Consider the following 83017-nt stretch of genomic DNA (forward strand, 5'->3'; position numbering starts at 1 on the left):
AAATAAAATCCTCACCTTCCACATAATTCATCAGGAAAACGGTTTTAAAATCTTTCAGATCTGCATTATCGCCAAGCGTTTCATAAGTGCTGTGCAACAATTTAATAATCATATTTTTGCACTCTACAATATTCTGCCATGAATTTTTGCTGATGTATAGCTGCTGCGAGGAATTGTAGTCGTATTCTTCGGAAATGCTTTTTTCCAGAAGGAAGATATATTCGTGCACGTTCAGATCGCTGTTGAATTTCGCAACAAGATTCGAAGGTTTCAGACGTTCCAGAAAAAGTGTCATTCTTTCGTAGGCCTGCAGATTGTTTTCGTTATTTGATTTTACCGACAGGATCTCGAGTTCCTTATTCTTCAAATCAATATAAGTGAACACGAACAGGCGGAACAAAACCAAAAGCGGAACTGCAATGAGGAGCGCAAAAACGTACGGGTAATATGGTTCGAAATTCATCTGCCTGTTTGAGGTTGCAAAAATAAGCAATTATTGCTGGTTGGGGAAGATGTTCGTGAAAATTTTGAGTTTTGAAGGCTGTACAATCGGATATTCCTGCAGTTGGGCACCGAAACTTTTGAAAAAGACTTCAATTCCCCGGATATTCCCGCCCATAAAATCGAATGACCTTTCATGAAGATATTCCTTAAGAATGCGGTCGATAAGAAATGAGGATCCGTTTTCTTTCATAAACTCATCATCATTCATCAGTCCAAGTAGCGAAAAAGAGGAACCGGAATCAGTAATTAGAGCCAGATTGGTTAATTTTACTTCTTTAAAACTGCCGAAGATTCTGAGTTTTTCTTCCTGATTCAAATATGTAACATATGTGAGAAATTTATTTCGATCAGCCGATTTATCAAGGCCTTTAAAATGTTTTTCTATAAAAGCAAGCAGTTCAGAATCCAGCTGAAGTTCTTTAAAAATAAGATGTTGTGCCGATTTAACAGTTGATTTTCGGCCTTTGAAATAATTCTTTCGGTTTAAAGCATAATCGCCCTTTCCGAGGAAATAGTTTTTTTTGGTAACAGCGTAGTTTCTGATGGTATTTTTACAGTTAAAAGCATAGATCACCGTTCTGAAATTGTTCTGTAAAAAAGTCAGAAATTCAAGGTTAATCTCCGGACAATCTTTTTTTCCGAAAACACCTAATTGCTGACAAAACAAAGGTATATGCACGAATCGAAGACCAAATTTTTTCACAAATGGGACCGGCATTACAAATTCATAATCGCCGTACACCAGAATTTCCCAGTTTCCACTTAAAAAATCAAGTATTTCCCTGTGGGCATAGAAATTCTTCTGCACAGAAGTATCAATACAGTTTTCATATTTTTTGAAGTCAATTTCCTTGTATTTCAGTCTTTTGATCATAATAAATTTTCATCAGCAAAACTGAAATAGGCATTTTGGGTGATTATCAAATGATCGAGCAACTGAATATTGAGTAACTTTCCGGCATCTGCAATCTGACGGGTGATTTTAATATCTTCTTGGCTGGGTTTTAGGTTTCCGGACGGATGGTTGTGGGCAATAATAATTCCCGTGGCGAAATTTTCGAGCGCATCTTTAAACAGAATTCTGATATCTACTACCGACTGGTTAATTCCGCCGGAACTGAGTTTCGTTTTCGAAATGACCCTGTTGTTCTGATTCAGAAATAAGGCCCAGAATTCCTCCGTCTGCAGATCGGATAAGAAAGGAGAAAGCATCCGGTAGCTTTCGGTACTGCTGCTGATCTGAATTTTTTCCGGCACTTCCTGAGAAGCTCTTCGGCGTCCCATTTCAAGGGCTGCCGCAATGGAAATCGCTTTCGCTTCACCCACTCCTTTAAATTTCATCAGATCAGAAATCCGGAGCAATGATAAATTATGCCAGTTGTTACCGACAGATTTCAGAATTTTCCTTCCCAGTTCCACCGCCGATTCGTCGCGGTTGCCGCTTCCCATAATGATTGCCAGAAGTTCGGCATCTGAGAGTGAATCTTTGCCCTTCAGCAGAAATTTTTCTCTGGGTCGGTCATCTTCAGCAAGGAATTTAAGGGACATTGGATTTGAATAAGTGGATTCAGGATATAAATTTATAACAAAAAGTTAAAAACAGAATGAATCGCTTCAATAACATGATCTAATAAATAATCTGCCCGTCCTTCATCACCAGCTTTCGGTCAGTGGTATCTGCCAGATGGATGTTGTGTGTGACGATTACAAAAGTCTGCCGGTATTTGTCTCTTAGGTCGAAAAAAAGCTGGTGAAGATCATCGGCATTCTTGGAATCCAGATTTCCGGTGGGTTCATCAGCAAAAATAATCTTCGGGGAATTGATCAGCGCCCGGGCAACTGCAGCGCGCTGCGCTTCCCCGCCCGACATTTCATTGGGTTTATGGTGCAGCCTGTGTGCGATATGCAGGTCCTCGAAAAGAGAATAGGCCTTGTCCAGAGATTCTTTTTCGTTTTTTCCGGAAATTCTGGTTGGCAGAAGTACATTCTCCAGCGCGGAAAACTCAGGTAAAAGCTGATGGTATTGGAATACAAATCCTATATTTTCATTCCTGAATTTTGAAAACTGCTTGTCGCTCATATTGATGAAGGACTGTCCATCCAGCATAATTTCAGTATCGAAATTTTTAGGATTAGTGGGGGCATCCAAGGTTCCTAAGATCTGGAGCAGTGTTGATTTTCCTGCACCCGATTCCCCGACTATGGAGACCACTTCCCCTTCTTTAATGTGAATATCAACGCCTTTGAGGACTTCTAAATCACCGTATGATTTATGAATGTTTTTTGCTTTTATCATAGGATTTAAAAAAACTTTTTTTTGAGCAGTTTTTCTATTAGACGGTTTTGCGATTCTACTAATTGCGTAATTTGATCCTGATTTTGTATGAAATCTTTTAACAAACTATCAGAAATTTCATTATTTTTTGTTTCTGCACTATAAATATTACCTACAGCTCCATTGTGAATATTTCAGTGTTATTTTGAAAAACATGATTATCTAAAAAATACTGCGGCTCCACTTTAAAATAAATCAGCCACTTTCTGCATAAAAATAAAATTTAACTTTTCGACTGTTCCGTTTTCTATCTTTGAAAGGTAACTTTGCGAAATGTCCAACTCATATGCAAGTGCCTCCTGAGTAACTTCATTCTGTTCTCATTAGCTTCTTTATCTTGAATCCGATATTATTATTCATTATGATGAGATACAAAATTCAAGCGTAAAGATAAAATATTAATATTAAATAAGATTATTCCAAATGGAATATCATTTTATTCTATTTGGAATTCCATACTATAAAAGTGCTTATTATTTTAGTATTCTAAAAAATACAAATACTCTTATTTGTATTTACTTCATTAAAACCTCACTAAATAAAAAAACATGCTAAAAAAATTACTAATCTTCGAGACTCTTCCCAAACAGTCTTCATTAAAAACTGTGTGGGGAAAATATTTAAGACCAATTATCAAGAATATTAACATTAAATAAACATAAAAATGAAAAACACATTTTTTTACAAATATTTTTTTATTCTAATACTAAGTTTTTAACTTTGTCTTCGTGTCAAAAATGAGATGAATTCTGAAGATGAATTTCAAAATATTAATTCTTCAGATTTAAAATCACGAAACAGTCAGAATTATGACTCGGAAGTTTTCAGTACTGAAAATTTTGATTTTTTTGGTCAAGAACATAACAACGCATTAAATTATGCACTTACACAAATTTTCGATGACGATCATCTAACTTATGAGGATATTGAAAATAACACTAACTATTATTTTAGTAACATTTATGAACCAACGTCAAATTTCAATGATGAGTTAAATGGTATTTCATATAAAGATGCTTTCGAAGAACATATTAATAATCCAGAAACATCTTTAGCAAATTTGTTTAAATTAAAAAATGGATATGCATACCCTCAAATTGAATCCCATCTTTCCACTTTGGATGAAATTTTAAATTCGTCTGAAACTTATGAGAAGAAAATGGAATTAATATTAAATATGGATTCAAATATTGGAAATAGTGAAAATTTATTGGATGAAGATAAGACTTATTTATTATTGACTACAAGTATTGCAAGAAATTCAATTGAATACTGGAATACTTCACTTTCTGATGGATGGAGAGATTTAATAGATATTCAAGTTATAAATCAGCCTGAGAATCCCGCCCAAACACAGGGCATTGATTGGGATAAAGTTGCTGTAGCTGATATAGCTGGATTTATTAGAAATTTTGGAAGAGGTGCCGTGACTGGTGCTGTAAGAGGTGCAATTATTGGTGCATTATCTTCGGGAGGCACAGGTGCTATACCAGGTGCAATTATTGGTGCTTTAGGATGGGGAGCCGCTTCAGGTGCTCAACGTGCAGCAGCGGCATCAGGTGCAGTAGCCGTAGCGTCTTGGATTTGGGATTAAAAATAAAAATTACATTATTATGGATAGGGAGAAGAAATACAAAAATTTGGAGCTTATATTAGGAGGTTTTTTTAACTTTATAGGAGCAGTTTTATTGACACTACTTTTCTTAAGTTACTATCCGGATATTGCATTCATTGCTCCGCTTTTCTTTTTAAGTTCAATTGGTAAATTGAGGTTTCAGGATTTTAATTTTAGAAATTTTAAAGAAGAGATCAATGATATTCGTAATTTAAAGAAAAATTCTGCAAAGGATTAATAAACTAACTATGCAAAAATCCTCTTAAGGCTCAGCTTAAGAGGATTATTCTTATTATTTCTAATTATTACAGCAATAAAGTAAGCGGCTGCTCCAAGTATATTCTTAAAGTCTGCAGAAACTGCGCTCCGGTTGCACCGTCAACCACTCTGTGGTCGCACGCGAGGGAAAGTTTCATGGTATTTCCCACAACAATCTGCCCGTCTTTTACAATCGGTTTTTCGATAATCGCTCCGACGGATAAAATCGCTGAATTCGGCTGGTTGATGATGGAAGTGAACGTTTCGATCCCAAACATTCCCAGGTTGGAAACAGAGAACGTTGAACCTTCCATTTCATTGGCTTTCAAACCTTTTGATTTTGCCCTTCCTGCCATATCTTTTACCGAAGCAGAGATCTGGTTGTAATTCATCTGGTCTGCATTTTTCAGTACCGGAACCACGAGTCCGTCCGGAATTGCCACTGCAACACCAACGTTAATGTTCCCATGATGAACAATTTTATCTGCATGCCACGTGGAATTTACCTGTGGATGTTTGCGTAAAGCCATTGCGGTAGCCTTGATCACCATATCGTTGAAGGAAATTTTGGTATCGGGCAAAGAATTGATTTCTTTTCTGGCTTCAATCGCTTTATCCATATTGATTTCAACGATGAGATAATAATGTGGTGCGGTGAATTTGCTTTCTGCAAGTCTTTTCGCGATGATATTTCTAACCTGCGAATTCGGTGTTTCAGAATCCTCTCCCTGAACAAAATTTATTGCCGGTTGAGTTTGCTTCGCTTCGGCTGCAACAGCAGGTTTTGAATCAGCTGCCGGAGCATTTTGAGCAGAAGGTGTGAAATTTTCCACATCTTTTTTTACGATTCTTCCGTTTTCGCCGGTTCCTTTCAGCGCCTGAACATCAATTCCTTTGTCTTCCGCCATTTTTCGGGCTAAAGGAGAGATGGCGACTCTTTCGCCTGATGAAGCTGCAGCGACTGGAGCTGATTCTTTCACTTCAGTTTGAGCAGCCGGTTTCGCTTTGCCTTCTGTTTCTGAAGTTTTGGTTTCTGCTTTTTTCGTGCCACCGGAAATAATTCCGGAAACATCAGTTCCTTCCGGTCCGATGATGGCTAAAACAGTATCTACCGGACTTGCGCCGCCTTCGTCGGTGCCGATGTACAGCATCGTTCCGTTGAATTCAGATTCGAAATCCTGAACAGCTTTATCGGTCTCAATTTCTGCGAGAATATCACCTTCTTTAACCGAATCTCCGACTTTTTTATGCCATTTCGCGACTTTTCCTTCCGTCATTGTGTCGGAAAGGCGGGGCATTGTAATGACTTCCACTCCCTCCGGAATATCCGCCGAAGTTTCTGCTGCGGATGCTGATCCTTCTTTTTCAACCGGCTTGTCGGTTTCTACAGCGGTAGCATTGTTTTCTGTTTTATTTTCTTCAGGAATTCCTTCACTTTTTGTTTCGGATGTCTCAACGGCTTTTTCAGTTTTCGAGTCTCCTCCTTTTAAAGAGGAAATATCTTCACCTTCTTCACCAATGATCGTCAGAACAGAATCTACAGGCGCAGAACTTCCTTCTTCAGTGCCGATATATAAAATTGTTCCGTTGTATTCCGATTCGAAATCCTGCACGGCTTTATCGGTCTCAATTTCTGCTAAAATTTCACCTTCCTTAACGGCATCGCCTACTTTTTTGTGCCATTTCGCCACTTTCCCGTCCGTCATGGTATCGGAAAGTCGGGGCATTGTAATCACTTCTGCCATAATCTCTTATTTGATAATGAGTTGATTTGATAATTTGATAATGAAAATGACTACAGTGATTTATTTAATCATTATAGTCTAAACTGCTCATTATTTAATTGTTTTCCAGTTTGTTCAGGAACGGATAGTCTTCCTGTGCATACACATATTCATAGATTTTATCCGGATCAGGATAAGGTGACTGTTCCATAAACTCCACACATTCCTCAACAAAACCGCGGGATTTTTCGTCCATTGCAGTCAGTTCTTCTTCCGTAGCCCATGAATTCTGTAAAATTTTATGCTTAACAATTTCGATTGGGTCATCTTTTTTGTGTTCCGCCACTTCATCTTTGGATCTGTACGGTTCAGCATCGGACATTGAGTGCCCTCTGAAACGGTAAGTTCTCGCTTCGATGAAAGTAGGTCCGTCTCCTCTTCTTGCTCTTTCGATGGCTTCATAAGCCGCTTCCGCCACTTTTTCGGGATCCATTGCGTCAACAGCAAGACAGGGCATTTCGTAACCCAGTCCCAACTTGTAAATATCTTCGTGATTGGCTGTTCTTTTTACGGAAGTCCCCATTGCGTACTGATTGTTTTCCACTACGAACACTACAGGAAGTTTCCAGTTCATCGCCATGTTGAATGTTTCATGAAGAGATCCCTGTCTCGCCGCACCATCACCGAAAAAGCAGATGTTCACCGCTTTTCTGTCATAATATTTATCGGCAAAAGCGATTCCTGCACCTAAGGGAATCTGGCCGCCTACGATTCCGTGACCGCCATAAAATCTTTTTTCTTTGCTGAAAATATGCATAGAACCGCCCATCCCACCGGAAGTTCCGGTAGCTTTTCCACAAAGCTCAGCCATGATCCTCTTCGGATCAACGCCCATTGCCATCGGATGGATGTGGCATCTGTAAGCCGTAATCATGCTGTCTTTGGTCAGGTCCATGGCGTGAGTAAAACCGGCAGGAATAGCTTCCTGACCGTTATATAGGTGTAAAAATCCTCTGATTTTCTGTTTGAGGTACAGAGAACGGCATTTGTCCTCGAACCTTCTCCACATCGTCATCTCTTCATACCATTTCAGGTAGACTTCTTTTGAAAATTCTTTCATGTTAAATTGAACTATTCAGCAAAAATAATAAAAACTTTGTCTATCTGGCTGCTTGTAACGAGAAATTAAACTTTTAAAAAGTAAAAAAACCTATTTTTGGGACATTAATTCGGATTATGTTTAAAACCACCGCTCCTGTTGTTACCGGAATTTCAAAATTCATTTCTAATTTTTTCAATCCGCTTACCTCGCTGCTGATTTACTTTCTGTATTTCAGTACCGAAAATTATTCGCTCAGTGAAGCTTCGGGACGGTTTCTACCTATTTTACTTCTTACCGTGAGTCCTATTTCTTTCTGGATTTTCTGGAACGTGAAAAAAGGCCATTATTCAAACATGGATGTATCGAACCGGAATCAGCGGAAAAGCCTGTATTTTTTTATTGCCGGAGCGATGATCGCTTACCTTCTTTTTGATTATTTCAAAAATGAAACGCTTGATATCGTCATGTTTTTTCTGCTGATTCTACTACTCATCCTTCAGTTGAGCAATTATTTCATCAAAAGTTCCATGCATACTGCTTTCAATGTTTTTGTAGCCGCACTGTTTTTCTCTGAAAATACGATGTTTGGAATTATTTGGCTCGGCATTGCAGTTTTGGTTGGAATCACGAGGATTATTCTGAAAAGACACACTCCACGGGAAGTGCTCACCGGTTTTGCGATCGCGGGACTGGTTTCTTTTGCTTATCTTTATGCCTATATTCAGGTTCAACATTGATACTCCCGTGAACCTAATTTTTAAAAGAAAAACATAAAAACAGATGAAAATAAAGTCCCTGACTCCTGCCGAAGAAGTCCTGATGAACATTTTGTGGAAACTGAATTCCGCTTATATGCGGGAGGTTATGGAACAGTATCCTGAACCGAAACCCCATCAGAATACCGTTTCAACTTTTATGAAAATTCTGGTGGAAAAAGACTTCCTGACGACCGAAAAAGAAGGCAGGATTTTCAGATATACCGTAGCGGTACCGCTGGAAGATTATAAAAGATTTCAGCTTAAAATATTTTTAAGTACCTACTTTCAGAACTCAGGAATTGAACTCGTAAAAACCCTTCTTGATCAAAAACTCCTGGAACCTACAGAACTTGAACCTTTCATGACCTTCAGAAATAAACCTTCAGTTTCGGCCACTAAAAAAGAAACTGCCATGAGTGATTTTATTGAAGAAATAACCTCGGACAAAAAACCGAAGAAAAAAGCAAAAAAGAAAGATAAAAAGAAGAAGAAATAAAACCTCCAGATCATGCGCCAAAAAATCACGGAAATTTTCGGAAAAACAGGAACCGTACTCTCCGGTTACCCAATGGTTCTGCTGATGGCTTTTCTTGGCGCCGTTTCGCTGATGTGTTTCGCACACGGAAACTACAGTGCAAACGGAAATTATTTTGTTTTTATTCGGTTCTCACTAGTGGCCTCTTTAGGAATTTCTTTGATGTTCGCTCTTAAAATACTTTCCCAAAGGATTGGAAGAGGTCTTCTGCTCGAAACTGCCGGTGTTGCTTTTCTCATTTTCTTCTATTTTTTACTTCCGGATAAAGAAAAATATTTTGGTGAGCGTTATGCATTTTTGATCATTCCTACCTTTATCCTGTCACATCTTCTCGTTTCGTTCATTGCATTTATGGACGGTAAAAAAGAACTGAATTTCTGGCAGTACAATAAGAATCTTTTCATCAATATCTTTCTGACTGCAGTTTTCACGGGTGTTTTAACCGGCGGAGTTGAACTGGCGATTTTAGCGGTAGACAAGCTTTTCGACTTTAACTTCAATGACCGGTATTATACGGAAACATTTTATCTCCTCGCCATTTTCGGGAGCTGTTTTATCTTTTTGTTGTTTAATGAAAAAGGTTTGAAACATCTTGAAAAAGACGGGAATTATCCATTAATTCTGAAGTTTTTCACCCAGTACATCCTGATTCCGCTGCTGCTGATTTATTTGGTGATCCTCTACTTCTATTCCGCGAAAATCCTCATCAACTGGGAGCTTCCGCGCGGCTGGGTGTCATATCTCATTCTGGCGTATTCGTTGGTGGGAATTTTCGCTTTACTGTTGGTTTATCCTCTAAAGAAAGACTCGACCAAATCATGGGTAAAAATCTTTTCGAAAATCTTTTATTTCACACTGCTGCCACTCATTATACTGCTTTTTACCGCGATCTTCACGAGGATTTTAGAATACGGTTATACCGAGGCGAGGTACTTTGTGCTTTTGCTGGCTTTATGGCTCACTTCCGTGGTTTTGTATTTTATTTTTGTTAAAAATTCCACCATCAAATATGTGCCGGTAAGCCTGTTTGTTTTTGGGCTGTTTGCGCTGATATTTCCTTTTCTGAACGCTTTTTCGGTTGCAAAAAGAAGTCAGAGCGCGGAATTACAAAGCATCCTAATCAGTAATAATTTACTGAAGAATGGTAAAATTGATTTCAGTAAAAAAGTTTCCGATACGGTCGCTGCCGAAGTTTCGGACAAGTTCAGATTCCTTGCAGAACGCCAGGAAAAAGAGGTGTTAATGAATTTTCTGGCTACGTCTGACAAAAAAGTAATTGCTGAAAGTTTAAATGATATGAATTCCTCTGGAGTTCAAAACCAGGTGAGGAACCGCTTTAAAAATGTTCAGGAGACGAAGAAATTGACTTCCCGTCATGTTGAACTGGTGCCTGCAAACAAATTTCAGGATGTTTCCGGGTACGACTATGTAAGTACAATCGACAGTTTTTATGACAAAGGTGTTACGATTCATAACGATGTATTCAGAATAATACATACAAATGGTGTTGAAAAACCGCATTTTGAGATTACGCTGAACGGTAAAGAAAAATTGGATGTCTCTGAGTTCATCAGGCAAACAGCCGATAAGAACAAGAATAAAACAGGCAGGTTTGAAGTCCCGGAAATTTCAACAGAAGGGGAACTGGGAGACTACCAGATAAAAATAATTTTTGAAAATCTTACAATTGAAGGAATGAATGGCCAGAGGATTTACTTCAACGCCGGTTATGTACTCTTTAGAAAAAACGGCAAAAAATAAGACATAAAAAAAGCGGCTTAAAAGCCGCTTGATTATTTTTGCAGATAAAATCTTACCAGTTTGAACCGCCACGACTTTCTCCACCGTAACCGCCACCTCCACGGTTGCCGCCACCATAACCTCCGCCTCCGCCTCGGTTGTTGTCGAAACTTCTTCTTGGTTTGTCTTCTCTTGGTTTAGCTTCCGAAATGTTAAGTTCTTTACCGTCCAATTCTTTTCCGTTTAAAGCTTCAATGGCGTTTTTGCCATCTTCGTCGCTCATTTCTACGAAACCGAATCCTCTAGATCTACCGGTTTCTCTGTCTGTGATAATTTTAGCAGAAGTAACTTCGCCAAATTCTGAAAATAAATCTTGCAACGACTCTTCTTTGGTTGCGTAATTAATGTTTGAAACAAAAATGTTCATCATAAAAAAAATTAAAAAATTAATACTTGATTGTCAATTATAAAGGAAACTCAACAATGGATGAACATCAATTGATTTCGGATATAAAAACGGGTGCAAGATACAACTATAATTGAAATATGCAACCTTTTTTGTATATTTTTCTAACTTCCTTACTCTCACGGCCTCCGGAAGTTAAATTTACTTGATTCGGGAGCTTAAATGTTTAGATTTAGCAATAAATTTACGAATGGAAATTAAAAAAATTATTTTAAATCCTGAGCATAGATTAACAGACAGTCACTTTTCCAAATGCCTCTTTAATGCTGGTACACCAAGCCGAATATTCAAAACTACTTAATTGCAATCTTTCCGTTAAATGGGAATTGGGCAAAATAAATAATTAAATTGTCTTTTATCGTCTCGAAACCTTCTGACATAAACACATAGATCTCTCCCTGAAGTTTATACAAACATATTTTCGAGGCACGACCAACCCGGGCATTGCCGGTACTGATGGTGAGACAGTAGTTATTTCTGGCTGCATCATATTCCCAGTCGTTCTCTGAAAATACAAATGAAACCTTTTTACGGGTAAACAAATTTAAAAGCATGGTTTTTTTATAATTTTCATACAAAAGTACAAATTTTATAAAAGAACCGTAATAAAATGTAATATTTATTTAAAATAAAATTACAGGGAAATTTATCAGTTTATTTTTTCACATTATCCGTCAGTACAAAAATCTGATTTTTATGTAAGGGCTCTGCTCTTTTCAATTTGTTGAGAAGACCATTGTGCCTAAAAGACTTTATTAAATTTCAAATGGAGCTTCCATAAGGCATATTTAATCTAAAAAACATATAAAATTAAAACGGATAGCCAATTGCGATATTGAGTATCAGATTATCTCTTCTCCAGGTACTGTTGCCGAAATCGATCTGATTGAAAGTCCAGCGCTCTCCTTCTTCGTAGTAAGGAATCCGGAGCGGCATCGCCAAATCAAGTCGGAGGATGAGAATTGAGAAATCCAGACGCAATCCAACTCCTGCACCCACCGCAATTTCTTTCGCAAAATCTTTTGAAAATTTACCTCCCGGTCTTGTAGGATCTTCATTGATGAGCCAAACGTTTCCGGCATCAGCAAAAACTGCTGCATTCAGAAATTTATAGAGGTTGGCGCGGTATTCCGCATTCATTTCCAGTTTCACATCTCCTGACTGGTCGAAGAAAAACGTCGCGTTCTGGCTTCTTGGGTCATAACTTCCGGGCCCTAAAGTTCTTGCCCTAAAAGCACGGATGCTGTTGCTACCCCCCACAAAAAACTGTTTTACGTAAGGAATGGTCGTTGAATTTCCGTACGGATAACCTACTCCTGCAATAAACCTGGTTGCAATGGAACTTTTATCATTCACTTTGCGGTAATAGCGGAAATCATGTTCCGTTTTGGCATACTGGCTGAACGGAATATTAAAGAGTTCTTTCTGATCTCCTGCTTTGGCATTGGCGCCGGTTACCAAACCTGCTATCGTTCCGGCCAGATCAACACTTCCTTTGTAGTAAAAGGTGTTCTTTTTTGGAAGCATCGTGTTGGTGTACGTGTAACTGTAGGTTGGACCAAAAATCAACTGCTTGTCAACCACCCGCTGAAGAGAGGGATTTGGTGAAATTCCTGCTACAGGATTACCGTCGATCTGTTCCTGATATTTTTCGGTGATATTCTGCGGAGCCACCAAGGTAACATCCAATAATTTTAACTGATGCTCTTTTCTTTCATTTTCCTTCCACAGATATCCGACTGAAGTGGTGAAATTATGAAGGGTGTATAACTGGGTGCGGCTCAGGTATTCGTAACCGATATCAAAGTTTGTACGCGGAACAAAAGCGCTTGAAGAGGATATCGTAAAAGGCGCCACAATTCGCGGTATCGAAAGCTGTGCATTCGCTCCCACCCTGATGATGTTATTGGCATCTTTTGGGCCGCCCACCTGCACATCAAACGCGCCGTAAACTGCCGCTTTGAGCTGTTCAGCACCACGGAAAAAATTCCGGTGCGTCCAGTTCAGGTTAACTTCTCCGCCGGTATAGTTGGCAGAACTGGTCTTGCCTAAAGTTTCCAGCCGCAGCGACTGAAATGGCCGCGGTGTTAAAAGATAATACGCATCAAATTTATGGTTGAGTGAATCAGAAACGACAAATTCATTTTTCACAAACTTAAAAACACCCAGACTGATGAGTCGGTTGAGGGAAAGATTGTGGTCTTTCCGGTTGTACAGATCGCCCTTCTGGAAATAAAGTGCGCGGTCGAAGATTTTGGGTTTGAATTTATTTTCAGGATCAATGATATAAAGATCATTGATCACCTTTACCGAATCGGTTTTGTAAGGGATTCCGTACTTACCGAGTTTTACATCGGCGAGATTATAATCAGGGAAAACGACCGTTTTATCAATCGTAAACTGCTCCTTCGCCAATGTTGGGGTATTTTCCTTGATTTTTACGAAAAGTTCCACTTTCGGCTCCTTCGTAACGGTACTGTCGGCCTGAATAACAATATTATCGGGGCTGAAATAATAAAATCCTTTGTTTTTCAGGTGTTCATCAATTCTTTCACGCTCAGCTTTAATCACATCCAGGTCAAAAGGATTGCCGGTTTTCAGAAAAGATTCCGCTTTAACCGACTGTATTTCGGAAGTGATAACTGAAGAATCTGACGGAAAGGTCACACTGCTGATCAGGTAACGGGCGCCTGGTCTTACATCGTAAATGACCTTCGCTTTTCTGTTTTTCGAGATCGTATCCGAAGAGGCTCTTGCATTAAAAAAACCTTTGTTCTCGGAATAGTTGACAATGATCTTCTCATTGAATTCCCTGTCGACATCTCCCAGCAGGACCGGTTTTTCTCCGATCTTATATTTCAGCCAGTAGCGTAAACCTTTTTCTTTTTTCGGTTCTCTTGTAATGTTGTAAATATACAGTTGGGGCCTTAATCCCAAAAAAGAAGAATTGGGTTTCGGACGGAGCTGCTCCTGAAGTGCTTCCTTCAGATTGGATTTGTCTTTTTTGGAAAGTGTATCATTAATGATGTTGATCTTGGCTCCGGTGTACAGCATCTGACCCTCCTGCAGGAATTTGGTGTTGCTGCACGACGAAAGTGCGGCAAACAAAGACAGCGCTGCGACTGTTTTACAATAAATATGGCTGTATTTCTGCATTATTTTGAAGTCGTGTTTACGGTTGGTAAGTTCTTTTCTTTCTTTTTTTTGTTGCGCTCAAAAATTTCTCTGAATTTATCGTAATCCAGGGTTATGATGAAACCGACGCCGGTTTCGACCACCTGACCCTGCAGCGCAACCTGATAATTGTTCTTCCGGTAAGCGCGTAACATATATCTTCCGTCCTTCGACAGGCTGTAATCCAGCGTTACATCTCCTGCGATATTGGTCATCTGCTCGTTTTGCCGCGCGTCACCTTCAACTCCGAAATTGTTTCCAACCGTTACTTTCAGGCGGTCATCAAAAAGCCTTTTCGTTAGACCTACGTTCAGGTCGGTCCTTTCATTCCGGTCTCCGGTTGAATAATCTTCAGTAGATTCCAGGTCGAAATTCAGTTCTACTCCACCAATTAAATCGGAAGCGAGATTATTCAGCTGTTCCGAAAGAATACGGCTCACACTCTGTTTGGCAACTGTTGACGCAGACAATCCGGTGTCGCTCTGGAAAGGATTTTCTCCGATAAATCTGTTCAGAAGAAGCAGTGCAAAAACCTGTTTGTTCATTTCTGCTTCTTCGCGCCTCAGCTGATCGAGTTTTGCACGTGTATTGTCTAAAACGGTTGCGGAAACCGAACTGTTTTCCTCCGCAGTCGTAATATCAAAGGTGATGACAGGCTTCATGAGTTCGCCATTCATTTTCAGTAAAGTATTGAAAGGAATCCGCTGCTTATACTGGTTCAGTTCGCTGCCGGTAACTCCCGTTAACTGCTGCTGAAGCAAATCCAAAGGGGCAGCTTCGGTGGTATAAACGGCTGTAATGTTTACATTTGCAGACGTTGGTTCGCCGGTCCAGGTGATTGTGCTTCCTTTCTGGATGTCAAATTTTCTTTTCAGTAAACTTACTGACATTTCGTAAGCACCACTTTCCACTTCATAGACTCCAACCAGGGTGGTTTTTCCTGAAGGATCGATGCCTCCGGTCAACTGAGCCTCACCCTGAAGTTTTACAAAATCTCCGTTTGCTTTATCAATGACCAGGGATATTTTGGCTTCTTTATTCACCTCAATATTCACATTCACGTCCATTCCTTTGATGTCGCTCTGGTTCGTAAGCGAATCAGCCTTAATGGTTTTTTGAAGCGCCATCTGATCCTGATCTATAAATTCTACAATCCCTTCTCGGTCTTGTAAAGAAGGCGATGACTGCGGGAGAACAAACGTAAAATCAGTCTTATCGGTAACGGAAAGGCTTCCGTCTACTTTGGGTAAGTCGAGATCGCCACGAATCCGAAGGTCTGCATTTACGGCCAAAACGCCGTACATCATTCGGTCGTTATTCTTTTCGGAATCCACCACTTTAAAGTTATCAGCATTCACATCAAGATTGAATGCAAAATCGCGGTAGGTTTGGGTGAGGACGCTTCCATCAATCACAACAGCATTTCCGGCATCGTCTTTAATATTAAAATCATCGAATTCAATTCCGCGGCCCGTGAACTGAATTTCATCATTGATGTTCTTAAATTTACTGCCCAACTGAGTAATTCCCAGTCCTACTTCGTTGAATTTCACCCTGCCCAGAACAGAAGGCGCTTTTGAGGTGCCTCCAATCTTTAAATTCCCCGAAAGGTAACCTTCAGCATTTTCAACGGCATTCATCGAAAGCCCCTGAACGGTCTGCATCTGCAGGCGATTGATTGCCATATTCATGTCCAGAGCACTGGAAGTGGTATTGTAAGTTCCCAGAAGTTTCAGATCGTTGTCGTTTCCGGAAAGTGCCACATCGGCGCGAATCAGCTGACTGGTCTCGTTATTCACTTTAACTGCCAGATTTCCGACCGGACTTCCGTACACAAACAAATCGGTCACAGCCAAATCAGAGGTGAACGTCATATTGTTTTTAAGATCCCGGATCTGCGCGGTACCGTTGATATTTCCCTTCGCCAGCAATGAATCTTTTTTGATCATCTCCGTAATGGTTTCAATCCGGAAATCTTTAATTGAAATGTTCAGCGGACTGTTCGGGACAGTGCTTTCCGACTGAAGCCGAATTTCGCTACCCGCATTTGAAATGACAAAATTATTGGCTAAAATACCGCGGCTGCCGATCTGCAGGTAATTATCCGGAGACACCTGCCAACTGGTATAATTGAGGATCAACCCATCCGGATTGAGACTTATTTGGGTCAGATCTCCCAGTTTTTCTGCCGTTCCGGCGAGCAAAAATTTCGTCGCATCTTTTTCGTCTTTTGTTGAGGCATTGTAGGTGATCCGATTGTCTTTAACGTTGCCGTTCAGATTCACTTTCATCAGCGCAATGCTTTCATTTTTAAATTCAGCCAGGCTGATGTTGTACACGAGCGCATCATTTGAATTGTTAAGCGTCAGAATCCCATCACGGATGATGTTTTTACCGTAAGTCACCATTGGGATCTGTCCGTTCACTTCCAGTTTCCGCGAATCAGCATCGTAATTTCCGGTTAAGTGGATGGGTTCAAATTCCGTGAGGTCAGGAACGAATTTCCGGAGCAGATCATCATCCTTCACCACCGCATTGAACGTAAAAAACTGATTTGGATCCACTTTTCCGGTTATTGCACCCGGTTTCTGGAACTGATAATACTGATAGACGGTCTGCTGTAAAGAGCCGAAAATCTGCGTGAGTTTATATTTTCCCTTTAGGTCAATGTCGGCAATCTGAGATTTCAGGACAATTCTGTTGCTGTCGGCAGTTGATGATGCGGTAAGTTGAACCTCCTGGATTGGAAATACGTCCTTGGTATCGGAAATGGCAAAATTCTGAAGATGAAGGAAACCGTTCGGCGCATCAGGATCCAGACTGGTAAAATCACCGTCAATATCGCCTGCGAGAATCATCTGTTCCGCATAAAAACCGAGTTTGTGGAGGTCCAGTTTCGTGATGGTTCCGTTCACTTTCACCGTGGGATTTTTTTCACTGTACACGCCGGAAGCCAAAAGTTTAAGGTTGGCATTCGGATCCCTTGAATCCAGATTGATCACATAGGTACCGCGGCTAATTTTACCGGTCATCGCCATATTGTGGTACGTGTAGCCGTTGTAATGAACTGACGCGATGTTTCCTTTCAGGTCAGCAATAGCATTTTTCACATCGAAACTCCGGCCTTTCACCGAAATCTGTCCGGTAACTGCACCCAGATCTTTGTTCTGAATGATATGTCCTATCTGCAGGTTCTGGAGATTTGCCAGAATGTCGTAACGTTCCTGATTTTTCTGTCTCATATCCACCGACGCGCGGATTCCCGCGTTTCCTAAAGTGGAAATCAGCTTAAGATTCGCGTTCACGACTTGGGTATTTCCTTTCGCGGTTCCGGCGATTTTAAAATACGAAGGGAGAGAAATGGTTGATGGAATGGTATTTTTCGGCACGAGGTTAAAGACCGTCTGAGCAGAGGACGAAAGTTCGCGGATGTTTAAATCATAATAAAGATTTTTGGGATCCATGGCGTTCTTTACCGTTCCGGAGGCGTTGATCTTCAACCGGTCGATTCCGGAAAGTTCCAGATTCTGGATAATAAGATCATTCAGTGTCCCTTTTAGTCTTGTATTGACGTTTAAGATGGCATTCGGATATCTGTTGAAAGGAACCGTATTCCTCAATGAAGGAACAAGCATGAGAATATCAGAAAAACCGACCCTCGAATTCCGGATGTTTGCCGAAATCTTTACCGCTCCAGGATTTGCACTAAGCTGTTTAATGGAATTGTAATTCAGGACCAGTTCATCGCGCAGCAAAGTTTTGGAAGTCTTCAGATACAGATCTTTGAGATGGGCCTCGCGGTCACCATAGACAAAATCAGTTTCAAATTCCTGAATATCCAGACCGCGCTTTTCTTTAATTTCCGCCGAATTAACGGTACCTGAAAAAGTTCCGTCTTTCATTTTGAAATACCGGAGCTCGAGGTTCATTTTTGAAAAATTGAGGTGGTTGAAATCCATTCCCCTCGCAGTTTGGGCAATGGCGGTATTGTCGTACACCACTTTTACGTCCTCGAGCACCAGTTTATTAAGCAAAAGAGCGAGTGAGCTTTCCGAATTCGAAGGTTTGCCGGAAGGCGCTGCGCTTTTGGCATTAGCATTCGTTGCAGGCAAAAATAACTTTGCATTAATATCTGCGCCTTTCAGCAGGACATTTTCGATTCCGAAATTATTTTTTTCAAGATCCAGGCTGTTGACTTTGGTGCTAAGCTCCTTAAAAAGTATTTTCGCGAATGTTTTGGTATTGGCGTCGCCGTAATCAATTTTAAAATTAGTCAGTTTAATCTTGTTCAGCCCCAATTTCATGGGTTTTTTCTGGTTCAGGGAATCCACTTTCTGCTCCACTTTTTCAGCTACTTCTTCCAACAGGTCCTGTTTGAGCTTAAGCCGAAGTCCGTCCATATTGATATCGTTTGCCGAATAGGAATTATTCTGCATATCAAACGTTTTTACGCGCGTATCAAAAGATTTAAAATACAGGTTGATGTCGTTCCGGGACTGATTGTCAATAAATGAAATGCCGATATCTTTCAGACTGATCTTATCAAGGGAAATGATGAAAGGTTTCGAAGTGCTCGCTTCCGCATCTTTTGTAGCAAATGCCTCAAGAATGTAATCAAAATTAAAGCTGCCGTTTTTATTCCGTATAATATTCGCTTTAAATCCTTGTAGGTCAATCGAAGTAAGGTCTGCGGTATTTTTCAGAAGTTTTGGAATGTTTAAACCGACGTCTAGTTTCCGTGCGAAAAGAAGTGTATCCACTTTCTGGCCCTGCAGATACAGATTTTCCATGACCAGACTGTTCGGAAAACCGATGTATACCCGGTCCAGTGTTACTTTGGTATGTACTTTTTCCTGCAGATAATTTACAAGTTTTCCTTTGAAGAAATTCTGAACCGCAGGCAGCTGCAGACTTAATGCAAAAACCAGGATCAGAAAAAGAAGAGAGCCGAGGAAAATCGCTGTATATTTTAAAAACTTCTTAAAAATTTTCATTGTGTAATATTAATGAAATCCTCGGTCATATCAAAAAATACATTCTTAAAAATGCTGTGTTAAAAATGTGTTATTCAATGCATTTGGACGGTGAAATGTTCGTTTTCGGCATTCATAAAACTATATTTTAAAACAAACAGTACCGATTGAGGAAGTGTAAACAGTAGATTGCCATCAAAACCTTACGGCAATGAAATTAAAACTGATAATACAGATTTAAATACAGATCAAAACGGTTTATATCACGGTGATTTCCAACCAATAGTCGGTTATAAACGGCAGTGGCAGAGCCCAGAAAATGAGAACTGAGTTTTTTCTGGTATCCCAACCCGACTGACTTGTCCTTATATCCATTAAATGAAAACTGGTAGTTTTTCAGATCGGGAGAAGTACCCAAACCTAAAATAAGAGAAACGAAATCTCTTTTTTCATTCAGGAAATGCCTCCACGTAAGCACATGCGACGGATAATACTCCTTCCGGTCTTCAGTAATATAATTTTTGAGACTGAACCAGTTTTTTTCATATTCTTTGCTGGCTCCAACAACGAGCGTATAGATATTATTGTCATCGGCATGGATGTATCTTGCGCCAGTTTCAAGCTCCCAACCCTTCGGAAAAGCGGTATACAGGGAATATCCTGCCCTGAATTCGGGAAAAATTTCACTGGCTGAATAGGCGGCGTTAAAAAATGAGTAGTTTTTTTCACCGTGCACCCAGTAATCTTCAGCTTCGAACTGGATACCGTCTTCCGAATTTCTAAGACCGTAATTGATTCTGGCGATGAGGGTGTTTTTTTTATCTGCTGTTTTCCTGAGATATTCCAGTGAAAAAATATGAAAACTGTTGTTTTTTCGGAATGCAGGCATGTACAGAATTCCAACGCGGTTCTGTTTCAAGGTATCGGTGCTGAGTTCATCAGACAATCTGGCAGCGACCCGCGTTTGAGGTGCTTTTTTTCCAGCAGTTAAAACTTCCGCAGGATATTTTACCGCTGCAGAATTTTCTTCCAGCGTTTTTATTTTTTGGAGATAAATTGCTTCATCAGGATATTGCTCATGCAATTTTTTATACGTCTCAATCGCCATTTGACGGTCTTTTTTAAGTTCATAGGAAATTCCCAGACCCCCTCTTGCATTCTTCTGATAATCCGGACTCTGTTCCGCAATTTTAAACTGTACAATTGCAAGGTCAGGCCGATTCGTCTGGTTGTATATACGACCAAGCAGCATCCTGAAATCAAGGTAATCCGGCGCATAGGAAAGTGCCTCTTCAGCGATTTTTACTGCTTTCGGGTAATCTTGAGCCTGTCGGGCTGCAATTGCTTCGGAAAGCATTTTGTCGGTATCGGGTTCCTGCTGGGCATTCAGATTGCTGAAAATTGCGGTAAAGATCAGTAGGAGTAGTATATATTTATTCTTCATTATTTTCAATTTGTTTCAAACCTTTGCGGTTCATATCGCCCCAGATGTGTTTGGTTTTCATGATTTCGTTGGCATATCCCTTCAATGCTGAAAAAACGATGACCGGATGGAAGATCAGCGGCTCCAGAAAAGCAGTCAATACAAGCTGGTAAACTTCTCGGTGGGTTTTATAATAATTATGGATGAACTGATTGTAAAGCACTGAAAAGGTGCTGACCAATGCCGAGAAAAAATAGATGATAAAAAGCAGAATTAGAACAATCCCCTGCTGATAAATAATGTAATACGAAATCATGAACACAACCCCAGAAAACTCGATGATCGGCGCCAGAACTTCAAAAAAAAGATTGTAAGGATAGATCACCAAGCCAAGTTTTTTATATTTCGGGTTCAGAAACACTTTCTTATTGTTCCCATAAATTCGCCATAATCCTCTTGACCAGCGGACCCGCTGCTGGATTAAAATCTTCAGGCTGTCCGGTCCCTCGGTCCAGCAAAGAACCTGAGGAATATACTTTATCTTGTATTCAAGCTTATTTTCCAGCATATATCGGCAAATTCTGATGATGAGGTCCATATCTTCCCCAAAGGATTTTGAATCATATCCCTTCACGTTCATCACGATTTCCTTTTCAAACAACCCCAGTCCACCGGATACGTTAGGAACCGCATTAAAATAAGACCATCCCATTTTTCCCAAAAGATAAGACCTCACATACTCCAGTTCCTGAAAGCGGACCCAAATATTTTTCGGTAACTGAATGGTTTTTAAAATTCCGTTTTTATATATAAATGAATTACACATTCTGAGAGTCGCGCCAATCGCTATGACCCTCTTTCTTTCCGAAAGAATCTCACTCATAAAATAGAGGAGCGTATCGCGGTGAAGGACGCAGTCGACATCAGTATTGAGAAAATAAGGGAAATTGGAGACATTTAAACCAGCATTTATCGCATCCGCTTTGGATTTACCATTGACTTTATCGATCACCAAAAGATTAGCGTATGCTTTGTTGGACGATTTGTAAAAACCTCTGATTGGTTCGAAATCGAGCTTCTTTTCATAAAAATAAGTGACCTCAGTTAGTTCAAAATGGTTGATCATTTTTTGCAGCGTATCGTCAGTACTTCCGTCATTTACAATAATCACTTCAAATTTAGGGTAACTCAGGTTCAGCAGCGAATGCACATTGGCTGTAATGGTTTCAGATTCATTAAACGCTGCAGTAATAATGCTGACTCCCGGAGCATTGTTCATCTGAAGCAGATCTTCTTTATGACGGAGTCTGCTGAAAAAAAGGTTGCGGTCTATACTGATTCCTGCAAAGATCAGCAGTATGATATAGGAAAGCATGAGCGCAATGCTGTAATAGATGATTGCCTTTAAATACACGAATTCCAGAATCTCAATTAACAGGTCGTTCATTTTAATATTTTAAAAGGGAATTGGTAATATGGCCTAAAATAACCGCTTCCGGAGTATCGGGTTGGGCATCAAAATGTTCCAGCGTCCACTCGGGATCTATTTTATAGGCAGAAAACGCCGCATTTTTTTTCAGAAGTCCGTTTTTTTCCTCCCTGAATTTTTCAGCAAGGAAATGAAGTTCATCCACTCCCCCAATCCGTCCGAGGGCTTTCAGAATCTCCACTTTACTGACCAAATCCGGTGAATTTTTATAGATGTCTTTCATCGCAGTAGCATGATTTGAAGTATAAAATCTGCCCAAAGAGTTCAGCAGTTTGCATTTCAACTGAGGATCGTCATTCGGAATTACATCCAGGATGCATTCAGTAGCATTTACCTGATAGTAATAGATGCACAAATCGACACATAACAGGATTTTTGAAGGCTCCGCTTCAGGCGTGATCCATTTGTAAAACTGCGGTAAATGAGAATGTTCTTTGGTGATGATGAGTTTATAATACTGCAGTCGCTCCCATTCAGAAAGAGGATGTTGCAGATTGGTGAAGAAAAGATCCAGATCGGCATCAGTAACCTGCAGCACATAGTAATTGGCAGCCTCCCTCACCAATGCTTTTTGATGATGTTGAAGCTCGGTGATCCTGCTCAGGATGTCTTTGCTTATAACCTTGAAAAAATCAAGTTCATCTATCGCCAAGATGATTTTTTTCACATTCGCAGATTCCAGATCTTTCTTCAGACTTTCATACAGTTCCAGTTCATTGTAGATTCTTAAGAAAACTTCGCCGAGATTCCCACTGAATAGCTGAATATAATCGACCAGTACATACATGAACGCTGTTCTCCTGTACCTGCTTTTACCTATAAATTTTCTGAATTCATCGAGAGGCAGTTGTATTTCTTCTGCCGGGATTTTTTGAAGATATGGCGTCAGAATATATTTGTTTACGAGTGCCGGAATATGTTTTTCGGCATCTCTTTTTGCGAGGATTTTCTTCAGATTTATTCTTCGTACCAAAAAAACCAGGAAATAGACCAGGATCAGAACTGCGATGATAAGAAGGAGCAGAGCATATTCAAAGACTCGCCCGTATTTATTGAAGAATTCTTCAGTAATGGTTGCCGATAGGTATAAAAGTTTGCTTTTTCCCAAATATTCTAGTTTAAAAGCTTTTTTGTTCTCATTAGAAACTCAGTTGCTGAAAAGGGTTTTTTCAGGTAATCATCCGCCCCCATTTCGAACATCTGTTCCAGCATTTCTTCTGTCGAATTACTGGTCATAACGAAAATTTTATTGGCTCTTTTCTTCAGAAAAGGACTTTCAGAAATCATACTAATCAACATTGTACCATTAATGACCGGCAATTTGAGCTCAATAATCGTAAGGTCGAAGTAGTCGTCAGATAAAATACGGAGTCCTTCTTTTCCGTCTTTCGCGGTTTTTATGGTGTAACCGGAATTATCGAGAAGGAATTTTAAAGAGGAGGAAACCACTTTATTTTCTTCAATCAGCAAAATCTTTTTCATATAGGAGGTATCATTTTAGTTCTTATGTTTAGAGCATTGCACTATAAAATAAGGGGTTGCAAATATACAATAGTTTCACGATTATTTTAATTATTATCATAATAACCATTTATTTAACACAAATTAACAGTAATAATAAAATATTGATAATAAATACAGAATATTTATGGGTCTGGCATGCAAAATGCTAAACTAAGCAGTTTCAAATGATATTAATTGAGAATGTTATGTTTACAATTTGTTTACTGTTCAAGTAAAAAGCATGAAGATTACTCATTATCAATAATTTATACCACAATACCACTTTTTCTTTACACCTATTCTGCCCCATCCTGTTTAATTTTGTACCGTAGAATGCAAGAAAATCAAATGATGATGGAAAACAAGATCAAGACCCTAATAGTCCCCACCGATTTTTCAGAAAAATCTGAAAATGCTCTGCGTTTGGCAGTACAGATGTCTAAACGTCACCATGCAAAAATTATCCTGGTTCATGTGGCAGAAATGTATCATTTAACCGACCGCACCGGAAGACAGATCGTCGGCGCTGATACGGTTCAGCAAAATATCGACAGCGGAATTCAGCAGCTTACGCTTACCAAAAACAGAGTACTGGAAGATAATACCGGTTTACATATTCAAACTTCCCTAAAAACCGGAAATCTTGTAGATTCAATCAATGATCTTATTGTATCGGAAGATGCAGATATGGTCATCATAGGAACATCCGGTCAGCAGAACCTGAAAAAACTGCTTTTAGGATCCTGTTCCTACAGCGTCCTTTGCAATGTGAACTGTTCCGTACTGCTTGTTCCAATGAGTTTTACAAAAAATGATTTTTCAAAAATCCTTTTTCCGGTACGGGTAACAGAAAATCTGGACTCGAAATTAGATCTTGCACTCGCCATTGCCAATAAAAACAACTCCGTCATTAACCTGTACGGGGTGTGTGATGAACACAATTTACCCCAGTTAAGGCAGGAATTTCTTCTGCTTAAAAACAAACTGAAGGAAAAAATGAAAAGCTTTAAATCAGAACTGGTCTTCGCCTACGATAAAGCCGATGCCATTTCGAAAGTTTCCAGGGAAGAAAATTCCGATATTCTGATCCTTAACGGTAAAGATGAACTGCAGTGGAAATCCATTTTCGCAGAAAATTTCTTTAAAAAAATAATTAACGAAACTGATGTGGCTTTACTTTTCATGAAGCCTAAAACCCAAAAATCAGCGGAAGAGAATACAGATACCCATCATTATGACATCTCACTTCCCATTCCCGGATAAAAATTTAAAAAATGATTAAAATAAATACGTATTCAGATCGGCATAACGCCACAGCGAAGGAAATTCAGGAAATAACCGATTTCCTGTATGAAAATCTTGATGAATTTGGCGATCCCAAACCGGATATCGAAAATGCAGTTCAGTACGCAATGGGCAAAAACCAAAAACCCGGGGGATTGGTGATCACCGCCATTGAGACCGATACTGATAAAGTATACGGCGCTGTTGTGATTAATAAAACAGGCATGAGCGGCTATATTCCCGAAAACATCCTCGTGTATATTGCGACGCACAAAAATACACGGGGCAAAGGAATCGGAAAAACACTGATGCAAAAGTCAATAGAAATGGCAGAAGGCGACATCGCACTGCATTGTGAGCCCGAAAATCCTGCCCGGTTTCTGTACGAGAAATTGGGTTTTACCAGTAAATACCTCGAAATGAGGTTAAAAAAATAAAAATGTCCTACATTACCCTTAATTCATCAAAACTTTTTCATAATTTTTCGTTTCTCGATACCCTTTTCAGTCAGCACAGAATTGAATGGGCAATTGTTGGAAAACTCTTGTGCGGAAACGAGAAATTCCTACGGGTGCTTCTGGAAATGTCAGATAAAGAAATATGCGATTCCAGATTAAGCAACCTTAAAACAATCAAAAAAATATCTCCCAAAACTACTACCATTTACATAAAACCACCGGCAAACCGCCTTGTAAAAAGCATTGTTGAATTTGCAGACGTGAGTTTTAATACCGAAATCCGCACTTTGCAGGCACTTTCCGCCGAAGCCGTGAAACAGAATAAAATTCACAGAGTGGTTCTGATGGTGGAAATGGGTGAACTTCGCGAAGGAATTATGGTAAAAAATCTCGAGCATTTTTATTCCGGTGTTTTTGAGTTACCGAATATTGAAATTGTAGGCTTGGGAACCAATCTAAACTGCCTGAACGGAATCCTTCCGGACCGCGAAAAACTTCATACCCTGAAACGCTGCAAAGAAATTCTTGAAGAAAAATACAATCAGAAAATACCTTATATATCCGGCGGCTCCTCAGTTACCGTGCCTTTGATCTTCAGAAATGAAATACCGGAAGGAATCAATCATTTCAGGGTCGGCGAAACCCTTTTCTTTGGTACTGATGTGTACGATGATGCCCTGATCAGCGGAATGTACAGTGATGTTTTCACACTTACTGCTGAAATTATAGAACTGAGAGAAAAACCAAAACTGCCTTCGGGAACAGCCGGAACCAACCTGACGGGCGAGAAACCGGAATTAAATCAAAGAGACAAAAATAAAAGTTCGGTCCGCGCCATTGTGGATATCGGTTTGCTCGACATCGACCATCAAAATATAACACCGCGCCTTCCATTCGTAAAGATCATCGGCGCCAGTTCAGACATGCTTATTCTGGACCTTGACACCAACAGTACCGGTTTTAAAGTCGGCGACACGGTAGAATTTACAATGAATTATATGGCAGTTCTGCGGGCAATGAACTCCGACTATGTTGATAAAAAGGTCGTTTCTGTAATTCATCATACCGAACTTAAGATTCTACAGCATATGAACTAATTTAAATTTTTTAATAATTCTTTGTTGTAAAACATACCACGCAAAATGTGAAACATACCACATTTTAACAGTGGTATGTTTTATCTTTGTAGTAATTATAAAACAGACTATTTATGTCCATTCATCCAAATTCTTCTATCCATTCCATTACCATAAACAGTCTTAAACCCTCAAGATCATTTGACGGGGAGTTCGTATTGTCTGATTCTTCAAACCTGAATCTTCTCTTTAACAAAGAAAAATCCTTTAAGAGTAAATTTTTCACGCTTCTGATTGTGAATGGCGGGACAGGAAATCTGCTGATTGACAGCACTCTTCACAACATGAAAATCGACAGGGTTTTTTACATCAATTACAACCAGATTTTTCGATTTTCGGAACTTCATAATTTTTCGGCACAAATTGTTTTATTCACAAGATCATTTTACAATATGATTTATACCGGAAATATGAAGATCAAAAATGATACAGCTTTTTCAGGTCTTCCCTCGTTTGTAGATTTCAATAAAACGGAATTTTCTGAATTTTTACTGAGTGTATCCGACATGCAAAAAGAATTTTCGAAGAATACCGTTCTGAGTAAAGAAATTGTATGTTTGCTGCTGAAGGCCGCGATGTTGAAATACATCCGCAAAGCAGGTGGAGAAAATTATATTGATTTTAAAACCAATAAAAAGATTTCCTATGTCGAAGATTTTAAAGACCTCGTGAATGTGAATTTCAAAGAACTAAAAAGAACCTCTGATTACGCTGCAAAACTCAGTATTACCGCTAATTATCTGAATGCTGTAGTAAAGGAAAAGCTGGACATTTCAGCAGAGAATTATATCCAAAACCGCGTGATTCTGGAAGCGGAACGACTATTGCTGAACACCGATATGTCGGTGACCGAAATTTCGTACGAATTGGGTTTTTCAGACAAATCGCATTTCGGAAAATACTTTAAGAAAACAACTTCAGAAACCCCGAATAATTTCAGAAAAAAATTCGTGGCAGCGCAATAAAATTTTCAGATTAGTAAAAAAGGTTAAAATAAATGGAAAATTCTCTTCATAAAAAACTGAATGAACTGCAGTCGACAGCGATTAGTGGAAACGATATTACGTCATCATGTCTCTATGTTTCGGCGCTTACGATTATGTATGCGGGTCAGTACGCCTGGATTTCTTTGCTGGCAGTAGCCGCGGTGCTTTTTCTGTTCCGGAAAATTTACGGAGAAGTGGTCGGCGCATTACCTCTGAACGGTGGTGCTTACAATGTTCTGCTGAATACTTCCTCAAAAAGGGTGGCTTCAGTTGCTGCATCGCTTACTGTATTGTCATACATGGCAACGGCGGTGATTTCAGGATCCGAAGCCATGCATTATCTGCATAACCTCTGGAGCGGAATTAATGTAACAGCTGCAACGGTAGTCATTCTGCTCATTTTTACCCTGCTCACGATCAGTGGAATTGGAGAATCTGCAATTGTAGCCGTCGTGATTTTTATCGTTCATTTGATTTCACTATCACTTCTGGTAATTGCCGGAATTTGGTTTATTGCGGGCAATGGATTAGAAACCCTTCATCTCAATTGGGAAACTCCCATTAAATCGGGCGGCATACTCACGGCTCTTTTTCTCGGATTTTCTGCCGCAATGCTGGGAATTTCCGGTTTCGAAAGTTCCGCAAATTTCGTAGAAGAGCAGCAGCAAGGCGTTTTCAGAAAGACTTTACGAAATATGTGGGCAATTGTGAGTTTTTTCAATCCGGTTATTGCGCTGATTGTTATTTTCATTCTGCCACTCGCTACCGTTGGTGAGCATCAGGAGTCACTGCTTGCGCATGTTGCCGAAATTACCGGCGGCAAATGGCTCGCCTATCTTATTTCCGTAGATGCGGTTTTGGTACTGTGCGGAGCGGTTCTTACTTCATTTGTTGGCGTTTCCGGATTGATCAACAGGATGACACTCGACCGGATCCTGCCCAACTTTTTCCTTAAACAGAATAAAAAGGGTTCTCATTACCGGATTGCGATCGCATTTCTGGCTCTCTGCATTCTTGTACTTTTTGTAACAGGTGGAAATCTGGTTTCTTTAGCCGGCGTTTACACCTTTTCTTTTTTATCGGTAATGGCACTTTTCGGCATCGGAAATCTTTTGCTGAAAGCCAAAAGAACAAAGTTACCGCGTCCCGAAAGGGCTCCTATCCTGAGTGTTGTTATCGCCATCGGGTTTATTGTTCTGGCTTTTTGGGGGAATCTGAAACTGAGTCCGTCTTCATTCCGGACTTTTTTATATTTTCTTTTCCCGGCACTTTTTATAGTGGGCATTATGCTCCACCGTTCGCAGATCATTTCCGGATTACTGGTTACCATTGAATATACGTTCCGGCCGCTTCGCAAATTTTCAGTCGTCTCCAACAGAAAGTTACGGAACATGTATCATAAAATTCACTCTCAGGAATTTGTATTTTTCACCAAAAGAGATGATGTTTCTATTCTCAACAAGGTCATGCAGTATGTGGAAGAAAACGAAACCACGAAAAAACTGAAAATTGTAAATGTTATGAAGCCCGGCGAAGATAATGAAAGCCTTAAAAAAGACATTGAAGTTCTGGACCGTGCGTACCCCCACATCGACATTGATTTTGTGGAAATTATCGGTGATTTTACACCTGACTTGATTGAAGAACTTTCAAAAAAATGGAATATTCCGAAAAATTTCATGTTCATCGCCTCACCAAGCGACCGGTTCAGTTACCGAGTTGCAGATTTAGGAGGGGTAAGATTAATTATGTAAGGCAGGTATAGCTATTTGCTTGTCTGCGTGAAAATCTTAATTTTGCGCGCTTATGATGAATATTTGTTTTCACTTTTTCAAAGTCACACCGCCCTGAACTGACGCCTTTCGCGAAAAACGGTGTCATTTTATCTCTTCTTTCCTCCAATGCTTTTGAATTCTGAAAGCATTCGCAACCTTTTATTTCACTCATGAAAAGTACATTCAATTTATTTGATTTATCTCATAAGGTAAATTACAAAACAGAAATTTTAGCAGGTCTCACCGTTGCAATGACGATGATTCCGGAATCGCTTTCCTTTGCGATTTTAGCCGGCTTTCCTCCACTAACGGGGCTTTATGCTGCTTTTATCATGGGGCTTGTCACGGCGGTTTTAGGTGGTAGGCCTGGAATGGTATCGGGAGGTGCCGGTGCAACAGTTATTGTTCTTATCGCACTTATGAAATCCCACGGTCTAGAATATGTTTTTGGAGCCGTGGCGCTCGCCGGCATCATTCAGATTGCAGTCGGACTGCTAAAACTCGGAAAATTCATCCGGCTCGTTCCGCAGCCCGTGATGTTTGGGTTTGTAAACGGGCTCGCCATCGTTATTTTTATGTCGCAGCTGGAACAGTTCAAAACAGTTGTAAACGGGAATACTGAATGGCTGACCGGAACTCCTTTCCTGATGATGGCCGCCTTGGTTGCGCTGACCATTGCAATCGTTATCCTTTTTCCTAAAATCACGAAAAAAATTCCGGCTTCATTGGTTGCAATTGTAGTGGTATTTACGTTGGTGATGGTCCTGAATATCGACACCAAACAGGTCGAAGATATCGCTTCCGTTAGCGGAACCTTTCCCCCATTCCACATTCCCAATATTCCGCTGAATCTGGAAGCTTTTCAGGTGATCCTTCCTTACGGCTTAATTATGGCGGCAGTAGGGTTAACGGAAGGGCTTTTAACCCTGAATTTGGTGGATGAAATTACTGTAACAAAAGGAAACAGTAACCGCGAATGTGTCGCACAGGGAAGCGCCAATATCCTTAACGGTTTTTTCTTTGGAATGGGTGGCTGCCCGATGATTGCGCAGACGCTCGTTAATCTTTCAGCAGGTTCTAGAGCAAGACTTTCCGGCATTATCGCTTCCCTAACGATCCTGGTCATCATTTTGGTTGGCGCACCTGTGATCGGTAAATTACCGATGGCAGCTTTGACCGGAGTCATGATTATGGTGGCGATGGGAACCTTTGAATGGGCCAGTCTCAAAATCTTTAAAAGAATGCCGAAATCCGATATTTTTGTCATGATTGTAGTGATGCTTATCACTGTCTTCCTGCACAACCTTGCTTTGGCGGTGCTGATTGGCGTAATTATCTCAGCGCTCGTGTTTTCCTGGGACAATGCAAAACGCATCAGGGCGAGAAAGTATGTTGACGAAAACGGCGTAAAACATTATGAAATCTGCGGACCGCTGTTTTTCGGATCTGTGACCGGATTTTCAGAAAAATTTGACATTGCCAGTGATCCCGCGGAAGTAATCATTGATTTTGAAGAAAGCCGTGTTGTAGATATGTCGGCCATCGAGGCATTGAACGCCGTTACAGCCCGTTATTATAAAGAAGGCAAAAAAGTACATCTTCGGCATTTAAGCCCCGACTGTATTGTTTTACTTCAAAATGCAGCTGCAATCATTGATGTAAACATCATGGAGGATCCGATTTATATGGTTGCGGAAAGAAAATAAGCTATTCCCAGATTTATTAAAATGGGAAAATTTAAGTGACTCTTTTGATGTATTTGTCTTTTAGCAGATCGTAAAATGCATGTTTGTTAACGAGCGTCGATACAATATTTGCCAAAATAGCGCCCACAAGTAAAAGAAATATAATGCTGTGCCGGTCCGTCATTTCAAGAATGATAATCGCCGAGGTAAAAGGTGCCCGTGTAACGCCAGTCAGGAAGCCCGTCATCCCGATTAGAATAAGGATGTTAGCGTTCTGCCCGGTTAAATCTAAAAACTGTGCAATCAGCGCCCCGAAAGTAGCTCCGGAACTTAATGAAGGAGCAAAAACCCCGCCCGCTCCGCCAAAACTGAAAGACGCAATCAGTCCGTTCATTCTGAGAAACGGCAGGTACCACTCCACTTTTTTGTTATCGGAAAAAAGCAACCGCTCCATGAGTTCTTTTCCGGACCCCATCGCTTCGGTTCCGAAATAAAAGATAAAAAAGGCCACAAAAAATCCACATAAGAGCACAATCAAGACCTGATGCGAATTCTTTTTGAATTTTTCGAAAAAGTTCATAACCATGATAATGACATCACACATTTTACTTCCGAAATAACCTGAAACGATGGCTGTAATAGTAATTCCCAGCATCACCAACCATCCGTGGTATTCCGTTTTTGGGTAACCCAGATACAGATAACTTCCCCCAAAACCCTGCGCGGTCAATCCGGCAATGATTACCGCTATAAAAAGTGGCGATTTAATGTGCTTGATATGGAATTTCGAAAGTTCTTCGATGGCGAAAATGATTCCTCCTAACGGGGTATTAAAGGCCGCAGCCAGCCCAGATGCCGCCCCGGCAATCATTACATTTTTTTGGGAAACGGGCAGCCACCATTTCGGCAGCAGGCGGTGTACTTCTACAAAAACAGATCCTGCGATCTGTATGGTGGGTCCTTCTCTTCCGGCGATTCCACCTCCCAAAACCTTAACAGCACTTGCAAGGATTTTAATCAGGATCACTTTAAAACTCAAAAAATTGCTTACCAAATGTCGGGTACCCTGTTTAGACAAATCCACAGAAGCCATAATCTGCGGAATGCCGCTTCCGGCGGAATATTTCGCAAACCTCCGGACCAGATACCAGGAGACCAGAAAGCTGAGCGGTGTCAGAAAAAATATCGTATATCTGCTTTGCTGAAATAAATAATAGGCAAAACTTTCGGAAAAAGTAAAAACAAGTGAGTACAGATAGGCAATGAGGCCTGTTATAAACGAGGCAACCAAAAACGGCAAAAACTGCAGAAACTGCTTTTTCAGAGAAGAATTGGCTTCGGTCGTCCTGTCGTAAAGATGCTTAAAGTAAATAATAATAAATCGTACCCAAAAAGTGTTTTTCAGATCAACTAACCTTCGCTTGTATTTATACTTCATTACCGTTGATAATTTTAATCAATTTTCTTTCTATTTTCTTACTAAGATGACCTCATTATTATTCAGTCGCGCCTGTAGCCACTTCAATAATCTTTCCTCATCTGCCGCAGAGAATTTGTCGTTTGCGTCAAATACAACGGTTGTTCTCGTAACCATCGTATCTTTTGTCGCAATGTTCTGATTGGAAACTCCAAGAGAAATGAGACCTGGTGCAAAAGCAGCGGCTTCAGTATAAATCTGCTGGGTGGCAAAGTTATTTGCAGCCATCTGCGCTTCAAGATTGGATATTTTTTTTGCATCAGAATTCACATTCACCCACGTTTTTCCGACCTCATTTAAAATGTCATTTCGTAGATTCTGAAGATTGTTTGCAGCGTTTTGCTTAATGATGACCTGGGTATTCTGAAGTCCATATTCACGAAGTTTTTTGTTGATGTTTTTGACCTCGGCATCAGAATAGGTTTTTTGCAGAAAAGCAAGCTCAATTTTCCGTGGGCTTGTATTATAGTTGGTTTTTTTATAAATAAGTGTATTCCCTTTCTGAAGAAATTCGGAATCGATAAATTTTTCAGTCAACTGCTTGAATGACTGTTCTTTATACAGCGAAACAGCGAAATAAATACTGGGTACAATAATGATTATCATCATAAAATAAATGATGTTCTGCACTTTTCGTTCTTCTTTGCGGTCTACAAACTTTACTGCAGGATATTTTAAATATTTTACGATGATGAATGTCGCAATGCCAATAAAAACACAGTTGATGGTATATAAAAATAACGCTCCAAAAAAGAATCTGAAATTTCCCGTGGCCAATCCATATCCTGCGGTGCAGAGGGGTGGCATTAATGCTGTAGCAATGGCCACTCCAGCTATAGGATTGCCTTTCTCGGCTCTGGTAATCGCAATTACCCCAACTAAGCCACCAAAAAAAGCGATCATAACATCGTAAATATTCGGAGATATTCTGGCCAATATTTCCGACTGGGCTTCTTTAAAAGGGCTTATAAAAAAATACAGCGCCGAAACGATGAGTCCTACCAGCGTTGATATTACCAAATTTTTTAAGGACAGTTTAAGCAGGGGAAAATCGAACATCCCAAGAGCAAAACCGGCACCGATAATTGGCCCCATTAAAGGGGATATCAGCATCGCTCCAATGATAACAGCTGTGGAATTTACATTAAGACCTACCGATGCTACAATGATAGCGCATGCCAATACCCAAAGGTTTGCTCCGGAAAATGAAATATTTACTTTAACATTTTCAAGGGTCTTCTGCTTATCACCTTCCCCATCTTGCAGATTGAATAAATTATGTAAAAAATTACTCATTGCGCAATTTACATTTTTAAAAAAAAATAGAGCCTTTTAAGAACAGGGAATGTATATATATTTCATAAAATTTTTACTCCTGCGAAATTTTAAACTTTAGGTAGCTCTGAAGAACCGAAGGCGTCTTTATATCGTAAATGATAAAACAACGAATCCATGAACTACCGGCTGAAGGCTAATTTTACTATAAAAAACAAGGAAAACCCTATCTCTGAAAGCACTTTTGAAATAATATAATTATCTTCGCATAAATCTTTTTAGAAAAAATGAAAAAATTAACTTCCCTCATCATATTCTTTCTCATTATCACAATTTCTGCACAGCAATCCATCAGTTTTCAGAGTCTTACCTTTAATGAACTTATTGCAAAAGCAAAAAAGGAAAACAAACTCCTGTTTATCGATGCATATGCCGATTGGTGCGGCCCGTGTAAATTAATGGAGAAAAATGTATTCACAAAACCAACAGTGGCAAATTATTACAACACTTCTTTTGTAAATGCCAGATTCGACATGGAAAAAGGTGAAGGACGGGACATTGCCGCCAAATATGGAGTACGTGCTTACCCGACCTATCTGTTCATTAACGGAGACGGACAGCTGATCTCGCAGAATATGGGTTATATGGTTGAAGAGGTGTTCCTGAGTCTGGGAAAAGAAGCCAATTCGCCGAACAATATAAAAGGCTCAATGAAGGAAAGGTTTGAAAAGGGAGAAGACAGTCCAGAATTTCTTCTGAATGCGATGAAACTGAATATGAATACCGACTTTGATTTCGCTAAAAAAGCTTCGGAAAAATATTTCATGACCCGTAAAAAAGGAGAACTTACCAAAGATGAAGTCGGATATCTGCTGTATTTTATCAAATCTGCAGAAGATCCTAATTATAAAATATTTAAAACACGGAAAGAAGAAATTGTTAAATTTTTGCCGGCTGAAACGTACACGCAGTTCGACAATGAAATGAAGCTGCAGAAAGTTCTTCAGAATTCCTTCGACAGTGAAAAAAAAACCGTTAATGAAAAATATTTTCTTGAAAATGCGGTGCCTTTAGTAGGGAAAGAAGAAGCTGAAAAAACCCTTAACAAGGCGTTGTTGAATTTTTATGAACAGACGGCAAATTATTCTGCTTACGAAAAAACCGCATTGGCCTACTATAAAGATCCTGCGCTTTTTGAAGACATGGAACTGCTTAAAGCTGCATGGATCTTTTCTGACCATGTAAAAAATAAAGCTTCACTGCAAAAAGCTCAGGAATGGACAGAAAAATCGGTAATGAAGGGAGAAACAGTTGAAAACACTTATATTTTGGCCAAAATCCTTTTAAAAATCGGAAACAAAGATCTCGCAAAATCTTATGCAGAAATGTCAAAATATCTCGCGCAACAGGGGAAAAAAGATTTCTCTCTCGCCGAAAAACTTCTTCAAGAAATAAAATAATATGCAGAAAAAGAAAGTGCTGACTTTCTTTTTGCTTCTCATGGTATCATTATCATGGGCGCAGAACGAAAATAAGCTTTATGTAAAGGGAAATGCACTGTTTATCCCGCTTGGAATCATCAATGCAGGAGTAGAATACCAGATTGGAACCAAATATACCGTGCAGGGTGATGTTTTTATTTCTCCCTGGAAATCTTTCGACGGAAAGTATGCTCAGGTTTATATGGTGGGTTTCGAACCGAGGTATTATTTCAATGAAGCTTTCAAACATTGGTATGTAGGGGCAAACATCTCAGCAGCAAGGTATATTATTCAGAAATACAACTATTGGAGCAACGACCCGTATCAGTTAACTGTAAACTCTCCTATATACGTGAAATCTGACCTTTATCAGGATGGTTTCTCAATATTGGTTGGGGCAACTGTAGGATACCAGTTCAAACTGAGCGAAAAGCTGAATGCAGACGTTTATCTGGGAGCAGGAGCCAATCAGGGATTCTATAAAGGCTACCATAAAGAACTCGGAATACGTTACGACGAGATAGACCACTGGAACAAAAGCGGAGAATTTATTCCGTACCGCGGAGGCATCATGATTTCTTATCAACTCAAATAATGGACATTAAAAGCAGTAAATACGCAGTAATTGCAGTCATCACTTTTGTCATCCTGTTTCTGATGAATTATCTTGGAAATACGGAAACGGATAAACTAGAACGAGCTTTGATGACCGCTTTAGCCGGAGTAATCGGATTAACAATCGGAATGTGGTTTATTAACCGGAACAAGCACGACGATACCCATCACGATTTCGACTAGTCTTCGTACGTCACATATTTCCTGCGGATATTCTGAAATTCTTCCAGGTCATTTTTCCACGAAGCTTTAATTTCTGATGACGATTTTCCGGCAATGATCTGTTTCCGGAGCTCATCACTTCCTGCCAGTTTATCAAACCACAGATTCTTCAGAAAGAAATCCTGCTGCGGGTTTCTATAATTTTTATAGGCCTTAATGAGCCATTCCAGATTAATTTCTCTTAAATCTCCCGAATAATCCGAAAGGTTTTCGCCGTAACACAATTGTCCGTTCAGAAACGGATCCTTCGCACCCGGTTGTGGTTGTGGTGTGAACTGAAAGGGCAAATTCTTCGTCCAAGGGCTACCGTAAATCTGAAACGGAAGTTTTGTTCCGCGCCCGACTGAAACCTGCGTTCCTTCAAAAAAACACAGACTTGGATAGAGATTAATCGCAGTATCATTGGGTAAATTGGGCGAAGGTTTATCGGAAACGCCGTAACGCTGTTTTTTATGGTAATTCAGCATCGGAATCAGGGTATATTTGGTCTGTACTCCATTCTTCAGCCACTTTTCACCGTTCACCATTTTGCCGTACTCCCCCATTGTTAAACCGTAAACAACAGGGATATTGTGCAAACCAACGAAAGTTTTCCACCGGTCTTTCATCACCGGTCCGTCAATATACCCGTCGTGTGGATTCGGGCGGTCCAGCACTATAATTTCCACGCCGTTTTCAGCCCCGGCCTCCATTACATAACTCAAGGTGGAAATATAGGTGTAAAATCTTACGCCAACATCCTGAATATCAAAAAGAACGACATCAATTCCCTTCAACTGTTCCGGTTTTGGTTTTTTATTGTCGCCGTACAGGGAAACGACGGAAATCCCGGTTTTGGTATCAATGCCGTTTTTCACATGTTCACCGGCATCTGCATCGCCGCGGAAGCCGTGTTCTGGAGCAAAAATTGTTTTTACTTTAATATTGTTCTTCACCAGAAAATCCACGAGAAAGGTTCTGTCTTTCAAAAGTCCGGTCTGATTGGTGACTACCGCGACCGTTTTTCCTTTTAACAGCGGAAGGTAAAGTTCAGGCCGGTCTGCTCCTGTTTTAAAACAGTTTGGGTCGGTATTCTGTCCGTTTAAATCTCCGAATAAACCTAAAAAAATTAGGCAAATAAGAACTAAATATATATTTTTGACACTTAAAATCATTTCCTTGAGTTTTCCCATCTATTTTTCTAAAAAAATTGCGCTTTCCAAAGGTAACAAAAATAATCTTTCACGGGTTATTGTCTTTATCGGAAGGCTCTCTGTAGCACTGGGAATCATTGTTTCACTCATCACCATTTCCACGGGTATCGGCTCTAAAAAAGCCATCAAAGAACGAATGGCCGATTTCAGCGGCCACATCACCGTGAAATCCCAGCAGTCCAATTCTTCCTACAACTCATCGGTACTGCAGAAGGAAGGCCTGGATATTGAAAAGATAAAAAAGCTGGATGATGTTGCGGGGGTTCAGAGCGATGTAACCGTGACGGGAATTTTAAGGAATGAACACAATTTTGCCGGAATTATTTTCAAGGGAATCGGAAAAGATTTCGATCATGCACGTTTTAAGAAATTTTTAATAGCCGGAACCACACCGGTAATTACTGAAAAAGGATATAACAGTGGTATTACCCTTTCGCAGAAAATCGCTTCCGACCTTCATTTAAAGGTGAAAGACAGCATTGTTGCCGTATTTTCCACCGAAAATCAAAAACCGATTTACCGTAATTTTGAGGTCGTAGGAATTTACAAAACCGATATCAAGATGATTGATGACCAGTTTGTGATCGGCGGCATCAACCATGCCAGAAGAATCCTTGACATGGAAAAAAATGACATCGGGGGGCTGGATATTTTTCTGAAAAACGTGAATCATATCGACAAAGATGCTCCGGAGATTGAAAAATTGGTCGGCTATAAAAACTATATCGAAAAAGCAACCGAAAAGTATCCGCAAATCAACGACTGGATCGGAATTTTCGACACGAATATCACGCTCATCATCACGATTATGCTCATTGTTGTAGTCATCAACATCGTTATGGTTCTGCTCATTCTGATAATTGAGAGGACGAATTCCATCGGTCTGCTCAAAACCCTGGGTGCAACGAACAGACAGATCCGAGCCATCTTCATCAACTATACGCTTATGATTATGATTCCGGGGCTTCTGATCGGAAACGTGATCGGTCTGGGACTTTTGAGTCTCCAGAAATTTTTCGGCATCATCCAGCTCAATCCCGAAAACTATTATGTGAGCACGGTTCCGGTGGATCTGAACCCGCTTTATCCCATTTTGATTTCAGTAGGAATTCTGCTGATTTCCGCAGCCGCACTTATCCTGCCGAGTTACCTCATCAGCAAAATTTCACCCGTGAAGGCCATCCAGTATAAATGATAATCGGTAACTTTGCCACTTCAAAAATCCATTAATTTTACAAGAATACTATGAAATACGCTCAGAATATCCTCGAAACCATCGGTAATACGCCTTTGGTGAAATTAAATAAAGTCCTTGGAGAAGATTTTCCTGCTTTGGTTTTGGCGAAAGTGGAAACTTTCAATCCGGGAAATTCCGTAAAAGACAGAATGGCGGTGAAGATGGTGGAAGATGCCGAAAAAGACGGACGTCTGAAACCGGGAGGAACCATTATTGAAGGGACTTCCGGCAACACCGGAATGGGCCTTGCCCTCGCTGCTATTGTGAAAGGTTATAAATGTATATTCGTGACCAATGCAAAACAGTCCAAAGAAAAATGTGACATTTTAAGAGCCGTTGGCGCCGAGGTAATCGTTTGTCCAACCGACGTTACGCCTACGGATCCGCGTTCTTATTATTCCGTTTCCCGAAGGGTGGCTGAAGAAACCGAAAACGGCTGGTATGTAAACCAGTACGACAATCTGTCAAACCGCGAAACGCATTATGAACAGACTGCACCGGAAATCTGGGAACAGACCGAAGGGAAACTCACCCATTTTATGGCCGGCGCAGGGACCGGAGGAACGGTAACCGGTTGCGGCAGATTTTTTAAAGAAAGAAATCCGGACATCCAGATCATTGGAGTGGATACTTATGGTTCAATCTTAAAGGAATACCATGAAACCGGAGAAATCCATCCGGAACATGCTTACAGCTACGTTACTGAAGGAATCGGTGAGGACATCATCCCGGAAAATTTCGATATGAGCGTTATCGACCATTTCGAAAAAGTGACGGATAAAGACGGCGCCATTTATGCCCGTAAACTCGCCAAAGAAGAAGGAATTTTCTGCGGTTATTCAGCCGGAAGTGCGATTTCAGCGCTGAAGCAGATGCAGGATCAGTTCACGAAGGATGATATTATTGTGGTACTCCTTCACGATCACGGTTCCCGTTACGTCGCCAAAATCTACAATGATGAGTGGATGCAGCAGATGGGCTGGCTCGATTAAATTTACGACAGATTAATAAACCCTCGGTTTTTGCCGGGGGTTTTCTTTTGGAATTAGGGAATGTCTTCCCAGTTTTCAGCAAAACTTCCTTTCAGCATCCGGCGGTTATCAGCGCGGAGTTGCTCGAGTTGCGAAAGAAGACGGTGAATGATTTCCAGACCGGGAAGGTTTACTTCCAGGTCGTAATGCCAGTTGACAAAACGTTCGAAAGCAGGCAATTCATCATAGAAAAGGTATTTCACCTCTCCTTCCTTTTCCGTTTTCAGCAGGCCCGATTCTTCAAGCTCATCGAAAAAGGTGATTTCGATATTGTAGATCTTTACGAGTTCTTCGCGGGATATTCTGTCGCTCATTTCTGTAAATCTTTTAACTGTTGGAATAATTCTTTTTCTTTCGCCGTCAGGTGGGTAGGGAGCTTAATGCGGTAGGTCACAAAAAGATCGCCGAATTCCCCCTCTTTTTTGTACACCGGAAAACCTTTGCCTTTAAGTCTCACTTTCGTTCCGTTCTGCGTTTCGGGATTTACCTTCAGCTTCACGTCGCCGCTGAGTGTTTTAATGCTGACCTCACCTCCAAGCAAAGCCGTATAAAGATCAATGTCCACTTCTGCGCTTAAATCATCGCCATTTCTTTTAAAGTGTTTATCCTCGAGAATATTGAAGGTGATGTAGAGGTCACCGTTCGGTCCGCCGTTATGACCGGGATTTCCGTGGCCTTTCAGTTTGATTTTCTGTCCATCGGCAACACCTGCCGGAATGGTGATGCGGACCTTTTTACCGTTGATGTCAAAAGTCTGCTGATGGGTAGCTGCCGCATCGCGGAGATGCAGGTTCAGTTCTGCAGAAACGTCCTGCCCTTTGAATTTTCCCGAGGCGCTGCCGCGCGAATTTCCTGCAAAACCGCGTCCGCCGCCGAACATGCTCTGGAAGAAATCTGAGAAATCCTCACCCTCTCCAAAATCCTCTTCTGAAAATCCGCCGCCGTAATGTTGTCGCTGCTGACTCTGTCTTTGGCTGTGCTGGGCTTTTTCGTATTCCTCACCATGTTTCCAGTGTTCACCGTACTTATCATACTTGGTACGGTTTTCAGGGTTGCTGAGCACTTCGTTGGCTTCGTTGATTTCCTTGAATTTCCGCTCGGCTTCTTTGTCTCCCGGATTCACATCCGGATGATATTTCCGCGCCAGTTTGCGGTAGGCTTTTTTGATATCTTCCGGTGATGCCTTCTGGTCAATTCCCAGAATCCTGTAATAATCGATATAAGCCATAAAGAAAATGATTTAATCAAATGTAGAAAAATTTTGAGAGACTGTCGTTTAAATTCTGTGAAAACTTCCGCTGGAATGTTCTATTTTAGCCCGTATTTTACAGGATGAATGTCAGATTATTTTCTTTTTTTTCTTTAATCTCCTGCTTTTTCCTGAGCGCGCAGGTAAAAGATTCTGCATCTTTAATTTCTGAGGTCAGCATCGATGCTTACCGCAAGCCTGCACAATTCATCACCTCAACAAAATCGGTCTCAGTGGCCGGTTCAGATTTTCTTGAACAGAACGCATCCGACAGGTTGCTTGAATCCTTTAATCTTTTGCCCGGAAGCAAAATGGAAGAGCGCTCACCCGGAAGTTACAGGCTTTCGGTTCGCGGCAGCACCCTTCGTTCCCCTTTCGGCGTCCGGAATGTGAAAGTGTATCTGGATGATTTTACCCTTACAGATGCGACAGGAAATACCTACCTGAATATCATTGATCCGGAAATCATCAGCCAGATGGAAATCTATAAAGGTCCCGAAGGCGGCGATTTCGGTGCTGCAACAGGCGGCACGGCTTTGCTTAAAACCAATAGCAGGGAAATCAAAAGTTTCGGTTTGTCGGGAGGAAGCTATCAACATTTCAAAGGAAAATTTCATTATGCGCAGAATCTGAACAACCATTTTTTTCAGGCTTACAGCAGTTACGAAACCACGGATTCTTACCGAACTCAGGCTGCTTTGGAAAGGAAGTTTATTTTTCTGAATGACCGTTTTACTTATTCTGAAAAAAGCCAGATGCAGATGATGCTTCTGTTCACAGATCTGCATTATGAAACGCCGGGTGGACTTACTTTTGAACAGATGAAGGCCGATCCGCGCCAGGCAAGACCCGGAACCAAAACTTCTCCTGGTGCCGAAGAACAAAGAGCAGGAATTTATAACAAAACAGTATTTACAGGGCTGTCGAATTTTTTCAGCTTTGATGAAGATTTCAGCCATTTCATTGCAGTCCAGGGAAGCTATACCGATTTCAGAAATCCCTTTATTACCAATTACGAGAAGCGGTATGAAAACAATTTTGCAGTCCGTACTCATTTGAATTTTGAAAAAACCTTTGAAAAGTCTTTCTATCAGACCAGACTCGGTTTTGAAGGCGCTTTATCGAAAGGAATCATCAGAAATTTCGACAATAATTCAGGAAGACCAGCAGATCCGCAGAACTTCGATGACATCAGCACGAAAAGCGGGTTTATCTTCCTCTCCCAAAAAGCAGAATACGGAAACCGCCTCTTCATCGACATTTCCGGAAGTTTAAATATGATGAATTACCACTGGGAAAGCATTTTGCCGAATCCGGAGGTAGGAGCCCGAAAATTCAGAAATGATTTTCTGCCCGGTTTGGGCATCTCTTACCTTTTAGGAAAAGGATTTACCGTGCGTGGGAAACTCAGTAAAGGAAATTCTGCTCCAACAACGGAGGAAATCCGTTCTTCGGCGCAGGAGATCAATACCGGTCTGAATCCGGAATACGGCTGGAACACCGAATTCGGACTGAGAAAACAGTGGGGCAGTTTGCTCTTTACAGAAGTCAGCCTTTTCGATTTCCAACTCAAAAATGCGATTGTAAGAAGGGAAAATATAAGCGGAGAGGAATATTTCGTCAACGCCGGCGAAACCGTGCAGCGTGGAATTGAATTTATTGTGGAAAGCCGGAAAGTGAACCTCAACTCCCCTGTCTTCAACAGTGTAAAACTCTATTTTGCAGGAAATCTCTATGATTTCCAATTTAAAGATTACGTAAAAGGCGGCGCGGACTTTTCCGGTAACAGGCTTACCGGTGTGCCTTCCGTTTCGCTCCAAAGTCTGGTCAATCTGGAGTTTTTCAATAAACTTCAGGTTGATCTTACTGATTTTTACAGTTCCTCAACGCCGCTGAATGATTCCAATACCGTTACCGACAAACCGTCATTCATTGGAAATGTTTCTTTCAGTTATCCTGTAAAATTCTTTAGGTTTGATGCTGATTTCAAACTCAGCGTCCAGAATCTATACGATACCTCCTACAGTCTGGGTTACGACATCAATGCGTTTGGAAACCGTTTTTACAATCCGGCCGCAAAGAGAAATTTCATACTGGGAATAGATGTTCACCTAAAATAAATTATGATGAAAAACATTATTTACGTACTCATGGCAATTTGTTTATCCGCCTGCGCCAAAGAAAAAAGCAAAACATCTGGAGTGCAGAAAGAAGGCGTTATCGTAAGTAAAACTGATACAGCGCTTGTTGCGGTAACACCAAAGCTGAGTAAAGAGGAAACGCTGGAAAAGCTGAGCCGTGAAATTATTCAGTCTTTAAAAGCAAAAGATTATGAGCAGTTTTCCGCTTTCATTCATCCGGTAAAAGGCGTCCGATTTTCGATGTACGCGTATGTGAGACCGGAAAAAGACAAACATTTTTCCCGTGAAGATTTTGTAAGATACATTTCGACCCGAACAAAATTCACATGGGGAGAAAAAGACGGCAGCGGAGACATTCTGGTACTTCCTCTGAAAGATTATCTCGAAACATGGGTGTTCAAAAGGGATTTTACACAATCGGAATATCACCTCAATACCTTTAAAGGAACCGGCAACTCTCTCAACAATTTAAAGGAAATATACCCTGAAGCCGATTTCACCGAAAACTATATTGCTGGGTCGCAGAAATACAGCGACATGGACTGGAAAGCGCTCCGTCTCGTTTTTGAGGAATATGAAGGGAAATATTACCTCATCGCCATCGTAAACGACCAATGGACGGTTTAAATAACCGGTGAAAATCTTTTACCTGTATCTTTGCCAAAATCTGCAATCATGAAGGAAGTCTTAAAAAACTACTCGGGCATCATTCTCCTCCTCACCGGAATCATCGTAGGAAGCATTATCGGCATCTTTTTTCCGCAGGTGGTCACCTATCTGAAACCGTTGGGCGATATTTTCCTGAACCTTCTTTTTGTGAGTGTAGTTCCGCTCGTGTTTTTTGCGGTATCAAACTCCATCGCGTCGCTGGAACAGCAGTCGAAATTCGGGAAAATCATTTTCTCCATGATTCTCACTTTTCTGCTCTTCATCATTATTGCAGCACTGTTTACGATCGCGGCGGTCTGGTTCTTCCCTACTGAAGCACTGCCTTCAACTCCTGAAGAAATCCCGCAAACAGGCGCTGAGGATTCGTGGGGTGACCGTATTGTAAGCTTTTTCACCGTCGGCGAATTCACAGAACTCTTCTCCCGGAAAAACATGCTGGCTTTGCTTATTTTCGCTTTCCTAACCGGAATCGCGGCGCGAAAAACCGGCGAAGCCGGAAAACATTTCACGTTATTTCTCACTTCGGGATATGAAGTGATGAAGGAACTTCTTCTTATCGTAATGAAAGCAGCCCCTATCGGTTTAGGTGCCTATTTTGCGTATCAGGTTGCCACAGTGGGTCCTCAGCTTTTTGGGTTTTATGCAAAACCACTCGGACTCTATTACGCGGCAGGAACCGTCTATTTCTTTGTGTTTTTTACGCTGTATGCGTTTATGGCAAAAGGGAAAGACGGCATCAGAAAATTCTGGAAAAACAATATCTATCCGAGTCTTACCGCAATTTCCACCTGTTCCAGTTTCGCCACGATGCCCGCAAACCTTCAGGCAGCGGCAAAAATCGGTTTACCGGATGCGATTGCCAATATTGTGATCCCGATTGGAAGTACGCTGCACAAAAACGGCTCTTCCATGTCGTCGATTATTAAAATTTATGTCGCATTTTTGATTATCGGACGGGATTTTTTTGATCCGATGAACCTGCTGCTGGCTATAGGAATCACCGTTTTCGTGAGTATTGTTGCGGGTGGCATCCCGAACGGCGGTTATATCGGAGAAATGCTCATGATTTCGGTGTATCAGCTTCCGGTAGAAGCCATTCCGGCGGTCATGATCATCGGGACTTTGGTCGATCCTCTGGCAACTGTTTTAAATGCGACTGGTGATACAGTGGCGGCGATGTTTGTGACAAAGATCTCCGGTGAGGAGTTTGATGAACCGAAGGAATTTGCAGAATAATCAATCTTTGAGGAGTTGATGGAATTCAGCATTTGCTTCTTATCTTTGCAAAAATTAAATATTACTAAACGAAATATACAAACAGATGCAGATTGATATCCGAAAACTGGCCATAGAAGATTACGAAGAACTGAAGGAGACGATGCATAAAGCATATCCCACAATGTCTGAAAGCATCTGGTCCAAAAAAAGCATCCAGAAACTGCTGCGTATTTTCCCTGCGGGGCAGACCTGCATTACGGTAGACGGTAAAATTGCGGCTGTTTCGCTCGCGATCATCGTTCAGTACAAATTATACGGTGACGAGCATACCTACAAAGAAATTACAGGAAATTACACTTTCAACACGCATTCCGATACGGGCGATGTCCTTTACGGAATTGAGGTTTTTGTAGATCCCGAATACCGAAAACTCCGTCTTGCCAGAAGACTTTACGACGTAAGAAAAGAACTTTGCGAAACGCTGAACCTGAAATCCATTATGGTGGGCGGCAGAATTCCGAATTATCACCTCCACAGCGCGGAACTTTCGCCGGGAGAATATATCCAGAAGGTAAGAAACAAGGAAATTTACGATTCTGTACTGAGTTTCCAGCTGGCGAACAGCTTTCTGCCGGTACGGATCCTTAAAAATTATCTGCCGGAAGATTTGCACTCCGAAGAGAATGCCGTACTGCTTCAGTGGAATAATATCTATTACAGCAAAAAACCCAATACGATGCAGGATTCTGTCATTCGTCTGGGATTGGTTCAGTGGCAGATGCGGCATTTTAAAAACATCGGGGCATTTTACGAACAGGTGGAATTCTTTGTGAATGTAATGGCTGACTACAAATCAGATTTCATCATGTTTCCCGAACTGTTCAATACGCCTTTACTCGCTCCTTTCAACCATCTTTCTGAAAGGGAGAGTATGTTTAAACTGGCCGAGCTCACTGAAGAAATCAAAAACAAACTCTCGGAATTTGCCATCAGCTACAACATCAACATCATCGCCGGAAGCATGCCGATTGTAGAAAACGGCGAACTGTATAACATCAGTTACCTGCTCCACCGCGACGGTAAGATTGATGAACACCGCAAAATCCACATTACGCCGAACGAGAGAAAGTATTACGGAATGAAAGGCGGAAATGAGATTAAAGTGATTGATACCGACTGTGGAAAAGTAGGACTTGTCATCTGTTATGATGTTGAATTCCCGGAACTTCCGCGGATTTTAGCCGATCAGGGAATGAAGATTCTGTTCGTCCCTTATTTGACAGATACCCAAAATGCCTATACGCGCGTCCGCCACTGTGCTGCGGCAAGAGCGATTGAAAACGAATGTTATGTGGCGATTGCAGGTTGTGTAGGAAATTTACCGGGTGTGAACAACATGGACATTCAGTTTGGTCAGGCGGCGGTTTTCACCCCTTCTGATTTTGCATTTCCTTCCAATGCCATTAAAGGGGAAGCCACAGCCAATACCGAAACCACTTTAATTGTGGATGTTGACCTCAATCTGCTCAAGGAACTGCACCATTACGGCGCCGTTCGCACCATGAGCGACCGCAGGAAAGACCTCTACGATACCGTGAATTTCAACAGTGAGGCGGAATAACGGTTAGTTAAGTTCGATATACTGTATCATTTCAAGCCTTTCAGACATTGTAAAAAAGGAGAATTCTGACAAAAATGGAGCATAAGGCAGGGTTAAAAGACATCGCCGGGCTTTTTCTGAAACTCGGCATCATCGGTTTCGGCGGGCCTGCTGCTCATATTGCCATGTTGCGCGAAGAGGTGGTGCAGAAACGGCAGTGGATCACCGAACAGCATTTTCTGGATCTGATGGGCGCTACGAATTTAATTCCCGGTCCCAACAGTACCGAAATGGCCATCCATATTGGTCACGAAAAAGGTGGCTGGAAAGGTTTGATCATTGCAGGTTTGTGTTTTATTCTCCCTGCCGTTTTCATCACAGGTATTTTTGCTTATCTCTACAAGCAGTTTGGCCAGGTTCCTGAAGTGCAGCCATTTTTGTACGGTATCAAACCCGCCATTATCGCCATCATTCTCGGTGCGGTTTTTCCGCTGGCAAAAAAATCCTTGAAGTCCACAGAACTGATCCTCATCGGAATGCTTGTTTTGGTCGGTTCTTTACTGAAGATCAACGAAATCTGGCTGATGTTTGGAGCGGGTTTTTTTGCGTTGCTTTTGGCTTATACTCGGAACAGTAAGCATAACAGCCTTAACAGTTTTCTTCCATTATCGCTGCTGCAGATCACCAACACTACCCTGCTTTCCGCCACGAACGCCAACCTGTTCTGGATTTTCCTAAAGATTGGTTCCATTCTTTACGGAAGCGGCTATGTTCTGTTTGCATTTCTCGACACTGAATTGGTATCAAGAGGAATTTTAACACGTCAACAACTCATCGATGCCATCGCAGTCGGACAGTTCACGCCGGGACCCGTTTTTTCTTCGGTCACTTTTATCGGTTATCAGATCAACGGTTTTGCAGGAGCAGCCGTCTCCACAGTCGCTATATTTCTGCCATCATTTGTATTTGTGGCGCTGCTCAACCCTCTCGTCAAGAAAATGCGCAGTTCAAAACTGTTCTCTGCTTTTCTGGATGCCGTAAATGTGGCCTCTGTTGCCATCATCGCAGCAGTATGTTATGAAATGGGGAAAGAAACGATTACCGATTGGCGCACTGTTCTGATTGCCGTTTTAAGTATTGCCGTCGCATTTGGATACCGGAAACTCAACAGCGCTTTTGTAGTTTTAGGGGGTTCCGTCATCGGTTATTTATTGTCGCTTTTGTAATAAATTATATAGAAGGATTATTGGCTGATACTTTGAACTGCTTAAAGTTAATCAGCATTTTAAATAAAGAACATGATTTCGGCGGACTCATCGTCACCAAAATTCGCTTCCCATAAGCCCTCATCTTATAAATTGTACAAAAAGCAAAGGAGATGAGAGAACCGCACGGTTTTTGTTAGGGAGAGAGGAATTACAATTCGGCGTCCAGTGAAGGGTGCTTCACTTATCCATTCAATCTACCCTTACGATGAAAGAATTACTTGTTCACGATGCTTACAATTATTACCTGCTCGCTGCCGGAGTCATTACTTTGCTGGCTGCAGTCATTCCCAACGTGTTCCGAAAAAAACAGATAACACCCCCTATTCTGTATCTGATCATCGGGATTCTTATTGCTTTAACAGGAAGAGCATACACCGATTTCGATATTATGCAGCATTCCGACATTATCCGGCGCGTCTCGGAGTTTGTTGTTCTCGTGGCACTCACCAATGCAGGATTGAAGATCAAAGAACCATTCGCTTGGCGAACCTGGAAATATTCCCTGAGACTTCTGCTCATCACCATGCCGCTTACAATTGTGGGCGCTGCCTATGCAGGTTGGTGGCTTCTCGGTCTTGCTCCGGCGGCGGCCGTTCTTTTTGGTGCGCTTATTTCCCCAACCGATCCCGTACTTGCCTCAGATCTTCAAACCAGCCGGCCCAGCAAAAAAGATTTTTCCAAAATCCGCCTCGGACTCACTTCAGAAGCCGGAATGAATGACGGACTGGCTTTTCCGTTCACGTACTTTGCGATTTTTCTCGCAGCCAAAGGTCTTGATTATACCCAATGGATTGGCGAATGGTTCTATATGGAAGTCCTGTACAAAATTGCAGCCGGCAGCGTTGTCGGGTTTGTGGTAGGTTGGGCGCTCTACAAACTGATTTTTAAAGTCACCGCAGAAAGTCACCATTCCGTCATCAGCCGTGGAATCCTGTCCCTCGCTCTGACACTTCTGCCATACGGACTCACGGAAATTCTGGGCGGTTACGGTTTTATTGCCGTTTTCGTGGCAGCCTGTGCTTTCAGCAACAGCGAACGGAAAGCGAAACACATGGACAAGCTTCATGATTTTACCGAGGAAATAGAAAGGATTTTTGTCACTTTTCTCTTCATCATTATTGGGATCTATGTGTGTGCGACCATTGATGAGTTGTGGAATTTGAACACCATTCTTACCGCGTTGGCTGTACTGTTGGTGATCAGGCCAATAAGTGGCTGGCTTGCCCTGCAGGGAACCGACCTTTCGCCATTTGAGAAATTTGCGCTCTCTTTCTATGGGATTCGCGGCGTTGGTTCTATTTTCTACCTGATGTATGCTTTTGCGCAGACCGATTTTCCCAATTCCACGGAACTGATTCAGGTGACTGCGATGGTGATTGTACTATCGGTGCTGATTCACGGCCTTTCAGCTGCGGCCATCCAGAAGAAGCTGGATTAACTGACTTTTATTTAAGAACAGCTGATATTGTTAAATCTTTGTTCGCGCTAAATTAAATTTCTATATTTGATAAAGCCCCAAAGACCGAAGACTGCTTGTGCTAACCCAAACCTTAAGACCTGTGAATACAGCAAAAGAAAAATCCACCGATGCCAAGTCTGTGATTCTCACTTTCTTAATTATCGCCTTTGGGACGATTGTTTTTATAGTGAACGGACTTTATTTGAAACTCCTCTTCCTGGCGCTGTCGCTGGGTATTTTTATCTACAGCAACATTACTTCGAAACAGTCCAAGGTATTTACGTACTTTATTATTCTGCTTATTCTCGCTGCATCTGTATTTTTAATAATAGATCATTTAGAAAGATAGAGATTACAGAGTTAAAATAAGAAGACCTTACCCACAAAAAACTGCCCCTAAAAAGTGACTAACTCTTTCGGGGCAGTTTGAACGTAAGATTCGTATCGATAAGTTGAGTTCTAAATATGAATCACTTCACCGTAAGCAGCAGCAGCAGCTTCCATAATCGCTTCGGAAACCGTCGGGTGCGGGTGAATGGATTTGATGATCTCGTGGCCGGTTGTCTCCAATTTTCTCGCCACAACCGCTTCTGCGATCATATCCGTAACACCTTCGCCCACCATATGACAGCCGAGCCATTCGCCGTATTTGGCATCGAAAATTACTTTCACAAAACCGTCGGTATTACCATTCGCCGTTGCTTTTCCGCTCGCGGAAAGCGGAAATTTCCCTACCTTGATCTCGTAGCCTTTTTCTTTTGCCTGCTTTTCGGTTAAACCTACAGAAGCAACCTCCGGATGACAGTAGGTACATCCCGGAATATTTCCGTAATCGATTTTCTCGACATGAAGTCCTTTTATTTTCTCCACACAGGTAATTCCTTCTGCTGAAGCAACGTGTGCCAAAGCCTGGGTCGGTAAAATATCGCCGATCGCGTAATAGCCCGGAACCGAAGTTTCGTACCATTCGTTCACCAGTACTCTTCCTTTATCCGTCTGAATGCCGACTTCTTCAAAACCCTGCCCTTCGATATTGGCAGCAATTCCCACTGCGGAAAGCAGGATATCCGCTTCGAGGGTGATGTTTCCGGTCGCTGTCTTCACAGAAGCTTTTACGCCTGCTCCGGAAGTATCGACCGATTCCACAGAAGCGTTGGTCATGATTTCGATTCCGGATTTCTTTAGGGATTTCTCAAGGTGTTTTGAAACCTCTTCGTCTTCTACCGGAACGATGTTTGGCATGAATTCCACGACAGTCACCTTGGTTCCCATGGAATTGTAGAAATCTGCGAACTCAACGCCGATGGCGCCTGAACCCACTACGATCATGGATTTTGGCAGTTCCGGAAGCGCGAGCGCCTGGCGGTATCCGATCACTTTTACACCGTCCTGAGGAAGGTTAGGCAATTCTCTGGATCTCGCACCTGTCGCGATGATGATGTGTTCTGCTGAATATTCGGTGTTTTTTCCGTCCTTATCGGTTACGGAAACCTTTTTGCCTTTCTGGATTTTGGCTGTTCCCATGATCACATCGATCTTGTTTTTCTTCATGAGGAAGGAAATCCCGCCGCTCATTTTGGTGGCCACCCCTCTACTTCTCTGAATGACTTTCGTGAAATCGAAGCCCGGATTTTCGATCCTGTTCAGGCCGTAATCTTCGGTATGTTTTAAATAATTGAATACGTGCGCAGACTTCAGCAACGCTTTGGTCGGGATACAGCCCCAGTTCAGGCAGATGCCGCCCAGATTTTCCTTTTCGATGATGGCGGTTTTGAAACCTAACTGAGCGGCTCTGATGGCCGTTACATATCCACCGGGACCACTTCCGATGACAATAATATCGTAGTTCATGTGTTAAAAAATTTAAGGCGAATTTACGGAAAAAATCCGAACGGTATAAGTACAGCCGTCAGAGATTCTCATTTCGGGCAAGCCAGTCTTTCAGGGACTCGATTTCGGCAGTCTGGGTTTTGACAATTGCACTGCAGAGTTTCAGCAGCTCCTGTTCTTTGCCGTATTCCAGGTAGACTTTGGCCATGTCGACCGCGCTCTGATGGTGGGGAATCATCTGCTGGGCATAATCCCGATCGATATCGTTGTGAACGGGAATGTTTTTATCCATCATTGCGGACATCGAACGGTTAAGGTCCTGCTGAAAGGCCTTATGATCAGCGGAGGTTTCCTTCCGGTCTGCAAACTTTTTCATCAACCCGATCTCGGCGTTCTGCGCATCAATAACTTTCTTTGCAAAGGTTCTGAGTTCCTTATCTTTTCCTTGTTCCAGAAGCAGTTCCGACATTTCCATGGCGCCTTTGTGATGTTCGATCATCATTTTTGAGAAATCTGCATCGGTATTTCCGGTGGGGGTTGCGCGGTGCATTTCGTCCATCATGTTGGCCATAAGGGCGACCATTTCGTTTTTGGTTTCGGTTTCATGGTGTTGTTGGGGCGGATTTCCGGATGTTTTAGGCTCCGTTTTGTTACAGGAAGCAGCCACCAATGCGATTGAAGCGGCGAGCAAAAGGTTTTTCATAAGGCTGGAATTTAAAGGATGAGGAGCAAAAAGCGGGCTAAGATTTTAAGTGGTGCAGGATCAGAAGTGTAAAAAATGACATTCTGACATTTATTTCACCACTGCGGATCTCGTATCGTTTCCGTATGGTTCCCGTATGGTTTCCGTATCAAAACTGTGTTTTTCATTCTGGCTTTTTTCTGTCAGATTGTCATGATTGGCAATGGTATTTCCCGGGAGTTTTGCAGCAACCTATTCAAGCTTGGAATTTCATGTGGAGGAGTCTGCTGCTAATAAAAAACCAGTACAATGACTTATTAAATATAAATGATATATTAGTGCAAGTAAATAGGTCTGACTTTTATCAGACCTATCCCTACAAAAACAGGGGATAGGACTGACAGGAGGAGGCATATATACTAGTTGTGTGCAATTTTCAGAACTTAACAATAACTAAAACCTAAATTATGACAGCAGAAGAACTAAAAGTTAAAACAAAAGATGAAATAATGGACTTTATCCGAAAAAGATTGAGTTTCGATGAAGGTACTGCAGGCTCAATCAGACAGTCGGAAACTGAACGTAAACAACATAAAAGATTTGATATGTCTGGTTACGAATCAAAGACTGGTCAATGTACTGTTTGGAATGCATCTGTATTAAATGAATTTGCTGATTTAGGGATATACGATTATACATCTTATCTATTTTTAGATTTCTATAAAGGTAACCCAAGACTTTACTTAAAATACTTTAATGAAAATGAGAATTTAGAATTTGACGAATGGGGCGGATATGGAACAACAGAAATAATTTATAAGATTTTTGAATTAACCATTTTTTCTAATAAGGGAAAACGTAGAAGAATTTAAAAGTTATGAAAGAAAATGATAGGTTTAATATATATAATTTAGATGCACATCGTATTTCCTATGGCAGTATGACTGAACCCGAAAGATTTACCTTATATGGTAGCAATGGAAATTATATAGCGTATGGAATTTTTAATGGTCCAGAAAATTTCTCAGTTTACAATTTAAAAGGGGAAAGAATATCTTATGGAATTATGAACGGAAGAACAGATTTTAACATTTATGATTTAGACGGAGAACGCACCTCATATGGAATTCTAGAATAAAAAACTGCACACAACAGCCGTTTGGCGTAATGGCTGGTTTAGTTTTTCTTAGCCGGAAATTACTAAGTTGAAATTTTGCTTATCTTAGAACAAATTATTAAAAAAGCCGCAACTGACGCCAAGTGGCGGAACGTTAGCCAAATTTTATGAAAGCACAAATAATAAGAGATTTTCACGAAAATAATTCAATTTACAATTTATTCTGTGATAGATTAAAAAATCTGATTACCGATTTATTACGTCAAGACGGGATAATCATACACAATCTTAATAGTAGAGTAAAAGATATACAAAGTCTATCGAAGAAAATTGATAAAAAAGTTGGTAAGTATAATACGTTAACTGACATTACTGATTTAGTAGGCATAAGAATTATTTCACATCTTGAAAGTGAAGTAAATTTAATTGAAAAATTAGTAAGAAAAGAATTTAAAATTGATGAAATAAATTCAATTGATAAAAGAGAATTAAATAATGACCAATTTGGATACCGTTCTTTGCATTTAGTTATCTCATTGAATGATGAAAGAGCGAATTTAACAGAATATTCTAAATACAAAGATTTAAAATGTGAGATACAAATTAGATCAATTTTACAGCATGCTTGGGCTGAAATAGAGCATGATTTAGGATATAAAGGTAAAACTCAAATCCCAGACCAGTATAAAAGAAATTTCAATAGATTATCAGCATTACTTGAAACAGCAGATAAAGAATTTGACAGATTAAAACAAGAATTGTCAATTTACGAAGAAGAAGTTTCAGAATTAATTTTATCAGAACCTCAAAATGTAAGTATTGATAAAACTAGCTTAAGAAAATTTAATGCAGAAAATGAAATTTTAATTGAGGCAAGAAATTTTCTTGAAAATAAATTAGGTTGGAAATACATTAATTATATTGATAACTTAGAAGAAATTATTGAAAGATTCGCATACTTTAAAATGAAAACAATTAAAGATATTAGTGATTCTTTGATTGAGAATAAAGATTTATTTTTCAAATTTTTGGATGTTTTTACAGAGGGATTTAAATATGACGAAATTTCAACTGAAATTGTAATTTATTATTTCCAACATTTTTTAGCGGCCAAATCAGAAAATGTAGATTATGTAACAGGTTATCTAAATTTTGAGTATAAAATTGGTGGAGAATCTAAAGAATTTATCGAAACATTCCAAAAAGCCAAAAACTTCAACTAACATGGGTAAGCGTTGCATAACCCTAATTTTCCGGCGTTAGGTTTAAACCCTATAGAAAACAACCTCTTTTAAGCGATTTAAGAGAGGTTTTTGTTTTTGACGATTTATGGCCACACGATGCAATCGTGCGGCAGCAGGGTTAGTTTTCATCATAATTTCTATCTTAGCAGATAGTACGCTGCTCCCCTCCTGGCAACTAACGCAAAACCGAGAAACGTTATACAAAAGCCTTACAGAAGATGAAATTAAAAGAATTGGCAGATAAAGAGATTGAATTGCACTCAAAAGTAACTTTATTGGAAGGGACAATTGAATACAAGGAGCATTTTGTCTTGAATTCTGGAATACCAGAACAGTATAAACGGATTCATGCTCAATATTCCCAACTTGCCCATTCAGAAAATGAAGCGTTAAAACGAGGATTATTTATTCAGTGGTATTCTCTTGCAGAACCATTGTGGTTAAGCGGTATTTCTGAATTGAGTAAAGATTCCGAACAAAAGATAATCTCCATCTTAAACGATAAAATTCTTGCTGGTAAAGTTGATAATGAATTAAAATGGATGCTTGAGTACTATTTGGACTGGGATTGGGTGTTCAAAAAATATGAAGGATTACCTGGTATTGATAAAGCCATTCGTGAAAGAAAAAATGAAATGCCAGATCATATTAATTCCGAAGAAATGAATCAAAGAGGACAAATGGGAATATATTGGAATTCAATTTCAATATGGGAATAAAATAAAAGGCTACAGCAGTGCTGTAGATTACGCGAACGAACAAGGACTTCAGGATGACATCTTGGTTTTCCGGATATTTGATTTTTGGTGTGTTTCGATTTTAGTATGGCCACACGTGCGGAAGCGGAGGAAAGTTTATTTACGATATAAAGAAAAAAAGATATCTTAGTGACAGAAATAAATCTTACAAAAAGCAAACAAATTCCTACCAAATGGGCGGTAGTTGTTTGAGGATAAGACCTATATACAAGTTAGCCGTAATTCTATGATTGAAGCACTTGAGAGAATATATTCATTTTTTAGATTCCCTTTTCCTTTTTGTTTTGGAGTAGCATTTATTGGTATTGTTTTGCTTTTATCTTCCAACGTTTTAAAGAGTTTGAAAATAAATTCAAAAAAAATTCAAATTATAGGCTTCATTTTAATTGGTCAGTTATTTATTGTTGGGTTAATTTTAGTTTTATTACAATCTATAATTCTAAATGAGATTAGAAATGAATTTATTAGAATTTTAGAAAGCCCAAAAACTCAAATTGTACAAACTGACAAAAACTTTGGAATTTTTACATCTGATGAATTAAAGGTTGAACTAATAAAAATTAAAGAATATTCCCCACATCATTCAGGAACATCGAATGAAATGAAACTCAAACTTGTTAATCCAGACAACAATTTTAATATAAAAGTATTTCGTGATTCTCAAAACCCAAATGAATATTGGATCTTCACTGACAAATATTGGTTTGGAAGTAAAGATGAAGAAATTGGAAGAATTACAACAAACAAATTCAAGTAAAACTACAGGTAATAACTAAGCTTTCGTCTTGTCCGCAGGACACGAGATCAAAGCCCGTTGAACCCCGCACGAATCCTTCGCGTGGCCCCCACCATCGTATTTTCAGCATTTGAAACTGCCTTCCAACAGAAATACCGTTATATATAATTCTATGAAATGTACGCCTACAAATCAAGTTCAGAGAATCGCACTATTCTTTTTATTGGTGTTGTTCTCCACCTGTATTGCTCAAAGTAAGGAATGTGAATTAAAAATTACGGCAGATGTTTCTGAACTAAATCTTGATGGCAAAATTTATCTGACTGTAAACAATACGGGCAATAAAAAAGCGAAGATTTTAAGAAATTACCATGCTTATAAAATGCAGATTTTAAATGCATTTGTTTACGACGAAAAGAGCAATGAATTTGTGCCGCTAAATTTTAATTATGCTGACATCGATTTTTTCAGGCAGGAGAAAACTCAACTTTTAAGGCCGAGAAAATCAAAAACTTACACAGTAAATATTTTTGAAACCTATCAAGGAGAAACATTGCTGAAAAATCACCAATATAAATTTGATTTGGCTTTTAATTTTGATGATCTTTACGAATGCAAATTGGACGGTTTCACTGAACTTAAAAACATCGAATACAAGCCAAATTAAACTACTGCGACGCTTCCGCGCGATATTTGAATTTTAACTTTAATCAGTGGGCTAAATTAAAGATTTGGCCGCGCCGAATCTGCAAATTCGTGCGGAAAGCAGGGGGAAATTACGATTAGCGTTGGAGAATTTGTTTATATTTGGGATTAGGAGTAATTTTAAACCATATCATCTCGAACATGGAAAGTATTATCTCAAAGAGTGGCTTAAGAAAAAAAGCTGACGAAATCAAGGACGGCAGATGCAAAAATTTAATTGCTGTTTTAGAAGAACCTTCCGATCCAAAAAATATTGGAACGGTGATTCGAAATATCAATGCGCTTGGAGTTGAAAAACTTTACATCGTTAATAGCAGAAATACAAATCCACCAACCTGGGATGCGATTCGAGAAACAAAATCATTATTAAAAACTTCGGTATCTGCAGTTAAATGGACTTTTGTAAAACAATTCAAAAGTACTGAAGAATGTTTGGACCACCTTGAAAAAAATAAATTTACATCTATTGTAACTTCCCCACACATAAAAGGAAAAACCAACGTCATACTTCAGGAAGGAGATTTTACTCAAAAAAGGCTTGCGGTTTGGTTTGGGAATGAATCCCGTGGCGTAAGCGATTTATTAATCGAGCGAAGCGATGCCTGTGTAAGTATTGAAATGTACGGAATCGTGGAAAGTCTAAATCTTGCTACTTCTACGGGAATCGTCCTGTATGAAATCACTAAACAAAGAAGAGCATATCAGAAAATAAATAAAAGAGGCAGGAAAAATGACCCTCCTATAAAATCTGAATAGGCAAAAAACTGCGGCTTACTTTTAAAGCGATTCAAGGTCGGTTTTTTTGAGGTCATCTGTAAAATGGGGCGAAAAGAGACCAGTAATGTGTTTTGTATTATTACATAAAGAAAGAGCGGGCTAAAGCCCGCTCCTATTGATTTTAACGCTCTAATAAAAAGCATCAAATTATTTTAAATCTTAGGAAATTTCGTAGGATTGATTTCATTGAATAACGCGTAAACCTTCTCCACCATATCATCCACACTCGGTTTGCTGAAATAATCGCCGTCGCTGGCGTAGGCCGGCCGGTGGTTTTCTGCACAGATCGTGAGCGGGTCGGAATCGAGGCATCTGAAGGCTTTCTGTTTTTCCAGGATCTGCTTTTAGCTCTGCTGAATCTGCGATTTTTGTGAGGCAGCGAGGGAAATTACGATTTGCGTAGCAGAATATGTGTATATTTGAATTCAGCAGAAATTATAACCACAATGAGCCGCGAACGAAGGTTACTTTTAATAACACTTTTTATTATTCCAGTTATTGTTTCTGCTCACGGACAAGAAGCTTTATATATCCTGTTTTGGGAAGGTCTATTGGTAATTATCCTGCTTATCCTTATCACTGCTCTAAAAATCAATCTTAAAAAAAAATTGATATTAGCCGGGTTATCTTCCCTCTCGATAATTGCAACTTTGCTGATTATAAGTAAAATTTCTTACCGAGGAAATGAGTTTAAAATAAACTTAATAATATTCTTAATTCCCACAATCACATTTCTTATTACTTTTTTGTTTTTGAAATTTAAATCAAAAAGACATGATGAAATTGAGTAAAATAACTTTTGTAAATATTTATTTCAGCAGGGTTGAATGTTACATATAGATTCCTCTAATTGATTTGTTATTTACAAAGCCTCATTATGAAAATACCTCCAACAGGAATACCGTTATATGCAATTCTATGAAAAGCACGCCTATAAATCGAGTTCAGAGAATCGCAATATTCGCAAAACTTCAATGTAAATACTAATGACACAAGAAGATTTTTTTAGTAATGTTTTAACTGAGTTAGTTAATATTTATTGGTCATATAGCGAAGCACAGATAGATGCCATGGTTAGTATTCCTGGCCTAGAAATCAAGGAAAAAGTCGCACGTATTAATGATTTAAACATCATTATTTACTCAAATGATCATGATCCGCCACATTTCCATGTAATTTCCAAGGACAAAAGTATTGATGCAAAGTTTACAATTGCGAACTGCGAATTAATCGCTGGTGAAATGAATGCGAAAAATATGAAAAGAATATTTGCCTTTTATAATTCTGCTAAAACAAAAATGATCTTGGAAAAAATTTGGAATAAAAAAACGAATAAACCATAACAGATAATTACGGTAACCGTGGTACAACATCTTATTTCAGGCAATATCCTTTAAAACAAATTCTTTAGAGCGATTTAGGAGTGATTTTTACAGCAATTCCACTATTTAAATGAATAAAAAAACTGCCCCATACTATGGAGCAGTTTTTTTATAGTCTTAAATTCTTTATATGTTTGGAAATTTCGCCGGGTTGATCTCATTGAACAAAGCGTAGACTTTCTCCACCATATCATCCACACTTGGTTTGCTGAAATAATCGCCATCGCTGGCGTAGGCCGGACGGTGGTTTTCTGCACAGATCGTGAGCGGGTCGGAATCGAGGTATCTGAAGGCTTTCTGTTTTTCCAGGATCTGCTGAAGGATAAAGGCTGAAGTTCCGCCTTCCACATCTTCGTCGATCACGACCAAACGGTTCGTTTTCTTAACGCTTTCCGCGATTTCGCTGGATAAATCGAACGGAATGAGAGACTGTACATCGATCACTTCCGCAGAAATGCCGATTTTTTCCAGTTCCTCCGCGGCTTCCATGACGAGTCTCCACGTAGAGCCATAGGTCACGAGGGTGACGTCGGTTCCTTCTTTCGTTACTTCAATTTTTCCGACCGGAACGGTGAATTCACCCAGATTGTCCGGCTGTTTTTCCTTGAGGCGGTAACCGTTCAGACATTCCACAATCAGGGCCGGTTCGTCGCTCTGGAGCATCGTGTTGTAAAATCCTGCCGCTTTTGTCAGATTTCTCGGCACAAGAACCAAAATCCCTTTGGAAAGGTTGATGATCCCTGCCATTGGAGAGCCTGAATGCCAAACCCCTTCAAGCCTATGACCGCGGGTCCGGATGATGACCGGTGCTTTCTGTCCGCCTTTTGTGCGGTACTGAACCGTGGCAAGGTCGTCGCTCATGCCCTGAATGCAGTATAAAATATAGTCGAGATACTGGATTTCGGCGATCGGCCTTAAACCGCGCATCGCCATTCCAATTCCCTGACCGAGAATGGTGGCTTCACGGATCCCGGTATCGGCAATCCTGAGTTCGCCGTATTTTTCCTGAAGGCCTTCCAGTCCCTGGTTTACGTCGCCAATATTTCCGGCATCTTCGCCAAAAACAAGGGTTTCGGGATATTTGCTGAATATCTTATCGAAATTGTTCCTTACCACTACCCTTCCGTCAACGGTTTCTGAAGCGTCGGAAAAGACCGGCATCACCTCTTTGACATTCGTCGCCTTTAAAGCCGACTGGGAGTATAAATGGGAGGAATAATTGTCTTTTTCAACCGCGAAAAGTTCAGTGAACCTATTCTGGAGCTGTTTTCTTTCACTGGAATCGGTGCCTCTCGTGAGGAAGAGTGATTTTCTTATCAAATGGAAGAGGTCCCTTTTTGCGGGAGCCACTACTTTGCTGAATTTTTCCATCTCCGCAGCAATGTCTGCATTCTGGGATTTGAGATTTTCCACCAAAGGCAACACGGTATTTTTCAGATCCTGAATGGTCTTCTGATAATTTTCCCAGGCTTTTTTCTGGCCTTCCTTCACGTATTTTTTCGCTTCTTCCTCTATTTTATCCAGTTCTTCAGCGGTGGCCAGCTGTTCTTCATTTTCTTCAATCTCGATGGAATAATTCAGGATCCACTCCCTGAATTTGTGCAGGCCGTCGAAGTCGCCTTCAAATTTCAGGCGGTCCTCATTCTTATATCTTTCGTGAGAACCTGAGGTAGAGTGACCCTGCGGCTGCGTAACTTCCACAACATGCACGACCACCGGAACGCTTTCGGTCCTGGCAAAATGTTCTGCTCTCGCATAGGCATCCAGCAGCGACGGATAATCCCAGGCTTTCACCTGAATGATCTCACAGCCTTGGTTTTCGCCTTCCTTTCTCTGGAAGCCGGAAAGCATTTCAGAAATGTCGGCTTTTGCACGCTGGTTCTGGGTCGGAACCGAAATCCCGTACCCATCGTCCCAAATCGAAACGATCATCGGCACCTGAAGCGCACAGGCGGCATTCAAAGTTTCCCAGAAATGCCCTTCCGCGGTAGAGGCATCACCGATGGTTCCAAACGCCACTTCATTCCCATTATCGGAGAATTTTTCTGACCCTTCAAACTTTACGGATTTGTATATTTTGGAAGCCTGCGCCAGACCCAAAAGTCTCGGCATCTGACCTGCAGTCGGGGAAATATCAGAGGAAATGTTTTTCTGCTCCATGAGGTTTTTCCAGGAGCCGTCTTCATTCAGACTGCGTGTGGCATAATGCCCGTTCATCTGGCGGCCGGCAGAAGCCGGTTCACGCTCCACGCTCGTATCGGCATAGAGCTGCGCAAAGAAACTTTCCACGGTTACGGCACCGATCGCCATTGCAAACGTCTGGTCGCGGTAATAGCCGGAGCGGAAATCACCGTTTTTGAAGACTTTCGCCATCGCCAACTGGGGAAGTTCCTTTCCGTCGCCGAAAATCCCGAACTTCGCTTTACCGGTCAGAACCTCTCTTCTGCCCAGATAGGACATCTCGCGGGAAATCCGTCCCAGTCTGTAATCTTCTACAATATTGTTCTTAAAATCCTGAAAAGAAATCTGCTGGGTTTCGATATAGGTGGTTTCCATAAAATCTGAGTTTGTACAAAAATAAGAATTATTCAGCAAATAACACCAAAGTGTTCCAGGAAGAGGGTGAGGTCAGGGTTAAGAGGCTAGAAGGTTAAGAGGATTCCGTTTCCTCCAACCTTATTTGAATTTAATCTAATGTACGGATGTCACTAGAATTTCCTTTCAATCACGTAATCCAGCATGAGGTTGAGGGAATGCTTGGCTTCAGAATCGGGGAAATCGTTGAGGATGGCTTTTGCTTTCTGCTGGAAATCTTTCATCACGTCCATCGCATAATCCAGTCCACCGGATTTCTTTACAAAATCAATGAGTTCCTTGACGCGCTTTTTATCGGTGTTGAACCTTTTAATCGTGTTGAAATGGTATTTACGGTCGGCTTCCGTCGCAATCTTTAAGCTGTGGATGAGCGGCAGGGTCATTTTCTGCTCCTTGATGTCGATCCCGACTGGTTTTCCGATGACGTTGGATGTGAGGTAATCAAAAAGATCGTCCTTGATCTGGAAGGCCATTCCGGTAAAGGTGCCGAATTCCATCATCTTCTTTGCCAGCACTTCATCCGCATCATTCGAAAGTACGCCAATCTCACAGCAGGCCGCGATTAAGGTGGCTGTCTTCTGGCGAATGATCTCGTAATAAACGTCTTCGGTAATGTCCAGTTTCCGGGCTTTCTCGAGCTGGAGCAGTTCGCCTTCACTCATCTCGCGGATAGTCCTCGCGATGACGGCAAGCAAATCGTAATCCTTATGGTCGGTGGAAAGCAGAACGGATTTGGAGAGCAGGTAATCGCCTACGAGAACGGCAATCTTGTTCTTCCACAAGGCATTGATGGAGAAAAAATTTCGTCTTTTAAAGCTTTCGTCCACCACATCGTCATGTACGAGTGTTGCGGTATGGATGAGTTCGATCATAGAAGCGCCGCGGAAGGTTTTTTCATTGACGTTTCCCACCAGTTTGGCGCAGAGAAAAACAAACATCGGCCGCATCTGCTTGCCTTTGGTCGTTACAATAAACCGCGTGACCTTATCCAGAAGCGGAACATTGCTCTGCATGGATTCATAAAACTTCTGTTCAAAAAGTTTCATTTCGTCGGTGATGGGTCTCTTGATTTCTTCTACAATATTCGACACAAATGGATAATGAAGGGGGTGAGTGTTTGGTGAAGACAAATATATTATTTTTCGGATAGATTATACCGATTTAAAACCGTTAAAATCTTTTGCTGATAAAAGTCCTGTTTTTGGCTGATATCAATCGGCTGAATGGAGAATTTCAGTGCAATTTCCTGTTCGGAACAAAATACAAACGCTGTCGGGCGGTGCCTAAAGGCGAGCGGAATTCTTCCCCGGATATGTAAACTCCACTTCCATCCACGGCAATGCCTTCGATCTGACCTATTGATAAAGCGCTTCCGAGGTAATATTTCTGAGGTTCCTGCTGAAAGAAAATTCCGGGCTGTGTTTCCGTGAAGACGCTTAGGAAAACTTCCGTCTTCTTCGTATAGCCGATCAGATAGAGTTTTTTGTCGAAATAAGAAGCATCGGTCACCACAAAATCTGTCTGAAAGGTTTCCAGTTGCTGCGCAGGCTGATTTCCGGCCATTTGCGGATCCAGGGTATAATGCGTTACCGCTCTGGAGCGCCATTCTTTCGTAAAGAGATGGATCTTTCCGTTCAGAAAAATCATGGCTTCCGCATCGTAATCATTGTCGATGAGGCGTTTTGTAAAATCGGTCTGTTGGGGGTAGAAGAAAGTGATTTCGCGGGCGTTTCCCAACGCGGAGGCGGTAAGAAGGCTTTCAAAAGGGATCCTGTAGATCTTCAGGTCCTTCCGCATGCCGGCATTACTCCCGAAATCGGCGATATAAATATTGGCGGAATCGCTGGTCATGGCTTCCCAGTCCTGGTTTTGAAGGCCAGTTGTGAAAGTCCGGTTTATTTTGCCTGATTTCGTGTCGATTTCAAAGATCTCGGAGGAATTGCCGCCATCGTTGAAGGTGTAGAGCTTTCCCCGAACGAAGTGGAGTCCGGAGTTTTCCTTTAAGGAATCGCTCAGCACGGAAACTTCAAACTTTCTGATCTTCAGAAAGTCCAGGTTCTGGGCAAAGCCGCTTTGAAAAATGACAAAGATGAGAAAAAGTAAAATTCTGTTCATGAGGTCTTATTTCTTAACAATAACAGCCGGATTTTGATAAAATCGTACAAAAGGCCCAGGAGCAATAACGCAGCTCCGAAAAGAAGGGCTTTGATGCCGAAACTTCCGAACAGAATACCGCCCGCAATACCGCCTGCAAAAAACATCCAGATGATTGTTAAACGCAGTTTTATGGATTTTATGAGTTTCTTTTTGTGGTCCTGATCCTTATAGAAGAACAGCTGGGAAAATTCTATGCCCATATCGGTAAAGAGACCCGTGAGGTGCGTTGTTCTTACGACTGCATTGGAGATGCTGGTGACGAGGGAATTCTGCATTCCCATTGCAAACAGGAGACTGAAGGCAATTATGTCCGGGTTTTCCTTCGCCAGAAAATTCCCGCTGAAAGCGATTGTTGCGAGAATCAGCGCTTCTGTTAGGGTGGGCACCACATAAATGAGGTTTTCGCGTATCCGGGAAGCAACTTCTACCGTAAAATTGGAAAAGAAAGCCCCTAAAAAGAAGAAAAAAATATAAAGGGCTACGTTAAAAGCACTCCGGAAATCCTGTTTGAACATCTCATCCACGAAATAGGCAAAATGTCCCGTCACATTGGTTGTAAGTTTCTGCACGGCAAAAAACCCCACTACATTCACCAAACCTGCCACGAAACCGAGCAGGGAAGCAATCCCCAGATTGTGCTTTTCGGTGCGGGATTTACCCCTGTGGCTGAACATTATTCACTCGATTTGTTCGCGAGCTGTCCGCAGGCGGCGTCGATGTCTCCGCCCCGGCTTCTGCGGATGAGAACCGTAATACCGGCATTTTCGAGCTGGCGGACGTAGTTTTCCTCCGCCTCTTTATTGCATTTGTCGTATTTTCCGTCGCCGATCGGGTTGTACTGGATCAGGTTGACCTTGCTCGGAACCTGCTTGCAGTAGCGGATGAGCGCTTTGATGTCTTCATCTTTGTCGTTGATGCCTTTCCAGACGCAGTATTCAAACGTGATGGGATTTCCGGTCTTTTCGTACCAGTACTGAAGCGATTCCATGATATCGGTAAGCGGGAACTTATCGGAAAAAGGCATGATCTCATTCCGCTTCACCTCAATGGCCGAATGCAGGGAGAGTGCGAGCTTCACACGAAGGTCATCATCGGCCAGCATTTTGATCATCTTCGGGATTCCGGAAGTGGAGACCGTAATTCTTCGCGGGGACATGCCCAAACCTTCCGGTTCGGTGATCTTCCGGATGGCTTCCACGACGTTCTTGTAGTTCATCATCGGCTCGCCCATACCCATAAACACAATGTTGGAAAGGGGCCTGTCGAAGTAGAGTTTGCTCTGCCGGTCGATGAGTGCGACCTGGTCAACAATCTCTGCGACCTCCAGATTCCGCATCCTTTTCAGGCGCGCCGTGGCGCAGAATTCGCAGTTCAGGGAACAGCCCACCTGGGACGATACACAGGCCGTGGTGCGGGTTTCGGTAGGAATCAAAACCGATTCCACCAAGAGGCCGTCGTGCAGCTTTACGCCGTTCTTAATGGTTCCGTCGGTCGATTTCTGCAACTGGTCCACCGAAATGGGATTGATGTGGTATTCGAGGGCGATCTTTTCCCGCAGTTCCTTGGAGAGGTTCGTCATTTCCTCAATCGAATGAAGATTCTTGCTCCAGAGCCAGTCATAGACCTGTTTCGCACGGAAAGGCTTTTCGCCAAGGGTAACGAAATAGGTCTGTAACTGTTCAAGGGATAAGGTGCGGATGTCTTTCATTATTAATGTAAAAAGTACAATGTATTCATGTATGCATGTCTATACATTGTACTTTTATTTATTATATTTTTTTTACAGATTATAAAATCAGCATTGCGTCTCCGTAAGAATAGAATTTGTATTCGTTCTTGATGGCTTCTTCGTAGGCGTGCATGAGGAAATCTTTTCCGGCGAAAGCAGCGATCATCATCATGAGCGTTGATTTCGGGGTGTGGAAGTTCGTGATCATGGCATTCGCCACTCCGAAATCATGCGGAGGGAAAATGAATTTGTTTGTCCAGCCGTGGTAAGGTCCGATCTTTCTGTTGGAAGAAACCGAAGTTTCCAAAGCCCTCATTGTTGTGGTACCCACCGCCACTACTCTTCTCTGCTCTTCTACCGCCTTGTTGATGATGTCGGCATTTTTCTGATCGATGATGGCTTCCTCGGATTCCATTTTGTGTTTGCTCAGATCTTCCACTTCAATCGGATTGAAGGTTCCCAACCCTACGTGAAGCGTTACTTCCGCAAAATCGATCCCTTTGATCTCGAGTCTTTTCATCAGGTGTTTCGAGAAATGCAGACCTGCAGTCGGTGCTGCTACCGCGCCTTCATGTTTCGCATAAATTGTTTGGTAACGTTCGGTATCTTCAGGTTCTACGGCTCTTTTGATGTATTTCGGAAGCGGGGTTTCGCCAAGTTCCTTTAATTTGATACGGAATTCTTCGTACGAACCGTCGTACAGGAATCTCAATGTTCTTCCTCTTGAGGTGGTATTGTCAATGACTTCTGCCACCAAGGATTCGTCTTCGGTAAAGAACAATTTGTTTCCGATCCGGATCTTACGGGCCGGATCAACGAGTACGTCCCAAACGCGGGTTTCCTTATCGAGTTCCCTTAAAAGAAAGACCTCAATCTTGGCGCCTGTTTTCTCTTTGTTTCCGTAGAGCCGTGCAGGAAAAACTTTGGTATTGTTGAAGATGAAAAGGTCTTTTTCCTCGAAATAATCAACAACATCTTTGAATAATTTATGTTCAATGGTCTGCGTTTTGCGGTGCAGGACCATCAATTTGGCTTCGTCTCTGTGTTCTGAAGGGTGTTCTGCCAGAAGTTCCTCCGGCAAGTGGAAATTAAAATCGGATGTTTTCATCAGGGAATTTTTATTATTTTTTGGTCTGCTGGAACCGCGCTTAGCCCGGTTTCATTTTTTTTAAATTACGGTTTAAAAAATCAAGTCCGAAAACGAATAATTTTCGGAGTGCAAATATACGCTATTGAAACCCCAAAGTCAAGTTTTCAGCGATTTAAAGGAATTTCCGGTATTTCAGATTTCCAGAACCTTCTTCCACTCTTCCAGTTTCCTTTCCAGGGAAATGGTATGCAGCGGACTCGTAGAGGGCATCACGAAGACGGGGAGGTCAAAATCCTTGCCGACGATCTTCGTCAGATTCTTAAAAGATTTCTGGCCGTTGCAGAAGATGGCTTCAATATTCGGGAAATCCTTCAGCAGTTTCACAATATCGTTGTGTTCCTCGTTCCTGATGCGGGTATCCAGACTTCCGTCGCGTTCGCAGGTATCGATAACATCCCAGACCGCGATCCTGTTCCTGTCCAGGATCTTCATTTTTTGCGAATAATCGGTTGTGATTTCCTCATTAAATAAGCGGAAGATGATCTTCCAGAAATGGTTCTGGGGATGCGCATAGTATTCCTGCATTTCAAGGGATTTCACGCCCGGTACCGATCCCAAGATCAACACTTTTGAGGATTCAGAAATGATTGGAGGAAAGGAGGAAATTCTGTTCTGCATTCAAACTGCTTTTAGTTTCGGCTAAAGCCATTCCAAATATAATAATAAAAGCAGGCTAAAGCCCGCTTTTATTTGTGCTTATTTTTAAGAAGATCTTTAGTTTCTAAAAACATTGTATCGGTAAACCGCTATCCAGAAAAAAGTTGAAACGAAACCAATTATGCAAATCAGGAGGGCGTGTTTTCTTATGTTCTTATCATATTTATACACCATACTTCCATCTTCAATCCTTTCTTTAGCTGTTATCACTACAAAATACCGAATCATGAAATAAGGCCCGACTATACATGCAAACATATAACTCAACAACAGATTGTTGCCTAACAGTTCAAGGCCGCTGGTATCGTTTTCTGAAAAATCTGAATTTATGATCTCCCTACGGCTGTCATTCATTTCGCTGAACTCCACTTTCCTGTTGGTAAGCAGTGTTTTGGCAAGCACATAATCAAACTCACTCCAATCACTTCTGTTGCCAATTATATCCAGCAATTCGTCATCCGAATATTCGAGCAAATAATAATCTGCAGGAAGACTTTCGAAATCAATTTCAACCAACCCTTCACGTAATCTGTCCACTCTATCAAAATCCTCGGGTTTCAGCTGCAACAAATATTTTTTATCTACAATCTCATTACTTTCCTGAATAAAATACTTTACCTCATTCTGTTTTAACAGGTTTTCAACAGCATCCAATTCCTGGCGTGCGTCGAATATGCGATAATCTTTAAGGATCTTCATTTGTACCATTTTAAATATGCATAAAAATTGCGGCCGAAAAAATCCGACCGCAGAATATTATAAAGTTTCTTTTAACCAGCCAAAGAACTCGCGCTGCCAGACCAAAGCGTTCTGGGGGTGCAATACCCAGTGGTTTTCGTTCGGGAAATAGAGGAATTTTGTTTTCAGTCCGTGGAGCTTGGCTGCCTGAAAGGCTTCCTGGCCCTGCTCGTACGGCACGCGATAATCAATCCCGCCCTGCACGATCATGATCGGCGTGTTCCATCGGTCGACATAATTTGAAGGATTGAACTCCGTGTATGCTTTCGGGAGCGGCTTATCGGTCGGTTTCCCGAGGTCCCAGTTCGCAAACCAGAGCTCTTCGGTGGTTCCGTACCATGATTTCATATCAAACAGTCCATCGTGGGCGATAAAGGTTTTGAAACGGTTGTTGTGGATTCCGGCCAGCATGAAGACGCTGTAGCCGCCGTAGCTTGCGCCTACGGCACCCATCCGGTCCGCATCCACATACGGTAAAGTCTTGGCAAAGTCGGTGGCTGCGAGGTAATCCCTCATCGGCTGGCCGCCCCAGTCCTTTGAGATGTCTTCATTCCAGGCGGTTCCCCAACCCGGCATTCCGCGGCGGTTCGGCGCGACCACGATGTATCCGTTGGCTGCAATAAGGGCGAGGTTCCATCTTGTGGAGAAAAACTGGGTGAGGGCAGACTGAGGACCTCCCTGACAGTATAAAAGCGTCGGATATTTTTTGGCCGGGTCGAAATCCGGAGGATAAACGAACCAGACGCCCATCTCCTTGCCGTCGGTGGTTTTCACCATTTTCAGTTCGGTTCTGGAAGGGGTTATTCTGGAATAATTTTCTTTATTGATATCCGTCACCTGCTTCATCGCGCCATTTTTCACGTCCACCGAAAAGAGGTCGGCATTGTGATTCATGTCGGTACGGGTGACGAGCAAAGTATTCTTCTCCTGGGCTACAATTTCATTCACATCAAAATTCCCTTTGGTGATCTGCACCACTCTTGAATTTTTGGGATTGAGGGAAAAGAGCTGCTTTGTCCCGCGGAAGGGCGTGGTGAAATAGACCGTTCTGGAATCCTGAGCCCAGAAGACGTCACCGGCCACGCTTTCGTCCCAGTCTTTCGTGAGATTGGTGACCTGACGCGATTTCCAGTCCATGATCTTTACGTCATTCTTGTCCGCTTCATAGCCGTCCCTTTCCATTGACTGCCAGGACAAGGTTTTGCCGTCCGGAGAGAATTTCGGGGAAACATCATAGCCTTTATTGCTTGCCGTGATGTTCTCTGTGGTTCCTGAATTCAGGTCGTAGGCAAAGATATCCGTATTTGTGGACTGGGCATATTCTGCGCCGGTCAAGGGTTTGGTTACATACAGGAGCTTTGAGGAATCAGGACTCCAGATAAAATCCTCAGCGCCACCGAAAGGCCGCTGCGGCGAATCCCAGGCTTTGCCTTCGAGGAGGTCTTTGGCTTTTCCGACCTCATCTGCAGTATTCACGACAAAAACGTGGTTGTATTTCCCTTCGCTGAAATAATCCCAGTGGCGGTGATTCAGGTCGGTATAAATATGAGCCGTCGCATTTGGAGTGTCGGCATATTTGTCTTTCGCCATGACTATTTCGACGAGAACCTGTCTGCTGAAGGCCACTTTCTTCCCATCCGGGGAAATGACGATATTATCTGCTTCCCCAACCGTGTAAAATTCTGTCCATGTTTTTCCGGCATCTTTGGATAGAAAGATCTTTTCGCCTTCCTGCGCATAGATCCCGTTTGCATCCCACTGGATGAGGGATTTCTTCCCAAGATCGATTCCGGTGGATTCCGCACTGTGAATGTTGAAAAAGTACGAATTTTTATTATTTTTCTCCGTCTTCAGATCGGTTTTGCCGATGCTGTAGATCAGAGCCGACTGGTCCGGAGACACGGCGGTAACGCCGAGTTTGTTCAGCGTCCAGAGCGTTTCGGGCGTCATCACCTGCTGTGCATTCATGAGAAAAGGCGCAGCGAGTGCCGCGAGCGTATGTTTTAATTTCATTTGAAAGTAGAATTTGATCTTACAAATATAGCCATTTAATGAAATGTGGCCTTCATGTTCAGGATCTCATCGATAAAGCCGTCCGGATCCTCCGGCGACACCATATAGACTTTGCCAGTTTTCAATGTAATCTTTACCTTTTTCCTGATGTTGGTGACATACCAGACGTCGTTCCCGTTGAAATAGCCGAAGTATCCAAAGACGCCGCCGACGCCGAAAGTTCGGATGTTAAAGCCCACTTTTTCATAGCGTTCGACACGGGTGATGCTTACGACGGGAAATACGATGTTCACAAACGTGTTTTTAACCATGACTTTGCCGTCACCCACCGAAATTTTGGGAATCATTAAATACGCTGTAACGGTCGCGGCAACCAAAACGACTGCCGGAATCAAGACCAACGCCATTTCCCCTTTTTCACCAAAAAAAAGTAATGTTGCTACGACCCCGGCGCAGATCACGCCGAATATCACAGAATACACCGCAGTTGCGCGGTCCATTCCGGCAGTTGGAAAAGCTTTCATCAGAAAATGGTTCAGATTCAGATCAGTCTGCCTTTGAGATCACTGAATCCAAAAGGGAGGTGATGAGGGAGAGCGCAATGCTGAAAAGGAAGGCCCACCAGAAGCCGTCGATGTTCATGCCGTCAATAAAATAATCGGCGATGAGGATGACGAGGGCATTGATGACGAGGGAAAAGAGCCCGAGCGTAATGATCGTGAGGGGCAAGCCCAATATCTTTAATATCGGTGTTACGATCATGTTGAGGACGGCCAGGACAATGGCGAAGATCAATGCGGTGGCAAAGCCGTCGATGTGGACGCCGGAAAGGATCTTGGTGAGAAAAAACGCCACTACGGCGGTTACAAGAAGTCTGATGATTAAGTTCATGATTTATGGTTTTAGAGTTTGCTTAAGGCGGTAAGGGTGGTCTTGGTAAAAGTCATGGTCTTGCCGATCCATTTGTATTTCCAGTAGCCGCGAACCTTGAGGAGGCCGTTTGCCGTAATGGTCGCCGCAGAGTCCCAGTAGCGGCCGGAAGAGGCATCGTAGATCCTTCCTTTTTCCCAGGAATTAAGTCTGGAATTGTACTGCAGGCCGTCGAGGATCTCCATGCCGATGATCTTTCTTTTGCGGAGGTCCGGATCCGGATTCTCGGTATCGTGGCGCTGGTGGAGCGGTTTGCCGCTTCCCATTGTTTCGTCGAACCAGAGAACCTTTGCGCGGTAATCGCCGTCTTTTTTGAATATCTCTACGGCGACGTTCCGGTCGGTAGAGAGCCATTTCCCGAGCAGGGCATCCGCCCTGGACTGGGCACCGGCCGCTGAACAGAAAAGGAAAAAAAAGAAAAAGAAGGTTTTATGAATCATGGGTTTAGGTATGCAATCCTTTTGCCATACCAAACAAACTTACGAATTTTTGAATAAAGATAAATTGGTTTGGTAGTTTAAAGTCCTATAATCCTTCCATCACGATACCAATTTTGCTTAGTTGCTAATTGCAGATCAAAAAGATCATTATTTAATTGTTCGTTATTATAATGGGAAAGTATTTTCTGAATTTGACTTAAAATCTCAATTCCATTTTTCTTTTTGAAAAAATACTTTTCAATCCTGTTATCTTTATTTATTTTCACTAGTACTAACGACTCCCTATTGTAATCTCTTATTTTTGAATAGGAAATTTTCTCAATTTTAATTAAATCTTCTTTTTCTACCTGATAATTAACTGTCGGGAAATCGTTTTCATTCGGTTTCCTATTTGTAAGAATGATTATTGGATGTGGAGCGTCCTGTGATCCTAAATATCTTACAGTTATTTGATCAACATTAATATTTTCGGTTTCTTTTTTAGAACAGCCTAAAAATATCACTAAAACTATGAGCAAATTTTTCATATTCTATTTTTTTAACCACCAATATCTATGTGCATACTCCTTACTTTTTAACGGCATTAATAATGAATGACCATTTGAGTAAACATTGAAGCCGTAAGTAACTGTGTGTAAAACATGAGCTCCACTGCTGTTAAAGCCGACCAATGACAATTCAGCTCTCCAGCCTATATTACAACTTGTTGCAGCTCTCAAAGGCGTATCTGTAAAAATATGTTGATTTCCTTGTTTTATCTGAGGATGGTCAATATAATCACGCTTGGCATAATAAAATGCACCTTTATTCTCATATGGTAAATATATTTAAAGATAAAACATTAATAATCCGGTGTAAAGGCCTAATGTTTAGGCAAGATAAACTCCCGGTGACCCTTTTATTCTTCATCTTCCACATTTTCATATTTATAATCTGTAAGCACTAATATTCCAAAATATTTCCATTCAAATTCATCCTCGTAATTAACTCTTATGATTAATCTCTTTTTTGTTTTTTGAAGTATGTCTATAGATTTAATTATTTTGTGGTGTGAAGGATATCTTCCATCTCCATATGGCGAGGTAGCTTTAAAACTATTAGAGCTTTCTCTTGTTAAAACAAATCCATCAAATATGCCCAATTTTATTTCCTCCTTTGATTTAAAGTTTTGATCCTTCAAGCATAATATTGTCTTAAAGATTTTATTTGCCTCATCATACCTGTACAATATTTCTTTATCAGAATCATATTTTAAGTGCTCATATTTCATTTTTGAAGTATCCTGCTTAAAATAATCAAATATGCCTACATCAATCTTTTCAGTGTTAAGCAATTCTGACTTATAGGTCACTACGATTGGTTCATAAAATTCCAATATTTGTCCTTTTATGTTTCCTATAAAACATACTATTAAAATATGTATCATTATTTTCTTTTCAATTTGTTCCATTACTTCTCTTTTACTTTAAACAAGCTGTTGTGTGGGCGAAATTATTTTTTGGCGTCGATGATTGTGTAATATAACTCCTTATGAATGAATGTTGAAAATAGAAAAAGTAACATTTGATTATTACGATAAAATTGTATATCAAATATCTTTAAAATATAGAGATAAATTAAATTTTTTTATCTGACATGATTATATTGTATCTATGAAATACAACATAATAATTTTAACTGCCTTCTTGTTGTTAAACTGCAGTTTCAATAGTACAAGAAAAAATAAGGAAGAAGATAAAATAGATGCGGAAAATATAACTAAACAATTTTATTCAATCTTAAATAAAAGTGATACAAGGGAATTATACCAATTATTTGGTGAAAAATTTTTTAATATCACCAGCAAAAAGCAGTTAGAAAAAATGCTATATGATATTAGCACAGAATGTGGCAGTAAAGTAACTAATACTAAATTGAAAAAATGGGAAACTTTTGTATCTAATGGTACAGATAGCCGCTCAGAATACGTATTGCTATATATAGTACAAAGAAATATCAAAAACACCGAAGAAAAAATAACATTAGAAAAAGAAAATGGCAATATTAAAATTGTTGGATATGATGTTACTTTAGCGAAGTAACCTGCAATTTTAAAAAGTGTTACTTTAATTGGTTAATGATTTATTTTTTCTTGCAGTGTCAAAAAAATTATGTTTTAAAATCAGATTTCCTCTAAAAATATATTCTATCGAATCTCCTTGTTTTTTAGAAGGAGTAATATTTTTATTCAATTAGTACTTATAAGCTTTTACTTCTCCATTTCTGTAGATATAGATACTGTCTTTACCTTTTTCCTTTACGATACTGTCGTTCTTGCGAAAACGGCGATGTTCATACATATTAAATTCTAATTTATTTTTATTCTTTAAAATTAAAATAGACACTCCGTGATTAGAATAGTCCCTATAAATACTATCAATTTTACCAGAAAAAGATACCTTTATGTTCTTTTCTTTAATTCTTTCAGGCTCTTTTCTTCGATAATCTTTATAAAAAAAATATCCAATAGCAACCATACATAAAGCTATTGCTCCAAATATTTTAAATCCTAAATCTCTACCTATCACTTTCTCCAATTCTTTTAATAGGGTTAATATATGTTGTTCCGATTTGTCCAGTAGCTCCTACAGAAAGTTTCGGTCTTTTCAAAAAATTCCAAATACCAGCAGAAACGCTTGCTCCTCCCATTGAGACATTCCCATTTTCTGTTTTTCTTGTCTCTCCATAGTTTCCAGAAACTGGACCCACTCCTCCAGAGACATTCCAGTAATTAGCTAATAAATTCGCAGTGGATCCACCACTCCCCATCTTCCAATATCCGGCATATAGAACCTTGCGCCGTAATCGTAAATGACTGTTTCCTGGTTCTTTGCCGTTGAACTTGTAATTATATGCATTCCATTGTAGGAAAATATTCTGAAAATGTTACACTCCATTTATTATCAAATCCTCCGTTAATAATAATGTAATCAATTTCTTTTTTTAAATTAAACTTCATACTTTCTTTTTTCTTAGATGTAATCTTTATCTTTGCCTCACTTTTAGGAATTCTAATTTGTCTATATCCACAGGTGTAGTTTTCAAAATTATAACTTTTACCATTTATAGTAATAACATCGTCAATAAAAGCAGCGTTATTAAAAAATAATAAGACTTCGTCATCTTTTTTAAGAAATTTATTTGGAATATTTTCCAAATAAGATTTATATGCAGCACTATCTGTTGCTGTGGCTTTCGTTTTATCCTGATAATAAAAATCAATATTATCTTGTGCGGAGCAACTATGGTTGGTCAGTAAAACCATTATTAAAAAAAATGCTATTTTCATTATTTTTTATTTTGAGGTAGTCTATATGCATTAGCCTTAACAGTTTCTTCCATAAATAATACATTCTATCATTACCCTCTGCAGAAACCCCAAGTGTATTGCTTTTACCTAAGCTTGTATAACCTTCAACTTCTTTGTCTGTGTCTTTCCATTCTATTTTATTTGTTCCATTCTTTTGATACCAATCTGTTCCCTGTCTTCCATCGGGATCAATAAACCTTATTGGATTGTTAAAAGCATAATTGTAAGGACTGTGAAGAGTCATTTTTTCCGTCAGCGGATCCACGCCCCCCCATCTCCCTATATCCGGCATATAGAACCTTGCGCCATAATCGTACATGCCTGTTTCCTGAAGTTCTTGCCGTTGTACTTGTAAAAATCAATACCGTTGATTTTGTGAGGGGTATTACTTATCTATTATACAAAGCTTAGAAAACTACCAACACTCTTTAAAAAAAGAATAATTAGCTCTTAAGTCTTTTGCTAAATCTCCCTTTTCATCGTAGTAATATATATTTTTACCATTTTCTTTTATAATCCAAGCTTTTAAACTAAAATCTGCATAAACTGTATCATTGCCTTTTTTATGAGGTATAATAAAGCAATAGTTATGATTTTTAAACAACTTTGAATTAGTTTGTGGTAACTTTTGCACTAAGTTTTTAATTTCAAATTGGTCCTGAAACATTATCGCATGTTCCTGTACATTGTCCCAAAACATTTTCTCACCATAATCAACAAGATACTCTTCTGAATACATAAATTTAATTACTTTGGTCTCATTTTGATCTTTGACAGGAATTATTTTTTCTTTTTCCAGAGAAATTGCAGATAATAAAATGACGGAGAAAAAAAACAATATTGTTTTCATGGTTTAACGTTTATTGTATCTGATGTGGGTCCTGTTGTAATGACAGGAAATCCTTTATGAGTCTGAGCAATGCACCAAAAATTCCTAAAATCAAAACTACCATTTTTTGTCTTTTTCTGTGCAGATATTAACATGCAATTTACTGAATTTCAAACGACATGTTTCTTTAAAGAATATCGATATGCTATTTTTTTGGAAAGACAGCAGCAAAAATTCACTGATCACCAACAAGGTATAACGGTTATTATCCAGAACGTAAAATACATAATTCCTCTCATCACCATCATTTTTAATTTTATCTAGAGAAAATGTTATAATTCCTGCATTTTTTTCATCCTGCAAGTGCAGCAGCGATCGGCTGATGCTGCAATTCTTGCCCATTGTTGCAATACAGTCATCCATAACATCTGTTGGATATAACTTTGAGTTTTCATCGTTCATAATATTCAGAACTTTGCGCTTTTTTCCTAACACAATGGTGTCACAACTTTGCTTACTTTTTATGAGCAGAACTGATGATTTGGGATTGTAAAAATATTTTTTGGCTGCATAATTCCTCTTCGTCAACGCGATATCGTAGCGCTTTTCCTTCGCACCCTTTTCCAATAATGTGGTTTGGACTTTAGCAAGTTTGAGTTCAAATTCCTGACCATAAAAAAGTGAGGAAAACAAACATAAAATATTGTTATGGATCTCATTCTCATGACGTGGATTTGCATTTAAAAAGTCAATCTACCCACTTGCTGACCCGGTTACATTGCCTTATTTATTATAAAAGAATTTCTTTTTCGGACTTTCTATTGACAGATTATTAAAGGTCAGTTTTTTATTTTCAACAAATTCCCTGAGCAGTTTTTCGTCCTGTCTTATTTTCAAACTAAAATAATAATAATGATTGTCTTTCAACTGAAATGTTTCATTCGATCTAAAAATTTCATCGTAAATAAACTTATCTATATCTATACAGCCTTCAAATTCTTTTTTTTCCAATGGCTTAAAAACATGAATATTATCATTGATGGTTTTATACACTTCTACCCAGCCAAATGATTTGTTCAGTTTATTTTTCAATGGTAAGTACTGGTCTTTTCTTTTCCTAATCAGTTCATTATATAATTTTTCCCTCTTAATAAAGACAGAGTCAATAGGGGATTCAAGACTTTGAATAAAAACTTCAACAATATTATCGTTCTCATCATAGATTAATACCCGGGGAGCAAACAAATTTTGGCTATTATCGCTAAAAAAAGCATTACTATATGAATATTCTTCCGGATCATAATAAGTTTCGAAATCTGAAGGATTTAACACTAAATTCTGCTCCTGATTCAAAGCATTTTGAATGCTATATGCAATAAAAAGCTTACTATCAATTTGTTTAAAACTTTCAACTGTTATTTTAAAACCTTGTGAACTAATTAGAACAGATAATAGAATAAGTAAAAAATTCAGTATTTTCATTTAGTTATTATTAATTTTTAAATCGCATAAAAAGCTTATCATTTTTATCATAGTTTGCAGCTGCTGACCATCAGCAGTATACCAACCAATACTATATAATTTTTTATCATTCTACTTTTCAGTTTTTCCGGTAGGTGCAGTTGTTTTTTCATTGCGATGGATGATCTCATTTCCGGGATAAATATACCGGAAATTATTTTTGCGCGTATCGGTTTCCCAGCGAAAGTATTTCACTGATCGTTCTTTATTTTGACTATTTGCCACACCGAAGGATTGATGAGGGGAAGAGGGCGCAGCATCACAATGCAGAGGCTGATATTTAATACCTGAACCGCTTACATCCTGTGATGTCCTATCACCATAAGACCAACCACTAAGTGACTTTCACCTCCATCCGCCGAATAGTATCATTTTTCCTTCCAACAACTTTCTATTTCTTACCCTAAACTCAATACATTTTTAAAGTGGCTTTAAGTGGCACCAGGGTGGCTTTAGAGTGGGCTTTGGTATACTGAAGGGTACGGGGTGCGAGGTACGGGATTCGAGAGTAATGAACAAAGAAGCGAGGGCTAAAGTGTGGGTGCAAGATGGGGTTTTGTATGATGAGGTTGGTTAGGCGCCGGCTTGCCTTCCCGCAAGCACGGGTTAAGGTAGAACGGCATGCTTCGACGTCGTTACGCCTGCCCGCAATGACCGGCAGAAAGTTACGATATAGAACGAAAAAGATCCTTTTAGGAATGTTCGGGAGGAAAGTTCGTTTGCCGGCAATAACATCTTTAAACGGCTGTGCAACAGTATTTTATCTATTTTTATTTGCAATCTTTGTAGTGTGAATTCACTAAAAGGTCTGAAGGAATGAACCTTGAATCATTCCCAATATTCATTTTAAAATTTTATTACAATGGCACGACAAAGAAGTATTGTAAAATTAGAAGGCACGATCGGAGATCTTACTTTCTACAAAACTAAAGACGGCTACATTGCCAAAGAAAAAAGCAGTGTAAGTGCAGACCGGATCAGAAAAGACCCGGCATTCCAAAGAACCCGTGAAAACGGCGCCGAATTCGGAAGGGCCGGAAAGGCGGGAAAAGTCCTCAGAAGCTCCATCCGACAATTGCTGCAGAACGTTGCGGACAGCAGAATCGTAAGCCGGCTTACGAAGGAAATGGTCAAAGTGATCCAGATGGACGAAACCAATCCGCGGGGACTGAGGAACGTCATTGACGGGGAAGCGGAACTGCTCACCGGTTTCGACTTCAACCTCAACGCACAGCTCGGAAATTCGCTTTATGCTCCATGGGAATGGACGCTGGACCGCGCCACCGGAGATGCAGGAATTACCATGGCTCCGTTCAGCCCAAGCAGCATGATCGCGGCACCGGGCGGTACCACGCATTTCAAAATCGTTGCAGCTGCAATGGAGATCGATTTCGAAAACGAGAAATCCGTTACCGTGAACGCAGAGACTGCGGTGCTGGCCTGGAATACGACGCAGACCGCACCGGTGAACCTTGCCCTGCAACTGCCGGCAGATTCGACACATCCACTGTTCCTGGTACTGGGGATCGAATTCTACCAGGAGGTTAATTCGGTACAGTACCCGCTCCGAAACGGTGCTTACAACGCACTGAAGATCATTGATGTCCAAGGATAAGATGGAACTTATCCTTAACAGGAAATATTTCCCTCACGGAACCAATGGGGAACTCTTCTTTAACGGCAATAAGATCTGCAACACAATCGAACTGCCCTGGAAAGCAAACCAGCGAAGGGTCTCCTGCATCCCGGAGGGTAAATATCTCATCAGGAAGCGTTTCAGCGTCAAATACAAATGGCATCTAGAGGTGACAGGCGTTAAAAGCAGGGACGCCATCCTGTTTCACCCATTCAATGACGCGCTGAAGGAAAGCAAAGGATGCATCGCACCCGTAACGGCCATTACGGGGGAAGGAAAAGGCCGCCAATCGAGGCTGGCCTCAGAACGACTGAAAGAGATCCTCTACCCGCTGCTCGAGCGCGGATTTGTGATCCGTCTTATTATCCAACAATCAACTTAAAACAATTGTTATGAAAAAGATCATCGAAAGGGCGCAAGCGCCCACTCCAAAGTTCTTTAAAACAGTGCGGAATATCGGCCTTGTGCTGACGGCAGTGAGCGGAGTGCTCGCCACTGCCCCCGTTGCGCTACCAGCCGCAGTAGTGACCCTGGCGGGTTACCTTACAGTAGCCGGTGGCATTGCAAGTGCCGTGAGCCAGACGGCCGTTTACCGGGATGATTAACGGACCCCTCATTGACCATTCCACGAAAGTGAGCACTGCTTTTGGAATCCTCCTCACGATTGCGGTAAACATCAGGCAGGAGGATCTGGTAAAGACTGCCATCCTCGCCGCTGTAGGCGGTGCATCCAGTTTTTTAGGCACGATGCTGCTTAAATACCTGATCGGCAGGATCAGAAGGATGTGGCAAAAATAGCAGAATATTTAGGGGAAGAGCCTTCCGGAAACGGAGGGCTTTTTTTTGTGCTGTGCGGGATGCGAGGAAGGGTTGCTTCTTCTGCGTTCCGCCGCCTCGCAATGACCGTGTGCTACCTCCAGTGACCAACCATCAATGAAAAAATACACGGTACTGCTCATCTAGTTCCGAACATGGCCCATCCCAAAACTGTCTGCTCCATTTTTTTCCGCATCCCTGGAATGGGTGGCGGGGAGCTGCTGCCTTTATTCAAGAACTGCGAGAGTAAATAATAGCTGCGCTGCGGCTGGCGTTGCCTGAGGGCTTTGCCCGAAGGCAAGGAAAGCATTGCATCATTCAAATTATAGACACTTGGTGGATTGCTGTGAGGGAATGCAGTACTTCGCCAGATCATTAAAGGCGTGCGGAATGGAGGAACCCCCTGCTGCAGTGGAAGGAGCCTATAATTTTATTATGTAATTTGCTGTGGCCTGAAAGGTGTAAAAAGATTTTCACTGCCTCCCGTAGCATAAAAAATGTTAATATTTTTCTCACATGAATTTAAACCGCTACTTTTGCGTCAGTGAATATTCAGAAGTCATCCATGCATCATAAAATGAGAACCCTTTTCGGAGTGGTTTTCATGCTCTGCATTCTGATTTCATCTTGTGCCGTAAAATTTAGCATTAAAAATATTCTGAACCTGGAGACCACTTCCAGAACCCATTCACCCGCAGGCAAATTCACTGGCAACGGCTCTGGTTCGCAGTGCAATTTCTGTAAGGAGCACGAGATCATCGCCAAAAGCGAAACAAAACTCTCGGCTACGGCCTTACGCGACCTGGCTGCATTCACCTTTATCATTCTCGGAGGGGCTTTTATGCTTCTCAAAATCCAAAAGCATCCTGTTTACGACTCTGCTCGAATTGGTCATGCCATCCCTATTTTTCTACAGTACCGCAAACTTATCATTTGATTATTAAAATTTGAATATTCTGCTCTCAGGCGCAGAAATCCATTGTTTTAATAAATATTAATCCTTTACCGGCATCACGTCCGGTAAAACTGATGATTTCAAAAAATGATAAGAAAAACTCTAATGATCATGCTCTTCGGAGTGATCATCCTTAATGCTAATCTCTTCGCCCAAAACCAACACATGCTGCGGCAGATATGGAGGGAGACAGAAGAAAATTACGCCGGAGCTATGGCAGCAGAAACTGCTGTCGCCGCCTCGGAACTTAAAGGCAAGGCGGTGAAGGCAAACGCTCTGCCACAGGTACGGATTCAGTACCAAAACACTTACGGAACCTTTGAAGGCAGCAGTGGGGGGTTTTTCCCCCAGCCCGGGACTTTTAATGTATCGGGAAACAGCAGTTCCGGCGCATCGGCTGTTGCCAATAATTTTGCCTCCGCTACCGCAGAATATGAACTGTATAATTTCGGACGGCAGAAAAGTGAGGAAAAGGCCGCTGCTTTTTTCACCGAAAAAGTAAAAACGGACCGCGAGGTCTATTTGTTAAAGCTGAAAAAAGAAGTCTCGCAACGATATCTGGACTGGATTTTCTACGGCTCAAAACTCAGCTGGGCGGAAAAAAATTCCCAGCGTTTGGCAGAAATTCATACCGTAAGTAAAGCGCTCTCCCGTTCGGGTCTTAAACCTGAAGCAGATTCCGCATTAACCTATTCTTCCTATGTTCAGGCTTTGGCCATGCAGGACAATCTGATGGGAAAATACAGGGCAGCCACCGAAAAACTCAAAGAATTCCTCCGGAGGGATCTGAATCCTGAGGATCTGGACGGAAATCAATTTCTGAATCCTGAAATGAACTTAGCGAAACACGATTCAGCTGTAAGCGAACATCCTTTTGTCCGTACCCTCCAGTATGAATCAGAATATTATCAGGCCAAAGCAGAGGCGCAGACAAAAGCTGCGCTGCCTTCCCTGAAAATGTTATCCGGTTATGCATACCGCGGAACAGGAATAAACCGCAGCGGTTATGCCTCAGGAACCTGGACCGACGGTTTTTCAAACTCCACCAACAATGTGCTGGTGGGATTGGGGATGACCTGGAACATCAGCAGTGTATATACGAACAGTCAGAAATCCGGCGCCCTGACTAAGGAAGCCGAACGCCTCGGCCACCTGCGTGATCAGTATCAGTTGGCACTTTCCGTGGAGCGCAAGGCCCTGCAGGAAAACCTTGCTGAAAAACAGAAAGAGCTCCTGAAAGAAGCCGGCGCCGTGAAAGCTGCGTCCCAGGCATACAAAATGTATGCGGCACGGTACAAAAGCGGTCTCATTACCCTTATCGAACTGTTACAGATCCGGACAATTCTTGAAAATACCGAAACCACTCAGCTTGAAGCTTCCAGAGAGTACTGGCAGCAGGTCATCAGCGAAGCCGAGCTTTCTGCAGATTTCGAATACCTGTTTAATAACCTTTAAATACTTATCATGAATATCATACGTTTTGCCCTGCGAAAGCCAATTGTCATTATGGTAATGGTTTTGGCGATCGGCATCCTTTCCTTCACAGCTATTAAAAAAATAAAAGTCGATATTTTTCCCGAGGTCGAACTGCCCTCCATGTACATTGCAATGCCTTACGGAGGTCTGTCCCCACAATATATGGACGGATTCATGTCCAACGAATTTCAGAAAGTATTGCTTTTTGTAAATGGCGTCAAAAATATAGACTTCAAAAGTGTCCAAGGATTAACCCTTATGAAACTCACCTTTTATCCCGGCACCGATATGGCGCAGGCCGCAGGCGAGGTGTCCACCCAAGTATCCCGGGCGATGGGGTTTTTGCCTACGGGTGCAGTACCGCCGATGGTGGTGCGCTTTGATGGAAATTCTCTGCCGGTCGGCCAACTGGTTTTTGAAAGCTCGACGCATTCGGTGACTGAACTTCAGACGATGGTACTGACAAAGATCCGACCCATGTTTGTAGAAATCCCCGGGATCACAGCACCAGCTCCTTTCGGCGGAAACATCCGCTCCATAGTCATCAATATCGATCCTGCTGCGATGCAGAGCAATGGCTTGAGTCCCGAAGAAATTACGCTGGCCATCACCAAAAGCAGCCATCCATCACCTGCCGGAAACATCAGGATCGGTGAAACCAATTATATGGCGCCTATCAATTCGATTGCGAAAGACCCATCTGAATTTCTTTCCATTCCTATTCAGACTGCGGACGGAAGGACTTTATATGTAGGCGATGTAGCCACCGTACAGGATGCCGCCGACCAAACCGTGGGATACGCGCTCATCAACGGGAAACGTTCCGTTTACCTTCCGGTGATTAAAAAAGCAGATGCATCTACCCTTACCGCAGTGGATCATCTCAAAAAAGCACTCCCGAAACTGAGAGACCAGCTTCCCGACGGGGTGAACGTCCGCTACGAATTTGATCAGTCCAAATACATTGAAAGATCACTTTCGAACCTGGTTCATGAAGGCATTTTAGGAGCAATCTTCACGGGATTGGTGATTATTCTATTTCTGGGTGATTTCAAGGGCGCACTTATCGTCGTCCTGACCATTCCGATTGCCATTTTAACTGCAGTATCGGCGCTCTATTTTGCCGGCTATACCATCAACATCATGACTTTAAGCGGTTTGGCACTTTCCATAGGAATACTTGTAGATGAAGCCACCGTTACCATCGAGAACATCCACCAGCATATGGAGATGGGCAAAAGCAAACCGAAAGCTATACTGGATGCGGTCCTCGAAATTTCAGTACCTAAACTGCTTATTTTACTATGCATCCTTGCCGTACTGACCCCAGCGTTTATCATGACCGGAATTCCGAAAGATATGTTCCTGCCCCTTTCTATGGCTGTAGCATTCGCAATGGCAGCCTCCTTTGTAGCCTCCCAGACCTTTGTTCCTATTCTGGCCAACTGGATGATGAAAAACAAACACACCGAAAAAAGATCCGGAAAAGACAGAAGCTTTTTCTATAAGTTCCGAACGGGTTACAGCCACCGCTTAAGAAAATGGTCAGGCAGGACTCTGGCATTATTTTCAGGATACATGATCCTGTGCGGACTGCTTATTTTCCTGATGATGAAATCACTCGGTACGGACATCATGCCGGTATCGGACAGTTCCGATTTTCAGATGAGAATTGATGCGCCGCAGGGAAGCCGTTTAGAGGTCAGTGAAAAACTGGTTAAAGGAATTCTGAAGGAT

Annotated in this window: 82 protein-coding genes and 3 pseudogenes (1 of these 85 running past the window's edge); 41 read left to right on the forward strand and 44 right to left on the reverse strand. The window is 41.1% G+C overall.

Going from position 1 to position 83017, the window contains the following annotated elements; all coding sequences use genetic code 11:
• The 5 genes and pseudogenes from FUA25_RS03945 to FUA25_RS13430 all read right to left on the reverse strand — a co-directional run.
• Positions 1–463, reverse strand: partial view of a hypothetical protein gene (locus FUA25_RS03945; RefSeq protein ID WP_147755578.1) — the 5' portion only. It extends 53 nt beyond the left edge of the window; the window shows 463 of its 516 coding nt (coding positions 1–463); its start codon is at positions 461–463; its stop codon lies off the left edge, out of view.
• Positions 464–493: 30 nt separating this feature from the next.
• The gene (locus FUA25_RS03950) at positions 494–1378 is read right to left on the reverse strand and encodes a hypothetical protein (protein WP_147755579.1); all 885 of its coding nucleotides are present in this window, start codon (positions 1376–1378) and stop codon (positions 494–496) included.
• On the reverse strand, positions 1375–2052 hold the full coding sequence (gene radC / locus FUA25_RS03955; protein WP_147755580.1) for a RadC family protein: 678 nt from the start codon (positions 2050–2052) through the stop codon (positions 1375–1377). The genes FUA25_RS03950 and radC overlap by 4 nt, the downstream gene beginning before the upstream one ends.
• A 79-nt stretch (positions 2053–2131) precedes the next feature.
• Complete coding sequence (locus FUA25_RS03960; RefSeq protein WP_147755581.1) at positions 2132–2800, reverse strand: ABC transporter ATP-binding protein; 669 nt, start codon at positions 2798–2800, stop codon at positions 2132–2134.
• Positions 2801–3024: 224 nt separating this feature from the next.
• Positions 3025–3144, reverse strand: a pseudogene (locus tag FUA25_RS13430) (helix-turn-helix domain-containing protein); the annotation flags it as partial.
• Between the two features lie 437 nt (positions 3145–3581).
• Here FUA25_RS13430 and FUA25_RS03970 point away from each other — a divergent pair.
• Positions 3582–4433 (forward strand): glycine zipper family protein, encoded by an 852-nt coding sequence (locus tag FUA25_RS03970; RefSeq protein ID WP_147755583.1) that lies wholly within the window; start codon positions 3582–3584, stop codon positions 4431–4433.
• Between the two features lie 19 nt (positions 4434–4452).
• Positions 4453–4692, forward strand: a complete 240-nt coding sequence (locus tag FUA25_RS03975) for a hypothetical protein (RefSeq protein ID WP_147755584.1) — start codon at positions 4453–4455, stop codon at positions 4690–4692.
• Between the two features lie 67 nt (positions 4693–4759).
• On the opposite strand, the gene FUA25_RS03980 is transcribed toward FUA25_RS03975, so the two are convergent.
• Both FUA25_RS03980 and pdhA read right to left on the reverse strand, forming a co-directional pair.
• Positions 4760–6457, reverse strand: a complete 1698-nt coding sequence (locus FUA25_RS03980; RefSeq protein ID WP_147755585.1) for a pyruvate dehydrogenase complex dihydrolipoamide acetyltransferase — start codon at positions 6455–6457, stop codon at positions 4760–4762.
• Between the two features lie 94 nt (positions 6458–6551).
• Complete coding sequence (gene pdhA / locus FUA25_RS03985; protein ID WP_147755586.1) at positions 6552–7556, reverse strand: pyruvate dehydrogenase (acetyl-transferring) E1 component subunit alpha; 1005 nt, start codon at positions 7554–7556, stop codon at positions 6552–6554.
• A gap of 116 nt (positions 7557–7672) precedes the next feature.
• Here pdhA and FUA25_RS03990 point away from each other — a divergent pair, with 116 nt between their 5' ends.
• From FUA25_RS03990 to FUA25_RS04000, 3 genes are read left to right on the forward strand one after another with little or no spacing between them, the layout of a single operon-like run.
• Complete coding sequence (locus FUA25_RS03990) at positions 7673–8275, forward strand: phosphatase PAP2 family protein (RefSeq protein ID WP_147755587.1); 603 nt, start codon at positions 7673–7675, stop codon at positions 8273–8275.
• 43 nt (positions 8276–8318) lie between these two features.
• Positions 8319–8792 carry a BlaI/MecI/CopY family transcriptional regulator gene (locus tag FUA25_RS03995; RefSeq protein WP_147755588.1) on the forward strand — a complete coding sequence of 158 codons (474 nt, stop codon included), beginning with the start codon at positions 8319–8321 and terminating at the stop codon, positions 8790–8792.
• A 12-nt stretch (positions 8793–8804) separates the two neighbouring features.
• Entirely contained in the window at positions 8805–10592 is a 1788-nt protein-coding gene (locus FUA25_RS04000; protein WP_147755589.1) for a DUF4153 domain-containing protein, read from the forward strand.
• Positions 10593–10644: 52 nt separating this feature from the next.
• Here the strand turns inward: FUA25_RS04000 and FUA25_RS04005 are convergent, their stop codons facing one another.
• From FUA25_RS04005 to FUA25_RS04040, 8 genes are all read right to left on the reverse strand, one after another.
• On the reverse strand, positions 10645–10998 hold the full coding sequence (locus FUA25_RS04005; protein ID WP_147755699.1) for an RNA recognition motif domain-containing protein: 354 nt from the start codon (positions 10996–10998) through the stop codon (positions 10645–10647).
• A gap of 332 nt (positions 10999–11330) precedes the next feature.
• The gene (locus FUA25_RS04010; protein ID WP_147755590.1) at positions 11331–11591 is read right to left on the reverse strand and encodes a hypothetical protein; all 261 of its coding nucleotides are present in this window, start codon (positions 11589–11591) and stop codon (positions 11331–11333) included.
• 256 nt (positions 11592–11847) lie between these two features.
• Positions 11848–14193: a BamA/TamA family outer membrane protein gene (locus FUA25_RS04015; protein ID WP_147755591.1), complete on the reverse strand. Its 2346-nt coding sequence runs from the start codon at positions 14191–14193 to the stop codon at positions 11848–11850.
• Complete coding sequence (locus tag FUA25_RS04020; RefSeq protein WP_147755592.1) at positions 14193–19205, reverse strand: translocation/assembly module TamB; 5013 nt, start codon at positions 19203–19205, stop codon at positions 14193–14195. The genes FUA25_RS04015 and FUA25_RS04020 overlap by 1 nt, the downstream gene beginning before the upstream one ends.
• A gap of 196 nt (positions 19206–19401) precedes the next feature.
• On the reverse strand, positions 19402–20628 hold the full coding sequence (locus FUA25_RS04025) for a YaiO family outer membrane beta-barrel protein (RefSeq protein WP_147755593.1): 1227 nt from the start codon (positions 20626–20628) through the stop codon (positions 19402–19404).
• Positions 20618–22054: a glycosyltransferase family 2 protein gene (locus FUA25_RS04030; RefSeq protein WP_147755594.1), complete on the reverse strand. Its 1437-nt coding sequence runs from the start codon at positions 22052–22054 to the stop codon at positions 20618–20620. The genes FUA25_RS04025 and FUA25_RS04030 overlap by 11 nt, the downstream gene beginning before the upstream one ends.
• Position 22055: 1 nt before the next feature.
• Complete coding sequence (locus tag FUA25_RS04035; protein ID WP_147755595.1) at positions 22056–23204, reverse strand: hypothetical protein; 1149 nt, start codon at positions 23202–23204, stop codon at positions 22056–22058.
• A gap of 5 nt (positions 23205–23209) precedes the next feature.
• A complete protein-coding gene (locus FUA25_RS04040) occupies positions 23210–23578 on the reverse strand; it encodes a response regulator transcription factor (protein ID WP_147755596.1) in 369 nt (122 codons plus the stop codon).
• Positions 23579–23932: 354 nt separating this feature from the next.
• Between FUA25_RS04040 and FUA25_RS04045 the strand changes: the two genes are divergently transcribed.
• The 6 genes from FUA25_RS04045 to FUA25_RS04070 all read left to right on the forward strand — a co-directional run bounded on the left by FUA25_RS04045 (position 23933) and on the right by FUA25_RS04070 (position 30944).
• A complete protein-coding gene (locus FUA25_RS04045) occupies positions 23933–24862 on the forward strand; it encodes a universal stress protein (protein WP_185146652.1) in 930 nt (309 codons plus the stop codon).
• Between the two features lie 11 nt (positions 24863–24873).
• Complete coding sequence (locus FUA25_RS04050) at positions 24874–25320, forward strand: GNAT family N-acetyltransferase (protein WP_147755598.1); 447 nt, start codon at positions 24874–24876, stop codon at positions 25318–25320.
• Positions 25321–25322: 2 nt separating this feature from the next.
• The gene (locus FUA25_RS04055; RefSeq protein WP_147755599.1) at positions 25323–26438 is read left to right on the forward strand and encodes an alanine racemase; all 1116 of its coding nucleotides are present in this window, start codon (positions 25323–25325) and stop codon (positions 26436–26438) included.
• 113 nt (positions 26439–26551) lie between these two features.
• The gene (locus tag FUA25_RS04060) at positions 26552–27442 is read left to right on the forward strand and encodes an AraC family transcriptional regulator (RefSeq protein ID WP_147755600.1); all 891 of its coding nucleotides are present in this window, start codon (positions 26552–26554) and stop codon (positions 27440–27442) included.
• A gap of 32 nt (positions 27443–27474) precedes the next feature.
• Positions 27475–29217, forward strand: coding sequence for an APC family permease (locus tag FUA25_RS04065; RefSeq protein ID WP_147755601.1), 1743 nt, complete (start codon positions 27475–27477; stop codon positions 29215–29217).
• Positions 29218–29408: 191 nt separating this feature from the next.
• Positions 29409–30944 (forward strand): SulP family inorganic anion transporter, encoded by a 1536-nt coding sequence (locus FUA25_RS04070; protein WP_147755602.1) that lies wholly within the window; start codon positions 29409–29411, stop codon positions 30942–30944.
• Between the two features lie 31 nt (positions 30945–30975).
• On the opposite strand, the gene FUA25_RS04075 is transcribed toward FUA25_RS04070, so the two are convergent.
• Together FUA25_RS04075 and FUA25_RS04080 are read right to left on the reverse strand one after the other, a co-directional pair.
• Positions 30976–32361, reverse strand: a complete 1386-nt coding sequence (locus FUA25_RS04075; protein WP_147755603.1) for a chloride channel protein — start codon at positions 32359–32361, stop codon at positions 30976–30978.
• A 30-nt stretch (positions 32362–32391) separates the two neighbouring features.
• Positions 32392–33696 (reverse strand): DUF389 domain-containing protein, encoded by a 1305-nt coding sequence (locus FUA25_RS04080; protein WP_147755604.1) that lies wholly within the window; start codon positions 33694–33696, stop codon positions 32392–32394.
• Positions 33697–33962: 266 nt separating this feature from the next.
• On the opposite strand from FUA25_RS04080, the gene FUA25_RS04085 reads away from it, so the two are divergent.
• The 3 genes from FUA25_RS04085 to FUA25_RS04095 are packed head-to-tail and all read left to right on the forward strand — an operon-like array spanning position 33963 to position 35954.
• Positions 33963–35135: a thioredoxin fold domain-containing protein gene (locus tag FUA25_RS04085; RefSeq protein ID WP_147755605.1), complete on the forward strand. Its 1173-nt coding sequence runs from the start codon at positions 33963–33965 to the stop codon at positions 35133–35135.
• Position 35136: 1 nt separating this feature from the next.
• The gene (locus FUA25_RS04090) at positions 35137–35751 is read left to right on the forward strand and encodes a DUF3575 domain-containing protein (protein WP_147755606.1); all 615 of its coding nucleotides are present in this window, start codon (positions 35137–35139) and stop codon (positions 35749–35751) included.
• Complete coding sequence (locus FUA25_RS04095; protein WP_147755607.1) at positions 35751–35954, forward strand: hypothetical protein; 204 nt, start codon at positions 35751–35753, stop codon at positions 35952–35954. The genes FUA25_RS04090 and FUA25_RS04095 overlap by 1 nt, the downstream gene beginning before the upstream one ends.
• On the opposite strand, the gene FUA25_RS04100 is transcribed toward FUA25_RS04095, so the two are convergent.
• Positions 35951–37147, reverse strand: coding sequence for an exo-beta-N-acetylmuramidase NamZ domain-containing protein (locus FUA25_RS04100; RefSeq protein WP_147755700.1), 1197 nt, complete (start codon positions 37145–37147; stop codon positions 35951–35953). The genes FUA25_RS04095 and FUA25_RS04100 overlap by 4 nt on opposite strands.
• A 4-nt stretch (positions 37148–37151) precedes the next feature.
• Here FUA25_RS04100 and FUA25_RS04105 point away from each other — a divergent pair, with 4 nt between their 5' ends.
• Together FUA25_RS04105 and FUA25_RS04110 are read left to right on the forward strand one after the other, a co-directional pair.
• Positions 37152–38381: an ABC transporter permease gene (locus FUA25_RS04105; RefSeq protein WP_147755608.1), complete on the forward strand. Its 1230-nt coding sequence runs from the start codon at positions 37152–37154 to the stop codon at positions 38379–38381.
• A 50-nt stretch (positions 38382–38431) separates the two neighbouring features.
• Positions 38432–39415 carry a PLP-dependent cysteine synthase family protein gene (locus FUA25_RS04110; protein WP_147755609.1) on the forward strand — a complete coding sequence of 328 codons (984 nt, stop codon included), beginning with the start codon at positions 38432–38434 and terminating at the stop codon, positions 39413–39415.
• Between the two features lie 53 nt (positions 39416–39468).
• Here the strand turns inward: FUA25_RS04110 and FUA25_RS04115 are convergent, their stop codons facing one another.
• The gene (locus FUA25_RS04115) at positions 39469–39768 is read right to left on the reverse strand and encodes a chaperone modulator CbpM (protein WP_147755610.1); all 300 of its coding nucleotides are present in this window, start codon (positions 39766–39768) and stop codon (positions 39469–39471) included.
• Positions 39765–40682 (reverse strand): DnaJ C-terminal domain-containing protein, encoded by a 918-nt coding sequence (locus FUA25_RS04120; protein ID WP_147755611.1) that lies wholly within the window; start codon positions 40680–40682, stop codon positions 39765–39767. Before FUA25_RS04120 ends, FUA25_RS04115 begins: the two co-directional genes overlap by 4 nt.
• 104 nt (positions 40683–40786) lie before the next feature.
• Between FUA25_RS04120 and FUA25_RS04125 the strand changes: the two genes are divergently transcribed.
• From FUA25_RS04125 to FUA25_RS04155, 7 genes are all read left to right on the forward strand, one after another.
• Positions 40787–42823: a TonB-dependent receptor gene (locus FUA25_RS04125; RefSeq protein ID WP_147755612.1), complete on the forward strand. Its 2037-nt coding sequence runs from the start codon at positions 40787–40789 to the stop codon at positions 42821–42823.
• A gap of 3 nt (positions 42824–42826) precedes the next feature.
• Positions 42827–43471: a hypothetical protein gene (locus tag FUA25_RS04130; RefSeq protein ID WP_228411638.1), complete on the forward strand. Its 645-nt coding sequence runs from the start codon at positions 42827–42829 to the stop codon at positions 43469–43471.
• A gap of 48 nt (positions 43472–43519) precedes the next feature.
• Positions 43520–44749: a dicarboxylate/amino acid:cation symporter gene (locus FUA25_RS04135; RefSeq protein WP_147755613.1), complete on the forward strand. Its 1230-nt coding sequence runs from the start codon at positions 43520–43522 to the stop codon at positions 44747–44749.
• An 85-nt stretch (positions 44750–44834) separates the two neighbouring features.
• Positions 44835–46352, forward strand: coding sequence for a carbon-nitrogen hydrolase family protein (locus FUA25_RS04140; RefSeq protein ID WP_147755614.1), 1518 nt, complete (start codon positions 44835–44837; stop codon positions 46350–46352).
• Positions 46353–46426: 74 nt separating this feature from the next.
• Complete coding sequence (chrA, locus tag FUA25_RS04145) at positions 46427–47557, forward strand: chromate efflux transporter (RefSeq protein ID WP_147755615.1); 1131 nt, start codon at positions 46427–46429, stop codon at positions 47555–47557.
• Between the two features lie 247 nt (positions 47558–47804).
• On the forward strand, positions 47805–49037 hold the full coding sequence (locus tag FUA25_RS04150) for a cation:proton antiporter (protein ID WP_147755616.1): 1233 nt from the start codon (positions 47805–47807) through the stop codon (positions 49035–49037).
• A 121-nt stretch (positions 49038–49158) separates the two neighbouring features.
• A complete protein-coding gene (locus FUA25_RS04155; protein WP_147755617.1) occupies positions 49159–49407 on the forward strand; it encodes a hypothetical protein in 249 nt (82 codons plus the stop codon).
• 110 nt (positions 49408–49517) lie between these two features.
• On the opposite strand, the gene lpdA is transcribed toward FUA25_RS04155, so the two are convergent.
• Both lpdA and FUA25_RS04165 read right to left on the reverse strand, forming a co-directional pair.
• The gene (lpdA, locus tag FUA25_RS04160) at positions 49518–50909 is read right to left on the reverse strand and encodes a dihydrolipoyl dehydrogenase (RefSeq protein ID WP_147755618.1); all 1392 of its coding nucleotides are present in this window, start codon (positions 50907–50909) and stop codon (positions 49518–49520) included.
• 58 nt (positions 50910–50967) lie between these two features.
• Positions 50968–51591, reverse strand: a complete 624-nt coding sequence (locus FUA25_RS04165) for a DUF305 domain-containing protein (protein ID WP_147755619.1) — start codon at positions 51589–51591, stop codon at positions 50968–50970.
• A 446-nt stretch (positions 51592–52037) separates the two neighbouring features.
• Here FUA25_RS04165 and FUA25_RS04170 point away from each other — a divergent pair, with 446 nt between their 5' ends.
• The 7 genes from FUA25_RS04170 (at position 52038) to FUA25_RS04200 (ending at position 56886) form a co-directional block, all read left to right on the forward strand.
• Positions 52038–52442, forward strand: a complete 405-nt coding sequence (locus FUA25_RS04170) for a hypothetical protein (RefSeq protein ID WP_147755620.1) — start codon at positions 52038–52040, stop codon at positions 52440–52442.
• 5 nt (positions 52443–52447) lie between these two features.
• Positions 52448–52708, forward strand: a complete 261-nt coding sequence (locus FUA25_RS04175) for a hypothetical protein (protein WP_147755621.1) — start codon at positions 52448–52450, stop codon at positions 52706–52708.
• 146 nt (positions 52709–52854) lie between these two features.
• Entirely contained in the window at positions 52855–53910 is a 1056-nt protein-coding gene (locus tag FUA25_RS04180; protein ID WP_147755622.1) for a GTP pyrophosphokinase family protein, read from the forward strand.
• 239 nt (positions 53911–54149) lie between these two features.
• A complete protein-coding gene (locus tag FUA25_RS04185; RefSeq protein WP_147755623.1) occupies positions 54150–54650 on the forward strand; it encodes a hypothetical protein in 501 nt (166 codons plus the stop codon).
• Positions 54651–54915: 265 nt separating this feature from the next.
• Positions 54916–55446, forward strand: a complete 531-nt coding sequence (locus tag FUA25_RS04190; protein ID WP_147755624.1) for a hypothetical protein — start codon at positions 54916–54918, stop codon at positions 55444–55446.
• Positions 55447–55597: 151 nt separating this feature from the next.
• Positions 55598–56092 carry a hypothetical protein gene (locus tag FUA25_RS04195; protein WP_147755625.1) on the forward strand — a complete coding sequence of 165 codons (495 nt, stop codon included), beginning with the start codon at positions 55598–55600 and terminating at the stop codon, positions 56090–56092.
• Positions 56093–56271: 179 nt separating this feature from the next.
• Positions 56272–56886, forward strand: a complete 615-nt coding sequence (locus tag FUA25_RS04200) for a TrmH family RNA methyltransferase (RefSeq protein WP_147755626.1) — start codon at positions 56272–56274, stop codon at positions 56884–56886.
• Positions 56887–57059: 173 nt separating this feature from the next.
• Here the strand turns inward: FUA25_RS04200 and FUA25_RS13435 are convergent.
• Positions 57060–57251 (reverse strand): annotated as a pseudogene (locus FUA25_RS13435) (hypothetical protein); the annotation flags it as partial.
• 102 nt (positions 57252–57353) lie between these two features.
• Between FUA25_RS13435 and FUA25_RS04205 the strand changes: the two are divergent.
• Positions 57354–57698, forward strand: a complete 345-nt coding sequence (locus tag FUA25_RS04205) for a hypothetical protein (RefSeq protein ID WP_147755627.1) — start codon at positions 57354–57356, stop codon at positions 57696–57698.
• 195 nt (positions 57699–57893) lie between these two features.
• Positions 57894–58250, forward strand: coding sequence for a DUF4160 domain-containing protein (locus FUA25_RS04210; RefSeq protein WP_147755628.1), 357 nt, complete (start codon positions 57894–57896; stop codon positions 58248–58250).
• A 165-nt stretch (positions 58251–58415) separates the two neighbouring features.
• On the opposite strand, the gene FUA25_RS04215 is transcribed toward FUA25_RS04210, so the two are convergent.
• The 14 genes from FUA25_RS04215 to FUA25_RS04280 form a co-directional block, all read right to left on the reverse strand.
• Positions 58416–60845: a thiamine pyrophosphate-dependent enzyme gene (locus tag FUA25_RS04215; RefSeq protein WP_147755629.1), complete on the reverse strand. Its 2430-nt coding sequence runs from the start codon at positions 60843–60845 to the stop codon at positions 58416–58418.
• A gap of 152 nt (positions 60846–60997) precedes the next feature.
• The gene (locus FUA25_RS04220; RefSeq protein WP_147755702.1) at positions 60998–61975 is read right to left on the reverse strand and encodes a polyprenyl synthetase family protein; all 978 of its coding nucleotides are present in this window, start codon (positions 61973–61975) and stop codon (positions 60998–61000) included.
• A gap of 142 nt (positions 61976–62117) precedes the next feature.
• Complete coding sequence (locus FUA25_RS04225) at positions 62118–62999, reverse strand: hypothetical protein (RefSeq protein ID WP_147755630.1); 882 nt, start codon at positions 62997–62999, stop codon at positions 62118–62120.
• Complete coding sequence (locus tag FUA25_RS04230) at positions 62996–63715, reverse strand: YoaK family protein (protein ID WP_147755631.1); 720 nt, start codon at positions 63713–63715, stop codon at positions 62996–62998. Before FUA25_RS04230 ends, FUA25_RS04225 begins: the two co-directional genes overlap by 4 nt.
• Entirely contained in the window at positions 63715–64749 is a 1035-nt protein-coding gene (gene rlmN / locus FUA25_RS04235) for a 23S rRNA (adenine(2503)-C(2))-methyltransferase RlmN (RefSeq protein WP_147755632.1), read from the reverse strand. The genes FUA25_RS04230 and rlmN overlap by 1 nt, the downstream gene beginning before the upstream one ends.
• Positions 64750–64828: 79 nt before the next feature.
• Positions 64829–65878 (reverse strand): tRNA preQ1(34) S-adenosylmethionine ribosyltransferase-isomerase QueA, encoded by a 1050-nt coding sequence (queA, locus tag FUA25_RS04240; RefSeq protein ID WP_147755633.1) that lies wholly within the window; start codon positions 65876–65878, stop codon positions 64829–64831.
• A 174-nt stretch (positions 65879–66052) separates the two neighbouring features.
• Positions 66053–66538, reverse strand: a complete 486-nt coding sequence (locus tag FUA25_RS04245; protein WP_147755634.1) for a DNA-deoxyinosine glycosylase — start codon at positions 66536–66538, stop codon at positions 66053–66055.
• 96 nt (positions 66539–66634) lie between these two features.
• A complete protein-coding gene (locus FUA25_RS04250) occupies positions 66635–67276 on the reverse strand; it encodes a hypothetical protein (protein ID WP_147755635.1) in 642 nt (213 codons plus the stop codon).
• A 57-nt stretch (positions 67277–67333) separates the two neighbouring features.
• Positions 67334–69328: a S9 family peptidase gene (locus tag FUA25_RS04255; protein ID WP_147755636.1), complete on the reverse strand. Its 1995-nt coding sequence runs from the start codon at positions 69326–69328 to the stop codon at positions 67334–67336.
• A 35-nt stretch (positions 69329–69363) separates the two neighbouring features.
• A complete protein-coding gene (locus tag FUA25_RS04260; protein WP_147755637.1) occupies positions 69364–69852 on the reverse strand; it encodes a PH domain-containing protein in 489 nt (162 codons plus the stop codon).
• A gap of 22 nt (positions 69853–69874) precedes the next feature.
• Positions 69875–70219 (reverse strand): phage holin family protein, encoded by a 345-nt coding sequence (locus FUA25_RS04265; protein WP_147755638.1) that lies wholly within the window; start codon positions 70217–70219, stop codon positions 69875–69877.
• 11 nt (positions 70220–70230) lie between these two features.
• On the reverse strand, positions 70231–70698 hold the full coding sequence (locus FUA25_RS04270; protein WP_147755639.1) for a DUF2147 domain-containing protein: 468 nt from the start codon (positions 70696–70698) through the stop codon (positions 70231–70233).
• A 77-nt stretch (positions 70699–70775) separates the two neighbouring features.
• Positions 70776–71225, reverse strand: a complete 450-nt coding sequence (locus FUA25_RS04275; protein ID WP_147755640.1) for a hypothetical protein — start codon at positions 71223–71225, stop codon at positions 70776–70778.
• A gap of 371 nt (positions 71226–71596) precedes the next feature.
• Positions 71597–72148: a hypothetical protein gene (locus FUA25_RS04280; protein ID WP_147755641.1), complete on the reverse strand. Its 552-nt coding sequence runs from the start codon at positions 72146–72148 to the stop codon at positions 71597–71599.
• Between the two features lie 202 nt (positions 72149–72350).
• On the opposite strand from FUA25_RS04280, the gene FUA25_RS04285 reads away from it, so the two are divergent.
• Positions 72351–72779, forward strand: coding sequence for a hypothetical protein (locus FUA25_RS04285; RefSeq protein ID WP_147755642.1), 429 nt, complete (start codon positions 72351–72353; stop codon positions 72777–72779).
• A gap of 150 nt (positions 72780–72929) precedes the next feature.
• Here FUA25_RS04285 and FUA25_RS04290 read toward each other — a convergent pair whose 3' ends face one another.
• The 7 genes and pseudogenes from FUA25_RS04290 to FUA25_RS04315 all read right to left on the reverse strand — a co-directional run bounded on the left by FUA25_RS04290 (position 72930) and on the right by FUA25_RS04315 (position 76358).
• Positions 72930–73274 carry a hypothetical protein gene (locus FUA25_RS04290; protein ID WP_147755643.1) on the reverse strand — a complete coding sequence of 115 codons (345 nt, stop codon included), beginning with the start codon at positions 73272–73274 and terminating at the stop codon, positions 72930–72932.
• A 198-nt stretch (positions 73275–73472) separates the two neighbouring features.
• Entirely contained in the window at positions 73473–73595 is a 123-nt protein-coding gene (locus FUA25_RS13380) for a hypothetical protein (protein ID WP_262712203.1), read from the reverse strand.
• Positions 73586–74026 carry a hypothetical protein gene (locus tag FUA25_RS04295; RefSeq protein ID WP_147755644.1) on the reverse strand — a complete coding sequence of 147 codons (441 nt, stop codon included), beginning with the start codon at positions 74024–74026 and terminating at the stop codon, positions 73586–73588. The genes FUA25_RS13380 and FUA25_RS04295 overlap by 10 nt, the downstream gene beginning before the upstream one ends.
• A 196-nt stretch (positions 74027–74222) precedes the next feature.
• A pseudogene (locus FUA25_RS13440) lies at positions 74223–74401 on the reverse strand (RHS repeat-associated core domain-containing protein); the annotation flags it as partial.
• A gap of 61 nt (positions 74402–74462) precedes the next feature.
• Positions 74463–74897: a hypothetical protein gene (locus FUA25_RS04305; protein WP_147755646.1), complete on the reverse strand. Its 435-nt coding sequence runs from the start codon at positions 74895–74897 to the stop codon at positions 74463–74465.
• A 96-nt stretch (positions 74898–74993) separates the two neighbouring features.
• A complete protein-coding gene (locus FUA25_RS04310; RefSeq protein ID WP_147755647.1) occupies positions 74994–75569 on the reverse strand; it encodes a hypothetical protein in 576 nt (191 codons plus the stop codon).
• Between the two features lie 90 nt (positions 75570–75659).
• A complete protein-coding gene (locus tag FUA25_RS04315) occupies positions 75660–76358 on the reverse strand; it encodes a hypothetical protein (RefSeq protein WP_147755648.1) in 699 nt (232 codons plus the stop codon).
• A 901-nt stretch (positions 76359–77259) separates the two neighbouring features.
• On the opposite strand from FUA25_RS04315, the gene FUA25_RS04320 reads away from it, so the two are divergent.
• The 8 genes from FUA25_RS04320 to FUA25_RS04350 form a co-directional block, all read left to right on the forward strand.
• Positions 77260–78012, forward strand: coding sequence for a hypothetical protein (locus FUA25_RS04320; protein ID WP_147755649.1), 753 nt, complete (start codon positions 77260–77262; stop codon positions 78010–78012).
• Positions 77999–78415: a DUF5675 family protein gene (locus tag FUA25_RS04325; protein ID WP_228411639.1), complete on the forward strand. Its 417-nt coding sequence runs from the start codon at positions 77999–78001 to the stop codon at positions 78413–78415. The genes FUA25_RS04320 and FUA25_RS04325 overlap by 14 nt, the downstream gene beginning before the upstream one ends.
• A gap of 10 nt (positions 78416–78425) precedes the next feature.
• The gene (locus FUA25_RS04330; protein WP_147755650.1) at positions 78426–78638 is read left to right on the forward strand and encodes a hypothetical protein; all 213 of its coding nucleotides are present in this window, start codon (positions 78426–78428) and stop codon (positions 78636–78638) included.
• The gene (locus FUA25_RS04335) at positions 78631–78831 is read left to right on the forward strand and encodes a hypothetical protein (protein ID WP_147755651.1); all 201 of its coding nucleotides are present in this window, start codon (positions 78631–78633) and stop codon (positions 78829–78831) included. Before FUA25_RS04330 ends, FUA25_RS04335 begins: the two co-directional genes overlap by 8 nt.
• Positions 78819–78956 (forward strand): hypothetical protein, encoded by a 138-nt coding sequence (locus FUA25_RS13320; protein WP_228411640.1) that lies wholly within the window; start codon positions 78819–78821, stop codon positions 78954–78956. Before FUA25_RS04335 ends, FUA25_RS13320 begins: the two co-directional genes overlap by 13 nt.
• Before the next feature lie 470 nt (positions 78957–79426).
• Positions 79427–79786 (forward strand): hypothetical protein, encoded by a 360-nt coding sequence (locus FUA25_RS04340; RefSeq protein ID WP_147755652.1) that lies wholly within the window; start codon positions 79427–79429, stop codon positions 79784–79786.
• 105 nt (positions 79787–79891) lie between these two features.
• On the forward strand, positions 79892–81259 hold the full coding sequence (locus FUA25_RS04345) for a TolC family protein (RefSeq protein WP_147755653.1): 1368 nt from the start codon (positions 79892–79894) through the stop codon (positions 81257–81259).
• Positions 81260–81268: 9 nt separating this feature from the next.
• Positions 81269–83017: efflux RND transporter permease subunit (locus FUA25_RS04350; RefSeq protein WP_147755654.1), on the forward strand; the 1749-nt coding region annotated here is incomplete at its 3' end.

Source organism: Chryseobacterium sp., from assembly GCF_008014695.1.
Classification (GTDB): domain Bacteria; phylum Bacteroidota; class Bacteroidia; order Flavobacteriales; family Weeksellaceae; genus Kaistella.

Excerpts from the sequence above, each read along its gene's own strand:
- FUA25_RS03950 (WP_147755579.1), bottom strand. The coding sequence starts at position 1,378 with ATGATCAAAAGACTGAAATACAAGGAAATTGACTTCAAAAAATATGAA.
- radC (WP_147755580.1), bottom strand. The coding sequence starts at position 2,052 with ATGTCCCTTAAATTCCTTGCTGAAGATGACCGACCCAGAGAAAAATTT.
- FUA25_RS03960 (WP_147755581.1), bottom strand. The coding sequence starts at position 2,800 with ATGATAAAAGCAAAAAACATTCATAAATCATACGGTGATTTAGAAGTC.
- FUA25_RS03970 (WP_147755583.1), top strand. The coding sequence starts at position 3,582 with ATGAATTCTGAAGATGAATTTCAAAATATTAATTCTTCAGATTTAAAA.
- FUA25_RS03975 (WP_147755584.1), top strand. The coding sequence starts at position 4,453 with ATGGATAGGGAGAAGAAATACAAAAATTTGGAGCTTATATTAGGAGGT.
- FUA25_RS03980 (WP_147755585.1), bottom strand. The coding sequence starts at position 6,457 with ATGGCAGAAGTGATTACAATGCCCCGACTTTCCGATACCATGACGGAC.
- pdhA (WP_147755586.1), bottom strand. The coding sequence starts at position 7,556 with ATGAAAGAATTTTCAAAAGAAGTCTACCTGAAATGGTATGAAGAGATG.
- FUA25_RS03990 (WP_147755587.1), top strand. The coding sequence starts at position 7,673 with ATGTTTAAAACCACCGCTCCTGTTGTTACCGGAATTTCAAAATTCATT.
- FUA25_RS03995 (WP_147755588.1), top strand. The coding sequence starts at position 8,319 with ATGAAAATAAAGTCCCTGACTCCTGCCGAAGAAGTCCTGATGAACATT.
- FUA25_RS04000 (WP_147755589.1), top strand. The coding sequence starts at position 8,805 with ATGCGCCAAAAAATCACGGAAATTTTCGGAAAAACAGGAACCGTACTC.
- FUA25_RS04005 (WP_147755699.1), bottom strand. The coding sequence starts at position 10,998 with ATGAACATTTTTGTTTCAAACATTAATTACGCAACCAAAGAAGAGTCG.
- FUA25_RS04010 (WP_147755590.1), bottom strand. The coding sequence starts at position 11,591 with ATGCTTTTAAATTTGTTTACCCGTAAAAAGGTTTCATTTGTATTTTCA.
- FUA25_RS04015 (WP_147755591.1), bottom strand. The coding sequence starts at position 14,193 with ATGCAGAAATACAGCCATATTTATTGTAAAACAGTCGCAGCGCTGTCT.
- FUA25_RS04020 (WP_147755592.1), bottom strand. The coding sequence starts at position 19,205 with ATGAAAATTTTTAAGAAGTTTTTAAAATATACAGCGATTTTCCTCGGC.
- FUA25_RS04025 (WP_147755593.1), bottom strand. The coding sequence starts at position 20,628 with ATGAAGAATAAATATATACTACTCCTACTGATCTTTACCGCAATTTTC.
- FUA25_RS04030 (WP_147755594.1), bottom strand. The coding sequence starts at position 22,054 with ATGAACGACCTGTTAATTGAGATTCTGGAATTCGTGTATTTAAAGGCA.
- FUA25_RS04040 (WP_147755596.1), bottom strand. The coding sequence starts at position 23,578 with ATGAAAAAGATTTTGCTGATTGAAGAAAATAAAGTGGTTTCCTCCTCT.
- FUA25_RS04045 (WP_185146652.1), top strand. The coding sequence starts at position 23,933 with ATGCAAGAAAATCAAATGATGATGGAAAACAAGATCAAGACCCTAATA.
- FUA25_RS04050 (WP_147755598.1), top strand. The coding sequence starts at position 24,874 with ATGATTAAAATAAATACGTATTCAGATCGGCATAACGCCACAGCGAAG.
- FUA25_RS04055 (WP_147755599.1), top strand. The coding sequence starts at position 25,323 with ATGTCCTACATTACCCTTAATTCATCAAAACTTTTTCATAATTTTTCG.
- FUA25_RS04060 (WP_147755600.1), top strand. The coding sequence starts at position 26,552 with ATGTCCATTCATCCAAATTCTTCTATCCATTCCATTACCATAAACAGT.
- FUA25_RS04065 (WP_147755601.1), top strand. The coding sequence starts at position 27,475 with ATGGAAAATTCTCTTCATAAAAAACTGAATGAACTGCAGTCGACAGCG.
- FUA25_RS04070 (WP_147755602.1), top strand. The coding sequence starts at position 29,409 with ATGAAAAGTACATTCAATTTATTTGATTTATCTCATAAGGTAAATTAC.
- FUA25_RS04075 (WP_147755603.1), bottom strand. The coding sequence starts at position 32,361 with ATGAAGTATAAATACAAGCGAAGGTTAGTTGATCTGAAAAACACTTTT.
- FUA25_RS04080 (WP_147755604.1), bottom strand. The coding sequence starts at position 33,696 with ATGAGTAATTTTTTACATAATTTATTCAATCTGCAAGATGGGGAAGGT.
- FUA25_RS04085 (WP_147755605.1), top strand. The coding sequence starts at position 33,963 with ATGAAAAAATTAACTTCCCTCATCATATTCTTTCTCATTATCACAATT.
- FUA25_RS04090 (WP_147755606.1), top strand. The coding sequence starts at position 35,137 with ATGCAGAAAAAGAAAGTGCTGACTTTCTTTTTGCTTCTCATGGTATCA.
- FUA25_RS04095 (WP_147755607.1), top strand. The coding sequence starts at position 35,751 with ATGGACATTAAAAGCAGTAAATACGCAGTAATTGCAGTCATCACTTTT.
- FUA25_RS04100 (WP_147755700.1), bottom strand. The coding sequence starts at position 37,147 with ATGATTTTAAGTGTCAAAAATATATATTTAGTTCTTATTTGCCTAATT.
- FUA25_RS04110 (WP_147755609.1), top strand. The coding sequence starts at position 38,432 with ATGAAATACGCTCAGAATATCCTCGAAACCATCGGTAATACGCCTTTG.
- FUA25_RS04115 (WP_147755610.1), bottom strand. The coding sequence starts at position 39,768 with ATGAGCGACAGAATATCCCGCGAAGAACTCGTAAAGATCTACAATATC.
- FUA25_RS04120 (WP_147755611.1), bottom strand. The coding sequence starts at position 40,682 with ATGGCTTATATCGATTATTACAGGATTCTGGGAATTGACCAGAAGGCA.
- FUA25_RS04125 (WP_147755612.1), top strand. The coding sequence starts at position 40,787 with ATGAATGTCAGATTATTTTCTTTTTTTTCTTTAATCTCCTGCTTTTTC.
- FUA25_RS04130 (WP_228411638.1), top strand. The coding sequence starts at position 42,827 with ATGATGAAAAACATTATTTACGTACTCATGGCAATTTGTTTATCCGCC.
- FUA25_RS04135 (WP_147755613.1), top strand. The coding sequence starts at position 43,520 with ATGAAGGAAGTCTTAAAAAACTACTCGGGCATCATTCTCCTCCTCACC.
- FUA25_RS04140 (WP_147755614.1), top strand. The coding sequence starts at position 44,835 with ATGCAGATTGATATCCGAAAACTGGCCATAGAAGATTACGAAGAACTG.
- chrA (WP_147755615.1), top strand. The coding sequence starts at position 46,427 with ATGGAGCATAAGGCAGGGTTAAAAGACATCGCCGGGCTTTTTCTGAAA.
- FUA25_RS04150 (WP_147755616.1), top strand. The coding sequence starts at position 47,805 with ATGAAAGAATTACTTGTTCACGATGCTTACAATTATTACCTGCTCGCT.
- lpdA (WP_147755618.1), bottom strand. The coding sequence starts at position 50,909 with ATGAACTACGATATTATTGTCATCGGAAGTGGTCCCGGTGGATATGTA.
- FUA25_RS04165 (WP_147755619.1), bottom strand. The coding sequence starts at position 51,591 with ATGAAAAACCTTTTGCTCGCCGCTTCAATCGCATTGGTGGCTGCTTCC.
- FUA25_RS04170 (WP_147755620.1), top strand. The coding sequence starts at position 52,038 with ATGACAGCAGAAGAACTAAAAGTTAAAACAAAAGATGAAATAATGGAC.
- FUA25_RS04175 (WP_147755621.1), top strand. The coding sequence starts at position 52,448 with ATGAAAGAAAATGATAGGTTTAATATATATAATTTAGATGCACATCGT.
- FUA25_RS04180 (WP_147755622.1), top strand. The coding sequence starts at position 52,855 with ATGAAAGCACAAATAATAAGAGATTTTCACGAAAATAATTCAATTTAC.
- FUA25_RS04185 (WP_147755623.1), top strand. The coding sequence starts at position 54,150 with ATGAAATTAAAAGAATTGGCAGATAAAGAGATTGAATTGCACTCAAAA.
- FUA25_RS04190 (WP_147755624.1), top strand. The coding sequence starts at position 54,916 with ATGATTGAAGCACTTGAGAGAATATATTCATTTTTTAGATTCCCTTTT.
- FUA25_RS04195 (WP_147755625.1), top strand. The coding sequence starts at position 55,598 with ATGAAATGTACGCCTACAAATCAAGTTCAGAGAATCGCACTATTCTTT.
- FUA25_RS04200 (WP_147755626.1), top strand. The coding sequence starts at position 56,272 with ATGGAAAGTATTATCTCAAAGAGTGGCTTAAGAAAAAAAGCTGACGAA.
- FUA25_RS04205 (WP_147755627.1), top strand. The coding sequence starts at position 57,354 with ATGAGCCGCGAACGAAGGTTACTTTTAATAACACTTTTTATTATTCCA.
- FUA25_RS04210 (WP_147755628.1), top strand. The coding sequence starts at position 57,894 with ATGACACAAGAAGATTTTTTTAGTAATGTTTTAACTGAGTTAGTTAAT.
- FUA25_RS04215 (WP_147755629.1), bottom strand. The coding sequence starts at position 60,845 with ATGGAAACCACCTATATCGAAACCCAGCAGATTTCTTTTCAGGATTTT.
- FUA25_RS04225 (WP_147755630.1), bottom strand. The coding sequence starts at position 62,999 with ATGAACAGAATTTTACTTTTTCTCATCTTTGTCATTTTTCAAAGCGGC.
- FUA25_RS04230 (WP_147755631.1), bottom strand. The coding sequence starts at position 63,715 with ATGTTCAGCCACAGGGGTAAATCCCGCACCGAAAAGCACAATCTGGGG.
- rlmN (WP_147755632.1), bottom strand. The coding sequence starts at position 64,749 with ATGAAAGACATCCGCACCTTATCCCTTGAACAGTTACAGACCTATTTC.
- queA (WP_147755633.1), bottom strand. The coding sequence starts at position 65,878 with ATGAAAACATCCGATTTTAATTTCCACTTGCCGGAGGAACTTCTGGCA.
- FUA25_RS04245 (WP_147755634.1), bottom strand. The coding sequence starts at position 66,538 with ATGCAGAACAGAATTTCCTCCTTTCCTCCAATCATTTCTGAATCCTCA.
- FUA25_RS04250 (WP_147755635.1), bottom strand. The coding sequence starts at position 67,276 with ATGAAGATCCTTAAAGATTATCGCATATTCGACGCACGCCAGGAATTG.
- FUA25_RS04255 (WP_147755636.1), bottom strand. The coding sequence starts at position 69,328 with ATGAAATTAAAACATACGCTCGCGGCACTCGCTGCGCCTTTTCTCATG.
- FUA25_RS04260 (WP_147755637.1), bottom strand. The coding sequence starts at position 69,852 with ATGAAAGCTTTTCCAACTGCCGGAATGGACCGCGCAACTGCGGTGTAT.
- FUA25_RS04265 (WP_147755638.1), bottom strand. The coding sequence starts at position 70,219 with ATGAACTTAATCATCAGACTTCTTGTAACCGCCGTAGTGGCGTTTTTT.
- FUA25_RS04270 (WP_147755639.1), bottom strand. The coding sequence starts at position 70,698 with ATGATTCATAAAACCTTCTTTTTCTTTTTTTTCCTTTTCTGTTCAGCG.
- FUA25_RS04275 (WP_147755640.1), bottom strand. The coding sequence starts at position 71,225 with ATGAAAAATTTGCTCATAGTTTTAGTGATATTTTTAGGCTGTTCTAAA.
- FUA25_RS04280 (WP_147755641.1), bottom strand. The coding sequence starts at position 72,148 with ATGGAACAAATTGAAAAGAAAATAATGATACATATTTTAATAGTATGT.
- FUA25_RS04285 (WP_147755642.1), top strand. The coding sequence starts at position 72,351 with ATGAAATACAACATAATAATTTTAACTGCCTTCTTGTTGTTAAACTGC.
- FUA25_RS13380 (WP_262712203.1), bottom strand. The coding sequence starts at position 73,595 with ATGCATATAATTACAAGTTCAACGGCAAAGAACCAGGAAACAGTCATT.
- FUA25_RS04295 (WP_147755644.1), bottom strand. The coding sequence starts at position 74,026 with ATGAAAATAGCATTTTTTTTAATAATGGTTTTACTGACCAACCATAGT.
- FUA25_RS04305 (WP_147755646.1), bottom strand. The coding sequence starts at position 74,897 with ATGAAAACAATATTGTTTTTTTTCTCCGTCATTTTATTATCTGCAATT.
- FUA25_RS04315 (WP_147755648.1), bottom strand. The coding sequence starts at position 76,358 with ATGAAAATACTGAATTTTTTACTTATTCTATTATCTGTTCTAATTAGT.
- FUA25_RS04320 (WP_147755649.1), top strand. The coding sequence starts at position 77,260 with ATGGCACGACAAAGAAGTATTGTAAAATTAGAAGGCACGATCGGAGAT.
- FUA25_RS04325 (WP_228411639.1), top strand. The coding sequence starts at position 77,999 with ATGTCCAAGGATAAGATGGAACTTATCCTTAACAGGAAATATTTCCCT.
- FUA25_RS04330 (WP_147755650.1), top strand. The coding sequence starts at position 78,426 with ATGAAAAAGATCATCGAAAGGGCGCAAGCGCCCACTCCAAAGTTCTTT.
- FUA25_RS04335 (WP_147755651.1), top strand. The coding sequence starts at position 78,631 with ATGATTAACGGACCCCTCATTGACCATTCCACGAAAGTGAGCACTGCT.
- FUA25_RS04340 (WP_147755652.1), top strand. The coding sequence starts at position 79,427 with ATGAGAACCCTTTTCGGAGTGGTTTTCATGCTCTGCATTCTGATTTCA.
- FUA25_RS04345 (WP_147755653.1), top strand. The coding sequence starts at position 79,892 with ATGATAAGAAAAACTCTAATGATCATGCTCTTCGGAGTGATCATCCTT.